General features: G+C 69.3%; 95 protein-coding genes, 1 tRNA gene and 1 riboswitch (1 of these 97 cut by a window edge). Of the genes, 50 read left to right on the plus strand and 46 right to left on the minus strand.

The annotated features are described in order from the left end of the window. Window positions 1-285: 285 nt before the first annotated feature. The 4 genes from ACK4SG_RS09920 to ACK4SG_RS09935 form a co-directional block, all read right to left on the minus strand. Window positions 286-735, minus strand: a complete 450-nt coding sequence (locus ACK4SG_RS09920; RefSeq protein WP_409601589.1) for a CZB domain-containing protein — start codon at window positions 733-735, stop codon at window positions 286-288. 321 nt (window positions 736-1,056) lie between these two features. Continuing rightward, window positions 1,057-1,449, minus strand: a complete 393-nt coding sequence (locus ACK4SG_RS09925; protein WP_409601590.1) for an MAPEG family protein — start codon at window positions 1,447-1,449, stop codon at window positions 1,057-1,059. Window positions 1,450-1,482: 33 nt separating this feature from the next. After that, a complete protein-coding gene (locus tag ACK4SG_RS09930) occupies window positions 1,483-3,231 on the minus strand; it encodes a M28 family metallopeptidase (RefSeq protein WP_409601591.1) in 1,749 nt (582 codons plus the stop codon). 49 nt (window positions 3,232-3,280) lie between these two features. Then, a complete protein-coding gene (locus tag ACK4SG_RS09935; RefSeq protein ID WP_409601592.1) occupies window positions 3,281-3,994 on the minus strand; it encodes a hypothetical protein in 714 nt (237 codons plus the stop codon). A 78-nt stretch (window positions 3,995-4,072) separates the two neighbouring features. Between ACK4SG_RS09935 and gpmI the strand changes: the two genes are divergently transcribed. The 3 genes from gpmI (at window position 4,073) to ACK4SG_RS09950 (ending at window position 8,269) form a co-directional block, all read left to right on the plus strand. Continuing rightward, a complete protein-coding gene (gene gpmI, locus ACK4SG_RS09940) occupies window positions 4,073-5,623 on the plus strand; it encodes a 2,3-bisphosphoglycerate-independent phosphoglycerate mutase (protein ID WP_409601593.1) in 1,551 nt (516 codons plus the stop codon). Further along, window positions 5,623-6,831 (plus strand): murein hydrolase activator EnvC family protein, encoded by a 1,209-nt coding sequence (locus ACK4SG_RS09945; protein WP_409601594.1) that lies wholly within the window; start codon window positions 5,623-5,625, stop codon window positions 6,829-6,831. The genes gpmI and ACK4SG_RS09945 overlap by 1 nt, the downstream gene beginning before the upstream one ends. Before the next feature lie 100 nt (window positions 6,832-6,931). After that, window positions 6,932-8,269, plus strand: coding sequence for a S41 family peptidase (locus ACK4SG_RS09950; RefSeq protein ID WP_409601595.1), 1,338 nt, complete (start codon window positions 6,932-6,934; stop codon window positions 8,267-8,269). Between the two features lie 13 nt (window positions 8,270-8,282). Here the strand turns inward: ACK4SG_RS09950 and ACK4SG_RS09955 are convergent, their stop codons facing one another. Then, entirely contained in the window at window positions 8,283-8,975 is a 693-nt protein-coding gene (locus tag ACK4SG_RS09955; RefSeq protein WP_409601596.1) for a rhomboid family intramembrane serine protease, read from the minus strand. A 192-nt stretch (window positions 8,976-9,167) separates the two neighbouring features. Between ACK4SG_RS09955 and ACK4SG_RS09960 the strand changes: the two genes are divergently transcribed. After that, complete coding sequence (locus ACK4SG_RS09960; RefSeq protein ID WP_409601597.1) at window positions 9,168-10,526, plus strand: OmpP1/FadL family transporter; 1,359 nt, start codon at window positions 9,168-9,170, stop codon at window positions 10,524-10,526. A gap of 115 nt (window positions 10,527-10,641) precedes the next feature. Here the strand turns inward: ACK4SG_RS09960 and putA are convergent, their stop codons facing one another. Continuing rightward, complete coding sequence (gene putA, locus ACK4SG_RS09965; protein WP_409601598.1) at window positions 10,642-13,857, minus strand: bifunctional proline dehydrogenase/L-glutamate gamma-semialdehyde dehydrogenase PutA; 3,216 nt, start codon at window positions 13,855-13,857, stop codon at window positions 10,642-10,644. Between the two features lie 280 nt (window positions 13,858-14,137). On the opposite strand from putA, the gene coxB reads away from it, so the two are divergent. The 5 genes from coxB to ACK4SG_RS09990 are packed head-to-tail and all read left to right on the plus strand — an operon-like array spanning window position 14,138 to window position 18,402. Continuing rightward, window positions 14,138-15,082, plus strand: coding sequence for a cytochrome c oxidase subunit II (gene coxB, locus ACK4SG_RS09970; protein ID WP_409601599.1), 945 nt, complete (start codon window positions 14,138-14,140; stop codon window positions 15,080-15,082). A 32-nt stretch (window positions 15,083-15,114) separates the two neighbouring features. After that, entirely contained in the window at window positions 15,115-16,737 is a 1,623-nt protein-coding gene (gene ctaD / locus ACK4SG_RS09975) for a cytochrome c oxidase subunit I (protein WP_409601600.1), read from the plus strand. A gap of 21 nt (window positions 16,738-16,758) precedes the next feature. After that, window positions 16,759-16,899 (plus strand): hypothetical protein, encoded by a 141-nt coding sequence (locus tag ACK4SG_RS09980; protein WP_409601601.1) that lies wholly within the window; start codon window positions 16,759-16,761, stop codon window positions 16,897-16,899. Next, window positions 16,896-17,480 carry a cytochrome c oxidase assembly protein gene (locus ACK4SG_RS09985; RefSeq protein WP_409601602.1) on the plus strand — a complete coding sequence of 195 codons (585 nt, stop codon included), beginning with the start codon at window positions 16,896-16,898 and terminating at the stop codon, window positions 17,478-17,480. Before ACK4SG_RS09980 ends, ACK4SG_RS09985 begins: the two co-directional genes overlap by 4 nt. Before the next feature lie 31 nt (window positions 17,481-17,511). After that, window positions 17,512-18,402 carry a cytochrome c oxidase subunit 3 gene (locus ACK4SG_RS09990; protein ID WP_409601603.1) on the plus strand — a complete coding sequence of 297 codons (891 nt, stop codon included), beginning with the start codon at window positions 17,512-17,514 and terminating at the stop codon, window positions 18,400-18,402. Between the two features lie 69 nt (window positions 18,403-18,471). On the opposite strand, the gene ACK4SG_RS09995 is transcribed toward ACK4SG_RS09990, so the two are convergent. Continuing rightward, a complete protein-coding gene (locus ACK4SG_RS09995; protein WP_409601604.1) occupies window positions 18,472-18,699 on the minus strand; it encodes a twin transmembrane helix small protein in 228 nt (75 codons plus the stop codon). 66 nt (window positions 18,700-18,765) lie between these two features. Between ACK4SG_RS09995 and ACK4SG_RS10000 the strand changes: the two genes are divergently transcribed. The 6 genes from ACK4SG_RS10000 to ada are packed head-to-tail and all read left to right on the plus strand — an operon-like array spanning window position 18,766 to window position 23,729. Beyond that, complete coding sequence (locus tag ACK4SG_RS10000; RefSeq protein ID WP_409601605.1) at window positions 18,766-19,518, plus strand: SURF1 family protein; 753 nt, start codon at window positions 18,766-18,768, stop codon at window positions 19,516-19,518. Then, on the plus strand, window positions 19,515-20,096 hold the full coding sequence (locus ACK4SG_RS10005) for a hypothetical protein (RefSeq protein WP_409601606.1): 582 nt from the start codon (window positions 19,515-19,517) through the stop codon (window positions 20,094-20,096). The genes ACK4SG_RS10000 and ACK4SG_RS10005 overlap by 4 nt, the downstream gene beginning before the upstream one ends. Before the next feature lie 4 nt (window positions 20,097-20,100). Continuing rightward, a complete protein-coding gene (locus ACK4SG_RS10010) occupies window positions 20,101-21,258 on the plus strand; it encodes a COX15/CtaA family protein (RefSeq protein WP_409601607.1) in 1,158 nt (385 codons plus the stop codon). Window positions 21,259-21,260: 2 nt separating this feature from the next. After that, complete coding sequence (gene cyoE, locus ACK4SG_RS10015; RefSeq protein WP_409601608.1) at window positions 21,261-22,190, plus strand: heme o synthase; 930 nt, start codon at window positions 21,261-21,263, stop codon at window positions 22,188-22,190. Next, complete coding sequence (gene alkB / locus ACK4SG_RS10020) at window positions 22,187-22,825, plus strand: DNA oxidative demethylase AlkB (protein ID WP_409601609.1); 639 nt, start codon at window positions 22,187-22,189, stop codon at window positions 22,823-22,825. Before cyoE ends, alkB begins: the two co-directional genes overlap by 4 nt. A 52-nt stretch (window positions 22,826-22,877) precedes the next feature. Continuing rightward, window positions 22,878-23,729, plus strand: a complete 852-nt coding sequence (ada, locus tag ACK4SG_RS10025) for a bifunctional DNA-binding transcriptional regulator/O6-methylguanine-DNA methyltransferase Ada (protein ID WP_409601610.1) — start codon at window positions 22,878-22,880, stop codon at window positions 23,727-23,729. A gap of 3 nt (window positions 23,730-23,732) precedes the next feature. Here the strand turns inward: ada and dnaG are convergent, their stop codons facing one another. From dnaG to rpsU, 4 genes are all read right to left on the minus strand, one after another. After that, complete coding sequence (gene dnaG / locus ACK4SG_RS10030) at window positions 23,733-25,466, minus strand: DNA primase (protein WP_409601611.1); 1,734 nt, start codon at window positions 25,464-25,466, stop codon at window positions 23,733-23,735. Between the two features lie 21 nt (window positions 25,467-25,487). Then, entirely contained in the window at window positions 25,488-25,991 is a 504-nt protein-coding gene (locus ACK4SG_RS10035) for an N-acetyltransferase family protein (protein ID WP_409601612.1), read from the minus strand. Between the two features lie 80 nt (window positions 25,992-26,071). Further along, window positions 26,072-26,515 (minus strand): GatB/YqeY domain-containing protein, encoded by a 444-nt coding sequence (locus ACK4SG_RS10040; RefSeq protein ID WP_409601613.1) that lies wholly within the window; start codon window positions 26,513-26,515, stop codon window positions 26,072-26,074. A 102-nt stretch (window positions 26,516-26,617) separates the two neighbouring features. Then, window positions 26,618-26,833: a 30S ribosomal protein S21 gene (gene rpsU, locus ACK4SG_RS10045; RefSeq protein WP_031371286.1), complete on the minus strand. Its 216-nt coding sequence runs from the start codon at window positions 26,831-26,833 to the stop codon at window positions 26,618-26,620. A gap of 91 nt (window positions 26,834-26,924) precedes the next feature. Between rpsU and tsaD the strand changes: the two genes are divergently transcribed. The 6 genes from tsaD (at window position 26,925) to ACK4SG_RS10075 (ending at window position 31,188) form a co-directional block, all read left to right on the plus strand. Further along, window positions 26,925-27,950, plus strand: a complete 1,026-nt coding sequence (gene tsaD / locus ACK4SG_RS10050; RefSeq protein ID WP_409601614.1) for a tRNA (adenosine(37)-N6)-threonylcarbamoyltransferase complex transferase subunit TsaD — start codon at window positions 26,925-26,927, stop codon at window positions 27,948-27,950. Between the two features lie 92 nt (window positions 27,951-28,042). Next, window positions 28,043-28,405 (plus strand): dihydroneopterin aldolase, encoded by a 363-nt coding sequence (gene folB, locus ACK4SG_RS10055; RefSeq protein WP_409601615.1) that lies wholly within the window; start codon window positions 28,043-28,045, stop codon window positions 28,403-28,405. After that, on the plus strand, window positions 28,402-29,106 hold the full coding sequence (locus ACK4SG_RS10060) for an SDR family oxidoreductase (RefSeq protein WP_409601616.1): 705 nt from the start codon (window positions 28,402-28,404) through the stop codon (window positions 29,104-29,106). The genes folB and ACK4SG_RS10060 overlap by 4 nt, the downstream gene beginning before the upstream one ends. Beyond that, complete coding sequence (locus ACK4SG_RS10065; RefSeq protein WP_409601617.1) at window positions 29,103-29,594, plus strand: 6-pyruvoyl trahydropterin synthase family protein; 492 nt, start codon at window positions 29,103-29,105, stop codon at window positions 29,592-29,594. Before ACK4SG_RS10060 ends, ACK4SG_RS10065 begins: the two co-directional genes overlap by 4 nt. Beyond that, window positions 29,594-30,784: a class I SAM-dependent methyltransferase gene (locus ACK4SG_RS10070; RefSeq protein WP_409601618.1), complete on the plus strand. Its 1,191-nt coding sequence runs from the start codon at window positions 29,594-29,596 to the stop codon at window positions 30,782-30,784. The genes ACK4SG_RS10065 and ACK4SG_RS10070 overlap by 1 nt, the downstream gene beginning before the upstream one ends. Before the next feature lie 68 nt (window positions 30,785-30,852). Continuing rightward, entirely contained in the window at window positions 30,853-31,188 is a 336-nt protein-coding gene (locus ACK4SG_RS10075) for a VanZ family protein (protein WP_409601764.1), read from the plus strand. A gap of 38 nt (window positions 31,189-31,226) precedes the next feature. On the opposite strand, the gene ACK4SG_RS10080 is transcribed toward ACK4SG_RS10075, so the two are convergent. Both ACK4SG_RS10080 and ACK4SG_RS10085 read right to left on the minus strand, forming a co-directional pair. Further along, window positions 31,227-32,468: a multifunctional CCA addition/repair protein gene (locus tag ACK4SG_RS10080; protein WP_409601619.1), complete on the minus strand. Its 1,242-nt coding sequence runs from the start codon at window positions 32,466-32,468 to the stop codon at window positions 31,227-31,229. 23 nt (window positions 32,469-32,491) lie between these two features. Next, window positions 32,492-34,552, minus strand: coding sequence for a transglycosylase SLT domain-containing protein (locus tag ACK4SG_RS10085; RefSeq protein ID WP_409601620.1), 2,061 nt, complete (start codon window positions 34,550-34,552; stop codon window positions 32,492-32,494). A 49-nt stretch (window positions 34,553-34,601) separates the two neighbouring features. Here ACK4SG_RS10085 and ACK4SG_RS10090 point away from each other — a divergent pair, with 49 nt between their 5' ends. After that, entirely contained in the window at window positions 34,602-35,405 is an 804-nt protein-coding gene (locus tag ACK4SG_RS10090; protein WP_409601621.1) for a sulfite exporter TauE/SafE family protein, read from the plus strand. Here the strand turns inward: ACK4SG_RS10090 and ACK4SG_RS10095 are convergent, their stop codons facing one another. The 4 genes from ACK4SG_RS10095 to ACK4SG_RS10110 all read right to left on the minus strand — a co-directional run bounded on the left by ACK4SG_RS10095 (window position 35,406) and on the right by ACK4SG_RS10110 (window position 38,607). Next, entirely contained in the window at window positions 35,406-36,164 is a 759-nt protein-coding gene (locus ACK4SG_RS10095; RefSeq protein WP_409601622.1) for an endonuclease/exonuclease/phosphatase family protein, read from the minus strand. It abuts the gene before it with no gap. Between the two features lie 21 nt (window positions 36,165-36,185). Continuing rightward, window positions 36,186-37,025, minus strand: a complete 840-nt coding sequence (locus ACK4SG_RS10100) for a thiol:disulfide interchange protein DsbA/DsbL (protein WP_409601623.1) — start codon at window positions 37,023-37,025, stop codon at window positions 36,186-36,188. Between the two features lie 29 nt (window positions 37,026-37,054). Then, on the minus strand, window positions 37,055-37,744 hold the full coding sequence (locus ACK4SG_RS10105) for a thiol:disulfide interchange protein DsbA/DsbL (protein ID WP_409601624.1): 690 nt from the start codon (window positions 37,742-37,744) through the stop codon (window positions 37,055-37,057). An 83-nt stretch (window positions 37,745-37,827) separates the two neighbouring features. Continuing rightward, window positions 37,828-38,607 carry a c-type cytochrome gene (locus ACK4SG_RS10110; RefSeq protein WP_409601625.1) on the minus strand — a complete coding sequence of 260 codons (780 nt, stop codon included), beginning with the start codon at window positions 38,605-38,607 and terminating at the stop codon, window positions 37,828-37,830. Window positions 38,608-38,709: 102 nt separating this feature from the next. Between ACK4SG_RS10110 and yihA the strand changes: the two genes are divergently transcribed. From yihA to fghA, 6 genes are all read left to right on the plus strand, one after another. Beyond that, window positions 38,710-39,321 (plus strand): ribosome biogenesis GTP-binding protein YihA/YsxC, encoded by a 612-nt coding sequence (gene yihA / locus ACK4SG_RS10115; RefSeq protein WP_409601626.1) that lies wholly within the window; start codon window positions 38,710-38,712, stop codon window positions 39,319-39,321. A 102-nt stretch (window positions 39,322-39,423) separates the two neighbouring features. After that, window positions 39,424-40,788: a glutamate--cysteine ligase gene (locus ACK4SG_RS10120; RefSeq protein WP_409601627.1), complete on the plus strand. Its 1,365-nt coding sequence runs from the start codon at window positions 39,424-39,426 to the stop codon at window positions 40,786-40,788. Between the two features lie 56 nt (window positions 40,789-40,844). Then, a complete protein-coding gene (gene ppc / locus ACK4SG_RS10125) occupies window positions 40,845-43,565 on the plus strand; it encodes a phosphoenolpyruvate carboxylase (protein WP_409601628.1) in 2,721 nt (906 codons plus the stop codon). Window positions 43,566-43,625: 60 nt separating this feature from the next. Further along, entirely contained in the window at window positions 43,626-43,910 is a 285-nt protein-coding gene (gene frmR / locus ACK4SG_RS10130; protein WP_409601629.1) for a formaldehyde-responsive transcriptional repressor FrmR, read from the plus strand. Window positions 43,911-43,936: 26 nt separating this feature from the next. Then, the gene (locus ACK4SG_RS10135; RefSeq protein ID WP_409601630.1) at window positions 43,937-45,046 is read left to right on the plus strand and encodes an S-(hydroxymethyl)glutathione dehydrogenase/class III alcohol dehydrogenase; all 1,110 of its coding nucleotides are present in this window, start codon (window positions 43,937-43,939) and stop codon (window positions 45,044-45,046) included. Window positions 45,047-45,059: 13 nt separating this feature from the next. Beyond that, window positions 45,060-45,890 carry an S-formylglutathione hydrolase gene (gene fghA, locus ACK4SG_RS10140; RefSeq protein WP_409601631.1) on the plus strand — a complete coding sequence of 277 codons (831 nt, stop codon included), beginning with the start codon at window positions 45,060-45,062 and terminating at the stop codon, window positions 45,888-45,890. Between the two features lie 9 nt (window positions 45,891-45,899). Here the strand turns inward: fghA and ACK4SG_RS10145 are convergent, their stop codons facing one another. From ACK4SG_RS10145 to ACK4SG_RS10165, 5 genes are all read right to left on the minus strand, one after another. Then, the gene (locus ACK4SG_RS10145) at window positions 45,900-46,571 is read right to left on the minus strand and encodes an ATP-binding protein (RefSeq protein WP_409601632.1); all 672 of its coding nucleotides are present in this window, start codon (window positions 46,569-46,571) and stop codon (window positions 45,900-45,902) included. A 16-nt stretch (window positions 46,572-46,587) separates the two neighbouring features. Beyond that, window positions 46,588-46,932, minus strand: coding sequence for a hypothetical protein (locus tag ACK4SG_RS10150; RefSeq protein ID WP_409601633.1), 345 nt, complete (start codon window positions 46,930-46,932; stop codon window positions 46,588-46,590). Window positions 46,933-46,995: 63 nt separating this feature from the next. Then, entirely contained in the window at window positions 46,996-47,937 is a 942-nt protein-coding gene (locus ACK4SG_RS10155) for a DegV family protein (RefSeq protein ID WP_409601634.1), read from the minus strand. A 108-nt stretch (window positions 47,938-48,045) separates the two neighbouring features. Beyond that, window positions 48,046-49,341 carry an amidohydrolase gene (locus ACK4SG_RS10160; RefSeq protein WP_409601635.1) on the minus strand — a complete coding sequence of 432 codons (1,296 nt, stop codon included), beginning with the start codon at window positions 49,339-49,341 and terminating at the stop codon, window positions 48,046-48,048. Beyond that, window positions 49,338-50,720, minus strand: coding sequence for an amidohydrolase (locus ACK4SG_RS10165; protein WP_409601636.1), 1,383 nt, complete (start codon window positions 50,718-50,720; stop codon window positions 49,338-49,340). The genes ACK4SG_RS10160 and ACK4SG_RS10165 overlap by 4 nt, the downstream gene beginning before the upstream one ends. Window positions 50,721-50,968: 248 nt before the next feature. Here ACK4SG_RS10165 and ACK4SG_RS10170 point away from each other — a divergent pair, with 248 nt between their 5' ends. Both ACK4SG_RS10170 and ACK4SG_RS10175 read left to right on the plus strand, forming a co-directional pair. Then, entirely contained in the window at window positions 50,969-51,745 is a 777-nt protein-coding gene (locus ACK4SG_RS10170) for an AMP nucleosidase (RefSeq protein ID WP_409601637.1), read from the plus strand. Further along, the gene (locus ACK4SG_RS10175) at window positions 51,742-52,284 is read left to right on the plus strand and encodes a DUF924 family protein (RefSeq protein WP_409601638.1); all 543 of its coding nucleotides are present in this window, start codon (window positions 51,742-51,744) and stop codon (window positions 52,282-52,284) included. Before ACK4SG_RS10170 ends, ACK4SG_RS10175 begins: the two co-directional genes overlap by 4 nt. A gap of 178 nt (window positions 52,285-52,462) precedes the next feature. Here ACK4SG_RS10175 and grxD read toward each other — a convergent pair whose 3' ends face one another. The 5 genes from grxD to ACK4SG_RS10200 all read right to left on the minus strand — a co-directional run bounded on the left by grxD (window position 52,463) and on the right by ACK4SG_RS10200 (window position 59,151). Then, complete coding sequence (gene grxD, locus ACK4SG_RS10180; protein WP_409601639.1) at window positions 52,463-53,386, minus strand: Grx4 family monothiol glutaredoxin; 924 nt, start codon at window positions 53,384-53,386, stop codon at window positions 52,463-52,465. 65 nt (window positions 53,387-53,451) lie between these two features. After that, window positions 53,452-54,087 carry an SGNH/GDSL hydrolase family protein gene (locus ACK4SG_RS10185; RefSeq protein WP_409601640.1) on the minus strand — a complete coding sequence of 212 codons (636 nt, stop codon included), beginning with the start codon at window positions 54,085-54,087 and terminating at the stop codon, window positions 53,452-53,454. Beyond that, window positions 54,087-56,807 carry an N-6 DNA methylase gene (locus ACK4SG_RS10190; protein ID WP_409601641.1) on the minus strand — a complete coding sequence of 907 codons (2,721 nt, stop codon included), beginning with the start codon at window positions 56,805-56,807 and terminating at the stop codon, window positions 54,087-54,089. Before ACK4SG_RS10190 ends, ACK4SG_RS10185 begins: the two co-directional genes overlap by 1 nt. Beyond that, complete coding sequence (locus ACK4SG_RS10195) at window positions 56,804-57,658, minus strand: DNA-methyltransferase (RefSeq protein ID WP_409601642.1); 855 nt, start codon at window positions 57,656-57,658, stop codon at window positions 56,804-56,806. Before ACK4SG_RS10195 ends, ACK4SG_RS10190 begins: the two co-directional genes overlap by 4 nt. A gap of 233 nt (window positions 57,659-57,891) precedes the next feature. Further along, window positions 57,892-59,151: an aminotransferase class I/II-fold pyridoxal phosphate-dependent enzyme gene (locus ACK4SG_RS10200; protein ID WP_409601643.1), complete on the minus strand. Its 1,260-nt coding sequence runs from the start codon at window positions 59,149-59,151 to the stop codon at window positions 57,892-57,894. Window positions 59,152-59,279: 128 nt separating this feature from the next. Here ACK4SG_RS10200 and rsgA point away from each other — a divergent pair, with 128 nt between their 5' ends. Both rsgA and ACK4SG_RS10210 read left to right on the plus strand, forming a co-directional pair. Next, the gene (gene rsgA, locus ACK4SG_RS10205) at window positions 59,280-60,392 is read left to right on the plus strand and encodes a ribosome small subunit-dependent GTPase A (RefSeq protein WP_409601765.1); all 1,113 of its coding nucleotides are present in this window, start codon (window positions 59,280-59,282) and stop codon (window positions 60,390-60,392) included. Then, window positions 60,370-61,635, plus strand: a complete 1,266-nt coding sequence (locus ACK4SG_RS10210) for a flavohemoglobin expression-modulating QEGLA motif protein (protein WP_409601644.1) — start codon at window positions 60,370-60,372, stop codon at window positions 61,633-61,635. Before rsgA ends, ACK4SG_RS10210 begins: the two co-directional genes overlap by 23 nt. Window positions 61,636-61,849: 214 nt before the next feature. Here ACK4SG_RS10210 and ACK4SG_RS10215 read toward each other — a convergent pair whose 3' ends face one another. Together ACK4SG_RS10215 and ACK4SG_RS10220 are read right to left on the minus strand one after the other, a co-directional pair. Continuing rightward, window positions 61,850-63,163: a hypothetical protein gene (locus tag ACK4SG_RS10215; protein WP_409601645.1), complete on the minus strand. Its 1,314-nt coding sequence runs from the start codon at window positions 63,161-63,163 to the stop codon at window positions 61,850-61,852. Then, a complete protein-coding gene (locus tag ACK4SG_RS10220) occupies window positions 63,160-64,386 on the minus strand; it encodes an FAD-dependent oxidoreductase (RefSeq protein ID WP_409601646.1) in 1,227 nt (408 codons plus the stop codon). Before ACK4SG_RS10220 ends, ACK4SG_RS10215 begins: the two co-directional genes overlap by 4 nt. An 86-nt stretch (window positions 64,387-64,472) precedes the next feature. On the opposite strand from ACK4SG_RS10220, the gene ACK4SG_RS10225 reads away from it, so the two are divergent. Beyond that, window positions 64,473-66,773: an NADP-dependent malic enzyme gene (locus ACK4SG_RS10225; RefSeq protein ID WP_409601647.1), complete on the plus strand. Its 2,301-nt coding sequence runs from the start codon at window positions 64,473-64,475 to the stop codon at window positions 66,771-66,773. Window positions 66,774-67,022: 249 nt separating this feature from the next. Further along, entirely contained in the window at window positions 67,023-69,713 is a 2,691-nt protein-coding gene (gene aceE, locus ACK4SG_RS10230; protein ID WP_409601648.1) for a pyruvate dehydrogenase (acetyl-transferring), homodimeric type, read from the plus strand. A gap of 93 nt (window positions 69,714-69,806) precedes the next feature. Here aceE and ACK4SG_RS10235 read toward each other — a convergent pair whose 3' ends face one another. The 4 genes from ACK4SG_RS10235 to ACK4SG_RS10250 all read right to left on the minus strand — a co-directional run bounded on the left by ACK4SG_RS10235 (window position 69,807) and on the right by ACK4SG_RS10250 (window position 72,738). Further along, a complete protein-coding gene (locus ACK4SG_RS10235) occupies window positions 69,807-71,204 on the minus strand; it encodes a M28 family peptidase (protein ID WP_409601649.1) in 1,398 nt (465 codons plus the stop codon). Between the two features lie 69 nt (window positions 71,205-71,273). Then, complete coding sequence (gene mscL, locus ACK4SG_RS10240; protein ID WP_409601650.1) at window positions 71,274-71,687, minus strand: large-conductance mechanosensitive channel protein MscL; 414 nt, start codon at window positions 71,685-71,687, stop codon at window positions 71,274-71,276. A 35-nt stretch (window positions 71,688-71,722) separates the two neighbouring features. Further along, window positions 71,723-72,448 (minus strand): fumarylacetoacetate hydrolase family protein, encoded by a 726-nt coding sequence (locus ACK4SG_RS10245; RefSeq protein ID WP_409601651.1) that lies wholly within the window; start codon window positions 72,446-72,448, stop codon window positions 71,723-71,725. After that, window positions 72,448-72,738, minus strand: a complete 291-nt coding sequence (locus ACK4SG_RS10250) for a hypothetical protein (protein ID WP_409601652.1) — start codon at window positions 72,736-72,738, stop codon at window positions 72,448-72,450. Before ACK4SG_RS10250 ends, ACK4SG_RS10245 begins: the two co-directional genes overlap by 1 nt. 38 nt (window positions 72,739-72,776) lie before the next feature. Here ACK4SG_RS10250 and ACK4SG_RS10255 point away from each other — a divergent pair, with 38 nt between their 5' ends. Beyond that, the gene (locus ACK4SG_RS10255) at window positions 72,777-73,178 is read left to right on the plus strand and encodes a Rieske (2Fe-2S) protein (protein ID WP_409601653.1); all 402 of its coding nucleotides are present in this window, start codon (window positions 72,777-72,779) and stop codon (window positions 73,176-73,178) included. On the opposite strand, the gene ACK4SG_RS10260 is transcribed toward ACK4SG_RS10255, so the two are convergent. Together ACK4SG_RS10260 and trmB are read right to left on the minus strand one after the other, a co-directional pair. Next, window positions 73,172-75,010 carry an SLC13 family permease gene (locus ACK4SG_RS10260; protein WP_409601654.1) on the minus strand — a complete coding sequence of 613 codons (1,839 nt, stop codon included), beginning with the start codon at window positions 75,008-75,010 and terminating at the stop codon, window positions 73,172-73,174. The genes ACK4SG_RS10255 and ACK4SG_RS10260 overlap by 7 nt on opposite strands. 31 nt (window positions 75,011-75,041) lie before the next feature. Beyond that, window positions 75,042-75,791 carry a tRNA (guanosine(46)-N7)-methyltransferase TrmB gene (trmB, locus tag ACK4SG_RS10265; protein ID WP_409601655.1) on the minus strand — a complete coding sequence of 250 codons (750 nt, stop codon included), beginning with the start codon at window positions 75,789-75,791 and terminating at the stop codon, window positions 75,042-75,044. A gap of 227 nt (window positions 75,792-76,018) precedes the next feature. Here trmB and ACK4SG_RS10270 point away from each other — a divergent pair, with 227 nt between their 5' ends. The 6 genes from ACK4SG_RS10270 (at window position 76,019) to ACK4SG_RS10295 (ending at window position 82,401) form a co-directional block, all read left to right on the plus strand. Then, window positions 76,019-77,860 carry an autotransporter domain-containing protein gene (locus ACK4SG_RS10270; protein WP_409601656.1) on the plus strand — a complete coding sequence of 614 codons (1,842 nt, stop codon included), beginning with the start codon at window positions 76,019-76,021 and terminating at the stop codon, window positions 77,858-77,860. A 74-nt stretch (window positions 77,861-77,934) separates the two neighbouring features. Next, a tRNA-Gly gene (locus tag ACK4SG_RS10275) sits at window positions 77,935-78,008 on the plus strand. Between the two features lie 108 nt (window positions 78,009-78,116). Then, a complete protein-coding gene (gene rimK / locus ACK4SG_RS10280; RefSeq protein ID WP_409601657.1) occupies window positions 78,117-79,031 on the plus strand; it encodes a 30S ribosomal protein S6--L-glutamate ligase in 915 nt (304 codons plus the stop codon). A 210-nt stretch (window positions 79,032-79,241) separates the two neighbouring features. Beyond that, a complete protein-coding gene (locus tag ACK4SG_RS10285; RefSeq protein ID WP_409601658.1) occupies window positions 79,242-79,925 on the plus strand; it encodes a response regulator transcription factor in 684 nt (227 codons plus the stop codon). Further along, window positions 79,912-81,264, plus strand: a complete 1,353-nt coding sequence (locus ACK4SG_RS10290) for a sensor histidine kinase (protein ID WP_409601659.1) — start codon at window positions 79,912-79,914, stop codon at window positions 81,262-81,264. Before ACK4SG_RS10285 ends, ACK4SG_RS10290 begins: the two co-directional genes overlap by 14 nt. A 30-nt stretch (window positions 81,265-81,294) precedes the next feature. Beyond that, the gene (locus ACK4SG_RS10295) at window positions 81,295-82,401 is read left to right on the plus strand and encodes a branched-chain amino acid aminotransferase (protein WP_409601660.1); all 1,107 of its coding nucleotides are present in this window, start codon (window positions 81,295-81,297) and stop codon (window positions 82,399-82,401) included. A 31-nt stretch (window positions 82,402-82,432) separates the two neighbouring features. Here the strand turns inward: ACK4SG_RS10295 and ACK4SG_RS10300 are convergent, their stop codons facing one another. Continuing rightward, window positions 82,433-82,951 (minus strand): hypothetical protein, encoded by a 519-nt coding sequence (locus tag ACK4SG_RS10300; protein WP_409601661.1) that lies wholly within the window; start codon window positions 82,949-82,951, stop codon window positions 82,433-82,435. 55 nt (window positions 82,952-83,006) lie between these two features. Continuing rightward, on the minus strand, window positions 83,007-83,831 hold the full coding sequence (metF, locus tag ACK4SG_RS10305; RefSeq protein WP_409601662.1) for a methylenetetrahydrofolate reductase [NAD(P)H]: 825 nt from the start codon (window positions 83,829-83,831) through the stop codon (window positions 83,007-83,009). A 75-nt stretch (window positions 83,832-83,906) separates the two neighbouring features. Between metF and ACK4SG_RS10310 the strand changes: the two genes are divergently transcribed. Continuing rightward, on the plus strand, window positions 83,907-85,094 hold the full coding sequence (locus ACK4SG_RS10310; RefSeq protein WP_409601663.1) for a GGDEF domain-containing protein: 1,188 nt from the start codon (window positions 83,907-83,909) through the stop codon (window positions 85,092-85,094). A 62-nt stretch (window positions 85,095-85,156) separates the two neighbouring features. On the opposite strand, the gene ahcY is transcribed toward ACK4SG_RS10310, so the two are convergent. The 3 genes from ahcY to metK all read right to left on the minus strand — a co-directional run bounded on the left by ahcY (window position 85,157) and on the right by metK (window position 89,917). Next, entirely contained in the window at window positions 85,157-86,602 is a 1,446-nt protein-coding gene (gene ahcY, locus ACK4SG_RS10315) for an adenosylhomocysteinase (protein WP_409601664.1), read from the minus strand. A 28-nt stretch (window positions 86,603-86,630) separates the two neighbouring features. Continuing rightward, window positions 86,631-86,700, minus strand: a riboswitch (S-adenosyl-L-homocysteine riboswitch). A gap of 41 nt (window positions 86,701-86,741) precedes the next feature. After that, window positions 86,742-88,625, minus strand: a complete 1,884-nt coding sequence (locus tag ACK4SG_RS10320; RefSeq protein ID WP_409601665.1) for an ATP-binding cassette domain-containing protein — start codon at window positions 88,623-88,625, stop codon at window positions 86,742-86,744. 80 nt (window positions 88,626-88,705) lie between these two features. Further along, window positions 88,706-89,917 carry a methionine adenosyltransferase gene (gene metK / locus ACK4SG_RS10325; RefSeq protein ID WP_409601666.1) on the minus strand — a complete coding sequence of 404 codons (1,212 nt, stop codon included), beginning with the start codon at window positions 89,915-89,917 and terminating at the stop codon, window positions 88,706-88,708. A 223-nt stretch (window positions 89,918-90,140) separates the two neighbouring features. On the opposite strand from metK, the gene ACK4SG_RS10330 reads away from it, so the two are divergent. Both ACK4SG_RS10330 and ACK4SG_RS10335 read left to right on the plus strand, forming a co-directional pair. After that, window positions 90,141-91,889 (plus strand): GNAT family N-acyltransferase, encoded by a 1,749-nt coding sequence (locus ACK4SG_RS10330; protein WP_409601667.1) that lies wholly within the window; start codon window positions 90,141-90,143, stop codon window positions 91,887-91,889. 57 nt (window positions 91,890-91,946) lie between these two features. Continuing rightward, on the plus strand, window positions 91,947-92,765 hold the full coding sequence (locus ACK4SG_RS10335; RefSeq protein WP_409601766.1) for a UDP-2,3-diacylglucosamine diphosphatase: 819 nt from the start codon (window positions 91,947-91,949) through the stop codon (window positions 92,763-92,765). Window positions 92,766-92,774: 9 nt separating this feature from the next. On the opposite strand, the gene dusB is transcribed toward ACK4SG_RS10335, so the two are convergent. From dusB to ACK4SG_RS10350, 3 genes are all read right to left on the minus strand, one after another. Then, window positions 92,775-93,773, minus strand: coding sequence for a tRNA dihydrouridine synthase DusB (gene dusB / locus ACK4SG_RS10340; RefSeq protein ID WP_409601668.1), 999 nt, complete (start codon window positions 93,771-93,773; stop codon window positions 92,775-92,777). A gap of 67 nt (window positions 93,774-93,840) precedes the next feature. Further along, complete coding sequence (locus ACK4SG_RS10345) at window positions 93,841-94,167, minus strand: YciI family protein (protein WP_409601669.1); 327 nt, start codon at window positions 94,165-94,167, stop codon at window positions 93,841-93,843. A gap of 14 nt (window positions 94,168-94,181) precedes the next feature. Further along, window positions 94,182-95,165, minus strand: a complete 984-nt coding sequence (locus tag ACK4SG_RS10350) for a quinone oxidoreductase family protein (protein WP_409601670.1) — start codon at window positions 95,163-95,165, stop codon at window positions 94,182-94,184. A 130-nt stretch (window positions 95,166-95,295) separates the two neighbouring features. On the opposite strand from ACK4SG_RS10350, the gene ACK4SG_RS10355 reads away from it, so the two are divergent. Next, window positions 95,296-96,156, plus strand: coding sequence for a LysR family transcriptional regulator (locus tag ACK4SG_RS10355; protein ID WP_409601671.1), 861 nt, complete (start codon window positions 95,296-95,298; stop codon window positions 96,154-96,156). Window positions 96,157-96,166: 10 nt separating this feature from the next. Here ACK4SG_RS10355 and recQ read toward each other — a convergent pair whose 3' ends face one another. Both recQ and ACK4SG_RS10365 read right to left on the minus strand, forming a co-directional pair. After that, window positions 96,167-97,984: a DNA helicase RecQ gene (recQ, locus tag ACK4SG_RS10360; RefSeq protein WP_409601672.1), complete on the minus strand. Its 1,818-nt coding sequence runs from the start codon at window positions 97,982-97,984 to the stop codon at window positions 96,167-96,169. A gap of 113 nt (window positions 97,985-98,097) precedes the next feature. After that, window positions 98,098-98,646: a Dps family protein gene (locus ACK4SG_RS10365; protein ID WP_409601673.1), complete on the minus strand. Its 549-nt coding sequence runs from the start codon at window positions 98,644-98,646 to the stop codon at window positions 98,098-98,100. An 88-nt stretch (window positions 98,647-98,734) separates the two neighbouring features. Between ACK4SG_RS10365 and hrpA the strand changes: the two genes are divergently transcribed. The 3 genes from hrpA (at window position 98,735) to ACK4SG_RS10380 (ending at window position 106,563) form a co-directional block, all read left to right on the plus strand. Next, window positions 98,735-102,712, plus strand: a complete 3,978-nt coding sequence (gene hrpA, locus ACK4SG_RS10370; protein WP_409601674.1) for an ATP-dependent RNA helicase HrpA — start codon at window positions 98,735-98,737, stop codon at window positions 102,710-102,712. Window positions 102,713-102,844: 132 nt separating this feature from the next. Further along, the gene (locus tag ACK4SG_RS10375; protein WP_409601675.1) at window positions 102,845-105,058 is read left to right on the plus strand and encodes a RelA/SpoT family protein; all 2,214 of its coding nucleotides are present in this window, start codon (window positions 102,845-102,847) and stop codon (window positions 105,056-105,058) included. Between the two features lie 38 nt (window positions 105,059-105,096). Next, window positions 105,097-106,563: a hypothetical protein gene (locus ACK4SG_RS10380; RefSeq protein WP_409601676.1), complete on the plus strand. Its 1,467-nt coding sequence runs from the start codon at window positions 105,097-105,099 to the stop codon at window positions 106,561-106,563. Window positions 106,564-106,580: 17 nt separating this feature from the next. On the opposite strand, the gene ACK4SG_RS10385 is transcribed toward ACK4SG_RS10380, so the two are convergent. Then, window positions 106,581-108,671 carry a glycosyltransferase gene (locus ACK4SG_RS10385; RefSeq protein WP_409601677.1) on the minus strand — a complete coding sequence of 697 codons (2,091 nt, stop codon included), beginning with the start codon at window positions 108,669-108,671 and terminating at the stop codon, window positions 106,581-106,583. A 112-nt stretch (window positions 108,672-108,783) separates the two neighbouring features. Between ACK4SG_RS10385 and mrcB the strand changes: the two genes are divergently transcribed. Continuing rightward, window positions 108,784-111,237: a penicillin-binding protein 1B gene (gene mrcB, locus ACK4SG_RS10390; protein ID WP_409601678.1), complete on the plus strand. Its 2,454-nt coding sequence runs from the start codon at window positions 108,784-108,786 to the stop codon at window positions 111,235-111,237. An 11-nt stretch (window positions 111,238-111,248) separates the two neighbouring features. Then, a protein-coding gene (locus ACK4SG_RS10395) for an ATP-dependent DNA helicase (protein WP_409601767.1) crosses the window boundary here: on the plus strand, window positions 111,249-112,993 show its 5' portion. The gene runs 253 nt beyond the window's last position; only the first 1,745 of its 1,998 coding nucleotides appear in the window; it begins with the start codon at window positions 111,249-111,251; the stop codon falls past the right edge of the window.

The raw sequence follows: 112,993 nt of genomic DNA on the forward strand, positions 1-112,993 counted from the left end.
CGAACTCGGAAGTGAAACACAGCTGCGCCGATGGTAGTGTGGCCCAGCCATGCAAGAGTAGGTCATCGCCAGGGTCTTTATCCAAAACCCCTCCCAGTCCCCTGGGAGGGGTTTTTCTTTGGTTCTTCTCCCAAGTCCGGGCAAGGCAGCGCGGATCTTGAGGAAGGAAATCCGGTCCTTGACCTGCCCCCATTCGCCATACCAGCAGTTACTGGGGGGTAGAACCCGGGAGAGCCCCGGCGGGCGTTTTGCCGCCGGGTCGGCAGGAGAACGCGCTCTCCGGCGTCAGCTGCCTCTGCTTTGGGCCAGCAGCTTGAGATCCTTCAGCCGGCGCACGATCCGGTCCGACGTCTTCGTGTATTCACCATCGAGCAGCGCCTTGGAGTCCGCGTGCTTGCCCGACTGCTGCAGCGCGACCACACTGGACGCCTGCTGGTGGAACATCTTGTGTACCGCCCGTAGCTCGGAAAACATCGCGTACTGGCTGAGCTGTTTCTGGCCGTCGGAGTAGATCCACTTGCCGAGGTCGCAGCGGTCATCGTGGCAGATCACCTCGGGCCGCAGGTCTTCGGTCGAGTTGCCGTCGAGGTAGAGCGCCAGACGATCCTTCCAGTTCTGGTGCGCGCCGATCGCCACATCGATGTCCAGCGAGGTCAGTGCATTGCCTAAGTCCTGCTGGGCCTTGTCGCGCTCCGCCTTAGAGCCGAACGACTTGAAGAAATCCAGTAATCCCATGTGTGCCTCTTGTCCGATGGAGGGTTGGGCCAGAAAAAGCAAGAAGCGTGCCCGTTATCACAAATCAGCAAGAAGCGTAATCGCTATCACACACGACAGGGGGGCGCGCGGGTTTCGGAAAATCAATTCGTTGCGCGGTTTCTGGTCGACGTATCGGGACGGAAACTGCCCCGCTGCGTCTTGATGTGACGTCGGTCCGGCAGGGTGACGTGGGGCCGACGTTCCCCCGCTTTTAGCGGACAGCAGAAGTAGATTCAGGCTGCCAGTGCCAGCCACCCAGTCCTCGTCACCATCACGCCGGCAATGCCCCTGCCGTCAGATTCAGCCGCCTACGCGCGTGATGGCGGACACCATCAGGGCGACTACGCAGATGAATCCGCCCAGCCAGCTCAGGCTTCGCAGCATCTGCTGCGCGGTGACATAGAAAATCCCATGAAGCACGCGGAAGGCGATGAAGGCCATCGACAGCCAGGCGATGTGTTGTGCGTCCACCTGCGCGAACTGTGCCATCAGTACCGCGGCGGCGAAGGCAGGGAATGCCTCAAACGCATTGAGGTGCGCGTGATAGGCGTTGCGAACGCGGTGGTTGTCCTGCTTTGCGATCCAGCCGCGGGGATCCTTGTTGTTATAGCCGGGTACCGCGGTCTTGGCGACCACGGTCCAGACGTAGGGTAGGCAGGCGGCGATCAGGATGCAGCAATAGGCGATGAGCATGGGCAACTCCGCGGGTTGGCAGTGCCCGGGAGTCTAGCGCGGTCCATTCCGGGGAGAGGGCAGGGCGGGGCCAGCCAATGGCGGGCGCATGGCGTCGCGGGCGGCCTTGAACGGGTTGCCGGGGCGCCAGTTCGGCCACTGCCCGTTGTTGGCGAGTTGATCGCCCACGGTGTAGAGGGCCTGCAGATCCTCGACGATGCCGTCCAACTTCCAGGTGGCGGGATCGAACTGATCGGCCGGGGTGTGGTAGCGGTGCGTGGTGTAGTCGCGGGTGGCCGCTTCGCCGGCGGCGCGGCCGCCTTCCCGCAGGTCTTCGCCGCTGTCGATGTAGAGCGCCGGCACGCCGGCCTTGGCGAAGTTGAAGTGATCGGACCGGAAGTAATAGCCAGCGGCGGGGTTGGATTCCTCGCTCAGGCGGCGACCCTGGGCGCGCACGGCCTGCGCCAGCAGATCCTCCAGTTCGGAATTGCCCTTGCCGACCACGGTGATGTCGCGCGCCCTGCCGATCGGCGCCAGGGCATCGATGTTCATCACTGCCACGGTCTTGGCCAGTGGGATCACCGGATGGGTGACGTAGTACTTCGAGCCGAGCAGGCCGGACTCCTCGAGGGTGACCGCCAGAAACAGGATCGAGCGCTTGGGTGGCGTCTTGGCATGGCGGAATGCTTCAGCCAGTTCGAGGATGCCGGCCACGCCGGTGGCGTTATCCACGGCGCCGTTGTAGATGTTGTCGCCAGGCTCGCCCTCGTGGGTGCCCAGGTGATCCCAGTGCGCCATGTAGAGGATGGCTTCGTCCGGGGTTTGGCTGCCGGGCAGCAGGCCGAGCACGTTGTGCGATTCGGCGGTGCTGACGGTGCTGTCCAGACGCACAGAGGCCGTGGCGGGCAGCGCGACCGGGCGGAAACCGGGCCGGCTGGCGGCGGCGCGTAACTGGGCCAGATTCAGCCCGGCTGCCTTGAACAACGCCTCGGCGGCTTCGCCGGTGATCCAGCCCTGGATCGGCAGGCGGGGGGCCGGATCGTCTTCCACGCGCAGGTCGTATTGCGGGCCAGACCAGGAATTGCGAACCACTTCCCAGCCATAGGAGGCGCCCGGAGTGTCGTGGATGATCAGCGCGGCAGCGGCTCCTTTGCGCGCGGCTTCCTCGAACTTGTAGGTCCAGCGGCCGTAGTAGGTCATCCGTTCGCCGTCGAACAGGCGCGGGTCATGGGTGTGGAAGCCAGGGTCATTGACCAGCATCACCACGGTCTTGCCCTTGACGTCCACCCCGGCGTAGTCGTTCCAGCTACGCTCCGGCGCGTCCACGCCATAGCCGACGAACACCAGCGGGCTGTCCACGATATCCACGCGGGTCTGGCCGGTGCGGGTGCCCACCACCATGTCGGTGCCGAAGGCCAGGTCCTGGCGGGTCTCACCCATCTTCAGGTGCAGCGCTGCATCCGGATGGGCAGTGGTGCGCAGCATCGGCACGGTCTGCACCCAGGATTCCCCATTGCCGGGCTGCAGGCCGATGCGGGCGAACTGCTGCTTGATGTACTCGATGGTCTTCTGCTCGCCGGCGCTGCCCGGGCCACGCCCGCCGAATGCATCGGAAGCCAGTTGTTCGACATGGGCGGCGAAATCGGCTGCGGTGATGTCGGGCTGGAAGGCATGGTCGCTTGCCTGGACCTGGGGTGTGCCCGCTTTCTGCGCCGTATTCGGGGTGGCCGCTGGCCGCTGGCCCCCGGCACCGCAGCCGGAGACTGCAAGCAGGGACAGGGTAAAGAGCGTTGCGCGCAGCATCGCGGGACTCCGTACGGGTGTCCCGCGATTCTAAGCGGAGCGCGGTTACTCAGTCCTGTGGCGGCGTGGCGCCGTCGTAGCGCACTGCTGTCGCGCCGCTGATGCTGCCGATGCGGGCGCTGGCGTGCACGTACAGCTTCACCTCGCGCTCGAACACCATGGCGCCTTCCACCACTGCGTTCGGGCCCACCACTACGCGGGGGATCTTCTGCTTGCCGAAATGGAGCCCGAAGTTGCCGTGCGGCTTCTCGATCTTGATGCCGCCGGCCACGCGCGAATCGGCGCCAACAGTGATGTCACCGTTCACGGTCTCAATGCGGCCGTCCACCGTCGTGCCGACCAGGCCGATGGCGCCGTTGACGGTGCTGACGTCGCCGCTGATACGCGAGCCGCGATCCGTGAAGATGCCGCCGTTCACGGTTTCCAGGTTGCCGGTGATGCGGGCCTGGCGCCCGAAGCGGATGGCGCCATTCACCGTGGAAACGTCGTGTGCGGCGACGTCGTCGTCGGCACGGATGCCGCCGTTGACGGTCTCCACGTCTTTGGCGCTGGCGCCGCGGTCAAGCTGGATGCCGCCGTTGACGGTGTCCAGGTCGCCGTACGCCTGGCCGGCTTCGGCGGTGATGCTGCCGTTGACCTTGTCGATGTCGCGGCGGCTGTCCGTGGCCTGCGGGGCGGCCAAGGCGGCGCTGGACGCCAGCAGAAGAGTGCAGAGCAGGAAGCGGTTCATCCGGGCCTCCAGGGCCTGTTGGGCATGCAGCATCGGATGCGCCGGGCAGGCGCAGGGTTTACACGCCGCTACAATCGTCGCATCCGCCTTCGCGTGCAAACAGGTATCGCCGTGACCACCCGTCCAACCCGGCCCGCACCCCCCAAGCCCGTCGTCCTGCTGATCCTGGACGGCTGGGGCCATCGCGAGGAGACGGCGGACAATGCGCTGGCGCTGGCGGACTTGCCGCACTGGCGCAAGCTGCTGGCCACCTGCCCGCATACGCTGATTCACACCGAGGGCCGCTTCGTCGGGTTGCCGGACGGGCAGATGGGCAATTCCGAGGTCGGCCACATGAACCTGGGCGCCGGCCGGATCGTTTACCAGGACCTGACACGCATCGATGCGGCGATCGAGGACGGCAGCTTTTTCGGTAATCCCGAACTGCAGGCCGCCTGCGCCGCGGCGAAGGCCAATGGCAGCACCCTGCACGTGATGGGGCTGCTGTCGCCCGGCGGCGTGCATAGCCACGAGCAGCATCTGTTCGCGATGCTGGAGCTTGCCCACCGTGCCGGCGTGCCGCGCGTCGCCGTGCACGCCTTTCTCGACGGCCGTGACACGCCGCCGCGCTCGGCGGAGCCCAGCCTGCAGGCCCTCCAGACGCTGTGCGCACGCCTGGGCAATGCCCACGTGGCCAGTATCCATGGCCGCTACTACGCGATGGACCGCGACAAGCGCTGGGACCGCCTGCGGCGGGCCTGGGACGCGATTGTTGAAGCCAGTGCCGAACAGCGCGCCACGGATGCGCTGTCGGCGCTGCAGGCCGCCTATACGCGCGGTGAGAACGATGAGTTCGTCGCTCCCACGGTGCTGGATGGCGCCGCGCCAATGCGCGACGGCGACGCGGTGGTGTTCATGAATTTCCGCGCCGACCGCGCGCGCCAGCTCACGGCGGCGTTCGTCGATCCCGCGTTCGACGGCTTCGCCGCGCGGCGTCCGGCGCTTGCGCGGTTCGTCTGCCTCACCGAGTACGACGCCAGCCTGCCGGCGCCGGTGGCCTTTCCGCCTGAGGACCTGCGGCATACCTTCGGGGAAGTGGTGGCCGAGGCCGGCCTGACCCAGCTGCGCATCGCCGAAACCGAGAAGTACGCGCACGTCACCTTCTTCTTCAGCGGTGGACGGGAAGCCCCGTTCCCCGGTGAAGAGCGCATCCTGATCCCCAGCCCGCAGGTGGCCACCTACGATTTGCAGCCGGAGATGAGCTGCCCCGAACTGACCGACCGGCTGGTGGAGGCCATCGGCGGGGGGGGCTTCGACACCATCGTTTGCAACATCGCCAATCCCGACATGGTGGGCCATAGCGGCATCCTGCAAGCCGCCATCCTTGCCGCGCAGGCGGTGGATGTGGCGATCGGCCGGATCGTGGCGGCGGTGCGCGCGGCCGGCGGCGCGCTGGTCATCACCGCCGACCACGGCAATCTGGAGATGATGCGGGACCCCATCACCGGCCAGCCGCATACCGCGCACACCGTCGGTCCGGTGCCGCTGGTCTATGTCGGGGATCGCGCGGCGTCGCTGCGCGCCGGCGGTGCCCTGCGCGATGTCGCGCCGACCTTGCTCGATCTGCTGGGCCTGCCCAAGCCCGTCGAGATGACCGGCACCAGCCTGCTGCAACCAATTTGATGCGCTGGCGCCGTGCCCTGCTCTGCTGCCTGTTGCCGGTGATTGCCGGAGGGGCTTTTGCGCAGAACCAGAAGGACGCCGAGAAGCGCCTGCAGCAGGTGCGCGGTGAGCTGCGGTCGGTGGCCGCGGAGCGGCGCCGGCTGGAAGACCAGCGTGGCGATGTCAGTCGGAAATTGCGCGAGGCCGACCTGCAGGTGGGCGGCATCCAGCGCGCCCTGCACCAGACCCGTGCGCAGATGCAGCAGGACGAAGCAGAGCTGGCGCGCCTGCAGGCCGAACGCGCCCGCCAGAGCGGCGACCTGGCCGGCAAGCGTGAAGCGCTGGCGCGCCTGCTGCGCGCGGCGCAGCAGGGGGGCGAGGCGCCGCCGCTCAAGACCCTGCTGGCGCAGGACCGCGTGGCCGATGCCGAGCGCGCGCTCACCTACCAGGGCTACCTGCAGCGCGCGCAGGCCGCACGCATCCGCCAGCTGGGCGAGGAGATCGCCCGCCTCCAGGCGCTGGAGGACGCCATCACCCGGCGGCGCAGCGCGCTGGATGCGGCCGGTCGCGCGCAGGCGGCGCAATTGGCGGAATTGCAGCGTGCGCGCGAGGCGCGCGCGCGCCTGTTGGCTGAGGTTGACCAGCAATACCGCGACCGTGCGGCGCGCGAGAAGGCGCTGGGCCAGGATGCGAAGGCGCTGCAGGATCTGTTGGCCCAGCTGCGCGCCGCCGCTGCCAGGGCGGCGCGCGAGGCGGCGAAGGCCCGGCAGGAGGCCGAGCGGCAGGCCAAGGCCAGCGGCCGGCCGGTGCCCAAGCCGGCGGTCGTGGCCAGCGCGCCTGCAGTGCGGGTAGGCGGACTGAGTTGGCCGGTCACCGGCAACCTGCTGGCGGCCTTCGGCGGCCGGCTTCCCGACGGGCGCCGCAGCGATGGCGTGCTGATCGCCGCGCCCGCCGGCTCCGCGGTGAAAGCCGTGGCGGAGGGGACCGTGGTGTTCGCCGACTGGATGACAGGCTACGGCAATATCCTCATCATTGATCACGGCAACGGCTACATGAGCCTGTATGCCCACAACGACGGGCTGTTGCGCGGTGTTGGCGATCCGGTGCGCCGGGGCGATCCCGTGGCCACGGTGGGCAGCTCGGGTGGCCAGGAGTCGCCGGCGCTGTATTTCGAGCTGCGCCGAAACGGTGCCCCGGTGAACCCGTCGGATTGGCTGACCCGGCAGTGACGCCGCTGTCCCGGCGGTATGGTTCGCAGGCATGATGGGGAACCGGCGCCAACCGGCGCGGGTCGAACCCCAGTTCGCCACAGATCCAGCGGAGCATTGCATGCGGCCCCAATTCCTGTCCTTCCTCATCGCGATCGCGCTGCTGCCCCGGCCCTTGCCTGCGCAGGAGGCCCCGGCGACCGGAACGGTGCAGGACGACGAGGCCCAGCAGACCAGCGACGATCCCGACGCGGTCAAGGCCGGTGCGGCCAAGGTGCCGCTGGAGGAGATCCGCCGTTACGTGACCGTGTTCAACGCGATCCGCCAGGCCTACGTGGACCCGGTGGACGACCACCAGCTGATGTCGTCCGCCGTGCGCGGGTTGCTGTTCGATCTCGACCCGCACAGCGCCTATCTCGAGAAGGCGGATGCCGAACAGTTCGAGGAGCAGACGCGCGGCAGCTACGACGGCGTTGGCATCGAGCTGCAGCAGCTGCCTGACGGCACCCTGCGGGTGATCGCGCCGATCGACGACAGCCCGGCCGCGCGCGCCGGGCTGCGCAGCGGCGACCGCATCGTGGCCATCGACGGGCGGGGCTTGATGCGCGGGCAAAGCGATGCCTCCGCCCCGCTGCGCGGCAAGGCCGGCAGCAAGGTGGTGGTGCGGGTGGTGCGCGAGGGCGTACGTGAGCCGTTCGAGGTGACCCTGGTGCGCGACACCATCCGCGCCACCAGCGTGCGCGGCCGGATGCTGGAACCCGGCTTCGGCTACATCCGCATCGCGAGTTTCCAGGCAGGAACCGCCGCCGATTTCGTGAAACAGCTCGACGCGTTGCAGCAGGGCGCGCCCCTGCGCGGCCTGGTGCTGGACCTGCGCAGCAATCCGGGCGGTCTGCTGGTGGGCGCGGTGCAGATCGCCGACGAACTGTTGGACAAGGGCGGCATCGTCAGCACCCGCGGGCGTGCCAGCATCGGCGACAGCCGTTTCGATGCCACCCCCGGCGACCGCCTGCAGGGGGCGCCGATGGTGGTGCTGGTCGATGCCGGTTCCGCCAGCGCCGCCGAGGTGCTGGCCGGGGCGCTGCACGACAACCATCGCGCCCGCGTGGTGGGCAGCCGCACCTTCGGCAAAGGCTCGGTGCAGAGCCTGCTGCCACTGGACAACGGTGATTCGATCAAGCTGACCACGGCACGCTATTACACCCCCAGTGGGCATTCGATCCAGGCACGGGGCATCGAGCCCGACGTGGTGCTGCATCCCGAGGGCGCGCAGCGCCGGCCTGCGCCGGTCAGTGAGGCCGTGCTGCCGGGCCATCTGGCCGCGGAGGACGGCGCCGCGATGGAAGGTGACAATGCCGGGGAGGTGCTGCCCGGGACGAAGCCGATCGATGCGGCACTGGCCGAATTGAAGCGGCTGGCCGGCGTGGTGGTTGCGCCGCCGGCCAAGGCCAGTAAGTGATCCTGCAAGCCGTTCAGTAACCGCGGCTGCGCCGCAGGCGGCGGGCGATGGACGCACGGCTGAGCAGGGCGAACAGCACGCCGAATACGAAGCCTGCGATATGCGCAGGCCAGGCCACCGCACCGAAGGTCGGGCCGCCGTAGGCGAAGCCCAGCTGCAGCAGCGCCCACATGCCGATCAGCAGGAACGCCGGCACCCGCACGAACTGCAGGAAGAGTCCCAGCGGCAGCACTACCCCCAGCCGCGCGCCGGGGAACAGGGCGAGGTAGGCCCCGATCAGTGACGACACCGCACCGCTGGCGCCGATCACCACCCGGTTCGGGGCGCCAATCGCAAGCACGGCGGCCAGGTTCGAGAACGCGCCGCCCAGCAGGAACAGCAGCAGCAGCCGCCCGCCGCCCATGATGCGCTCCGCCGGCAAGCCGAAAATCAGCAGGAACACCAGATTGCCGAGCAGGTGCAGCCAGTCGGCATGCAGGAACAGGCCGGAGAACAACCGCAGCACGCTGCCATCGGCAAAGGCCTGCTGCCATGCCGCCGCGCTGTCCAGCCCGCCGGTCAACACGCCCCAGTCCAGCGTGCTGGTGAGGCGCCCGGCTGGTGCGCGCAGGGCGGCCAGGACATAGCTCAGCCAGAGCGCTGCGAACAGCAGCGGAGTGGCCCATAACAATTGCCGCTGCCGGCGTGGGCGGATGCCGATGAACATGGAGGAGTGTCGCGTCCGGCCGGGGGCAAGGTGCCCGTAAATGTTATTGGAAGGTTAACCTTTTCAGGTATAGTCACATACGGCGTAGTACGTCGGAGGGGGACTCCGGTACACGCAAGCAGTGACCCACGGGCCGGCGTTCCGCCGCCTGCGGACGATCCTATCAACGCTTAGTATCCGGAGAGACATGCAATGAGCAACAACCGCAAGATCCAGGCCTCGGCGCTCGCGCTGGCCGTGATGGGCACCCTGTTCGTCGGCCAGGCCGCCGCTTCCGGCTTCCAGCTGCGCGAGCAGAGCGTGAAGAATCTCGGCAAGTCGAACGCCGGCAGCATGGTCGGCAAGGACGCCGCCGTGGTGTCGCTGAACCCGGCCGCGATGGTGAACCTCGACAAGAACACGGTACAGGCCGATCTGACCGTGATCGATCTCAATGCCAAGTTCACCGGCGGTGGCGCCATCCTTGGCAGCCCCCTCAAGCCCCTCTCCGGCGGCAACGGCGGCGACCCGGGCGACCCGACCCTGGTGCCCAATATGTCGGCGGTGTTCCCGATGCACGGTGCGCTGGAAGGCCTGACCCTGGGCGCCAGCCTGGGCGCGCCGTTCGGTCTGGCGACCGAATACGACAAGGGCTGGGTGGGGCGCTATCGCGCACTGAAGTCCGACGTGAAGACCATGGACCTGACCCTGTCGGCGGCGCTCAAGCTGAGTGATGGCATCTCGATTGGTGCCGGGTTCATCTGGGAGCGCGCCCAGGCCACCCTGACCAAGGCCATCGACTTCGGCACCGCCATCTGCGCATCCAGCAACCCGGCCAACTGCTTCAACCCTGCCTATCCGTTCCAGCCGCAATCGCTGGACGGTGCATTCCAGGTCAAGGGCGCCGACAACGCCGTTGGTTTTGTCGTGGGTGCGCAGATCGCGCCGAATGACAAGCTGGCCATCGGCCTGAGCTACCGCTCCGAGATCAAGCACGAGCTCAAGGGTGATCTGGACTTCTCCGGCGTTCCGGCGCTGCTGGGCAGCGATCCGCGCTTCGTCGATGGCCCCGGCGGTGCACGCCTGGTCACCCCGAGCGTCGCCACGGTGAGCGTGAAGTACGCGCTGGCCGACAATATCCGCGTGCTCGCCGATTACCAGCGCACCGGCTGGAGCTCGCTGCAGGATGTGACCATCCGCCGCAGCAACGGCACGCTGGTGGGCAGCGAGCCGTTCGAGTGGAGCAACACCAATTTCTACTCGCTGGGCGCCGAGTACGACCTGTCGCCGGCGCTGACCCTGCGTGGCGGCATCGGCAAGGACAAGACCCCGACCAACGACAAGCGCCGCACTCCGCGCCTGCCCGACAACGACCGCACGCTGTATTCGGTCGGCGCCAGCTGGAACGTGAGCGATGCGCTTTCGTTCGATGCGGCCTACCAGCGCATCGAAATCAAGTCGCCCACCATCAACCTGCCGGTGGATGCCGCGGCTGGCAATACCTCCACCCTGTCCGGCAAGTACACTGGCCACGCCGATCTCGTGGGCGTGTCGATGCAGTACCGTTTCTGATCCACACGGTCATGTGACAAGAAAAAGCCCCGCTTCGGCGGGGCTTTTTCGTTTCCAGAGCCACCTTGTGTGACGCGCCGCATGTGATGCGGCGCGTCTTGGCGACGGGCGCGGGTCAGTCGCCCAGGGTCAGCAGGCTGGCGTTGCCACCGGCGGCGGTGGTGTTGATGGTCACCGTCTTTTCGGTGGCAAACCGCGGCAGGTAGTGCGGGCCGCCGGCCTTGGGGCCGGTGCCGGACAGGCCCTGGCCACCGAACGGCTGCACGCCGACCACCGCGCCGATCTGGTTGCGGTTGACGTAGATGTTGCCGACCTTGGCGCGCGCCACGATGCGCTCGATGGTGGCGTCGATGCGCGAGTGGATCCCCAGGGTCAGCCCGTAGCCAGTGGCGTTGATGGCGTCGATCACCGCGTCCAGTTCGTGTGCCTTCCAGCGCACCACGTGCAGGGCCGGGCCGAATTTCTCGCGGTCGAGCAGCGCAATCGACGGCAGCTCCCAGGCGGTGGGTGGGAAGAAGGTGCCGTGCTCGGTGCCCGGCGGCAGCGGGGTGCGGGCGATCAGGCGAACCTGGCTGTCCATGCGGCGGGCATGGTCGTCCAGGACCTGGCAGGCGTCGGCATCGATCACCGGGCCGACGTCGGTGGACAGCAGGGCCGGGTCGCCGACCTTCAACTCGGCCATCGCGCCGGCCAGCATGGCGATGACCTTGTCGGCGATGTCCTCCTGCACCAGCAGCAGGCGCGCCGCCGAGCAGCGCTGGCCGGCGGAGGTGAAGGCCGAGCCCATCGCATCCTTGACCACCTGTTCCGGCAGCGAGGAGCTGTCGGCGATCATCGCGTTCTGGCCGCCGGTTTCGGCGATCAGCGTGGCGATCGGGCCGGACTCGCGGCCGGCCAGGGCGCGATTGATCAGGCGTGCGGTTTCGGTGGAGCCGGTGAAGCAGACGCCGGCCACGCGCGGATCGCGCGTCAACGCTGCACCGACGCTGGCGCCATCGCCTGGCACGAACTGCAGCACGTCCTGCGGAATGCCGGCCTCGTGCAGCAGCTGCACGGCGGCGAAGCCGATCAGGTTGGTCTGCTCGGCCGGCTTGGCGATCACGGTGTTGCCGGCCGCCAGCGCAGCGGCAATCTGGCCGAGGAAGATGGCCAGCGGGAAATTCCACGGGCTGATGCAGACGAACACGCCGCGGCCGGCCAATTGCAGTTGATTGGCTTCGCCGGTGGGGCCGGGCAGCGCCATCGGGGCGAAATGCTCGCGCGCCTGCAGGGCGTAATAGCGCAGGAAATCCACGGCTTCGCGTACTTCGGCGACGCCGTCGGCCAGGGTCTTGCCGGCTTCTTTGGTGCACATCGCCATGTAGGCGGGCATGCGCGCTTCCAGCAGATCGGCGGCGTGCTCCAGGATGGCGGCGCGTGAGCCGGCCGGGGTGGCGTCCCAGCCCGGCTGGGCGGCCACGGCGTTGGCCAGGGCGCGCTCGACCGTGGCGGCATCGGCCGGCAGCCAGTGGCCCACCACCTCGCGCCGGTCGGCCGGGTTGGTCACCGCGATCGTCTCGCCCGCGGCCTGCGCGCCCGGTACCAGCGGTGCGGCGGTCCAGTGGCCGGCACCGGCGTCATTCATGGCGGCGGCCAGATCCCGCAGCGCGTCGTCGTTGGCAAGGTTGATGCCCATGGAATTGTCTCGTGGCTGGTGCTGGCTGCGGTACAGATCCACCGGCAGCGGGATACGCGGATGCGGGATGTGTTCAAGGGCGGCGACGAACTCGACCGGATCGCGGACCAGTTCTTCCACCGGGATGGATTCATCGGTGATGCGGTTGACGAAGCTCGAGTTGGCGCCGTTTTCCAGCAACCGGCGCACCAGGTACGGCAGCAGATCCTCGTGGCTGCCGACCGGCGCATACACGCGGCAGGGCACGTCCAGCCGGTCGGCCGGGATCACCTCGGCGTAGAGGTCGTCGCCCATGCCGTGCAGCTTCTGGAACTCGAAATCACGGCGGCCGCGCATCACCCGCGCCATCTGGTGCACGGTGGCGATGGTGTGGGCATTGTGGGTGGCGAACATGGGATAGACCGCAGCGCCGGCATCCAGCAACCGACGGGCGTTGGCCAGGTAGCTGACGTCGGTGTTCTGCTTGCGGGTGAACAGCGGGTAGCCGGGCTGGCCCTCCACCTGGGCGCGTTTGATTTCGGCGTCCCAGTAGGCGCCTTTGACCAGCCGTACCGGGATACGGCGGCCCAGTTGGCCGGCCATGTGCACGATGTGGTCGATCACGAACGGCGCGCGTTTCTGGTAGGCCTGCACGACGATGCCGAAGCCGTTCCAGTCGCGCAGTGAGGGGTCCGCCATGACCTGGAAGATCAGGTCCAGCGACAGTTCCAGGCGGTCGGTTTCCTCGGCGTCGATGGTCAAGCCGATGCCGTACTGCTTGGCCAGCTGTGCCAGCTCCAGCAGGCGCTCACCCAGTTCTTTCAGCACCCGCGCACGCTTGGCGTGCTCATAGCGTGGATGCAGGGCCGACAGCTTGACCGAGATCGAAGGCGCGGCAAACACCGCCTCCGGGTCGGCCGGGCGGTGCGGCGCGTAATCCTTGCCGATGGCGTGGATCGCGCGGCGATAGGCATCCAGATAGCGCAGGGCATCGGGGGCGGTCAGCGCACCTTCGCCCAGCATGTCGAAGGAGTAGCGGTAGTGCGCACCTTCGCCTTTGCGGCTGCGTGCCAGGGCTTCCTCGATGGTCCGGCCCAGCACGAACTGGTGTCCCATGATTTTCATCGCCTGGCGCACGGCCAGGCGGATGACAGGCTCGCCGGCGCGGCCCACCAGGCGCTGGAAGGCGCCGTAGGCATCGCGCTTGGTGTCGTCGGCCAGGTCGACCAGCTTGCCGGTCAACATCAGGCCCCAGGTGGAGGCGTTGACCAGCAGCGACTCCGACTGGCCGAGGTGGCGACGCCAATCGGCCTCGCCCAGCTTGTCGCGGATCAGCGCGTCGGCAGTGGCCTGGTCGGGGATGCGTAGCAGCGCCTCGGCCACGCACATCAGCAGCACGCCCTCCTCGCTGCCGAGGTCGTACTGGCGCATGAAGGCTTCCACCACGCCCTGGTTGCGGGTACGGGCGCGCACCCGGCGCACCAGGTCGGCGGCCACTGCTTGTGCGGCATCGCGCTCGGCGGCGGGCAGGCGGGCCTGGTCCAGCAGCTCGCGGACGTGGGTGGCCTCATCGCGGATCCAGCCGGCGGTGATGGCCGCGCGGGTCGCCGCCGGCGGGGGCGGCAGTTCCGGGGACAGGATGGGGGCGGTGGGGACGGGGGGGGGTTGGGTGCTCATGCGCCCGCAGGCTTTGGTATCAGGGGGCGCATAGTGTAGATCGACGGCACGGAACGGGCATGTGCAGGTTGCCGTGGCCCCGCTGCGCCAGTAATCTTTGACACAGGTCAAGACGGGGGCGCCACGCCTGTGCGTGCTTGATCCGAATCAATACGGGCTGCGGCGTGCTGGCAGCCTGTCGGGGGCGGATGGTTCCATCCGGGCAAGTAACGGCCCGGGGAGAGGCGTGCCGCCAAGATCCGTTTTTGGAACCAAACCAGAACATGTGGGGCACGGTGTGATGACTTCCCGTCGTTTCAAACAACTGGCGCTGGCGGCCGCAATGGCCCTGACGCTGCCGCTGGTGCAGGCGCAGGATCCCGCGGCCGGCCCTGCCGACCCGCAGCGCTGGCAACTCAACATGGGGCCGGGCGTGACGCCGACCTCGCAGGCGGCCTATGACGCCCACATGGTGGTGCTGTGGGTCTGCGTGGTGATCGGCGTGCTGGTGTTCGGCGCGATGGCCGTCGCGATTTTCAAGTTCCGCAAATCCAAGGGTGCGGTGGCGGACACCAGCTTCACCCACAGCACCAAGCTGGAGGTGGTGTGGACCGCCATCCCGGTGCTGATCCTGATCGGTCTGGCCTTCCCGGCCACCAGCGGCCTGTTGCGCATGTACGACGTGCGTGATTCGGCGATGACCGTGAAGGTCACCGGCTACCAGTGGATGTGGAAGTACGAGTACCTGGGCGAGGACGTGTCCTTCACCAGCCGCCTGGACCGCCAGCACGACGCGCTGCGCCAGAGCGGCAAGGTGGTGACCGAGAGTGATGCCCCGCACTATCTGCTCAACGTCGACAACATGCTGGTGCTGCCGGTTGGCACCAAGGTCCGCTTCGTGCTGACCGCCGATGACGTCATCCATTCCTGGTGGGTGCCGGCGCTGGGCTGGAAGCAGGATGCGGTGCCCGGCATCGTCAACGAGGCCTGGGCCAAGATCGACAAGCCCGGCATCTACCGCGGCCAGTGCGCGGAGCTGTGCGGCAAGGACCACGGGTTCATGCCGATCGTGGTGAAGGCGGTCAGCCAGCAGGAGTTCGCGCAGTGGCTGGCGGCCGAGAAGGCCAAGCAGGCGCCGGCCAGCCCCGCGGCCCCGGCCGCCGCGCCGCCTGCGCCCGCGGCCCCTGCGGCGACCGCCGCCGCCACGCCGTCCGCCCCGCCTGCCGCCGTCGCGCAGGCCGGTTGATCCACGCACCGCATCCGCCAGAAGGTCACGCCATGTCCGCCACCCATCCCGACGCCGTCGGCCACCACGACGCCCATGGCCATCACGAGCAGGGCTTCATCGAGCGCTGGTTCTTCTCGACCAACCACAAGGACATCGGCACGCTGTACCTGGTGTTCGCCTTCATCATGGCGATCGTGGGCGCCGCGCTGTCGGTCGGCATCCGCGCCGAACTGGCCACCCCGGGCCTGCAGTTCGTCAAGCCCGAGGTCTTCAACCAGCTCACCACCATGCACGCGCTGGTGATGATCTTCGGCGCGATCATGCCGGCTTTTGTCGGCCTGGCGAACTGGATGATCCCCTTGCAGATCGGGGCGCCCGACATGGCGCTGCCGCGCATGAACAACTGGTCCTTCTGGATCATGCCGTTCGCGTTCACCCTGCTGCTGCTGACCTTCTTCCTGCCGGGCGGTGCGCTGGCCGGTGGCTGGACGCTGTATCCGCCCCTGTCGCTGCAGGGCGGGGCCAACCTGGCGTTCGGCATTTTTGCCATCCACATGATGGGCATCAGCTCGATCATGGGCGCGATCAACATCATCGCCACCATCCTCAACATGCGCGCGCCGGGGATGGATCTGTTGAAGATGCCGATCTTCTGCTGGACCTGGCTGATCACCGCGTTCCTGCTGATCGCGGTGATGCCGGTGCTGGCCGGCGCGGTGACCATGCTGCTGACCGACCGCTTCTTCGCCACCAGCTTCTTCAACGCGGCCGGCGGCGGTGATCCGGTGATGTACCAGCACATCTTCTGGTTCTTCGGCCACCCGGAGGTCTACATCATGATCCTGCCCGCCTTCGGCGTGGTCAGCGAGATCATCCCGACCTTCAGCCGCAAGCCGCTGTTCGGCTACCAGGCCATGGTGTACGCCACCGCCGCGATCGCGTTCCTGTCGTTCATCGTGTGGGCGCACCACATGTTCGCGGTCGGCATGCCGCTGGGCGGTGAGATGTACTTCATGTTCGCCACCATGCTGATCTCGATCCCGACCGGCGTGAAGGTGTTCAACTGGGTCAGTACCATGTGGCGCGGCTCGCTGACGTTCGAGGCGCCCATGCTGTGGGCGATCGCCTTCGTGGTGCTGTTCACCATCGGTGGCTTCTCCGGCCTGATGCTGGCCATCGTGCCGGCCGACTTCCAGTACCACGACACCTACTTCGTGGTCGCCCACTTCCACTACGTGCTGGTGACCGGCGCGCTGTTTGCCATCATCGCCGCCATCTACTACTGGTGGCCCAAGTGGACCGGCCGCATGTACAACGAGACGCTGGCCAAGATCCATTTCTGGTGGACCATCGTGTTCGTCAACCTGCTGTTCTTCCCGCAGCACTTCCTGGGCCTGGCCGGCATGCCGCGCCGCATCCCGGATTACAACGTGGTCTTCGCCGACTGGAACCTGGTCAGCTCGATCGGTGCGTTCGGCATGTTCCTGACCCCGTTCATGATGGCCTTCGTGCTGTGGCACTCGAAGAAGCACGGTGCCAAGGCCGGGGCCCGCGCCTGGGAAGGCGCGCGTGGCCTGGAGTGGACGGTGCCGTCGCCGGCCCCGCATCACACCTTCGAGCGTCCCCCGGTCATCAAGGACGGCGATCTGGCCCACGGCGACGTCACCCACTGAGACATCACCCGGAGCCGCCTGATGCAGCCCTTGCCGCCCGCAGGTAACACCCCATCCGTCCAGGCGCGCCGCCAGCGTGCCCAACGCACCGCGCTGCTGTTTGCTGGCATCGCGCTGGCGGTGTACCTGGGCTTCATCCTGTCGCAGGTGGTGGGCCGGTGAGTACGGCGGGCGTCCGTTCGCTGGGAGTCTGGAAGCTGGCCGGCGTCGCGCTGGGTGCTTTCGCTTTCGCCTTCTCGCTGGTGCCGCTGTATCGCATCGCCTGCGAGAAGGTTTTCGGCGTGCGCCTGGAGCAGGGGCCCGCATCGGCAGGTGCCATCCAGGCGGCCAACCCGGATGCGCGCTGGGTCACGGTGCAGTTCGATGGCGGCGTGAACTCGAAGTTGCCATGGAAGTTCGCCCCCGAGCAGCGTTCGATGCAAGTGCAGGTGGGGCGTCAGTACCAAGCGCTGTATTTCGCACGCAACACCGCCGACCGCCCGATCGTCGGCAATGCGGTGCCTTCGGTGGCACCGGCGCGGGCGTCTGGCTATTTCAACAAGACCGAATGCTTCTGCTTCACCGCGCAGACGCTGGGGCCCGGCGAGTCGCGCGACATGCCGGTGCGCTTCATCGTCGATCCGGCGCTGCCTGCCGAGGTGAAGACCATCACCCTGTCGTACACCTTCTTCAAGAATGACACCCTGACCACTGCGCTGGCTACCGCGCAGGGCCACGCGGGCGCACTTCGTGCCGCGCCCTGAACCTCCGCCACGACCCAACCGGAAAACCGCCATGGCCAATGCACACGCCGCCGCCGGCAGCCACGACCAGGACATCTACTTCGTTCCGCACAGCAGCAAATGGCCGCTGTTCGCCTCGGTCGCCCTGTTCACGACCATGGTCGGCTTCGCCAGCTGGCTGAACGAAGCCGCCTGGGGCCGTACGGTCTTCTTCATCGGCATCGCCGGGCTGCTGGCGATCCTGTTCAAGTGGTTCGGCGACGTGATCCGCGAATCGCTGGCGGGCTACTACAACAAGCACGTCGATGTGTCGTTCCGGATGGGCATGGTGTGGTTCATCCTCTCGGAAGTGTTCTTCTTCGCCGCCTTCTTCGGCGCACTCTTCTACGCCCGCCAGTTCGCATTGCCGTGGTTGAACGGCGAAGGCCATGGCGCGATGACCCACGGCCTGCTGTGGCCGGATTTCGCCGGTGGCTGGCCCAGCAACGGCCCGGGCAACATCGGCGGCAGCTACCAGACCGTGCCGGCCTGGGGCCTGCCGCTGCTCAACACCCTGATCCTGCTGTCGTCGGGGGTGACCGTCACCATCGCCCACCACGCCCTGAAGGCCGGCAAGCGGGGCGCACTGCTGCTGTTCCTGGGCTTGACCGTGCTGCTGGGCTGCGTGTTCCTGTACTTCCAGGCGACCGAGTACGCGCATGCCTACACCGAGCTGAATCTGACCCTGGGTTCGGGCATCTACGGCTCGACCTTCTTCATGCTCACAGGCTTCCACGGCGCGCACGTGACCCTGGGCACCATCATGCTGCTGGTCATCTGGCTGCGCTGCGCGAAGGGCCACTTCACCAAGGACAACCACTTCGCCTTCGAGGCGGTGGCCTGGTACTGGCACTTCGTGGACGTGGTCTGGCTGGGTCTGTTCCTGTTCGTCTACGTGCTGTAAACCGGCATCGCAGCAGAAATGACAAAGGCCGGCATTGCCGGCCTTTGTTTCTGGGGCGATCCGAGGGCCTCAGCCCGGATTGCGGCCGATCCCGTGCGGCGTGATCCAACCCATGTAGATGGCCAGTATGACGAACAGGATCAGGCCAACGCTGAGAGCGATGCGCCAGGTCAGGGAATTCACCGTGCGCTTGGTGGTGCCCCTGTCGGCGAGCATGTAGTACAGGCCAGCGCCCAGGTTCCACAGGATCAGGATCAAGATACCGACGATGAGCAGGGTTTTGAGCGAGTCGCCCATGGGGGTCTCCGATCTGCGGAAGGCTTGTCTGTGGCGGCCATTATTGCAGCACTCCGGGGCCGGGCGATGAGCGCCCGCGCGCTCCGCCTGGGCGGTTGGTGGGTGCTGGCGCTGCTGGTGGCGTCCGGTTTCGCCTTGGCGGGGCGCTGGCAGCTGTCCCGCATGCACGAGAAGGAGGTCATGCTGGCGGCCGCCGGGCGTGCGCTGGACCGGGCGCATCCCCAGCCTCTGCTGCTGGCCTCGGATCCCCGCCGCGCGCAGGCCTACGACTGGTCGGAAGGCACTGGCACGGTGCTCGATGCCACGCTCTGGCTGGACGCCCAGCAGCGCGCCGGCCGGGTCGGCGTGCGCATGTACTGCGTGCTGCTGCCCGACGACGGCGTGCAGGCCCTTCTGGTGGATGCCGGTTGGTGGCCACTGGACGGGCGCCGCGCGCTGCCGGCGGCGGCCTGCGCGGCCGGGGTCGGGCAGGCCGTGCGCGGGCTGCTGGCGCCGCCGCCGGCCACCGGGCTTGCCCACGGCGATGCGCTGACACGCCAGGCCGACGGTCGCTGGCTGGCCCCACGCTTGGACCTGCCAGCAGTGGCCGCTGCCTTCGGCCTGAAGACGGGCATTGCGCCGCGGGTGCTGCGCCTGGATCCGGAACGCCGCACCGGCGATGCCGGCCTGCTGGCGGCCCCCGGTACCCGCGACCTCGATATCCTTCCCAACACCATGACGCCTGAACGGCATCTGGGCTACGCCGTGCAGTGGTTCGGTCTGGCCGTGACCGTACTGGTCGTGGCGGCGGTGCTGACCTTCAGGAAAAAATCCCCATGACCGATCCGGTTCCCGCAGTGACCGTGCGCCGCAACCGCAACGCCCTCATCATCGTCATCGTGCTGTTCTTCGGTGGCATGCTGGTCGCCGGCATTCTCCGTTTCTCCGGCTGGCGCCCGCACGGCATGCAGAATAAGGGCGAGATGCTGCAGCCGTACGGCGACTTGCGCGGCTATACGCCGACGCTGTTGGATGGCACGCCCTACGCTTGGAAAGACAGCCCGCGCACCTGGCGTATCGTGGCGATGCCCGAGGGGTGTGACGGCACCCGTCGCGCCGCGTGCGCCCGCCTCCTGCAGGACCTGGACAAGGTCTGGCGCCTGATGGGGCGTAATGCGGACCGCGTGCACGTGCTGTGGGCCGGTGCCCCGCCGGTGGACGTGGCGCCGCTGCGCGAAGTGCGCCTGGTGCGCGTGGACGATGGCCTGCGCGCGGGCCTGCCGCGCGCTCAGGCCACCCCTGCGGGCGACCCGGTCTGGCTGGTGGACCCGAACGGGTTCGTGGTGCTGCGCTACGCACCCGGCGCGGACCCCGGCGATCTGCGCACCGATCTTGCCCGTCTTCTGAGGATCAACTGACACAATGAACGCGCTACCTCCGACGCAGCCCGCCGTCCTGTACCGCCATTTCCATCGCATCGCCTGGCTGGCGGTGGCGCTGGCTGCCTGCGTGATCGTGTTCGGCGCGTTCGTGCGCCTCTCCAACGCGGGCCTGAGCTGCCCGGACTGGCCGACCTGCTACGGCAAGGCGACCTGGCCGACCGCGGCCGAGCAAGTGGCCGACCACGCCGCCGTCGCCATCCGCCCGGTGGTGCCGGAGCGCGCCTGGCGCGAGCAGTTCCACCGCATCATCGCCGGCCTGCTGGGTGTGCTGGTGTTCTCGCTGGCGCTGCTGGCGACCCGCCGCCGGCCGCAAGGCTGGCTGCATGTTCTTGCTGCGGCCGCAGCGGTGGCCGTGGCGATCCCGCTGTACATGCGCGGCCAGCATGGCGTCGCCTCCGGGCTTGCGGTGCTGGGCGAGCTGCTGCTGCTGGCAGGCGTGCTGCGCTGGTCGAACGTGGACCTGGCGCGCGCCAGCACGCTGACGCTGGCGGTGATCATCTTCCAGGCCCTGCTGGGGATGTGGACGGTCACCTGGCTGCTGAAGCCGATCGTGGTGATGGGCCACCTGCTGGGCGGTCTGACCACGTTTTCGCTGCTGACGTGGATTGCCTGGCGTGCCACCGGCAGGCCGCTGGTCAGCGGCGACGCCCGCCCGCTGCGACGCTGGCTGCTGGTGGGGCTGGTTCTGCTGGCGGTACAGATCGCGTTGGGTGGCTGGACCTCGGCCAACTACGCGGCACTGGCCTGCGGCACCGATTTTCCGAAGTGCGCGGGCGCGTGGTGGCCCGCCCACGACTTCGCCGAAGGCTTCGTGCTGTGGCGCGGGATCGGCGTCGATTACGAAGGGGGCGTGCTGGACAACGCGGCGCGCGTCGCCATCCAGCTGGCGCACCGGCTGATGGCGGTGGTCGTGGTGGCCTACCTGCTGGTGCTGGCGGCGCGCCTGCTGCGCATGCCGGGCCTGCGCGGCTGGGGCACCACGCTGGGCCTGCTGGTCTGCACGCAGTTCGCCCTCGGCGTCGCCAACGTGGTGCTGTCGCTGCCGCTGAAGGTCGCCGTGCTGCACAACGCCGGCGCCACCGCGCTGCTGTTCGTGCTGGTCACCCTGCTGGCGCGCCTGCGCCAGCCGGAAGCCTGAGCATGGCCGGCGTGCCCTGGAGGCAGTACTGGGCGGTAACCAAGCCACGCATCGTGGCGCTGATCGTGTTCACCGCGATCATCGGCATGCTGCTGGCGATCCGGCCGGGCGAGGCGTGGCCGTGGGCGCGCCTGCTGGCCGGCAGCATCGGCATCTGGATGGCCGCGGCCAGCGCCGCGGCGATCAACCATCTGCTGGATTCGCGCATCGACAAGCTGATGGCGCGCACGGCCGAGCGTCCGCTGGCGACCGGCGCGCTGCGGCCGGGGCAGGTGCTTGGCTTCGCCCTGTTGCTGGGCGTGCTGTCGATGGCGATTCTGGTGCTGTGGGTGAACTGGATCTGCGCGGTGCTGACCTTCGCCGGGCTGATCGGCTACGCGATCATCTACACCGGCTTCCTCAAGCGCGCCACGCCCCAGAACATCGTGATTGGCGGGTTGGCCGGCGCGGTGCCGCCGCTGCTGGGCTGGGCCGCGGTCACCGGCATGCAGCGCGAGTGGGACTGGGCGCATGCGCTGCTGCTGGTCCTGATCATCTTCGTGTGGACGCCGCCGCACTTCTGGGCGCTGGCGATTTTCCGCCGCGAGGACTACTCGCGCGCGCTGGTGCCGATGCTGCCGGTGACCCACGGCGTGACCTACACGCGCTGGCAGATCCTGCTGTACACCATCCTGCTGGTGGTGGTGACGGTGCTGCCGTGGGCGACGCACATGAGCGGGGTGTTCTATCTTGCCGGCGCGCTGGTGCTGGGTGGCGTGTTCCTCTGGTATGCCTGGAAGCTGCTGGACCCGCCCGATGAGTTCTTCGCGATGCGCACGTTCAAATACTCCATCGTGTACCTGATGGCGCTGTTCGCCTTCCTGCTGGTGGACCACTGGTTGATGCCGCTGCTGGACGCGGCGCCGGCGCTGGAGTTTGCGCCCGCCGCGTGAGCGACCTGTTCGCCAACCAGGCGCAGCGCACGCCGCTGGGCGCACAGGCCTGCGTGCTGCACGGTTTCGCGCTGCCGGTGGCGCAGGTGCTGCTGGATGCGATCGCTGCGATTGCCGCCGCCGCGCCGTTCCGGCACCTGGTCACGCCGGGCGGGCACGTGATGCAGGTGGCGATGACCAATTGCGGCACCTTCGGCTGGTACAGCGACCGCCGTGGCTACCGCTACGAGCGGTGCGACCCCGCCACCGGCCAGCCATGGCCGCCGCTGCCGGAAGCATTCCTGCAGCTGGCGCGCGAGGCCGCGGCGGAGGCGGGGTTCGCCGGCTACGTGCCGGACGCCTGCCTGGTCAACCGCTATGCGTCGGGCACGCGGATGTCGCTGCACCAGGACCGCGACGAGGATGATCGCGTCGCGCCTATCGTGTCGGTCTCGCTGGGCCTGCCGGCCACTTTCCTGTTTGGTGGCCACGCCCGCAGCGACCGCGCGGTGCGCGTGCCGCTGGCACACGGCGACGTGGTCGTGTGGGGCGGCGTTGATCGCCTGCGCTTCCACGGCGTGATGCCGGTACCGCCGGGGCGCGATCCGCGCACCGGGGAGGCAAGGCTCAACCTGACCTTCCGCAAGGTCCGCTAGCTGCCGCAAGAACCGGGAGGCCACCGCTGGCCGGGGCGATTACAGTGGTGCCATGGACGCCGACACGACCGTTACCTCTGCCCGCGATGCCGCCCGCGTGGCCGCCGCCTGCCGCCGCATCGAGCAGGCCGAAACCCCGCCCTCGCTGGCGGCGCTGGCGCGCGAGGCCGGGCTCAGTCCCCATCATTTCCACCGCGTCTTCAAGGCGGTCACCGGGCTCACCCCCAAGGCCTACGCCCAGGCGCAGCGCGGAAAAGCTTTGCGCGAGGCGCTGGCCCGGCCGGGCGCAAAGGTGGTGGATGCAGCGTTTGATGCGGGGTTCAATGCCGCCAGCCGCTTCTACGACAGCGCCGAAACGCTGTTGGGCATGACGCCGGCCCAGTACCGCGATGGGGGCGCACGGGCGCGGATCGCCTTCGCCATCGCGGCGTGTTCGCTGGGTGCGCTGCTGGTCGCGCGCAGCCAGCGCGGCCTGTGCGCGATCGCGCTGGGTGACGATCCCGACGTGCTGCTGCGCGAACTGCAGGACCGCTTCCCGCGGGCGGAGCTGGTAGGCGGGGATGCTGCGTTCGAGCAGTTGGTGGCACAGGTGGTGGGGCTCATCGAGGCGCCGCGTCTCGGGCTGGACCTGCCGCTGGACATCCGCGGTACGGCCTTCCAGCAGCGGGTATGGGACGCACTGCGCAAGGTGCCGGCGGGCCAGACGGTCAGCTACGCCGAGATCGCCGCCCGCATCGGCAGCCCGCGGGCCGTGCGCGCGGTGGCGCAGGCCTGCGCGGCCAACGTGCTGGCGGTGGCGATTCCCTGCCACCGCGTCGTGCGCAGCGACGGCGGCGTGTCCGGCTACCGCTGGGGTGTTGCGCGCAAGCAGGCGCTGCTGGAACGCGAGCGCGGGGGCGGCTGAGCGTCAGCGGCGCAGCATCGCCTGCAGCAATTCGCGCAGTTCCTGCTTGTCGGTTTCGTCCAGTCTGCCTTCTCGCTGCAACTGCTGCAGCTCCTCGATGCGCTGCTGCTGAACCTGTTTTTCCAGTTGGCCGATGGCGTCGACAAACTCGGCGCGCAGATATTTTTCTTCCCCGGGCAGATCCAGCACCGCCAGTTTCTGCAGCGCCGGCAGTTCGTCGCGGCCCTCGAAGTGCTCGAGCAGGGCACCGGTCGTCAGGTCGGGGCGTTCACGCACCAGCAGCACGAGTTCCGACAGGAGGTCGATCCCAGGCTGGCGCAGCGCGGCGAAGCGGTAGGGCGGCTGCAGCTCCAGCGCGAAGCCGGGACGGTGCAGCAGGTGGGTGATCGCCGTCCGGATCAGGCTGGGCTTCTGCCCTGGCTGGCCGCGCAGCGATGCGCCGGCACGCTGCGCGGGCACGTGGGCCTGCGGCGGGCTGGTGCGGGCGCCGACGCCGGTCAGTTCGGTCAGGCGCTGGCGCATCAGGTCGCCGAACGCGCCGTCGGGGATCTGCGCCAGCAGCGGCTTGCAGCGCTCGGCCAGGCGGGCCTTGCCGTCCAGGCTGGCCAGGTTCACGTCGGCCGACAGCGAGGCATAGAAGAATTCGGACAGCGGCGTGGCGTCGCGCAGGCGCGCGTCGAACCCGGCCAAGCCTTCCTTGCGGATCAGTGAATCCGGGTCTTCGCTGTCGGGCAGGAACAGGAAGAACGCCTGCCGGCCATCCTTCATCCGCGGCAGCACCGATTCCAGCGCCTTCCATGCGGCGCTGCGGCCGGCGCGGTCGCCGTCGAAGCAGAAATACACGTCCGGCGCGTTGCGGAACAGCAGCTCGGCGTGGTCCGGCGTCGTGGCGGTGCCCAGCGTGGCGACCGCCTGCGACACGCCGTACTGCGCCAGCGCCACCACGTCCATATAGCCCTCGACCACGATCAGCCGCTCGAGCCTCTGGTTGGCCTGCTTTGCCTGCCACAGGCCGTACAGCTCCCGGCCTTTGTGGAACAGCGCGGTCTCCGGCGAGTTGAGATACTTCGGTGAATCCTCGGGGTCGATGACGCGGCCACCGAAGGCAATGGTGCGCCCGCGGCGGTCGTGGATGGGGAACATCAGGCGGTCGCGGAACTTGTCGTAGACGTGGCCCTTGTCGTTCTTCGAGAACAGCCCGCCGCGCTCCAGCAGCTGCAGCCGTTGCGGATCGGTGCCCAGCGCGTCGCGCAGCCCCGAGAAACCGTCCGGCGCGTAGCCAATGGCGAAGCGTTCGACGATGTCCGGCGTGATGCCGCGCTTCTCCACATAGGCGCGCGCCTTGTCGCTGCGGGCCAGCTGGGTACGGAAGAAAGTGCTGGCCGCTTCCATCGCGCCGTACAGGTCGCGGGTCTCGGGATTGGCGTTGCGCTGGGCGGTATCGCGCGGCACCTCCAGGCCGACGCGCCGGGCCAGTTCCTCGACGGCATCGAGGAATTCCAGACGGTCGTACTGCATCAGGAAGCTGATCGCGGTGCCGTGCGCGCCGCAGCCGAAGCAGTGGTAGAACTGCTTGGTGGGCGACACCGTGAAGCTGGCGCTGCGCTCGTCGTGGAAGGGGCAGCGCGCCGCGTATTCCTTGCCCTGGCGTTTCAGCGGCACCCGCGCGCCGACCACTTCGACGATGTCGGAGCGGGCGAGCAATTCGTCGATGAAGGCGTCGGGGATGCGGGCCATTGCGCTAGCCGTCGGCCTGGCTCAGAGCTCGTCGCGGGCGGCCAGCGCGTGCAGCGCCGCGCCCTCCAGCCGCTGCACGGTCCAGTCGTCCATGGCCACCGCGCCGAGGCGGCGGTAGAAGCCGATGGCGGGGGCGTTCCAGTCCAGCACACTCCATTCGAAGCGGCCGCAGTCACGCTGCACGGCGATGCGCGCCAGCGCGGCCATCAGGTGCCTGCCGAGGCCGACGCCGCGCGCGGCCGGGCGCACGAACAGGTCCTCGAGATACAGCCCGCGCTTGCCGAGGAATGTGCTGAAGGTGTGGAAGAACAGGGCGAAGCCAGCCGGTTCGCCGTCCACTTCGCCGATCAGCACCTCGGCGGCCGGGCGCTGGCCGAACAGCTGCGTGCGCAGATCATCGTCGGTGGCGACTGCGGCATGCGCCAGTTTTTCGTAGTCGGCCAGTTCGGCGATGAGCTGGCGGATCAGCGGGACGTCGGCGGCCGTGGCGGGCCGGATCGACAGCACGGGGGCGGTGGATGCCATGGGTATCCTCGCAGGGCGCCGGGACGGACATCATCCCCGATCCGCCGACGGGCCGCCGGCGGGTGTGGGGATGGGACGGCTCAGCCGAGCTTCTGCTTCACCAGCTTCGACACCAGGCCCATGTCGGCCTGGCCGGCCAGCGCGGGCTTCAGCACGCCCATCAGCTTGCCCATGTCGGCGGCGGAGGCTGCGCCGGTGGCGGCAATGGCCTTGTCGATCTCCGCCAGGATGGCGGCTTCGTCCAGCTTGGCGGGCAGGTAGGTCTCGATCACGCCCATCTCGTAGCGCTCCACCGCGGCGAGGTCTTCGCGGGCGGCGGCTTCGTACTGGGCGATCGAGTCCTTGCGCTGCTTGACCATCTTTTCCAGCACGGCCAGCACCAGCGCGTCGGTCATCTCCACGCGCTCATCGACTTCCTTCTGCTTGATGGCGGCGTTGATCAGGCGGATGACGGCCAGGCGATCCTTCTCGCCGGCCTTCATCGCGGCCTTCATGTCGTCGGTCAGCTGTTGCTTCAGGCTCATGGCGTGCTCCGGGCAGGGGGGCGGTCATCGGGAATCAGGGCGCAGAAATGCGAAAAGCCGGCCACGCTTGCGCGTGCCGGCTTCCGCAGCCAACCACCGCGCTCAGTACAGGCGCTGGCGCTTGGTGACGTCGCGCGAGGCGCGGCGCGCCTGGCGCTTCACCGCCGCGGCGGCCTTGCGCTTGCGCTCCTGGGTCGGCTTCTCGTAGAACTCGCGCTTGCGGGTTTCGGCCAGCACGCCGGCCTTCTCGCAGGTGCGCTTGAAGCGGCGCAGGGCAAACTCGAACGGTTCGTTTTCGCGGACTTTGACGCTGGGCATCGGGGAATCTCGTGACTGGAGAGTTCGCCCGGTCAAGGTGGGCGAGCCGCGCATGATAGCAGCGGGCCAGGTTTGGGCGCAAGATACCCGGATGAACGTCCTTGGTATCGAATCCTCCTGCGATGAAACCGGGGTGGCGGTCTACGACACCGCCATCGGCGGCTTTGCCGGCCTGCGCGCCCATGCGGTCTACAGCCAGATCGCCCTGCACGCCGAGTATGGCGGGGTGGTGCCGGAGCTGGCCAGCCGCGACCACGTCCGCAAGCTGCTGCCGCTGATTCGCCAGACCCTGGCCGAGGCCGGCTTGTCCACTGCCGATATCGATGGCGTGGCCTACACCGCCGGTCCCGGGCTGGTCGGCGCGCTGCTGGTGGGGGCAGGCGTGGCGCGGTCGCTGGCCTGGGCGCTGGATGTCCCCGCCATCGGCGTGCACCACATGGAAGGGCACCTGCTGGCGCCGCTGATCGAAGACGATCCCCCCCGACCGCCGTTTGTGGCGCTGCTGGTGTCCGGCGGCCACACCCAACTGGTGGCGGTGGATGCCATCGGCCGCTACCGGCTGCTGGGCGAAACCCTGGACGACGCCGCCGGTGAGGCCTTCGACAAGACCGCCAAGCTGATGGGCCTGCCATATCCGGGCGGCCCGCAGTTGGCCGCGCTGGCGGAGCAAGGTGTGTCTGGCCGGTTCAGGTTCTCGCGGCCGATGACCGACCGCCCCGGGCTGGACTTCTCCTTCAGCGGGCTGAAGACGCAGGTGCTGCTGGCGTGGCAGGGCAGCGACCAGTCGGAGCAGACCCGGGCCGACATCGCCCGCGGCTTCGAAGACGCGGTGGTGGACACGTTGGCGATCAAGTGCGGCCGCGCCCTGGAGGCGACCGGCTGCGACACGCTGGTCGTCGCCGGCGGCGTGGGTGCCAACCGGCGCCTGCGCGCCAAGCTGATGGAACTGTGCGCCGCGCGTGGTGGCCGCGCCTGCTTCCCGCGTCCGGCGCTGTGCACCGACAACGGCGCGATGATCGCCTTCGCCGGCGCGCTGCGTCTGGCCGCCGGCCAGCACGACGATGCCGCGATCCGCGCGGTGCCACGTTGGGACATGGCGACGCTGGCCCCCGTCTGAACCGCCGGGCGGGCGGCGCGGGATTGCTAAGCTGTGCATCCAATCCGCTCCGCGCCACGGTATCCCGTGGCCCGGGAGACGCAAAGCCGCCCATGACTGACATCGTTTTCATCGAAGGTCTGCGCCTGGATGCCCTGATCGGCGTCCACGACCGCGAGCGCCACGCCCCGCAGCCGCTGCTGCTGGACATCCGCATGCATTTCGACAATCGCATCGCCGCCAGCAGCGACAGCCTGGCCGATGCGCTGGACTATGAGGCGGTCAGCCGGCGCCTGGCCGACTACGTGGCGCAGACCGATTTCCAGCTGGTGGAAACCCTGGCCGAGTGCTGTGCAGACCTGATCCTGACCGAGTTCGGCGCCCGCGGCGTGCGGCTCAGGCTGTCGAAGCCGCAGGCGCTGGCCCACGCGGCGGCGGTGGGCGTGGAGATCGAGCGCGGGAGGTTCCCGGCATGAGCGTGGTGCTGGTCACTGGTGCATCGCGCGGTATCGGCCGCGCCATCGTGGAACGCTTTGCCCGCGAGGGCGCCACCGTGGTCGCCTGCGCGCGTGGCCAGGCCGGGCTGGACGACCTGCATGCAGCGCTGCCGCAGGTCGAATGCCGCGCCTGCGACATGCGCGATGCCGCCGCCGTGGATGCACTGTCACGGGACGTCCTGGCGCGGCACGGCGCGGTGGACCTGCTGGTCAACAACGCGGGTGCCTTCCGCCCGGGGGGCATCGCCAGCGAGGATGACGATGCCCTGCTGGAGATGCTGCAGGCCAATCTGTTCGGCGCCTACCGGCTGACCCGGCGGCTGCTGCCGCGGATGATCGAGCGCCGCAGCGGCATGGTCCTCAACGTGTGCAGCACGGCGTCGATCGCTGCATATCCGAACGGCGGCTCCTACAGCATTGCCAAGCATGCGCTGTACGGCTTTTCGCGCAACCTGCGCGAGGAGATGAAGCCGCACGGCGTGCGCGTGGTGGCGTTGCTGCCGGGCGCCACCCTGACGGCCTCGTGGGACGGCGTGCCGCTGCCGCCCGAGCGCATGATGCCGGCCGAGGATGTGGCGGCGATGGCCTGGGCGGCGTGGGCGATGTCGGCGCGTACCGTGGTGGAGGACATCGTGATGCGGCCACAGCGGGGCGACATCGGCGAGGATGATTTCGCATGAATGAGCGCGTGACCATCCGCCTGGCCAAGCAGAACATGAAGTTCTCGGCCGGGCATTTCACCATCTTCTCGGCGACCGAGCGCGAGCGCCTGCACGGCCACAATTTCACCGTCGAAGTGGACATCGAGGCGCGCATGCTGGGCAACGGCATGTGCTTCGACTACGGCCACTACAAGGATCGCGTGGTCGCGCTGTGCCGCGAGCTCAACGAATGGGTGATCCTGCCCACCCGCTCGCCGCACCTGCGCATCAAGGAAGACGGCGACCACGTCTATGCGCATTTCAACGGCCAGCGCATCCCGTTCCTGCGCAGCGACGTGCTGCTGCTGCCCATCGCCAACGCGACGCTGGAGGAATTCGCCTGGTGGTTCCTGCAGCGCCTGGCGGAAGATCGCGACGCCCTGCGCGCCCATGCCATCGACGCGATCGAGGTGCGGGTGCTGTCCGGCCCGGGCCAGAGCGCCGGCCGCCGTATGAGGCTGGACTGATGGCTGCCACCGCCCTGCCGCCGCCGTCGGCCGATGCGCAGGCCCACAGCGCGCACCTGCGCGAGGTGATCCAGGAGCAGATCATCGGCGCTGGCGGGCGCATCCCGTTCTGGAAATTCATGGAACTGGCGCTGTACGCGCCCGGGTTGGGCTACTACAGCGCCGGCGCGCACAAATTCGGCCCGGGCGGGGACTTCACCACCGCGCCGGAGCAGTCGCCGCTGTTCGCTGCCTGCGTGGCCGACGCGCTGTCGCCGGCGATCCGCCAGGCCGGCAAGGGCGCGCTGTTCGTGGAACTGGGCGGTGGCAGCGGCGCGTTCGCGGAGGCCTGCCTGGAGCACCTGCAGGCCAACGGTGCGCTGCCCGCGCGCTACGCCATCCTCGAGCCCAGTGCCGACCTGCGCCAGCGCCAGCGCGAGCGCCTGCAGGCGCGGTTGGCACCGGCCCTGTTCGCCCGCGTGGAGTGGCTGGACGAGCCGGTGCAGCAGCCGTGGGACGGCGTGCTGTTCGCCAACGAGGTGATCGACGCGCTACCCACGCCGCGTTTCGTGGTGCGCGGCGGCGAGGTGCTGGAGGAATGCGTGGCGCTGGATGGCGAAGGCCGGTTCGTGCGCGCGGAGCAGCCGGCCGATCCGCTGCTGGTTGCCGCGGTGCGCCGGATCGAAGCGCAGCTGCCGGAGCCATTCGCCGACGGCTACCGCAGCGAGGCGTTGGCACAGCTGCCGTACTGGGTGCAGGCGGTCGCCGGCGGCTTGCGCAACGGCGCGATGCTGTTCATCGATTACGGTTACGCCCGCGGCGAGTACTACCTGCCCGAGCGCAGCGACGGCACCCTGCGCGCCTTCCGCCAGCATCACCTGATCGACGACGTGTTCGCCTGGCCGGGCCTGCAGGACATCACCGCCTCGGTGGATTTCACTGCGCTGGCGGAGGCCGGCGTGGGTGCGGGCTTCGAGTTTTCCGGCTACTGCTCGCAGGCCAGCTTCCTGCTGGGCAACCGCCTGCAAGCGCATCTGGAGGCAGCCGAAGCGCAGGCCGTGGATGACATCGCGCGGCACAACCTGCGCCAGCAGGCCAAGCGGTTGACGCTGCCCAGCGAAATGGGCGAGCGCTTCCAGGCGATCGGCTTCCAGCGCGGCGTAGAACTGGATGCGGCCTTCCTGGTCGGTGACCTGAGCCACCGCCTGTGAATCGTCCGCGCCGCGTCGGCCGCTCGTTGAAGCCGTTCCGGCGGCCGGCATTGTGGGCCGGGTTGTGGATGCTGGCGGTGGCCTGTGTGGTGGTGGCCTCGCTGCTGCCTGCGCGGGACCTGCCGGACCTGCAGGTGAGCGACAAGACCGAGCACATCGTCGCCTACGCGCTGCTTGCCGCGGGCGCGGTGCAGCTGTTCGCGCGGCGGCTGTCGTGGGCGGTGGTCTGCGTGCTGCTGGTGCTGCTGGGCATCGGGTTGGAATATCTGCAAGCGGCCATGAAACTGGGCCGCATGCTGGACCGTGCCGATGCGCTCGCCAACACGCTGGGCGTGCTGATTGGCCTGGCCACCGCCTTCACGCCGCTGCGCGACCTGCTGCTGCGGCTGGACGGTGGCCGCTGACGCGCAGCGGTGCGACTTCCGGGCGGGGCGTGCCCCGCTCAGTCGCGGGCGGCGGCGATCGCGGCGATGCGGGCGCGACGCAGGGCTTCCCCGAAGGCCGGGCCGCTGACGCCCTGTGCGGTGATGGCGTCACCGCGCACCGCCAGCGCCGCGGCGTGCAGGTGCCGCAGCGTTGCGGCCTGCGGATAGGCCGTGTCCTGCAGGCCGGCACGGCCGCGCGCATCGGCCTCGCAGACGGTGGCCAGCCGGTCGATGCGGGCGGGCTTGCGGAAGCCGTCGCAGCGCGCCAGCAGGTCGTGCAGCGTGGCGTCCTTGAGTTCGTTGATGCGGTGCACGTTGAGGTGCTCGCGGCAGCACAGCACGGCGAGGTCGCGGTGTTCGGCCGGTACTTTCAGCCGTTCGCACAGTGCCATCACCGGAACGACGCCGCGCTGCTCGTGCATCAGGTGGCGCGGCAGCGCGTCAGCCGGGGTCAACGCCTTGCCCAGGTCGTGGCAAAGCGCGGCGAAGCCGACCAGATCATCGCCGGGTGCCAGCCGCGCAGCCATGTCGCAGACCAGTTCCTGGTGCAGGCCGGTGTCGATCTCCGGGTGGTACTCCACGCGCTGCGGCACGCCGTACAGCGCGTCCACCTCGGGCAGCACCGCACGCAGCGCGCCGGCCTGCCGCAGGGTGTACAGGAAGGCCGCCGGCGAGGGGCTGCGCAGGGCTTTCGCCAACTCCTGCCAGACCCGCTCCGGCACCAGCGTGGCCAGTTCGCCGCCATCGGCCATCTGCCGCATCAGCGCCAGCGTGTCCGGAGCAACGGTGAAGCCCAGCGGCGCGAAGCGGGCCATGAAGCGCGCCGCGCGTAGTACCCGCAGCGGGTCCTCGACGAAGGCGTCGCCGACGTGCCGCAGCACACGCGCTTCGAGATCGCGCATGCCGCCAAAGGGATCGACCAGCGTGCCGTCCTCGGCGCGGGCGATCGCGTTGATGGTGAAGTCGCGGCGACGCAAGTCGTCCTCCAGCGTCACCGACGGGTCGGCATGCACCACGAAACCGGTATAGCCGCGGCCGGATTTGCGCTCGGTGCGGGCCAGCGCGTGTTCCTCGCCGGTATCGGGATGCAGGAAAACCGGGAAGTCGCGGCCCACCTGGCGGAAGCCGGCCGCCAGCATGTCCGGCACGCTGGCGCCCACCACCACGAAGTCGCGGTCGCCCGGGGGCAGGCCCAGCAGGGCGTCGCGCACGGCGCCCCCGACGAGGTAAACACGGACGGAGTCGGGAAGCGTGGCCATGGGCGGATGATGCCTGAGGACGCTCAGCGCAGCCGGCGTTGCGCCTGCGCCGGTGCCTGTCCGGCGGCAGCCGCCTCCGCGACTGGACATGCAAATGCCTTGCGCGGCCCGTCGGTGATCCCGCGCAGGCGATCGGACAGCCGCAGCGCGGTGCCCTGGAGCCGCCAGTCGTACAGCGTGCTGAAGCTGAGCACGCGCGCGACGTATTCGCGGGTTTCCTTGTAGCTGATGGTTTCGATCCAGAAATCCGGTTCCATGTCCGGGCGCTGCGCCATCCAGCGCGCCAGCGGCGTCGGCCCGGCGTTGTAGCCGGCGATCACCAGGTAGGGCTTGCCACCGTAGCGGTCCATCAGCTGACGCAGATAGGCGGTGCCGATGGCGATGTTGGTATCCGCGTCGTAGAGATCATCGCCTCCACGCCACGGCAGGCCCAGCTGGGCAGCGATCGCGGCGCCGGTGGCCGGCACCACCTGCATGAGGCCGCGGGCGTCGGCGGCCGAGCGCGCGTTGGGGTCGAACACGCTTTCGGCGCGGATTTCCGCAGCCACCCAGGCCGGATCCAGCCGATTGCGTGCGGCCTCGCGGCGGATGGTGGCGTCGTGATGGAGCGGGAAACGCAGCGCATAAAGCCGCTGTTCGTCCGGGTAGCGCTTGCCCCCGACGTTGACCAGCCCGAACACGCCGCGGTCGAACCAGCCGTTGTCCTGCGCCACTTCCACCGCCAGCCTGCGCTGCTCGTCGGTGAAGCGTGCCAGCGCGGCGTCCCATTCACGCGCGGCCCAGCCGCGGCGATCCAACTGAAAGAGCTGCACGGCCCGGACCAGTGCTGGATCGCGCGCGACCGTAAGCTTCGCGGCAGGGGCGGGTGCGGGCAGCCATGGGCACAGCGTGTAGGGCAGGTCCAGGCGGTCGGCAGCCAGAAAGCCGTGGAAGTCCGGCTTGCGCGCGGCCTGCGCGTACAGGGCTTTCGCACCGGCGCCGTCACCGGTGAGCTCGCGGGTGCGCGCGGCGAAATACAGCCAGCGCGAATCGCCGCGCTGCGCCTCGGGCATGCGCTGGATCGCGGCGAGGGCGGCGGCCCAATCGCGGCGCGCCAGCGCTTCGCGCACCTGCCACTCATGCAGGCTGTCATCCCACGCCGAAGCGGGCACGGCGGCCAGCCGACGCGCCGCATCGGGCAGGTAGGAGGACACCGTCCACAGTGCGATCTGGTAGCGCACACGGCCCAGATCGGCTTCCCCGAAGCCCAGCGCCTGCGCCACCCCCGGCAGCAGCGCCTCGGCGCGGTCCGGGGCGGCCTTGGCCAGCCTCGCCAGACCGACGGTGGCGACCAGGCGGCTGCGCGGCGTCACCGGCCAGTCCGCCACGTTGGCATCGGGGGCATCGAGATAGGCGGCGTAGCGCAGCGCCAGGGCCGCGTCATCGCCGCCGAATCCCGCGGCAATCGCGCGCATCACGCCCGCTTCCCCCGCGTCGGCGGCCTTGTCGAAGCGTTCCCAGCGCAGCGCATCGGTCAGCCCGCCCTGCGCGGCCAGCAGCGCGAAGGGCGCGTCGCACTGCACCGGCAGCGAGCGGCCGCTGCTGCGCCAGAGCGCCTGTGCCGCGGCCGTCCATGCGGCGTCGGCCCGGTTCATCGCCATCAATGCCTGTAGGCGCAGGCAGCGCAACGTGGCCGCATCGATCGTGTCGTCCCACTGGTCGAGGAAGGCCTGCCATTCGTTGCGGCGGGCGAGGGCGGCCAGCCAGTCGGCGCGGAACAACGCGGCCACCGGTTCACCCCGCCAGCGCGCCAGGAAGGCGTTGCCCCGGGCTACCGGTAGCGTGTCCAGTCGACTGCGCAGGGCCGCGTATTCCAGCCAGCCCGCCAGCGGATGGGTGGAAAAACCGGCCAGCGCCAGGTCATCCAGGCCACCGCGCTGGGCGGCCTCCAGCGCGGCGCGGAAGGCGGCATCCGGGGGCGTGATCGGGGCCGGGGCCGGTTGCGCCAGGGGTGCCGGACGTGGCACCGGTACTTGCGCCGAGGCAGTGACCGCGCTGCCGGCCAGGGCGAGCAGGAGCAGCGATAGCGTCGCGATCTTGTGCATCGCCCGACTATAGCCGAGCATCGATGAACGACTTTTCCGATGGTGCGCGATGACGTTCCTGTTGCTGTATCTGGCGCTGGGCGCGTGTGCCGGCGTGCTGGCCGGGCTGCTGGGTATCGGCGGCGGTCTGGTGCTGGTGGGGGCGCTGGCGTGGCTGCTGCCGCTGCAGGGCGTCGCGCCGGAGGCGGCGATGCATGCGGCGTTGGCCAGCTCGCTGGCCAGCATCGTGCTGACCGCGGCGGCATCCGCACGGGCCCACCATCGGCGCGGCAGCGTGCTGTGGCCGACGGTGGCGTGGATGGTGCCGGGCGTGCTGGCGGGCGGCTGGCTGGGCAGCCGGTTCGCCATCGCCCTGGACGGCAATGTGCTGCGCTGGTGCGTGGCCGGCTACTGCGGACTGGTCGCCGCGCAGATGCTGCTGTCCGGTCCGCCACCCCAGGGCACCGCGGCTGCCGCACCGCGCGGACCCGGCTACACGCTGGCAGGTGGCGTCATCGGCGTGGTGTCGGCCATCGTGGGCATCGGCGGCGGCAGCCTGACGGTGCCGCTGCTGGTCTGGCGCGGCGTGGCCCCGGTGCGCGCAGTGGGAACGTCGTCCGCGTGCGGCATCTTCATCGGCCTGGGCAGCGCGCTGGGCTACGCGCTGCAGGCGCCCGCGGGCGCGCTGCCGCTGCCCGGCGCGGTGGGCTACGTCTACCTGCCGGCGGCACTGGGCGTGGCGGTGGCGTCGGTGCTGGCTGCACCGCACGGTACCCGGCTGGCGCACGCGCTCAGCGGGCTGGCCTTGAAGCGGGTGTTCGCGGTGTTCCTGCTGCTGGTCGGCAGCGCGTTTGCCTACAGCGCGCTGGGCTGATCAACGCAGCGCCGCTTCCGGCACGTCCAGTGCCACCGATAGAGCGAGGTGGTCGGACTGCGCGGCGGGCAGCGCCTGCATCTCGGCGACCGGCAGACCCGGGGTCACCAGCATGTGGTCGATCGCCCGCTGCGGCCGCCACGACGGGAAGGTGGGAACGCAGCGATCCGGCGGCTGCAGGCGGGTCTTGCGGTAGAGCACCTGCATCTCCGGCGTCTCGGGATCGCAGTTGAAGTCCCCCATCAGCACCGCATGCGGATGGTCGGCCAGCAGGTCGGCGATGAACTCCAGCTGCGATCGACGCGACTGGCTGCCCAGCGAGAGATGGGCGACGGCGACGGTGAGGGCGTCGCGACTGTCGCCGAACGAAGCGGTCAGCACGCCGCGGCCCTTGATCCGTCCCGGCAGCGGATGATCCTCCACCCGGTACGGCTCCAACCGGCTCAGCAGGCCGTTGGCGCTGGACGCCAGATTGCCCACGCGGCGGTTGGGCTGGTGGCTCCAATAAGGAAAGCCTGCGCGCTCGGCCAGATAGTGGGTCTGGTTGGTGAAGCCTGAGCGCAGGCTGCCGGGGTCGGCCTCCTGCAGGCCCACGATATCGTGACGGCTGGCCAGCTGGGCGATGCTGTCCAGCGCGTCGCGCTTGTTGCCGGCCGGCAACACGTGCGACCAGCTGCGGGCCACGTAGTCGCGGTAGCCGCGGGTGCTGGAGCCCGCCTGGATATTGGCGCTCAGCAGGCGCAGCCGGCGTCGATCCATGGGCGCCGCCGCGGGCGGGGCTCAGGCGCCCGGCGCGGCGGCGGCCGGTGCCGCCGGTGCGGTCGAGGGCGAAGCCAGCTTGGCGCGTTCCTGCGCGATCAGCTGGTTCATGATGCGGAACATGTCATCCACCGACTTGCCCTTCACGCGATACTTGCCCGCCACCACGAAGGCCGGCGTGCCCATCTGGTCGCCGTTGGCGAAAGCTTCTTTCATGTACTGGCGGGCCCGGTTCACCTTGGTGGCGACCGCGAAACTCTGCATGCTGCTGAGGAACTGGTTCGGATCGGCGCCGTAGCCGGCGTAGAACGCGGCGATCTCCTCGGGGGTATCCATGCCGCGCTCGCCCTTGAGGGTGTTGTCGATGTGGATGGCGCGGAACAGGGCGTCGTGGGTCTTCTCCACCAGGCCCATCGCGTCGGCGGCGTAGTAGGCCTTGGCGTAGTTGTCCCACATCGAACCGAAAGCGGCCGGCACGTACACGAAATGCACGTCCTTCGGCAGCTTGGCCTTCATCGCCGACACCTGCGGCTGCACCGCAGCACAGAACGGGCACACATAGCCGAAGAACTCGACGACTTCCACCCGGTCCGGCGCGGTATCGAACGGCTGGCCGTTCGGGATCACCACGTAGTCGGTACCTTCCACCGGCGGCGGCGCCTTGGCGGCGGCCTCCAAGGCGGCCTTGGCAGCCGCTTCGGCCTGCGCCGCGCGCTGCGGATCTTCCGCGCTGGCGGTCTTGGCGGGCGCAGCCTGCGCGGCGGCGGCATCGGTCGCGCTCACCGGGGCAGGGGCATCGTTCTTGCAAGCGGCAAGCGGCAGCAGGGCGAGCAGGAGCAGGGTGTGGCGGAGAGCGGTCATGGCGATCTTCCGTGGCATGGCGGTCGGGATCATCGGGAGGGTGCGCGCGCGGGTCGGGCCGTGGGCGCCGGCACGGCCTTCCTTGGCGCCAGCGCATCAACCACGCGACGGGCGTTGTCGAGCAGGTTCTGGTAGCTATTGCCCAACACCAGATAGCGGCCGGCCACTACCAGCGACGGCGTGCCTTCGATCTGACTGCGGGCGGCGAATTCGTAGGCGTGCTTCAGCTTGGGCAACAGCGTCGCATCGTCGCTCATCGCCGCCTTGAGCGACGGCGCATTGGCCCCCTGCACCCGGCTGGCCCAGGCTAACACCTGCGCGGCATCGGCGTTGCGCGGCAGTTCGCCGGTTTCGTGGATGGCGGCGAACAGGCGCGGATGCAGTACCGCCAGGGATTTCGCGGTCTGGGCGGCGAAAAAGACGCGCGCCCAAGGGTCGTCCCGACCGAAGACCCCGGGCACCAGTACCAGCCTGGCATGCGCCGGCAGCTGTTTTGCCCAGGCTTCCAGCATCGGCGAGAAATGCGCGCAGTGCGGGCAGGTGTAGGCGAAGACTTCGGCCACCTCGACCATGCCCGGCGGCAGCGGCTGGTAAGGCTGGCCGCCCTCGATCGTCCGGTACTCCACGCCCTCGGTCAGACCCGGCAGGACTGCTTGCCCACGTGCAGGCAGCAGGGCGGTGGCCAGCAGCAGGACAAAGGACAGCAGGGGCACGCGCATGGGAGTCAGGTTCCGCTGATCATGGGGCCGAACCAGCATGCACCGGATGTGGCCAACGCACGGTGAAGCGCGGCTGGTCGGCGTCAGGGGGCGGCCTGGGCGGGAGCCTGCTCGCGGGCATGCAGGCCCTGCACGTAGCTGGCCAGCGAGCGGATCTCCTCGTCGGTGAGCGATTTGCTGACCGCCGCCATCAGGTTGAAGTGGGCCGGGTTGGCGTAGGTGGTGGTGCCGGCGCGGTATTCCTCGAGGCGACGGGTCACGTACGCGGCGTCCTGGCCGTGCAGGGCCGGATAGGCCGGGCCCGGATTGCCGGCGCCGGAGGGGCCGTGGCATGCCATGCAGGCGGGCACGCCGCGGGCGGCGTCACCACTGCGGAACAGGCGTTCGCCGACCTGGTAGAACTTCATGCCCTTGTTGGGGCCATCGGCGATCACGGTGTCGTCCGCCACGCCGCTGCCTGCCTTCTGCTGGGCAAACCAGGCGCCGACATCGCGCATGTCCTGCGCGCTCAACATGCTGGCGAACGGCAGCATCATGCCGGCCAGACCGCTGGTGCGCTGGCCGCTCTTGAACAGGTGCAGCTGCTCGGCGATGTAGCGCTCGGGCATGCCGGCGATGCGCGGGGCGTTCTGCTGCATGGCGTTGCCGTCCAGGCCATGGCAGGCCGCGCAGACGCCTGCCTTGCTCTGGCCGGCGGTGGCATCGCCCCAGGTTGCAGGCGGCTCGACCAACGGCGCGGTCTGCACCGGGGCAGTGTCGGGTACGGCCATGGCCGTGCTCTGGGCCCATGCGGCTGCGGCAAGAGCAAGACAGGCGACACCGGCGAGGGCGTGGACAGGACGCATGCGGAACTCCACTGGCATAGGGGCGCGGGCAGGTGCCGCGCAACCGGCAAATTATGGTCGGCGCGCCGGGAGTGGTCAAACCGTCGCCCGGGGGCCGCGCGGACGTGCCATGCTATGCCCATGGCTGCACCCAATCCGTTCGCGCGCGCCCAGTACCTGCTGGCCGCCCACAATTTCCGGCAATTGCCGCCCGATGGCGGGTTCGAGGTGGCCTTCGCCGGCCGCTCCAATGCCGGCAAGTCCTCCGCCCTGAATGCCCTGTGCCAGCAGAATGCGCTGGCGCGGGTGTCCAAGACGCCCGGCCGTACCCAGCAGCTGGTGTTCTTCGGCCTGCCGCCGCACGAGAACAAGTACCTGGTGGATCTGCCGGGCTATGGCTACGCCAAGGTGCCGCAGGAACTGCAGGCGCACTGGCAGGCTTTCCTGGACGGCTATTTCGGCAGCCGCGACGCCCTGCGCGGGCTGGTGGTGGTGATGGATGTGCGCCATCCGCTGAAGGAGTACGACCGCCAGATGCTGGGCTACGCCATGCGCCGCGGGCTGCCGGCCCACGTCATCCTGACCAAGGCCGACAAGCTGGGCCGGGGCGCCGCCGGCAACACCCTGCAGGCGGTGCGGATGGAGCTGCAGCGCGCGTTCGCCGACAGCGTGACCGTGCAGCTGTTCTCGGGTGAGTCCAAGCAGGGCGTCGAGGAGCTGCGCGCCGTCGTGGCCCAGTGGCTGGCCCTCTAACCGGATTACGCACGCCCGCGGAACGCTGAACGCGCGGCCGCGATGGTGCGCCCTCTCCATTCGCCCGGCTATCCTGCCGCACCGTTCCGATAGGCCGCGCCGATGTCCGGACCCAGCACTGCCAGCGATACGCCGATCACCGACCGCCGCCAGCTGGCCGAGGTGCTGGCCTCGGGCGAGAAGCCCCGCGATGCCTGGCGCATCGGTACCGAGCACGAGAAGTTCGGTTTCCGCCTGGACGACCTGCGGCCACCGACCTTCGACGGCGAGCGCGGCATCGAGGCCCTGCTGAAGGGCCTGGTCCGCTTCGGCTGGGCGCCCTACGAGGAGAACGGCCGGGTGATCGCGCTGGCGCGCGACGGCGCCTCGGTGACGCTGGAGCCGGCCGGGCAGCTGGAGCTGTCGGGCGCGCCGCTGCGCACCATCCACGACACCTGCAAGGAAGTGGGCAGCCACCTGCGGGAGGTCCGCGAGGTCGCCGACGAACTGCAGCTGGGCTTCCTGGGCATGGGGTTCCAGCCCAAGTGGCGGCGCGACGAGATGCCGTGGATGCCCAAGGGGCGCTACCAGATCATGAAGGCCTACATGCCCAAGGTCGGCAACCTGGGTCTGGACATGATGACCCGCACCTGCACGGTCCAGGTCAACCTGGACTATGCCACTGAGGCGGACATGGTGAAGAAGTTCCGCGTGTCGCTGGCGCTGCAGCCGATCGCGACCGCGCTGTTCGCCGACTCGCCGTTCACGGAAGGGCGACCGAACGGCTTCCTCAGCTACCGCTCGCACATCTGGACCGACACCGACCCGGACCGCACCGGCATGCTGGATTTCGTGTTCGAGGACGGCTTCGGCTACGAGCGCTACGTCGACTATCTGCTCGACGTGCCGATGTACTTCAGCTACCGCGACGGCATCTACCACGATGCCAGCGGCAAGTCCTTCCGCGATTTCCTGCAGGGCCGGCTGGACGTGCTGCCCGGCGCGCTGCCGACGCTGCGCGACTGGAACGACCACATGACCACCGCCTTCCCGGAAGTGCGGCTGAAGAAATTCCTGGAGATGCGCGGCGCCGATGGCGGCCCGTGGAACCGCCTGTGCGCGCTGCCGGCGTTCTGGGTGGGCCTGCTGTACGACGACGCGGCGCTGGATGCGGCCTGGGATCTGGTCAAGGACTTCACGATGGCAGAACGCCATGCGTTGCGCGACGGCGTGCCGAAGCATGCGTTGGGCCTCCCGTTCCGCGGTGGCACCGTGCGCGACCTGGCACGTCGCGCACTGGAGATCGCCGTGGCCGGCCTGCGCCGGCGCGCCGCCCGGGACCGCTGCGGCACCGACGAAACCGGGTTTCTCGATCCGCTGGTGGAGATCGTCGAGTCCGGCCAGACGCCGGCCGAGCGCAAGCTGGAACTGTTTCATGGCCGCTGGCAGGGCAGCGTGGACCCGGTGTTCCGCGAGTTCGCCTACTGAGTCCGGATGCCCCGCTTTGACGGCGCGGCGACGCGGAACCCGCTAGCCTGCGCGGCATGAGCAACGATCTGCCGGAACCCCTGCGCGACACCCTCGATTTCTCCGCCACGGACGGCCTGCTTCGCGACGACGTGCGCACGCTTGGCGCGCTGGTCGGCGAGATCCTGGCCGAGCAGTGCGGCCAGCCTTTCCTTGACGAGGTCGAGACGCTGCGGCGGCTGGCGATCCGCCGGCGCGAGCAGGGCGAGCCTGCGGATGCGTTGGCGGACCGGCTGGCCGGCGTGCCGCTGGGCACTGCCACCCAGCTGGTGCGGGCGTTTTCCGCATATTTCGGTGCGGTCAACGTGGCCGAGCGCGTGCACCGCATCCGCCGGCGCCGCGACTACCAGCGTGCCGGCGAGCACCCGCAGCCGGGCAGCCTGGACGCGGTGCTCGCGTCCCTGCACGATGCGGGCGTGGCAGGCGACGACCTGCGCGCGCTGCTGGCCCGCCTGCGCATCGAGCCGGTGTTCACCGCGCATCCCACCGAGGCGGTGCGGCGCCTGCTGCTGGAGAAGGAGCGCGAGGTGGTGCGCCGGCTGGTGGCCGACATCGACCGCCAGCTCACGCCGGCGGAGCGCGCCGCGGGGCTGGCACGCATCCGCTTCGCGCTGACCTCCGCCTGGCAGACCTCCGACGCGCCGCCGGCCCGCCCCAGCGTGGACGACGAGCGCGAGCACGTCGGCTTCTACCTGGGCGAAGTGCTCTACCGGGTGCTGCCGGTATTCTTCGAAGCCTTCGACGCGGCGATCGTCCGCGCCTACGGACAGGCCATGCCGCTGCCGCCCGTGCTGCGGTTCGGTACCTGGGTGGGCGGGGACATGGACGGCAACCCCAACATTGGGGCCGCCACGGTACTGGCTGCGCTGGAGGCGCAGCGCGCGCAGGTGCTGGGCAAATACCGCGAAGACCTGGGCCGGCTGGCGACGCTGCTCACCCAGAGCCGCGACCGCGTCGGGGTGGACGCCGGGATCGACAGCCGCATCGCCCGCGCGCGCGCGCTGCTGGGCGATGCGGCGGGTGTCGATCCGCGCCACATCGACATGCCCTATCGGCAACTGCTGGAGGCGATGCGCCTGCGGCTGGAGGCCACGGCCGCCAACGATGCCGCCCGCGGCTATGCCGCGCCCGGCGACCTGCTGGATGACCTCGAGGCGATCGACGCCAGCCTGGCCCACCACCGCGGCGAGCACGCAGGCTGCTTCGCAGTGCGGCGTCTAATCCGGCGCGTGCAGTGTTTCGGCTTCCACCTGGCAGCCCTGGACCTGCGCCAGGATTCTGCGGTGCACGACGCCGCGCTGGCGGCGTTGCTGGGCGATCCCGACTGGAGCGGGCGCGCGGTCGAGGCCCGCGTCGCACGCCTGCATGCGTTGCTCGATGGCGAGGCGGTCACCGCGCCGGATGCGCCGGACGCCGCCCCGACGCTGGCGGCCTTCGCGGCCGTGGTGGAGGCACGGCGGCGCTTCGGGCCGGAGGCGATCGGCCTGTACATCATCAGCATGAGCCGCAGCGCCGCCGATGCGCTGGCGGTGCTGGCACTGGCGCGGCAGGCGGGCTGCGCGGATGCCGACGGCGCCGTGCCGCTGGACGTGGCGCCGCTGTTCGAGACCGTGGACGACCTGCAGGCGGCACCCGGGGTGATGCGCGCGTTGTTCGACGATCCCGTCTATCGCCGCCACCTTGCCCGGCGCGGTGGGCGCCAGGTGGTGATGCTGGGGTATTCGGACAGCGCCAAGGATGGCGGCCTGCTGGCTTCGCGCTGGGCCCTGCAGCGGGCCCAGGTGGAGCTGCTGGAGGTGGCGCGCGATGCCGGTGTGCAGCTGGCGTTCTTCCATGGCCGCGGCGGCTCGGTGAGCCGCGGGGGCGGCAAGACGGAGCGGGCGATCATCGCCGCGCCGCGCGGCTCGGTGGATGGCGTCCTGCGCGTCACCGAGCAGGGCGAAGTGATCCATCGCAAGTACGGCATCCGCGCACTGGCCCTGCGCAACCTGGAGCAGACCACCGGCGCGGTGCTGCGCGCCTCGCTGCGGCCGCGCCGGCCGGAGCCGCGCGAGGACGCATGGCGCGCGCTGGCCACCGGGCTGGCGCAGGCCTCGCGGACGCACTACCGCGCGCTGGTGCACGAGGACCCGCGCTTTCCCGATTATTTCCGTGCCGCCACGCCGATCGACGTGATCGAGCGGTTGCATCTCGGCTCGCGCCCGTCGCGCCGGCGCGACGGGGGCATCGCCAACCTGCGCGCGATCCCCTGGGTGTTCGCCTGGTCGCAGAACCGCTCCGGCCTGACCGGCTGGTACGGTGTCGGTACCGCCTTGGTGCAAGGGATCGACCGGCACGGGCGCGAGGCGATGGCGGCGATGGCCCGCGACTGGCCATTCTTCGCCACCGTGGTCGATGACGTGGAAATGCTGCTGGCCAAATCCGACATCGCGATCTTCGAGCGTTACTCGCGGTTGGCGGGCGACGCGCATGCGGCGTTCTTCCCGCGCATTGCGGACGAATTCGCCCGCACCCGCGACGCGATCCTGGCCATCAAGGGGCGCGACACCCTGTTGGCGGGCGACTACCGGCTGCGGTTGTCGATCCGCCTGCGCAATCCCTACGTCGATCCGATCAGCCTGCTGCAGGTGGACCTGCTGCGGCGCTGGCGCGAAGGCGGGCGCACCGACGAGGCGCTGCTGCGCGCGCTGGTCTCCACGGTCAACGGCATCGCCGCGGGCATCCAGAACACGGGCTAGGTGTGCATGCCCGCCGGGCCGGGTTTGCCATATACTCCCCTCCAGTATCGGAGATGCCGCGTGCCGCACTCGCCAGAAGACAAGAAGCGCGCCATCACGCGCCTGCGCCGCATCCGCGGCCAGGTGGATGCGCTGGAGCGCGCGGTGGAAGCGGGCAGCGAGTGCGCGCCGATCCTGCAGCAGCTGGCCGCGTTGCGCGGCGCGGTGAACGGGCTGATGGCCGAGATCCTCGACAGCCACCTGCGCGAGGAATTCACCCAGCTTGCCACCGACCCCAGGATCCGCCGGCAGCACCAGCAGAGCATCGATGACGTGATCGCGCTGGTGCGGTCCTACCTCAAGTAACTCCCCCTGTTCCCAGGAGCACGCCCATGAAATCCCGCGCCGCCGTCGCCTTCGCCGCTGGCCAGCCGCTGCAGATCGTCGAGATCGACGTTGCCCCGCCCAAGGCCGGGGAAGTGCTGGTGAAGATCACCCACACCGGCGTCTGCCACACCGATGCGTTCACGCTGTCGGGCGACGACCCGGAGGGCCTGTTCCCCTGCGTGCTGGGCCACGAGGGCGCGGGCGTGGTGGTGGAAGTGGGCGAAGGCGTGACCAGCGTGCAGCCGGGCGACCACGTGATCCCGCTGTACACCGCCGAATGCGGCGAGTGCCTGTTCTGCAAGAGCGGCAAGACCAACCTGTGCACGGCGGTGCGCGCCACCCAGGGCAAGGGCGTGATGCCGGACGGCACCACCCGCTTCAGCTACAACGGCCAGCCGCTGTACCACTACATGGGCTGCAGCACCTTCAGCGAGTACACGGTGGTGGCCGAGGTCTCGCTGGCGAAGATCAACCCCGGGGCGAACCACGAGCAGGTCTGCCTGCTCGGCTGCGGCGTCACCACCGGCCTGGGCGCGGTGCAGAACACCGCCAAGGTGCAGGAAGGCGACTCGGTCGCGGTATTCGGCCTGGGCGGCATCGGCCTGGCCGTCATCCAGGGTGCGAAGCGGGCGAAGGCGGGGCGGATCATCGCCATCGACACCAATCCTGACAAGTTCCCGATGGCCCGCGACATGGGCGCCACCGATTGCGTGAATCCCAACGATTTCGACAAGCCGATCCAGCAGGTGGTCGTGGAGATGACCGGCTGGGGCGTGGACCACAGCTTCGAGTGCATCGGCAACGTCAACGTGATGCGCGCGGCACTGGAATGCGCGCACCGCGGCTGGGGCCAGAGCGTGATCATCGGCGTGGCCGGCGCGGGGCAGGAGATTTCCACCCGTCCGTTCCAGTTGGTCACCGGGCGCAAGTGGCTGGGCACCGCCTTCGGCGGCGTGAAGGGCCGCAGCCAGCTGCCGGGCATGGTGGAGGAGGCGATGGCGGGTGACATCCAGCTGGCGCCGTTCGTCACCCACACCATGGGCCTGGACCGGATCAACGAGGCCTTCGAGCTGATGCACGCGGGCAAGTCGATCCGCTCGGTGGTGCATTTCTGAGGGAGGTGGCGTGATGGAACGCATCGAACACCGCGCCAGCTTCGGCGGCTGGCAGGACGTGTACCGGCACCGCTCGGCGGTGCTGGGCTGCGACATGACCTTCGCGATCTACCTGCCGCCGCAGGCGCAGGAGAGCCGGGTGCCAGTGCTGTACTGGCTGTCGGGACTATCCTGCACCGAGCAGAACTTCATCACCAAGGCGGGCGCGCAGCGTTACGCGGCGGAGCACGGCATCGCCATCGTCTGCCCGGACACCAGCCCACGCGGCGACGACGTGGCGGACGCCGACGGCTACGACCTCGGCCAGGGCGCGGGCTTCTACGTCAATGCCACGCAGGCTCCGTGGGCGACGCACTACCGGATGTTCGACTATGTTGCGGACGAATTGCCCGCGCTTATCGAGGCCCACTTTCCGGTGACCGCCGCGCGCGCGATCAGCGGGCATTCGATGGGAGGCCACGGCGCGCTGGTGGTGGCCTTGTCGAAGCCCGGCCGTTACCGCAGCGTATCGGCATTTTCGCCAATCGCCGCGCCGGCGCGGGTGCCGTGGGGCGAGAAGGCGTTTTCCGCCTACCTGGGCGATGACCGCGAAGCCTGGAAGCGCTTCGACGCCAGCGAGCTGGTGCAATCGGCTTCGGAGAAGCTGCCGATCCTGGTCGACCAGGGCCAGGCGGACGAATTCCTGGACGTCCAGCTGAAACCGTGGCTGCTGAAGGAGGCTGCCGATGCGGCCGGTTATCCGTTGTACCTGCGCTTGCAGCCTGGCTACGACCACAGCTACTACTTCGTTGCCAGTTTCATCGGCGAGCACATCGCCCACCATGCGGCGGCGCTGCGTACCTGAGCGGCGCGCTCAGGCCAGCTTGAAGTCGGTGTAGGCGAAGCGCCGGTCGCGCAGCACGGTGGCGCCGCGTTGCAGCGCCAGTGGCGTATCGAACATCGGTCCGGCAAAAACGCAGGTGTGGAATTCCCCATACTCGCCGCAAGGGTCGATGCCGGCGGGCAGGGCGTCGAGCAGCGCGCTGTCAAAGGCATGGCCGGCGAAGGCCGCATCGAGCCGGGTCGTATCCACGCAACACAGGTGGGCGCGCAGGCCGCCTTCGAGCATCGTGCGTGCCAGCGACCGGGTGTCGTTGCCGAATAGCGGGAACAGCGGCGTCCAGCCTAGGTCGGCGCACAGCGCCTCGCGCCATGCACGGATGTCCGCCAGGAACAGATCCCCGAATGCAAGGTGGGACAGGCCCGGCCAGCGCGCCCGTGCGTCTGCCAACGCGTTCGTGAAGCTGGCGATATAGGCCGCGTTGTCGGCAGCCTGCGGGATCCACGACTCGATCAATGGCAGGCCGGCCGCCCGGGCCTGCGCGTGCAGGACCTCACGACGGATGCCCTGCATCGACACGCGGTCGAAGCCTTCGGTCAGCGTGGTCAGCAGACCGACCACCTCGACCTCCCTCCGATGGCGCAGCGCCTGCAGCGCCCAAGCGGCATCCTTGCCGCCGCTCCATGACAGCAGCACCGGCGTCATGGCGGGCGTTACGGGGTCAGGCCGCGGTGACGTCGCGCAGCTGCCAGTGGCTGCCGGCCAGCAGCGCCATGCGCTGGCGCAGCACTGCGGACGGCAGGCGTGTGTCCACTACCAGGTCGACGTGCAGGTCGGCCTGCTGGCCGCTGACCCGGGCCTCCGGATCGGTGGCGCCCAGCGCGGGATCGACGTCGTCGGGCTCCTCCTGCTTGGCCTGCCAGCGCAGGAACAGCGCGTCCTCGCGCAGCGCTTGCTGCAGTTCCTCGGCGAAGCCCTCGGCCCCCTGCGAATGGAAGCTGAGGTCGGGATCGTCGCCGCGGGCGAGGCTGGGGTCGGGCAGGCGGATGTAGTAGCGCATCGTCATGGGCGGGTCGTGTGGGAAAGGGGAGCGCAGTGTGCCGGTGGCGGTGTGGAGGCCACGTATCGGTCAGCCGAAGCGGTGCGGTTGTGCCGCAAAGCCGACCACCAGCGCGCCCCGGCCCACGTTTACCAGGCCGGACAGCCCCATGAAGCTCTCGTACACCTCCACGCCGCGGTCGGCGCAGACGTTGCGCAGCTGCTCGTAGCCGGGCAGGGCGCGCATCTCGTCCAGCGCGCCGCCGTAGCTCAGGTTGATGGTGGGCACCAGCAGACCGGAGGCCACGCGCTCGCTGGTGAATTCGAACAGCTTCTTGCTGGCCGCGGAAAAGCCCTTCACCTTGCCCACCGGGCCGGTTTCACCCTGGTTGCAGTGCAGGATCGGCTTGATGTCCAGTGCGGTGCCCAGTGCGGCGCTTAGGAAGCTGACGCTCTTGTCGCCGCGCTTTTTGATGCGGTTGCGCAGGTAGTTCAGGTCCGGCGCCACCATGTAGGTGTGGGTCTTGGCCGCCACGCTCTCCAGGTGCGCCCGGATGCGCGGCGGCGTTTCGCCGGCTGCGCGCATGCGTGCGGCTTCGATCACCGGGATGCCCACGCCGGCGAAGACGCTCTGGCTGTCGATCACGCGCAGCGCGAAGGGCGTGTTGTTGCCTGACGCCGAGCGCACCTGCTTGTAGTCGTTGAGGATGGTGAAGCTGGCCTGCTGCGCGTTGTCGTGGATGCCGCTGCGGGTGCGCGTGGTGGTGATGCAGAACACGTAGTCGTAGTCGTGCACCAGCTTGTTCAGGAACAGGTCGTGGACCTGCTGCACGGTGAACGGTGTGGTTTCCGCTTCGAAAGCGCGCGCCGCGGTCTCGCCGCTGAGGAAGCTCATGGTGGCCTCTTCGTTGCGCACGTCCGCCAGAACCGCCTGGCCGATCTGCACCGTCACCGGCAGGATGGTGATGTTTTCACGTTCGATGAAATCGTTCGGCAGGTCGCAGGCCGAATCCGCGATGATCCCGATGCGCATGGCGCTTCCCTTTCCCGTTTCTTCGTTATGGACGGTGAACCTACCGCAACTCGCGCCGGCATGCATTGTGCGGCGCGGCCACAGGGATGGCCGCGCCGCGTTGCGGGGTCAGCGCGCGCCGTCCGGATAGCTGCGGGGCAGGCCGTTGTCGGGGTGCATGTAGCGGTCGCGCAGTTCGGTCTGGCGGCTGCGCATGGGGATGGCGCGGCCGTCCAGCCAGACCTGGCTTGCCACGCTGGCCACGTCCAGCGGATCGCCGGTCCACAGCACCAGGTCGGCGCGCTGGCCCACCGCGATGGTGGCGCCAACCGCGCCGCCGGTGCCCAGCGCCGCCGCCGGCACCGCGGTCAGCCCGGCCAGGCCGGCCTCCCACGGCAGCCCGTTGGCCACCGCGTTGCCCGCCAGCTGGCGGATCTTGCGCGCGTTGTGCGAGGCATCGCCACCCTGGAAGAACGACACCGCTACGCCGGCCGCGTGCAGGCGCGCGGCGTTCTCCAGGGTTGCGCCGATCTCGTCGAAGTCGGCCGGCAGGTTGGCCAGCGCGTCCACGAACACCGGCACGCCCGCGGCGGCCAGTTGTGGCGCCACCTTCCACGCCTCGGCGCCGCCCACCACGGCGATGCGCACGTCGCGCTGCCTGGCCCAGCGCAGCAGCCGGGCGATGTCGGCCGCGCGCTGCACCCGCACCATCACGCGGCCACCGCCGCCGATGTACCGGGCCAGCGTCGTGCGGCCGGCCGGCGTGAGCAGGGCGAACTGCGAGTCCTGCGGGATGCGGCCGCGCACCTCGTCCACCAGCTGGTCCAGCAGCATCCACTGGGCGGCCCGCGAACTGCCGCTCAGGCTGGCGCCGTCGCCGCCCAGGGTGACGAACAGCGCGCGCGGGCCCACCGCGTCCAGGCTGCCGTCCAGCCGCACCACGCCGCCCTGGCCGCCGATGAGCGAGCCCCCCGGGCGGCTGCCTGCCGACAGCAGGGTCCAGCCGATGCCTTCCATCCGCGCCACCGGCACCAGCACCGAGTCGGGGTTGTAGGCCAGGGTGACGTCGAACTCCGGGCGCACCCGCATGTCGGCGGCATTCGCGCCCAGCGTCAGGGTGGCGTCCACGGTGGACGACTCGCCGGACACCTCCTCCACGCCGATGTCGGTGATGCCGCCGAACAGCGACGGCGTCAGCGGCGCGCCCTGCGCGTCAACCACCGGCACGCCGCTCGCGGCCAGGCCTTGGCCGATGGCGGCGATGCGGCCGGCTTTCACCAGCACGTCGGTATTGCGCAGGGTGCCGCGTGCGGTGGCGGTGTGCACGGTGGCGTTGCGGACCAGCAGGTCCTGCGCCGTGGCGGTGCCGGTGGCGACCAGCAGGGCCGCGGCCAGCGCCAGGCGCCGAAGGGGACGCAGGTTCATCGCACACCTCCGGTCGTGGTGGATTGGCCAAGCATGAAGTCCGAGCGCGGCTGGCGCGCGGGGTCGCGGCGGTCGTAGAGGCGGGCGCCGTCGATGTACACCTGTTCCGCCTGCGCGTAGCTGCTGAACGGGTTGCCGTTCCACAGCACCACATCGGCCATCTTGCCGGCTTCCAGCGTGCCGGTCTGGTGGTCGATCCCCATCGCCTTGGCGGGGTTGGCGGTCAGCCAGCGGATGGCGCGCTCCGGCGCGATGGCCATGCCGGCGCGGCGGGCGTTGGCGATCACTTTGGCCGCTTCCTGGTTGAGCCGCTGGATCCCTTCCTCGGAGTCGGAGTGCACGATGGCGCAGCCGCCGGGCACGCGGTCCACCAGCGCGATGTTTTCCTGGATGCCGTCGAAGCTCTCCATCTTGAAGCCCCACCAGTCGGCCCACAGCGCGCCGCAAACGCCTTCGGCGGCCAGCCGGTCGGCGATCTTGTAGGCCTCCACGCCGTGGTGGAAGGCGGCGATCTTGAAGCCGAACTCCTTGGCCAGGTCCAGCATGGTGGCCATCTCGTCCGCGCGGTAGCAGTGGATGTTCACCCGGATGTCGCCGTTGATGGCACCGGCCAGGGTGTCGTTCTTGTAGTCGCGCTTGCCTTCGGCGTCCTTGCCGCCGGCCTTGCGCTTCTTCATGTACTCGGCGGCTTCGGCGAAGGCGGCGCGGTAGCCCGCCACGTTGCCCATGCGGGTGCCGGGGCCGCCGCGCTGGCCATAGACGCGCTTCGGGTTCTCGCCGCAGGCCATCTTCAGGCCCCAGGGCGCGCCGGGGAACTTCATCCCCTGGTAGGTGGTGGCCGGCACGTTTTTCAGGGTCACGCCGCGGCCGCCGATGAGATTGGCGCTGCCCGGCAGCACCTGCAGGCTGGTGACGCCGCCTGCCAGTGCGGTGAGGAAGCCGGGGTCCTGCGGCCAGATCGAGTGTTCCGCCCAGACATTGGGGGTCACCGGCGAGGTCGCTTCGTTGCCGTCGCTGTGCGCGCTCACCCCCGGGCTGGGGTAGACGCCGAGGTGGGAGTGGATGTCGATGATGCCGGGCGTGATCCACTTTCCGGTAGCGTCCACGCGCACGGCGTCGGCCGGTGCCTCCAGGGCCTGGCCGACGGCGGCGATCCGGCCGTCGCGCATCAGCACGTCGGCATCGTCCAGCCGCGTGCCGGTGCCGGTGAGCACGGTGGCGTGCTGCAGCAGGATGGGCGGCGAGGCCACGCGCTGGTAAGTGCTGGGATACGGATCGGCGGCGAAGTCGTAGGGCTTCGCGGGCGTGGCCGGCTTCTGCGGCGTGCTGGCGCAGCCGGCCAGCAGCGCCGCCAGGACGGCGGCGGTCAACGGTTTCATGCAGGGTTCCCCATGTGCGTTGGTGCGTGCTCGCACCCTAGCGTCAACCCGCGGCGGCCGCCACATGACCGAGGTCATGGGTCGCGGGGCGGCCGGTCAGGGAAGGTCTGAACAACGCCCCCCTAGCAATTGTCAGCCCACGCCGGGCCCGGCAGATGTCCGGGCCCGGCTCACACGCATCCATCGCCTTAGGGAATTTCCGGAGTTTTTGGAGATTCCTTAGAATCGGCGCAAAACAAGGATCGCCCATGAAGAGTAAACAGGACATCGTCAACAACTGGCTGCCGCGCTACACCGGGGTGCCGCTGGACGGCTTCGGCCAACACATCCTGCTGACCAATTTCGGTGGCTACCTCACGCTTTTCTCCGAGCTCACCGGCGCGCCGATCGTCGGCACCGACAGGCCCATGCCCAGCGCCACCGCCGACGGCATCACCATGATCAACTTCGGCATGGGCAGCCCCAATGCCGCCACGGTGATGGACCTGCTGTCCGCCATCGAGCCCAAGGCCGTGCTGTTCCTTGGCAAGTGCGGCGGCCTGAAGCGCAAGAACCAGCTGGGCGACCTGGTGCTGCCGATCGCCGCCATCCGCGGCGAGGGCACCAGTGACGACTACCTGCCACCGCAGGTGCCGGCACTGCCCGCGTTCGCGATGCAGCGCGTGATCTCCACCACCATCCGCGACATGGAGCTGGACTACTGGACCGGCACTGTGTTCACCACCAACCGCCGGGTCTGGGAACACGACGACGAATTCAAGGAACGGCTGCGGGCGATGCGCTGCATGGCCATCGACATGGAGACCGCCACCGTGTTCGCCGCCGGTTTCGCCAACCGCATTCCCTGCGGCGCGCTGCTGCTGGTGTCCGATCAGCCGATGATCCCGGAAGGGGTGAAGACCGAGGCCAGCGACGCCAAGGTGTCGGCCGAGTTCGTGCGCAGCCACATCCAGGTCGGCATCGAGGCGCTGAAGCTGATCCGCCGCAACGGCAAGTCGGTCCGGCACCTGCGGTTCGACGAGTGAACCACGATGTCGCCGCGGCCCTGCTCGCCTTCTGGCGCGAGGCGGGCATGGGCAAGTGGTTCCGCGGCGGGGCGGCGTTCGACGCCGACTGCCGGACGCGCTGGCAGGACGCGCATTTCGCCGCGGCCCGCCGCGAGTGCGACGACTGGCTGTCCGATGCCGACGGTGCGCTGGCACTGGTGCTGTTGCTGGACCAGATCCCGCGCAACATCTTCCGCGGCAGCGCACACGCCTTCGCCACCGATCCGCTGGCCCTGCACATGGCCAGTCGCGCCCTCGACGCGGGGTTCGATGCCCGGGTCGAGCCGGCGTTGCGGTTTTTCTTCTACCTGCCGTTCGAGCATTCCGAAGCGCTGGCCGACCAGCAGCGCGCGGTTGACCTGTTCACCGCGCTGGGCGACGCCAATCTGCTGGGCTATGCCGTGGCCCATCGCGACGTGATCGCGCGTTTCGGCCGCTTCCCGCACCGCAACGCCGCGCTGGGGCGGATCAATACGCCGGACGAGCAGGCGTGGCTGGATGCGGGCGGCGGATTCTGATGCCCTGGGGATCTCCGAACAATCCGGAGGTTCCCGTCGGGCACAGATGGCCAGGCACGCATCGATTGTGCAAGCGATGGATGCGTGTGCGCAGAGGCCCGGACATGGGCCGGGCTCGGCGTGGGCTTTCATCGCCAGGGTGGCGTTGCTCGGACCTTTCCGGCCCGGGCCAAGGCCGTCAATAGCGCGGCACGCTCGGGTCGTACATCGACCAGGCGGCGATGCCGCCTTGGACGTTGTAGAGATCGCGGAAACCCAGTGCGCGGAAATGCTCGGCCGCCTGCGCGCTGCGCCCGCCCGACAGGCACAGGAAGGCCAGCGGCGTGTCTTTCGGCAACGCTTCCAGCTCGGCGGCTCCGTTGTCCAGGTGGCGATACGGCACCGGCACTTCCGCCATCAGGCGCTCGTCCAGCGGGCGCACGTCGACCAGGGTGAGGGTGCCGGCCTTGACCCGCTCCTCGGCCTGGGCCGGCGTGATCGGACGCACCTTGGGCGGCGCGTTGGGGTTGTCGATCACCAGCCCCTTGCCGCGGGCGTCTTCCACCCAGTCGATGGTCATGCCGCGTGCGCGCTGGGCGCTGGCAAGATCGAACTGCGCGCGGATACCGGCGGATTCGCTGGCGATGGCCGCAGGATCCACCGGCGCTAGTTGCAGGCGCGCGTTGAAGGCTTTGTCCACATCAACCTGCAGTGCGTAGCCCTCGCCGGCGTTGGCCAGTGCCTGCTGCAACATCTCGGCGGCGGCCGGGGTGATGGTGATCTGCGGCGGGGTGCGGTCGGGTGCGGGCAGGCCCAGCGCGGCGTGCAGTTCGCCGCTGCCGGCCATCTGCACGATGATGTCGCTGCCGCCCACCAGCTCGCCGCTGATATAGAGCTGCGGGATGGTCGGCCAGTCGCCGTAGGCCTTGATGCCTTCGCGGATCTCGGGGTCCGCCAGCACGTCCACGTGCGCATAGGTTGCGCCGGCGGCGTCCAGCGCGCCCACGGCCTTGGCGGAGAAGCCGCACTGCGGCGCGTCCGGCGTGCCTTTCAGGAACAGGACGACGGGGTTGGCGGCCAGCAGCGATTCGATGCGGGCGCGCAGGGCAGGGTCGAGTGACATGGCGGAGGTCCGGCAGGGGAGGTCGCCATTTTACCCGGTTGGCCGCGGCGCACGGATGGCGATAGTCACGCCGGGCAGGCTGCCAGCAAGCGTCGCGCCACCGGCAGCGCCGCGTCGGTCCAGCGCGCGTACTGCGCCGCGGAGGGGTGCAGGCCGTCCTCCGCCAGCAGGCCTGCCGTGTCAGGGGCGCGGGAGATGCCAGTGATGTCGACGAATGCCACCCCGGCCGCCACGCACAGCTCACGCGCGGCGGCGTTGTAGGCGTCCAGGTCGTCTGCGATGGCTGCGCGGTCGCCCCCGCTGGCTTGGGCGAATGGGGTCACGCCCCAATCGGGAATGGACAGCACCAGCACCCGGTCGGCGCGGCCGCCGGCCAGTGCAATCGACCGTCGCAGCAGGCGCTGGAATTGGCCGACATACTCGTCCACCGGGCGGCCGCGGTACTGGTTGTTGACGCCGATCAGCAGCGACACGAGGTCCCACTCGCCCAGCGGTTCGGCCGCGTCCATCGCCGCGGCCAGCTCGTCGGTGGTCCAGCCGGTGGTGGCGATGATGCGTGGGTCGGCGATGGCGATGCCAGCCTCGCGCAGGCGTGCGGCAAGCTGCATCGGCCAGCGGTCGGCGGGTTCGACGCCTTCGCCGATGGTGTAGGAGTCGCCCAGTGCGAGAAAACTTACAGGTGTGGCGTCTGTAGCGGCCATCAATTCGTCGCTGCCTCGCGGATAGAGATCAGGGCGAGCAAGGCGTCGTAGATGCGCTGTCGGGGCACCTGAATCCCAAATGCCCGCAATACAGCATCATCGAAGGCTTTCCGGTCGGCTTGTTCCAGCTCATCCGCTACGGCAAGGATCTCGCGCTGAAGGAGTGGTATAAACGCCGCCTTGATGCTGTTAACTCCCGCTTGGTCGAGTTGGTGGAAATCGAGCATGTGCATGTAGTCCTCGATCCTGTCCTTGTTTAGGTCGAGCGCACCCAGCCCACGGCCGAATCCCATACCTTCTATGATGAACATTGCGATAGTCGAGTTCAACAGGGCGTGGCACAGATCAATGTCTGCATCTCCGCGTGGATACAAACATATCAGCCGTTGATCCGCAAACGCTGGGGGATTGACGCGGCCGACAAATAGGCGAGATCCATAGTTGATGAACATAACCAAATCGGTCAACGCATCGGCCTTCATCTCGTACCAATATCGTCCGTAACGAGCTAATTTCTTCACATTTTTCGGACTATCGAATCGCCTGATCCATTCGAGTGCGCCGTAATGGCCAAGTGCCTTCAATTCGTCCAAGCTGCGGGAGCATGAGAACGCTTCTCTAGTCGCAGCGCAGGTCGGTCTTTTGAATTCGCTAGGGCCCTTCGCTAGCGGTTTGATGTAATTGGCTTCGATCCCGTGACCTGGGCGTGGGTAGAACAGGGCATTCATGCCGCGGCGTTCGCCACGTCGAATGTTGAATATATTTTTCAAGGGCACGAGCGGTAGCTCCAGAATCCACTCGCAATCCACGAATTGCGCATTACCGCCTAGGCCGAGTTTCCTGAATCGGGTAAGGGTTGGTTGGTCGACCGAACGGATGGTTAGTGTGTCGTGCTGGACTCGGCCAAGTTCGATCTGCGCGGCCGTAAGGTTTATTGACTCCGCATCGGTCATTTCTTCCAGAGGGCGATTAAGTACAATGTATCGAACGGATCCACTCGGTTGCTGCGGGTCGGATTTTTTCTCCAAAATTAGGATATTGGCAACGACGTCACTGTTTTGGAACCAGCGGCCTGCCCCGGAGGTGATAACACTGATGAGTTTGTAGTAGCGGCCGAGCAAATCGTGGAAAGCATCACCCCAGTCGGTGCCGAGCCATGCATTAGTGATAATTATGCCGAGGCGCCCTCTGTCGGTCAGTAAGGAGTGCAGGGAAAAAGGCAGATATGCAGCGATATCGGAACGGGCGGGAAGTCTGGCTGATGCCTGGCCAAGGAACTCCCGAACCCGTGTGATCGCTTTTTCGAATGGCGCTCGCCCATTCTGATCGATAAAGGGAAGATTGCTGGCGATTGCTTCGAACTGCCCGAGGGTCTCGGAAAATTCACTGCCGTCAGTTGGATTGCGGAGCACAATAGCGGTGTTCGGCTCAAGCGTGAAGGCATCGCGCTGGAAGATTCGTATCGGCAAGTGCATTAAACCGGGTTTGGCAAGCGCGAATGTCGCAATCTGAACGGCTTGCGGGTCTTGATCTCCTGCGAATACCGTGGCTGCAGCCTGTTCGAACGGTACGCCGGCCGCTAATTTCTGCTCCAGTGCCGCGCGCGCAATCGTGCCGCTGCCGCAGCATGGATCTAGCATGCGATCGTCGACCGTGTCCCGAATGCATAGCTGGACAAGCAGTCGAGCTAGTGGCATTGGCGTTGGGTACTGGCCGCGCAGTTTGCGCAAGGCCACTTCCACCGTCGCTTCAAGAATGTGCGAAAGCTGGGTCTGGTCGATGGCGCCAACGCGCAGGTCTGACAATAGGCGGTTGAACTGTTTGAGCTGGTTCCAGGCTGCGCTGGGAATCGTATCTAGGGCGAGGCTGTTGGAAAAGATCGTCCAGAAATTGCATTCTGCAGAAATTCTTTCGAACAGTACTAGTGCCTGCACAGGCGTTGTGTCTTCGTCTATCTCGGCAACGCGTGCTGCGCGCTTATCTCGTTCGCGCAGAATGTGGGCGAATAGGATCTTGCCGATCCAGTTCGAAATTACTGCCCGGGCAAGTACTTGCTCTCTGTTGCCGCCGGCATATTCGGATTTATAGTGTTCCCACCATAAAGTTATTTCGGCGTGCAAGCGCACGTTGCGACGCGCGGCTTCGGCCAATGCCTCGGCCGTCTGCCCGCTGTTCTGCATGATTAGCTCGGTGATGCCGCCGCTTTGATAGGCATCGATGAACTGCCGTCCTTCGAGCGTTCCACCGTCGAACAAATCATTGAGATGACCAATAATCAACGTTGCCAGCGCTTCCCAACGCCGCCGGTTTGCCACGACTGCCGTGCGTGCAGTGATATCCGCAAGATCGATCCATTCATGGGTGATCGCATAGTCACTTGAATCCGGGGTGCGCACATACAGGCGCGCATGGGTTACATTCCATAGTACGAAACTGTCGAGGCCAAGCGCGCGCGCTTTCGCTTCTGCGTTCGAACGGAATTCGATGTCATTAATATCCGTGTCAGGCATTTTGAGTTCCCAGCCTTGCAGGATGCGTGCTGTTGCGCTGTCGCCGAACAGCAGGACATCAGGGAATAAGCTTCCACCTTCCGCACGGATGGTCTGTTCACCTCCCGCATCTTTAATCGAGCGGTTGTTATTTTTAACGAGATGCTTGATATGTCCGATCAGATCGATTGCCCACGAGCGTTCGTTGTAGGAAGCGACGCCAATGTTCATGCGGTTTCCCGTTGCGAATTGCAGATCACGTGGTCGATGTCGACCATTCCGCGGCGATTGGACTGCCCTGCGCGCGCGGCAGGCTGCAGTGCAGAAAACAATGGCGGTATGGATTGATTTTTCTTCATTGCGGCTTCCACTTCCGCAAGTCGCTGCCTAGCGACTTCCATGTAGTCGATGCGCTGTTCTTTAAAAAGATGTACTTCTTTGTTTTTTTCGATTCCAATGAAACGGCGACCTTCCAGTGCTGCAGCTACTAGGAAGCTACCGCTGCCGAACGCGTTATCTAGCACCACATCACCCTCGCCAGTGAACATTCGGATCAGGTAGCGACCCAGCGCAACAGGCTTTTGCGTAGGATGCCAAACGCGGCCGCCAGCTTCGCTTTCCGCAGTTTTGCAGTAGAGCGTATCAGTAGGATAACGGTCACCGTCGCTCTTGACTTGGACGGGTCGAAAGTCGCCGTAGCTGCCCGTGTATTGCGCCTTGCGCGTGCCTTTGTCGTAGGGCTCGCCCTTTGACATGACTGGAGTGTAGTTCGGTTGGCGGCCGTAGAAAATGCAGATGTCCTCGTGCTGCCGTAGTGGCATCCTGCGGACATTGAGGAAGTTCGTGGGCTTGCTCTTTATCCAAACAAACTTGTAGCGAAACCAGCGCTCGTTGCTCATGATCAGCCGCGCGGTAAAAATTCCCTGCGCGGTGAGGGCAATGACACCGTTGGGCTTGATGATGCGTTGATACTGCGCCCACAGCTGGTCAAGCGGAATGACACTGTCCCATCCATTTTGTGTGGTGCCATAGGGGAGATCACATAGGATCATATCGACCGAAGCATCGTCGAGTCGCTTCATGATCTCTAGGCAGTCACCTTCGTGTAGCCGTCCGCCAAGGTATTTCACTTATCAAGCGCCTTGTAGGTCACTGCTTTATTCGTGGATTGCAGCGAGGGTGCCATAGGGATTGGGCAGGGATGCTTGAGTTGAAGATAGATTACAGTCGTCATTCGGATCGGCCATCTCACGGCCACTAAAACGATGCTAAGCAGACCCCGTCTCAAGAGATAAGACTTGGCGGTGGTTATTGGTCAGGCCACCGCGCTCTGCCGCTGCGTCCGCTCCGCGCACCGGGTCAGCACGCGGTCCACACGGTTGAACACTTCGCGCAACACCGGCGCCTCCGGCAGCAGGGTGACGCGGAAGTGGTCGCGGTAGGGCACGTTGAAGCTGGTGCCCGGGACGATCAGCACGTCTTCCTTCTCCAGCATTTCCAGCGCGAATTCGTGGTCGTCGAAACCCTGTGCGGCGTCGCCCACCACGCGCGGGAAGCCGTACAGCGCGCCGGCCGGTGTGACCAGCGAGAGATGCTCGCTGGCAGCGCAGCTGTCGATCAATGCACGGCGGGTTTCGTAGAGGCGGCCGCCGGGGCGGACCAGTTCGCCGATGGTGTCGGCGCCATGCAGGGCCTGCTCGATGGCGAACTGCCCCGGCACGTTGGCACACAGGCGCAGTGCGCTCAGCAGGTCCAGCGCATGGTGGTAGTCGCTGCAGGCCAGCGGGTCCCCGCTCAGTACCGCCCAGCCCACGCGCCAGCCGCAGGCGCGGTGCACCTTGGACAGGCCGCCGAAGCTGAGGCACGGCAGGTCGCCGGCCAGCGGCGCGACCGGCTGGAAGGTGGCGTCGTCATACAGGATGCCGTCGTAGATCTCGTCCACCAGCAGCAGCAGCCGGTAGCGGCGGGCGATCTCGACGATGCGCTCCAGCAGGTCGCGCGGATAGGTGGCGCCGGTGGGGTTGTTGGGGTTGATCAGCACGATGGCGCGGGTGCGCGAGGACACCAGCGCCTCGATCTGCTCGGGGTCTGGCAGGAAGCCGTTCTCGCGGTCCAGCTTGTAGAAGACCGGGCGGCCGTCGTTGAGGATGGTCGCGGCGCTCCACAGCGGGTAGTCGGGCGAGGGCACCAGCACTTCCTCGCCGGGGTTCAGCAATGCGCGCAGCGAGATGTCGATCAGCTCGGACACGCCGTTGCCCACGAACACCCGCTCCGGCACCGCGTTCGGCGTGCCGCGCTGCCTGTGGAACGCGGCGATGGCTTCGCGCGCTTCCGGCAGCCCCTGCTGGTGGGTGTACGGGTCGGTGCGGGCGATGCGGCCGGCGATGGCGTCCTGCAGGTGCTCGGGCGCGCGGAACCCGAACGCGCCGGGGTTGCCGATGTTGAGCTTGATGAGCTTGCGGCCCTGGCTCTCCAGCTCCCGCGCCCGCCGCGCCAGTTCTCCCCGGATTTCGTAGCGGACTTCGGTCAGGCGGGTGCGGGTGGCGATCCTGTTGCGGGGGGTGAACGCGGACATCGGCGTAGGCGGGCGGATAAGGATGGCAAAGCCTAGCGGAAATGCGGTGCCGGCGCGGCGTTCGCCGGCCCGGCGCGCCCGGCCGGGGCTAGAATCCGCCGCATGACCCCTGGCCATTCCGCATGATCCTGCCTGCCGCGTCGCCCACGCTGTCCGCCATCGGCTGGCACTGGATGCCGGAGACCCTCCCTCCCGCCTGGGCGGACCGGCTGGCGGCGCATCCTGCGGCGCGGCCGGCCCGCATCGTCGAGCAGCACCGCAGCGGTTACCGGGTTTGCGAAACCCTGGATGCCGTGTTCCCGGCCGAGTCGTTGCCGGAATGGCAGCGCGCCGGCAGTTACCGCAAGGGCGACATCAGCCCCGAAGCCCGCCCCGCGGTGGGCGACTGGGTGCTGGTGGAAGGTGAGGCGCCGCATGCCCTGCGCATCGTCGCGCTGCTGCCGCGCTTTTCCGCGATCAAGCGTGGCGCGGCCGGGGAGCACTACCGCCAGCAGGTGATCGCCGCCAACATCGACACCGTGTTCGTGGTCTGCGGCCTGGACGCCGACTTCAACCTTCGCCGGATCGAGCGCTATCTGCTGCTGGTCGCCGGCAGCGGCGTGCAGCCGGTGGTGGTGTTGACCAAGGCGGACAAGGATGGCGTCGATGTCGATGCCGCGTTGGCTGACCTGCGCGCGCTGGAGGTGCCGGTGCGCGCGGTGAATGCCAAGCATCCGGCCGCTGCCGAAGTGCTGGCGCCGTGGTTGCTGCCGGGTCACAGCATTGTGCTGGTGGGCAGCTCCGGCGCGGGCAAGTCCACCCTGACCAACACGCTGCTGGGCACCGAGAAGATGAAGACGGGCGCCGTCCGCGCCAGCGACGCGCGTGGCCGCCATACCACCACCCATCGCGCCCTGATCGCGCTGCCGTCCGGCGCCTGCCTGATCGATACGCCGGGGATGCGCGAACTCAAACCGACCGGCGAGGAAGCCGTGGCGGAGAGCTTTGCCGACATCGAGGCGCTGGCCGCGCAGTGCCGCTTCCGCGATTGCCGGCATGTCAAGGAGCCCGGCTGCGCCGTGCGCGCGGCGGTGGAGCGCGGTGAGCTGGCGGCCGAGCGCGTCGCCAACTTCCTCAAATTGTCCGAAGAGGTAGCGGGCGCCGCGCGGCAGCTGGCGGCGCGGCTGGCGCAGAAGACCGGGGCACGCACGATGGGCAAGCCGCCCCACAAGCGGCCGGATGGGACGCATGGCCGGCGCTGACGCCATCGCCCATCACGCTGCGCTGGATGCGCGCCTGGCGCGCGCGGCCAAGCCGATCCGCCTGCTCAGCCTGGCCAGCTGGCCGGCCAGCGAGCAGCAGAAATTCCTGTCTGGCTGGGCGCGCGGCAACCCGCGGCTGCCCACCTACCAGTACCCGAAGCACGACTTCTCGGAGGCCCGCCGTGAGCTGGCTGCCATCGCCGCCGCGGCCGACCCCACCCATCCGCTGGGCCAGTACCTGGTGGAGTCGGCGCAGGGCTGGGTGCTGGCCGCGGAACTGCTGGAGCACCTCGGCACGCGGCAGGTGACGGATCTGTCCATCGCGCTGTTCGGCACGCCCGACCAGGCGCTGCCGGGCGGTGCGACCACCCGCGAGGCGGCCAACCATTTCCTGCTGGTCGCGGACGAACTGGACCGCGAGCTGATCACCCTGCCTGAGCAGGTGGAAATCTCCGCCACCGCGCTGGCACTGCGCCTGCAGGCGGAGCTGGACGACTTCTTCGACGGCCGCGTGGTCGAGGTGACGCTGGACCCCGACCTGATCGCCAAGGCGGCCGCCGGCGCCACCCGCATCCGCCTGCGTGCTGGCGCCGCATTCTCCGACTACGACCTGCAGCAACTGCTGCAGCACGAGGCCTACGTGCATTCGTTGACCGCGCTCAACGGCCAGCAGCAGCGCAACATGCCCAGCCTGGCGCTGTCGTCGCCGCGCGTGACCGCCACCCAGGAAGGGCTGGCGGTATTCGCCGAGCAGATCACCGGCAACATCGACATCGAGCGCATGAAGCGGATCAGCCTGCGCATCGAGGCGGTGGCGATGGCCCTGGAAGGTGCCGACTTCCTGCAGGTGTTCCGCTACTTCCTCGAGTCCGGGCAGAGCGAGGTGGAAAGCTTCACCTCCACCCAGCGCGTGTTCCGCGGCGTGCCGACCACCGGTGGCGCTGCGTTCACCAAGGACACCGTGTACCTGCGCGGCCTGATCGGCGTGCATACCTTCTTCCGCTGGGCCCTCAAGCACCGCCAGCTGCGGCTGTGCCGGCTGCTGTTCGCCGGCAAGATGACGCTGGCCGATGTGCAGCGCTTCGCGCCGCTGTTCGATGACGGCACGCTGGCCGAGCCGCGCTGGTTGCCGCAGTGGGTGGCGCGCGCGAACGGCCTGGCGGGCACGCTCGCGTTCTCGCTGTTCGCCAACCGCATCCGCCTGGAGCAGGTGGTGTCGGCGGAAAGCGTCGCCGACCTGTAGGGAAGACCTGAACAACGCCATCCTGGCGTTGTCAGCCGGCCATCCATGGCCGAAGGAAATAGTCGGATTGTGCGGGGGTTACCTCGCGTAGCCAGAACCCACGCCAACGCCTCCTAATCCCCGCTTGCGCGGGGATGACCAGCAAACACCCGCTACCCGGCAACGCCGCCCTTGCCGCCCTTGCCGCGAACGCGGGCATCCAGTGGCATTGACGCTAGCGCAGGCGCACCAGGCGCCCGTCCGCCAGGATGCGGTAGTCGGCGGGCGCATCGCCATCCGCCAGTTGCACGCGGTTGCCGATCGCGATGCCGTCGTAGCGCGGAATGTCGTGGGTCAACCGCTGGAAGATCCAGATCTTCGCGTCCGGGTCCGGGCGCAGGCGCAGCGGCATGGGGCCGGAGTGGGAGTGCACGGCGGCGGCCAGCGCCGGCGAGAAGCGGGCCTGCACCTGGCCCACCCGGTGGATGCCCAGCGTCACCACCAGCCCGTGCAGCAGGGTCAGCCCGGCGAACACGGCGATCGCCGCGCGACCGCTCCGCCGGGCAGGCCGCCAGGCGGCCGCCAGCGTCATCGCCGTGATCGCGGCGAACGCGTAGCCGTAGTGGTTCCAGCTGCTAGACAGCGGGAGTACCGGCAGCAGCGCCGCCATTCCGCCCAGCAGGCACAGCAGGGCCAACCGGCGGTCCGCCCGCCACAGCGCGACCTGCAGCCACAGCCACAGTGCGCCGGCGATCGCGGCCGGCAGCGGTCGCTGCAGGGTGGTGAAGCCCTCCAGCACCGGCACCAGCGGCGGGAACAGCTGGTATTCCAGCCAGCGCAGCGGCACGTTGGCCGCGCTCAGAATGTATTGGCTGCCTTCGCGCGGAGCATGCAGCAGCACGTCCAGCCGCAGCGCCAGCCAGCCGGCAGCCGCCATCCCGGCCCCCAGCGTCGCCGCCAGCCAGCGCCGCTGGCGGCCATCGAACAGCCAGACCAGCGCCAGCAGGGGTGGGATGGCGAAGGCCGCTTCTTTCGCCAACAGGGCGATGGCCGTGCAGGTGAAGGCGGCCATGCCGGCCAGCAGCGGGCGCGAGGTCTGTTGCACCAGCCACACTGCGCCCAGCGCGCCGCCCAGCCACAGCAGGTCGGCGATGCAGCCTACCCAACCGTGGACCAGCGCTGCGAAGGGGCTGGTGGCGAAGGCCAGGGCGCCCGCCGCAGCGGGCCAGGGCGCCATCCCGAAGCGGCGGCCGACCGCGAACAGCAGGCCGGCGTTGAGGGAGCCCCAGGCCACCAGCACCGCGTGGAACGCGATGGGGGTGTCGAACAGCAGGCGCGACAGCAGCATCCACAGCGAGAACGTCAGCGGGCGGTACTGGAACGCGGCCACGTCGCGCCACGGCGCCAGCAGGTCGCCATTGGCGAATGCCGCCCACTGCAGCTCGTCGTGGCTGAAGTAGCCGGGGTTGAAGACCAGCGGCCACTGCAGCAGCAGCGCCGCCAGCACCACCCATGGCAGCGTGGGCAGGCGCGGCCCCATCGTCCTCATGCACCCTCCATCAGCAGCGCCGCGGCGCGTTCACCGCTGCCCATCGCCAGCGTCCAGCCCAACATGCCGTGGCCGATGTTCAACACCAGGCCGTCGCCGGCGCGGCGGATCACCGGGCGCGAATCCGGTGTGGCCGGACGCAGGCCGGCCCAGCGGTGCGCGATGCGGTCGTAATCGGCGGCCTCCGGGAGCGAGGCGCGGGCCAGTGCGATCAGCTGCTGCAGGCGTGCAGGGTCCGGGCTGGGGTCCCAGTCGTTGAGATCGACCAGCCCGGCGACGCGGATGCGGTCGCCCAGCCGGCAGAAGACCAGCTTGCGCGCGGTGTCGGTGATGCTGGCCTGCGGCGGCAGCGCGCCGCAGGGCGCGGTGAAGGAATAGCCCTTGACCGCCATCAGCGGTGAGCGCAGGCCCAACCTGCGCAGCAGCGCATGGCTGTCAATGCCGGTACACAGCACGACCTGGCGCACGCGCAGGTCGTCTCCGTGCGGCCCGTCCGCTGAGAGCCGCCAGTGCATGCCCTCGCGCCGGAGCCCGTGCAGCATGGCATTGAATCGCGCCTGCACGCCGTAGTCCGCCTGCAGCACCGCCAGCAGGGCGGTGCAGAACCGCCACGGATCACCGGCCGCTTCCTCAGGCGAATACACCGCGCCGGCCATTCCGCGGGCGCCTGCCAATGCGGGTTCGACCGCGATCGCCTCGGCCGGCGACAGCCACTGCTGGTGCACGCCGAACGGCCGCTTGGCCGCCATCACCGCCTCCGCCTTGGGGCGCGCCGTGGCGTCCGCGTAGACGTGCAGCTTGCCGGCGACCCGGTGCTGGAAGTCGATGGGATGGCGCGTCAGCAGCGCGGCCATCGCGGCCTTCGATTCCAGCGCCAGTGCCAGCGTGTCCAGCGTGTTGCGGTGCTGGCGGGCGGCGGTGGCGTTGCGCAGCAGGCGCAGGCCCCAGACCAAGAAGTGGGTATCGGCCGAAAGTCGTGTGCGGAACGCGGGGTCGCGGCCGGACAGCATGGCCGGCAGCTGGCGCCACAGCGCGGGGCCGGCCATTGCATCGGTGTAGGCATAGCTGAGCTGCGCGCCATTGGCGTGCGAGGTGCCCAGGCCGGGGCCGTCGGCGCGGTCCAGCAGCAGCACCCGCGCGCCGCGCCGGGCCAGCGCCCAGGCCGTGGCCAGGCCCACCACGCCGGCGCCGACCACGGCCACGTCGGCATCGCCTTCCTGCATGCGAACTCCTCGAATGGCCCCGGGCAACGAAACAGCCCGGCGGGTAGCCGCTATCATCCAGCATCCGCTTTCTGGAATGCGCCTCGATGTCCGATACCTCCGCCAGCGATGACCTGAAACAGGCTGCCCTCGACTACCACCGGATGGAGCCGCGCGGAAAGCTGCGGGTCACGGCGACCAAGCCCATGTTGACCCAGCGCGACCTGGCCCTGGCCTATTCGCCGGGCGTGGCGTATGCCTGCGAGGAGATCGCCGCCGATCCCACCAAGGCCAGCGAGTACACCGCGCGCGGCAACCTGGTGGCGGTCATTTCCAACGGCACCGCCGTGCTGGGGCTGGGCGACATCGGCCCGCTGGCCGGGAAACCCGTCATGGAAGGCAAGGGTGTGCTGTTCCAGAAGTTCGCCGGCATCGACGTGTTCGACCTCGAGATCGACGAGCGCGACCCGGACAAGCTGGTCGAGATCATCGCCAGCCTGGAACCCACCTTCGGCGGCATCAACCTGGAGGACATCAAGGCGCCGGAGTGCTTCATCGTCGAGCGCAAGCTGCGCGAGCGGATGAAAATCCCGGTGTTCCACGATGACCAGCATGGCACCGCCATCATCGTCGGTGCGGCGGTGCTGAACGCGCTGGAAGTGGCCGGCAAGAAGATCGATGAGATCAAGCTGGCCACCACCGGCGCCGGCGCGGCGGGCATCGCCTGTCTGGACATGCTGGTGGCGCTGGGCGTGAAGCCGGAGAACATCCTGGCGTTCGACCGCGACGGCGTGATCCACACCGGGCGACCCCATCTCGACCCGGACAAGGCCCGCTACGCGCGCGACACCGACAAGCGCACGCTGGCGGAGATCGTGGACGGCGCGGACGTGTTCCTGGGCCTGTCCGCCGGCGGCATCCTGAAGCCGGAGATGGTGGCGATGATGGCCCCCAACCCGGTCATCCTGGCGCTGGCCAATCCGTATCCCGAGATCCTGCCGGACGCTGCCAAGGCGGTGCGCCCGGACGCCATCATCGCCACCGGCCGCTCCGACTTCCCGAACCAGGTCAACAACGCGGTCTGCTTCCCCTACATCTTCCGCGGCGCGCTGGACGTGGGCGCCACCCAGATCAACGAGGCGATGAAGCTGGCCTGCGTGCGGGCGATCGCCGAGCTGGCGCGCAAGGAAGCCTCCGATCTCGGCGCCGCCTACGGTGGCGAAGTGCCGACCTTCGGCCGCGAGTATCTGATCCCGCGCCCGTTCGATCCGCGCCTGCTGACCATGCTGGCTCCGGCGGTGGCGCAGGCGGCAATGGAATCCGGCGTGGCGCAGCGCCCCTTGGCCGATCTTGCGGCCTACCGCGAGAAGCTGGGCCAGTTCATCCATCGCACCAGCCTGATGATGAAGCCGGTGTACGAGCGTGCGCGCGCCGACCGCAAGCGCGTGGTCTACGCCGAAGGCGAGGAATTCAAGGTGCTGCAGGCGGTGCAGACGGTGATCGACGAGGGGCTGGCGTTCCCGATCCTGATCGGCCGGCCGGAGGTCATCGAGAACCGCATCCGCAAGCTGGGCCTGCGCATGCGTGCCGGCGTGGACTTCGAGCTGACCAACATCAACGACGACCCGCGCTTCGACGATTACTGGCGCCAGTACCACGCGCTCACCGAGCGTCGCGGCGTGACCCCGGATGCCGCCAAGAACCTGCTGCGCTCGCGGCCCACCCTGATCGCGGCGCTGATGGTGGAGCGCGGCGAGGCGGATGCCATGATCACCGGCCTGGTCGGCCGCTACCACAAGAAGCTGGGCTATCTGCGCAGCGTGTTCGACTTCGAGCCGGGCGTCACCGGCACCGCCGCAATGACCGGCGTGATCAACGACAAGGGCGCGTGGTTCTTCGTCGATACCCACGTGCAGCTGGATCCCAGCGCGGAGCAGATCGCCGAGGCGACGCTGCAGGCCAGCTACCGCCTGAAGCTGTTCGGCATCGAGCCCAAGGTGGCGCTGCTGTCGCATTCCAACTACGGCAGCCACACCGACGCCAGCGCGCAGAAGATGGCGCAGGCCTATCAGATCCTGCGCAAGCGTGCGCCGAAGCTGGAGGTGGACGGCGAAATGATGGCGGACACCGCCTGGGACGAAGCGCTGCGCCAGCGCATGTTCCCGAGCACCACGCTGAAGGGGTGCGCCAACCTGCTGGTGATGCCGAACCTGGATGCCGCCAACATCGGCTACAACCTGGTCCGGGTTGCCACCGGCGGCGTGGCCATCGGGCCGATCCTGATGGGTTTGGACCAGCCGGCCCACATCCTGACGCCGGCCTCGTCCTCGCGCCGGGTGGTCAACATGACCGCCATTGCCGCGGTGGACGCCCAGATCCGCGCGGAGCTGCGCGCGCGCAACGGTTGACCGGTCCGCGGCCCGGCCGCCCGGCCGGGCCCGGCATTCCCGTTCCGTTCGAGTGCCCCGGTGCTGCGCGCCGGGGCGCCGCCGCGCCTGTTCGCAGCGCGCCCAGGGTGCTGTCGTCAGGTGAAGATTGCTGGAATCTTTGAATTGCCCGGGTAAAACATGATTCGAGCTACATTGCAGCATCACCCGGCGCCCGTGGCTTGCTAGACTCGGCCTTTCGACGACTGTCTGGCCGATGGAGCGCCCGCGATGAACTGGCTCAACGAGATGTTGCAGAACGATCCCGATCCGCAGGAGTCGCGGGAGTGGGTCGAGTCGCTGAAGGCGGTCATCGACCATGACGGCCCGGGCCGCGCGCACCAGTTGCTGGAGCGCATGGTCGAGCTGACCCGTCGCGCTGGCGCCCACATGCCGTTCGCGCCCACCACCGCCTACGTCAACACCATTCCGGCCCATCTGGAGCCGCAGATGCCGGGCGATGCGCACCTGGAATGGCGCATCCGCTCGATGATCCGCTGGAACGCCATGGCCATGGTGGTGCGGGCCAACCGCAAGCCGGGCTCGCTGGGCGGCCACATCGCCAGCTTTGCCAGTTCCGCCACCCTGTACGACGTGGGCTTCAATCATTTCTGGCGCGCGCCGTCCGAGGCCCATCCGGGCGACCTGCTCTATATCCAGGGCCACAGCGCCCCGGGCATCTACGCCCGCGCCTTCCTGGAAGGCCGGATCAACGAGTCCCAGCTTGATCATTTCCGCATGGAAGTGGACGGCCGCGGCATCTCCAGCTACCCGCATCCGTGGCTGATGCCGGACTTCTGGCAGACCCCCACCGTCAGCATGGGCCTGGGCCCGCTGGCCGCGATCTACCAGGCGCGCAGCTGGAAGTACCTCGAGGCGCGCGGCCTGATGCCCAAGACCGACCGCAAAGTGTGGTGCTTCCTGGGCGACGGCGAGACCGACGAGCCCGAGTCGCTGGGTGCTATTGGTGTTGCCGGCCGCGAGGGCCTGGACAACCTGGTGTTCGTCATCAACTGCAACCTGCAGCGCCTGGACGGCCCGGTGCGCGGCAACGGCAAGATCATCCAGGAGCTGGAAGGCCAGTTCCGCGGCGCCGGCTGGAACGTCATCAAATGCATCTGGGGCAGCTACTGGGATCCGCTGCTGGCCAAGGACACCAACGGCGAACTGCGCCGGATCATGATGGAGACCGTGGACGGCGAGTACCAGAACTGCAAGGCGTTCGGCGGTGCCTACACCCGCGAGCATTTCTTCGGCAAATCGCCGGAGACGCTGGCGATGGTCGCCAACATGAGCGACGAGGACATCTGGCGGCTCAACCGCGGCGGCCACGACCCGCACAAGGTCTATGCCGCCTATCACGCGGCGGTGAACACCCAGGGCATGCCGACCGTGATCCTGGCCAAGACGGTCAAGGGTTACGGCATGGGCGCGGCAGGCGAGGCGCTCAACCCCACCCACCAGACCAAGAAGCTGGACGACGACGCGGTGCGCGCGTTCCGCGACCGCTTCCAGCTGCCGATCAGCGACGATCAGCTGAAGGACGGCGCCATCCCGTTCTTCCGCCCGGACGAGAAATCGCCCGAGATGGACTACATGCGCGAGCGCCGCGCCGCGCTGGGCGGCCACCTGCCGCAGCGCCGCCGCAAGGCCAGCAAGCCGCTGGAGGTACCGCCGCTGGCCACCTTCGAGCGCCTGCTCAAGTCCACCGGCGAGCGCGAGATCAGCACCACCATGGCGTTCGTGCAGATGTTCAACATCATCCTGCGCGACAAGCAGGTGGGCCCGCGCTGCGTCCCGATCGTGGCCGACGAGGCGCGCACCTTCGGCATGGAGGGCCTGTTCCGCCAGCTGGGCATCTATGCGCCGCAGGGCCAGAAGTACAAGCCGGTGGATGCCGATCAGCTGATGTTCTACCGCGAGGACGCGGCCGGGCAGGTGCTGGAGGAAGGCATCACCGAAGCCGGGGCGTTCGCCAGCTGGATGGCGCTGGCCACGGCCTACAGCACCAGCGACCTGCAGATGCTGCCGTTCTACATCTACTACTCGATGTTCGGCTTCCAGCGCATCGGCGACTTCGCCTGGCAGGCCGGCGACATGCGCGCCCGTGGCTTCCTGCTGGGCGGTACCGCCGGCCGCACCACCCTCAACGGCGAGGGCCTGCAGCACGAGGACGGCCACTCGCACGTGCAGAGCGCGTTGATCCCGAACGTGCGCAGCTATGACCCGACCTTCGCCTACGAGGTGGTCACCATCGTCCAGTACGGCATGCAGCGCATGCTGGCCGAGCAGCAGGACGAGTACTTCTACATCACCCTGATGAACGAGAACTACACCCATCCCGAGATGCCGGCCGGCAGCGAGGAGGGGATCATCAAGGGCATGTACCTGCTGCGCGACGCCGGCAAGGCCAAGAAGGGCGAGCTGCGCGTGCAGCTGCTGGGCAGCGGCACCATCCTCAATGAAGTGATCGCCGCGGCCGCCCTGCTGGATGCAGACTTCGGCATCAAGGCCGACATCTGGTCCTGCCCCAGCTTCACCGAGCTGGCCCGCGACGGCATGGACGCGGAGCGCTGGAACCGCTTCCACCCGGAAGCCAAGGCGCCGCGCAAGCCGTGGGTGACCCAGTTGCTGGAAGGCCGCCAGGGCCCGGCGATTGCCGCCACCGACTACGTGCGCACCTTCGCCAACCAGATCCGCGAGTACGTGCCGATGCGCTACACCGTGCTGGGCACCGACGGCTATGGCCGCAGCGACACCCGCGAGAACCTGCGTCGCCACTTCGAGGTGGACCGTTATTACGTGGCCCACGCCGCGGTCGCCGCGCTGGCCGCAGAGGGCAAGCTGACCGCCAAGGACGTGGCCCGCGCGATCAAGCTCTACAAGCTGGACGCGGACAAGCCCAATCCGCTGCTGGCCTGATAGATGGCGGCAACCCCCCGCCGCGATGCGGCGGGCGCTGGGGATACGAAAAAGGCGGCCATTGGTCGCCTTTTTCGTGCGCATCGCCCCGGGTCAGTCCTTGGCCGGGGCGGCAGGCGCACTGCCGAAACCGCCCTCGGCCTGCGCCGCCAGCCAGGTGAACACCGCGTAGGCCGCGGTGTTCTGCGCCAGGTCCTGCGGGTCGATCTTGTCCAGGGTGTCTTCGGCGTCGTGGTGCAGGTCGAAGTAGCGGGTGCCGTCGTGGCCCAGCCAGGCCCAGGCCATGCCGCGCTGGGCCATCGGCCCGATGTCGGATTCCGGGTCGCCCTTGCCCGGCATCCACTCGATCCCGAGTGGCGCCAGCACCTGCTGGATCTGTGCCAGCGCCGCCGGCTGCAGGTCGCGCGCGCTGGCATCGAAGCCGTAGATGCGCCCCGCGCCGAAGTCGCTTTCCGCCGCGATCACGTGCTTCGCCACGGCGCCGGCATGCGTGTCGGCGTAGGCACGGCCGCCCCACAGGCCCTGCTCCTCGTTGGCGAAGGCGACCACGCGGATCGTTCGCGCCGGCTTCAGCGGTTTCAGCAGGGCACCGACGGCCATGGTGATGCCGATGCCGGCGCCGTCGTCGATCGCGCCGGTGCCGTAGTCCCAGGAATCCAGGTGGCCGCCGATCAGCACGATCTCGTCCGGACGCTGGCTGCCGGTGATCTCGCCGATGACGTTCTGCGAGGTGTATTCGCCGTCCCAGCCGCAGTCCAGCGCCAGGCGCACACGGGTGGGGCCCAGCGCTACCAGCCGCGCCAGCTGCGCGGCATCGATGGTGGACAGCGCGGCGGCCGGTATCGGGGTCAGGCCCGGCTCGTAGCGGGTGTTGCCGGTATGGGGTGCGCGCGAGGTGTCGGTGCCGGCCGAGCGCATCAGGAAGGCCACCGCGCCCTTGCGGATCGCCACCGACGGGCCGCGCCCGCGGATGCCGCCGCCGTTGCGGTAATCGCTGCCGTCCCGGCGCGCCTGCATCTGGTAGTCCACGAAGGCGATCTTGCCGGCCAGCGCGCCGTCGGGCAGCGCCTCCAGTGCCGCCAAGTCCGGCAAGCGCACCACCTCGCCCTCCACCGTGCCGTCCACGCTGCCGCCCAGCGCGGCCACGCGCATCGGCTGCGCGTGGGGGCCCAGCACCTGCGCCGACTCGCTGCGGCGCACCCACTTCGGGAAGGTCACCGGTTCGGTCCACACCTTGTCGTAGCCCAACGCCTTCAACTTGGCCTGGGCCCAGGCGACCGCGCGCGCATCGGCCTCGCTGCCCGCCAGCCGCGGCCCCACTTCGGTGGTCAGCGATTCGGTCACCTGCCAAGCCGTGCGGTCCTGCAGCACGGCGTCGCGCAGGGTGGCGGCGCGGGCCAGCGCGGCGGCGGGAATGCGGGTGGGCTGCGCCGCCTGCAGCGGGGCGGCGACCAGCAGGGCGAGGGTGGCGGCAAGGACGGTGGTGCGCATCGGCGGGCTCCGCAAACGGAAAGCCCCGAGTCTAGGCCCGGGGCTGCCGATGGAACCGTGCCGGAAGTGTCACTTCCTCAGCGCATCGCGGATTTCGCGCAGCAGCAGGATGTCTTCCGGGGTGGGCGCCGGCGCGGCCGGGGCGGGCTCCGGCTTGTGGTGCATGCGGTTGATGACTTTGACCAGCAGGAAGATGGCAAATGCCACGATCACGAACTGGACCACCGCGTTGAGGAACTCGCCATAGGCCAGCACTACCGCCGGGGCTTCCTTGCCAGCCGCGTCCACGCTGGCCTCTTTGAGGGTGATGGCCAGCTTGGAGAAATCCACGCCGCCAACCAGCAGGCCGATGGGCGGCATGATCACCTTGTCCACCAGCGCCGATACGATCTTGCCGAACGCGCCGCCGATCACCACGCCCACGGCGAGGTCGATCACGTTGCCACGCATCGCGAATTCCTTGAACTCGGTCATCATGCCCATTGCCAATCCTCCATTGCGGATGTGAAGGCGGAAGCTTACCCGTTGCGCGGGGTGATCCGCCCTTGCAGGCGCAGGACATCGCCGATCCGGGCGTCGAAGGTATCGCCGGGCAGCAGCGCAGCCACGCCAGCCGGTGTGCCCATGAACACCAGGTCGCCCGCGCGCAGCGCGTAGAGCTTCGACAGCGCGTGCAGGATCTCCGGCACGTCCCAGATCAGCTGATCCAGCGTCGAAGCCTGACGGCGCTGGCCATTGACGTCCAACGTGATCGGCAGTGCTGCCAGTGCGCCGATGTCCGTCGCCGGCAGCAGCGCCGAGACCGGCGCGGAGTGGTCGAATCCCTTGCCGGTGTCCCACGGAAGGCCCTTGGCCTTGGCAGCGGCTTGCAGGTCGCGGCGGGTCAGGTCCAGCCCGACGCCGTAGCCGAAGACCAGGGCGCTGGCCTGCTCGACCGGCAGCACGCCGGCAGGGGCATCCTGGCCCAGTGCCACCACCAGTTCCACTTCGTGGTGCAGGTCCTGCGTGCCGGGTGGGTAGGGCACCACGCCATCGGTGACGATGGCATCGACGGGCTTAAGGAAGAACACAGGATCACCGCGCTCGGCCTTGGAGGCCGGCGCAGTGGCGCCCATTTCGCGCGCATGGTCGGCGAAGTTGCGGCCCACGCAGTAGATGCGCCGCACCGGGAACTCGCCCAATGGGCGGGCATCGCGGGCACACACCGGGATGCGCGGCGTCGGTGCGGCGACGACCAGATCCATCAGCGCGCCAGCGGCAGCTGCGCCTTGCCGACCACCTGGTAGTCGCCGTCGAGCGTGCGGCCGCGCCGACGCACGCTGTCGCGCGCGCCGCGCTGCGTCCACAGTCGCCTCAGCATGCCGCCGGTCAGCATGGCCGCGCCCACGAACACGCCCAGTACCACCAGCGCCACCAGCAGGGTGATGCCCAGCAACCCCAGCGCAAGGCGCAGCAGCGGGTGGCGGGGACGGCGCGGCGCGCCGGTGGCGAGCGTGCGCAGGCGCAGGAACAAGGCGTGCTGGAAGAACGACATGGTCGGCAAATCCTGTGACGCGAAGGCGTCATGACACAATGCTAGGGATTGTGGACAGAACCGGCAGGGCAGTTGTGAGCAGTTCGTTAAACCATGCGGGGGTGCTGGCGGCACTCGATGCGCTGGCACCCGACAGCCTGCAGGCCGTGGAAGCCGAGGTCGATGGCGCCGATGAGTCGCTGATCCTGCACCGCGCGGCCGACGGCAGCGTGCGCGCGTGGCTGAACGTCTGCCCGCACGCTGGCCGCCGCCTCGACTTCGCACCGGGCAAGTTCCTGCGCAGCAAGGCCGGCGAGCTGGTCTGTGCCGTCCACGGGGCTGCCTTCACGCTGGCGGACGGCCAGTGCGTGGCCGGTCCCTGCCGCGGTGATCGCCTGCGCGCCGTCCCCGTGCGCTGCGTTGACGGCCAGGTGGTGCTGGAGGCGGCGCCGGCTCAATAGAGCAGGTTGATCATCGCCACGATGATGACGGTATAGAGCAGGGTCAGCGGGCCGCCCGCGCGCCACATGTCGCGCGTGCTGTAGCCGGCCGGGCCGGTGATCATCGACACCGACGGATTGGAGGCGGTGATGAAGTTGTTGGAGGCCGACAGCGCCACCACCAGCGCGAACGCGGTGGGGTTGCCGCCCACCGCCAGCGCCAGGTTGATCGCCAGCGGCACCAGCACGATGGTGGCGCCGACGTGGCTGATCACCATCGAGAAGGCGGTAGTGAACAGGGCCAGCGCCAGTTCGATCAGCCACGGCGGCATGCCTTCCGGCAGCCGGTCGATGCTGTGCCCGGCCACCCAGGCGGCGGCGCCACTGGAATCCATCGCCCAGCCCAGCGGGATCAGGCAGGCCATCAGGAACACCGTCTTCCAGCTGATCGCGGCGTAGGCCTCGTCCATCTTCAGCACGCCGGTCACCAGCATGCCGGCCACGCCGGTCATCAGCGCGATCGAGGTGGGGATGCGGCTGGACAACGCCAGCAACATGGTGACCGCGAAGATGGTCATCGCGATCTTGAACTTGTGCGGACGCTGCTCGCCTTTCGGGTAGTCGGTCACCACCACGAAGTCACGGCTCTTGGCCGCCTCGGCGAGGTCTGTCCAGATGCTGTGCAGTACCAGCATGTCGCCGGCGCGGATCGGGATGTTGCGCACGTCCTCGCGCAGCACCTGCTTGTCGCGGTTGATCGCCAGCAGGCTCAGGCCATACTGCTTGCGCAAGCGCAGTTGGGCCTGGGTCTTGCCGATGAAGGTGGACGTGGGCGGCACCACCGCCTCGGAAATACCGGCGCGGCTGGGGTTGAACAGATCGGCGAAGGCGCGCAGGCGGACCGAATCGCGCAGGAAGTTCTTCTGCGCGAAGTCGGCAATGCGCTGGCGATCGCCCATCACGCCCAGCACGCTGCCCACCCAGATGCGGGTGTCGGCGGGCGGTGCCAGGCGCGATTCGTTGCCGGTTTGCAGGGCGAGCAGCAGCGGCATGTCCACCAGCGCCTCCGCATCGCCCACGGTCATGCCCACCAGCGGGCTGTCGGCAGTCACGGTGAGCTCGTGGATGTCGCCGTCGATGCCGTAGGCCCGGGCGAAATAGCTCTGGGTGCGCGCCGGGGTGACGGCGTCGTCACCGTCCTCGCGCAGCACGCGGTGGCCGAAGAAGTGGAAGTAGGCCAGCGATGCCGCCAGCAGCGCCAGGCCGATCGGCAGCGGCGCGAACATCTTCAGCGGCTGCAGCGAGGCCGCGCCGGACGGCATGTTGGCGTTGGCCGACACCAGCAGGTCGTTCAACAGGATCAGCGGTGAATTGCCGACCATGGTCAGGCTGCCGCCCATGATGATCGCCGCCGATATGGGCAGCAGCAGGCGCGACAGGCTGATGCCGGTACGCGCGGTCAACCGCGAGGCCACCGGCAGGTACAGCGCGGTGGCGGAGGTGTTCTGGATCACTGCGGAGTTCAGGCCCGCGATGGCGGATGCCAGCAGCACCAGGCGCCGCTCGACGCCGTGGGCGCGGCGCAACAGCCAGCTGGCCAGGCGGTTCAGCGCGCCGGTGCGGTCCAGGCCCGCGCCCAGGATCATGGTGGCCATGACGTTGATCACTGCATCCGAGGAGAAGCCGCCGAAGATGTCCTCGGGTGCGACCAGGCCGGTCAATCCCAGCACCACCAGGACCACCAGCGACACCACGTCGGCGCGGATGCGCTCGAACAGGAACATCGCCATCGCGAAGGCCACCAGGCCCAGCACCCAGAGCATGTCGCTGGTGAGGGTGAGGGTGGTTTCCATCAGGCGTCGTGGCAGTCCTTTGGGGGGCGGGTCAGTCGCGGCGGTACAGGAGGTCCCAGACGCCGTGGCCCAGCCGCTGGCCGCGTGACTCGAAATGGGTCTGCGGCCGCCAGTCCGGGCGCGGCACGTGGCCGCGCGGACCGGCGGTGTTGGTCAGTCCGGGGGTGGCATCAAGCACGTCCCACATCTGCTCGGCATAGTCCTGCCAATCGGTGGCAAGGTGCAAGCGTCCCCCCGGTACCAGCTTGCGGACCAGCAAGCCAGCGAAGTCGGGATTCACCAGGCGGCGCTTGTGGTGGCGCTTCTTGTGCCAGGGGTCGGGGAAATAGATCCGCACCTCGTCCAGCGAGGCGTCGGCGATCTCGCACTCCAGCACTTCCACCGCGTCGTGGTGGTAGATGCGGACGTTGGTCGCTCCGTCTTCCGCCAAGGCGTTGAGCAGCCGGCCGACGCCGGGTGCGTGTACCTCGATGCCGATGTGGTCGCGGGCCGGGTCGCGCGCCGCCGAGAAGCGCAGCGCCTCGCCGTTGCCGAAGCCGATCTCGAGGATGCGCGGTGCGTGGCGGCCGAAGACGGCATCGAAATCGCGCGGTGCGCCGGCACGGGCATCCGGTGCGTAGTCCAAGCCGAAGCGCGGCCACAGCAGGTCGAATGCGCGCTGCTGTGCCTCGGTGAAACGGCCCTGGCGCAGAACGAAGCTGCGTATCTTGCGCACACCTTCGGTGGCGGTGAAGGGCTTGGGGGGCGCTTTTGCGCCGGCGCTGGTGAAGGGATCGGTCAAGGCGGCATTCTCGTGGGGGAAACGCATCCGCCACGCGGGCGGGTGGCCGGTGTGGCGGCCGGGGCGCCCATTGTCGCCCGTCGCGGGCGTCGTGACGCAGCGCAGCGTGAGGCCGTTATGATTTCATGAAACGATGCGTCGCCATGCGCTGGCGTATGTCGTGCCTTCCCGGGCGAACGTCGCCGGGACCACCTCCACTCGTCACCACACTATTTCCGAGGTTGCCGATGAAAACCCTGTTCCGCCGTACCCTGCTGTCCGCTGCCCTGGCTGTCGCGGCGCTGCCCGCGGTCGCGCAGAGCACGCCGGATTCGCCGTTCACCCAGACCGTGTTCTTCGGTGACAGCCTCACTGACGCGGGCTTCTTCCGCCCCCTGCTGCCGGTCAGTGTGCGGCCTGTGACCGGGCAGTTCACCACCAATCCGGGCTACGTCTGGTCGCAGTACATGGCGGATTACTACGGTACCGCCGCCAATCCCAACGGCAACGGCCAGACGGGCACCAATTACGCCGCCGGTGGCGCCCGTGTGGGCGTGAACTCCACCGGTGCGCTGGGTCCGATCCCGTCGATGGCCACCCAGACCGCCAATTACCTGGCCGCCAATGGTGGTCGAGCTGACGCGCATGCGCTGTACACCGTGTGGGGCGGCGCCAACGACCTGTTTGCCATCACCAGCGGCGGTGCGGATCCGACCACGACGATCGGCGGCGCAGTTTCCGCGCAGATCGGCATCGTCGGGACCCTGACCCAGGCCGGCGCCCAATACATCCTCGTCCCGACGGTCCCTGACCTGGGCGTGACGCCGGCCTTCCGCGCGCAGGGCGCGCTTGCACAAGCGCAGGGCACCGCACTCACGGTGAGTTACAACAACGCGCTGTTCAGCGGCTTGGCAGCTTCGAACCTGCGGGTGATTCCGCTCGATACCTTCCACTTCCTGCAGGAAGTCGTGGCGAACCCCTCCGCGTACGGTTTGACCAACATCACGGGCACTGCTTGCCAGCCGCAGATCACCGCCAATTCGCTGACCTGCAACCCGACCAGCTACGTGTCTCCGGATGCTCCTTACACCTATCTGTTCGCGGACGGCGTCCACCCGACGTCCGCCGGCCACAGAGCGCTGGCGGACTTCGCCATCTCCGTGATCGACGGCCCCCGCCTCATCGCCCTGCTGCCGCGTTCGGCCACCACCACCGGTCGCGCCCGCGCGCAGATGGTGGACGGCGTCGCGGCCGGCATGGCCATGGCGGAAGGCGACGGTATGCAGTGGTGGGCCGACGTGCGCGGCCAGCAGCAGCGCTTCGTCAACAGCAACGGCTTCGACGGCGTGGGTGGCACCGGTTCGTTCGGCGTGGGCTGGCGCCGCGGCCAGCTGTCCTACGGCGCGTTCGCGGGCTATGGCCGCCAGGACCTCGACTTCGGCTTCCGCCGCGGTGATTTCCGCCAGACCGACACCAGCGTGGGCGGCTTCGTCGGCTGGACCGGCGAGGGCCTCTGGGCTAACGGCCAGGTGAGTTGGACCAAGCTGGGCTTCAAGGTGAACCGCCAGGTCAATCTGGGCCAGGCCACCCGCATCCACAGCGGCTCGCCCGATGGCGACAACCTGTCGGCCGGCGCCAGCGTGGGCTGGACCTTCACCCACGGCCGCCTGCAGCACGGCCCCGTGCTGAGCGTGCTGTCCCAGCGCATCAGCGTGGACGGCTACGCCGAGAACAGCACCGAGTCCACCGCGCTGGCTTATCCGAAGCAGGACATCGACTCGCTGATCGGCAGCCTTGGCTGGCAGGCCAACTACGCGATCAACGACCACGTGAAGCCCTACGTGCGCCTGACCATGGACCGCGAGTTCAAGGACGCCCCGGCGCAGGCCTACGCGCAGTCGCTGTCGATGCCGGGCACGCTGCCCTACGCGGTGCCGGGGCTGGCCTTCGACGACGGCTACGGCACCCTTGGCCTGGGCGTGCGCAGCAAGCTGCTGGGCCTGGACGTGAACGTCGGCGCCAACGTCACGGTGGAGCAGAAGGGCGGCAGTGACGCCAGCTTCTTCCTGACGGTGGGCGGCGCGTTCTGAATGCGTGACCGGATGGGGTGGGGTGTGGCCTGCATTGCATCCAGCCCCGCCTCCGGCATAGACTTGCCGGCCTTGCGGGTGTAGTTCAATGGTAGAACTGCAGCTTCCCAAGCTGCTAACGTGGGTTCGATTCCCATCACCCGCTCCAGCACAGGTTCGATGGAACACCGGGGCGGCATCCAGGCGGATGCCGCCCTTTCCTTTGGGCGACCGCCGGCGGGATGATGGCGCCAGCGGCAGACACGGGCCACGCGTGATGAAACTCGCCATCCTTTCCCGCAACGGCAAGCTCTATTCCACCCGTCGCCTGGTCGAGGCCGCGCGCGAGCGCGGCCACAGCGTGCGCGTCCTGGACCCGCTGCGCTGCTACCTGCGCATCAGCAGCGACGGCTTCGACATGCACTACAAGGGCAGGCCGATCGCCGGCTATGGCGCGGTGGTCCCGCGCATCGGCGCGTCGATCACCCGCTACGGTTGCGCGGTGCTGCGCCAGTTCGCGCTGATGGGCAGCTACACGCCCAACAGCGCGGAGGCGATCGCGCGCGCCCGCGACAAACTGCGCTGCCACCAGGTGCTGGCGGCGGAGGGCATCGGCCTGCCGGCGACGGTGTTCGGCGACAACCCTGACGATACCGGCGACCTGCTGGCGATGCTGGGCCCGCCGCCGCATGTCATCAAGCTCAACGAAGGTACCCAGGGCGCCGGGGTGATGCTGACCGAAAAACCGTCCGCATCGCGGGCGGCGATCGAGACCCTGCGGGGCCTGTACGCCAATTTCCTGGTGCAGGAGTTCATCGCCGAGGCCAAGGGTGCCGACCTGCGCTGCTTCGTGGTGGGCGATCGCGTGGTTGCGGCGATGCGGCGCGAGGCGCCGGCCGGTGACTTCCGCTCCAACCTGCACCGCGGTGGCAGCGCGAAGAAAGTCCGGCCCAGCCGGGCGGAAGTGGAGACCGCGGTGCGGTCGGCGCGGATCCTGGGGTTGGGCGTGGCGGGGGTGGACCTGATCCGCAGCGATCGCGGCCCGCTGGTGCTGGAAGTGAACTCCTCGCCGGGGCTGGAAGGGATCGAGGCGGTGACCGGGATCGACGTCGCCGGGGCGGTGGTCGAACACGTGGCGGCGCGCGCCGCCGCCAACGAACGCGGACGCAACGCGGATTTGACGGATTCTTAATCGCCGGCGGCGCAAGATGGCGCCATGTCCGGTCGCTCATCCCCCCGGCCGGGCATGCAGGGCAGCATGTGACCTTCGGCCCGGGCGGCTCCGCCCGGGCCTTTGTTTGTCCGCAGCCTGCAGTCCGCACACGCAACGGCTGTGCAAGAATCGGGGAACCGCCCCCCGGCGGGCCGGTCTTAGCCGGTAGACGCCCACCTGGAACCCCGCATGCGCATCCTGGTCATCGAGGACAACCCCGACATCGCCGCCAACCTGGGCGATTACCTTGAGGACTGCGGCCACACCGTGGACTTCGCCGCTGACGGCGTGACCGGGCTCCATCTGGCCATCGTGAATGAATACGACGCCATCGTGCTGGATCTGAACCTGCCGGGCATGGACGGGCTGGAGGTCTGCCGCAAGCTGCGCACCGAGGCCCGCAAACAGACGCCGGTGCTGATGCTGACCGCGCGCGACTCGCTGGACAACAAGCTGGCCGGGTTCGATTCCGGCGCGGACGACTACCTCATTAAGCCGTTCGCGCTGCAGGAAGTGAACGTGCGTCTCAACGCGCTGGCGCGGCGCGGCCGCGGCCTGCCGGCGCGCGTGCTCAATGTCGGTGATCTGGAATACAACCTCGACACCCTGGAAGTGCACCGCGAGGGCAAGTCGATCCAGCTCAACCCGACCGCGCTGAAGATCCTGCAGGCGCTGATGGAGGCATCGCCGGCGGTGGTGACCCGGCAGGACCTGGAGAGCCGCGTCTGGGGCGAGGAACTGCCGGACTCGGACTCCCTGCGCGTGCACATCCACGGCCTGCGTGCGGCGGTGGACAAGCCTTTTGCCAAGCCGATGATCCAGACCCGCCACGGCATCGGCTACCGGATCGCCGCCCCCGATGCCGACGGCTGAATCTGTCGCGACGGCCCGCCGCCCGCGCGCGCGGCGCCGGCTGCGCACCCGCATCATCCTGTCGTTCGCGCTGTTCGGCTTCACCCTGACCGCGCTGATCGCGGCCACCACCGTCTACCTGCGCAACCGGGTGGAAAACACGGTGCTGGGCGCGGCGCTGGAAAAGAACAACAACATGTTCGCGGAGGGGTTCTACCGCAACCCCAATGCGGTGGGCATCCCGTTCGAGAAGATCCAGGGGCGCCAGTTCAGCACCCGCAAGCTGGACAAGGTGCCGCCGGAATGGCGCGGTCTTGCCAATGGCGTCCACGACATCGTCATCCGCATGCCCGGCACGGACGAACAGCGCGCCTACAAGCTGGCGGTACGCAAGGACCCAGATTACTGGTTCTTCCTCGCCTACGACATCGCCGAGGAGCGCGAGAGCCAACTCAAACTCAACCATGCGCTGGTCGTCAGCGTCGGCATCTTCACCTTGCTCTCGCTGCTGATCGGATGGTGGTCGGCGTCGCGGGTGATGAGCCCGGTGACCGAACTGGCGCAGCGGCTGCGGCGTTCGGGTGCCAGTTCGACGCCTGAGGCCCTGGCCCCGCATTTCCCCGAAGACGAAGTGGGCGAGTTGGCGAAGGCGCTGGACGACTATGCCGCGCGGCTCACCGATGTCGTGCAGCGCGACCGCGAGTTCAACGCCGATGTCAGCCACGAACTGCGCACCCCGCTCGCGGTGATCCGCGGTGCGGTGGAGCTGCTGCTGGCGCGGCCGGATCTGGACGAGCGCACCCGCACCCGGCTGGCGCGTATCCAGCGCGCCGAGCAGCAGTGCACCGACCTGATCAGCGCACTGCTGCTGCTGTCTCGCAACGAGCGTGCGGTGGGCCAGTGCGACGTCGCCAGGGTGGCCCAGCAGTTGCTGGAAAGCCATCGCGCGCAGCTGGGCGGCAAGCCGGTGGTGCTGCGGCTGGAGGGCGAGACCAAGAGGACACTCGATGTTCCCGAGTCGGTGCTGGCCGTCGCCTTGGGCAACCTGATCGGCAACGCGGTGAAGTACACCCCAAGCGGCGAGGTGGTGGTGCGGGTGCTGCCCGGGGCGGTGGAGGTCATCGATTCCGGCCCCGGCCTCAGCGCCGAAGACGCGGCGAAGCTGTTCACCCGCGGCTACCGCGGTACCCACGCCGGGCACTCGCAGGGCGGTGGCATCGGGCTGTCGATCGTGCGCCGGTTGTGCGCGCTGTATGGCTGGGACGTGCAGGTGCGGCCCGGCGAAGAGCGCGGCGTGGTGGCGACCCTGGCCTTCGGCGGAGGACACGGCGGGGGCGGGGATCCGGCTTCGGCGTCATAATGTGGCGTTCCGTTCCTGCAAGGTCCTCGCATGTCCCCTTCCGCGTCCGCCCCGCTGGCCTACCGGGTCATCCCGTCCGAGCACGCCCGCAGCCCCGAACAGCGCACGGCCATCCTGGCAGGTGATCTCGGCTTCGGCCGCACCTTCACCGACCACATGGTGTCCATCCAGTGGGACAAGGCGCAGGGTTGGCACGACGCGCGGGTGCACGCGTATGGTCCGCTGTCCCTGGATCCGGCCGCCGCGGTGCTGCATTACGGGCAGGAGATCTTCGAGGGTATCAAGGCCTACCGCCACGCCGACGGCTCGATCTGGACGTTCCGCCCCGAGGCCAATGGCGTGCGCCTGCAGCGTTCCGCGGCACGGCTCACGCTGCCGCAGCTGCCGGTGGAAGAGTTCGTGGAATCGCTGCGCCAGTTGATCGCCGTCGACCACGCCTGGGTGCCGTCGGCGCCCGAGAGCAGTCTGTACTTCCGTCCGTTCATGATCGCCACCGAGGCATTCCTGGGCGTGCGCCCCGCGCAGGCGGCGGCTTACCACGTGATCGCCAGCCCGGCCGGCGCCTATTTCGCGAAGGGTGTGGCGCCAGTGTCGATCTGGCTGTCCGAGGATTACGCGCGAGCGGCCAAGGGCGGCACCGGCGCGGCCAAGTGCGGCGGCAACTACGCCGCGTCGCTGCTGCCGCAGCAGGAGGCCTATGCGAACGGTTGCTCGCAGGTGCTGTTCCTCGATCCGGTCGAGGGCAAGTACCTCGAGGAATTGGGCGGCATGAACGTGTTCCTGGTCTACCGCGACGGCCGCCTGGTGACGCCGGCGCTGTCGGGCAGCATCCTGGAGGGCATCACCCGGTCGAGCATCCTGCAGCTGGCCCGCGACCGGGGGATGACGGTGGAGGAGCGCCAGGTGGCCATCGATGAGTGGAAGACCGGCGTGGCCTCCGGCGAGATCACCGAAGTATTCGCCTGCGGCACCGCCGCGGTGGTGACGCCGATCGGCCAGCTCAAGGGCAAGGGGTTTTCGCTGGGCGACATCGACGCGCCTGCGGGCGAAGTGACGATGGCGATCCGCAAGGAGTTGACCGACATCCAGTACGGCCGCGCGCCCGACCGCCACGGCTGGCTGGTCCGTCTGTACTGATCGAAGCGCCGGGGCGGCGTGCGTGCCCCGCCTACAGATGCACCCACCAGCAGCCCAGGCGACGGCGCAGCCCGAACACGCTGCGTGATGGTGTGTAGCCGTCGCTGAGCACCTGCTCCACGCGCAGGCCGAGGATCGGCCCGGCACCGGAACCACCGCCTTCGTCGTCGGCATGCGCCTCGCGCACGTCCACCAGCGGCCGTGCCGCGATCCGCTGCAGCTGGTCCATGACACGATTGGCGTTGCTGCTGCCCATCCCGGCCCAGTCATACAGGCCGGCGATCCGGTTGGCGTCGCCGGAGCGGATTGCATCGTCCAAGGCATAAGTCAGATCCGGCACGCTGCGCGCACAGGCTTGCAAGCGGTTGCCGGTGGTTTGCCCCGGCGGTGGGTCGCGCGCCTCCCGCGCGCCCAGGTCGGCGCATTGGCGGTCGGTGTACAGGCGGGTGCCGTCGGCGGTCTGGCAGTGCCGGACCTGCGCGTCGGCCTGCCGTGACGGCGCTAGCCAGGCCACCAGCAGGAACAGGGACAACAGGACGACGCGATGCATCCGCGCAGGGTACGCGCCGGCTGCGGTGCGAGGAAGGCCGGTGCGCGGCAACCGTTCAGGCCAGCTGCTGCAGCACTGCCTGGGTGGGTCTGGCCAGATTCAGCGTGTAGAAGTGCAGCCCCGGTGCACCCCCGGCCACCAGGCGCCGGCACATCGCCGCCACCACGTCGGTGGCGAACGCGCGGATGGCGTCGGCATCGTCGCCGAAGGACCGCATACGCCGCTCGATCCAGCGCGGGATCTCCGCGCCGCAGGCGTCCGAGAAGCGGCGCAGCTGGCTGAAGTTGCTGATCGGCATGATGCCCGGGACGATCGGGATGTCGATGCCCAGCGCCAGCGCGTCGTCGCGGAACCGGAAGTAGGCGTCGGCGTTGTAGAAATACTGGGTGATGGCGCTGTTCGCGCCGGCTTTGACCTTGGCCTGGAAGTGGCGCAGGTCGATGTGTGCATCCGGGGCCTGCGGATGCGTTTCCGGATAGGCGCCCACCTCGATATGGAAGTGATCGCCGTGTTCGTCGCGGATCAGCTCCACCAGCTCGCTGGCGTAGCGCAGGTCGCCGCTGCGGGCCATGCCCGAGGGCAGGTCGCCGCGCAGGGCGACGATGCGGTTGCAGGCCAGGGCGCGGTAGCGGTGGAGCAGGTCGCGGATTTCATCGCGGCTTCCGCCCACGCAGGTGAGGTGCGGAACGCCGTCGATGCCGTGGTCCTCGCGCAGCCGCTGCACCGTCTCGGGCGTCTGGCTGAGGGTGGAGCCGCCGGCGCCGAAGGTGACGGACATGAACTGCGGCGCATGGGCCTGCAGCCGGCGCACCGTGCGATCGAACTGCGCGCGCTGCTCGTCGGTCTTGGGCGGATAGAACTCGAAGCTGATCGGCAGCATGGTCTGGGCTCGCGGGCGAGGTGGCCCATTGTACATATCGCTTTATTCGGATGAAAGAATATAAGGGGCGCCCGCTTGACCGTCCGCACACACGGCGGCAAGGTGGCCGCGGGGGAGGAACAGGGGATGTCCGGGATCACCAGCGCGCCGGGTGCGCAGGCCGCGCCGCCGCGATTGCAGCAGGAACTTGCCGAGACCCTGCAGCGGTTGCGCCTCGGCGGGCCCTTCTATGTTCTGCTGTGGCTGCTGGCCGGGACCGCCAGCGGGCTGTGGGAGCGTGCGCGTTGGCCCTTCCTGCTGGTGGCGCTGGTCTTCCTGCTGCTCAATCTCCTGCGCTTCCAGGTGCGAGGCCTGCCGGACGGCGCGTCAGAGAGCGCCGTGCGTCGACGTCTGGACTGGATCTGGACGCTGCTGCTGGCCAACTCCGCGTTGTGGTCGGTGGCGGTGGCGTGGCTGCTGCTGACGACGCCCAGCGAAAGCGCGCGCACGGTCGCTGCGATCAGCTCCTATGCTTTCGCCACCGCGTTCGCGCACAACTTCCCGATGCGCCTGCGCGAGGCATTCATCGCCCTGGGCCTGCTCTATCTGCCCACGCTGGGCGCGTTGGTCGCCAACGGCTCGCGCTTGGAACTCATCGCAGTGAGCTGCCTCTACCTGCTGTACGTCAGCCTGGCCCTGCGCCGCAGCCATGGCGAATACCGACAGCGGTTGGACCTGGAGGACGAACTGCGCCGCCAGCGCGACCTGTTCGAGCAGCAGAGTCGGCGCGACGGCCTGACCGGGCTGGCGAATCGCCGGCGGTTTTCCGCCACGCTGGGCGACTGGTGCGCGCGGGCCCGGACCGACGGCGATGCGCTCGTCCTGCTGCTGCTGGACCTGGACCATTTCAAGTCGATCAACGACCGCCACGGCCATGCCGCCGGCGACGCCTGCCTGTGTGTGTTCTCCGCGCGCCTGCAGGCGGCGTTCCCGGATACCGGGCGCGAGCTGGTGGCGCGGTTGGGGGGCGAGGAGTTCGGGGTGCTCGTGCGCGGCGGCCTGGACGAAACGGCGCGCCGGGCCGACGAGTTCCGCGCCGCGCTCGCCGCCCAGCCGCTGGCATTGCCCGACAACGCGTTGCACTGCAGCGTCAGCATTGGCGTGGCCGCCTTCGATCCACGCCGCGACGGCGAAGGCGAGGCGCTCTACCACGCGGCCGACACCGCGCTGTACCGCGCCAAGGCCGCCGGGCGCGATGCCGTGGCGGTGGCCGACCCGGGCTGAGTACGCCGCAACGAAAACGGGCGCCTTGCGGCGCCCGTCGTCGTCTTCGCCGGTGGCGGCGATCAGTACCGGTAGTGCTCCGGCTTGAACGGGCCATCCACCGCCACGCCGAGATACTCGGCCTGGGCCGGGGTCAGGGTGGTCAGCTTCACGCCGATCTTCTCCAGGTGCAGGCGCGCCACTTCCTCGTCCAGCTTCTTCGGCAGGATGTAGACCTGCGGCGCGTACGTGTCCTTGTTCGCCCACAGGTCGATCTGCGCCAGCGTCTGGTTGGAGAAGCTGTTGCTCATCACGAAACTGGGGTGGCCGGTGGCGCAGCCCAGGTTGACCAGACGGCCTTCGGCCAGCAGGAAGATGCTGTGGCCGTTGGCAAAGGTGTACTTGTCCACCTGCGGCTTGATGTTGGTCTTCACCGCGCCACTGGCGTTCAGTGCGTCCACCTGGATCTCGTTGTCGAAGTGGCCGATATTGCAGACGATGGCCTGGTCCTTCATCGCCTGCATGTGCTCCAGGCGGATGATGTCCTTGTTGCCGGTGGTGGTGACATAGATGTTGGCGGTGCCGAGGGTGTCCTCGACCGTCTTCACCTCGAAGCCCTCCATCGCCGCCTGCAGGGCGCAGATCGGGTCGATCTCGGTGACGACCACGCGGCAGCCGTAGGCGCGCAGGCTGTGCGCGCTGCCCTTGCCGACGTCGCCGTAGCCGCACACCACCGCCACCTTGCCGGCCAGCATCACGTCCATTGCGCGCTTCAGGCCGTCGGCCAGTGACTCGCGGCAGCCGTACAGGTTGTCGAACTTGGACTTGGTGACCGAATCGTTGACGTTGATCGCCGGCACCAGCAGCTTGCCGGCCTCTGCCAGCTGGTAGAGACGATGCACGCCGGTGGTGGTCTCCTCGGAGACGCCCTTCCAGTCGGCGACCACGCGGGTCCAGTAGCCCGGGCGCTCCACCGCGACGCGCTTGAGCAGGTTCTTGATCACCTGCTCCTCGTGGCTGCCCGAGGCGGAGTTCACCCAGCTATCGTCGCCCTGCTCCAGCTCGTAGCCCTTGTGGATCAGCAGGGTCACGTCGCCGCCGTCGTCCACCACCAGCTGCGGGCCGCCCAGGGTGCCGTCGGGCAGGGTGAAGGTCAGCGCGGCCAGGGTGCAGTCCCAGTAGTCCTCCAAGGTCTCGCCCTTCCACGCGAACACCGGGGTGCCGGAGGCGGCGATCGCGGCGGCGGCGTGGTCCTGGGTGCTGAAGATGTTGCAGGAGGCCCAGCGCACGTCGGCGCCGAGATCCTTCAGGGTCTCGATCAGTACCGCGGTCTGGATGGTCATGTGCAGCGAGCCGGTCACGCGCACGCCCTTGAGCGGCTGCTGCGGCGCGTACTTGGCGCGGATCGCCATCAGGCCGGGCATCTCGTGCTCGGCGATCTCGATTTCCTTGCGGCCCCAGTCAGCCAGGGAGATGTCGGCCACCTTGTAGTCGGCGGCGGCGTGGAGGGGCTGGACCTGTGCGTTCATGGCAATGCTCCGTGAGTGCGGTGGAATGCGGTCACGGGCGCCGTTGTTCGATGCCGAGCCTGGTCGTGATGGACACGATCGCAGCGCCCCTCGGCCCCACTATTGTAAACCGGCGGCGGGGCGGATGGCGCGCCGCCGGTCAGCCGTCCAGTGCTTCCCAGCGGGCGTAGGCGGCGTCCAGCTCGGCCTGCAGCCGGGCCAGCGCGGCATTGGCCTGCTGCTGGGCCGCGCCGTCCTGGCGGTAGAACGCCGGGTCCTGCATCGCGGCGGTGCGCGCGGCGATCTCGGTTTCCAGCTGCTCGATCCGGCCCGGCAACTGCTCCAGCTCGCGCTGGTCCTTGTAGCTCAGCTTCTTGCGTGCGGGGGCCTCCGCCGGCGCGGGCGGTGGAGCCGAGGGTGTGGCGGACGGCTTGGGCGCAGCCGCGGCGGGTGGCGCCGCCGGGGCTGGCGCGGGGCGTTGGCGCAGCCAGTCGCTGTAGCCGCCGACGTAGTCGCCCAGCCGGCCGTCGCCTTCCAGTACCAGGGTGCTGGTCACCACGTTGTCGAGGAAGTCGCGGTCGTGGCTGACCAGCAGCAGCGTGCCGGGATAGTCCAGCAGCAGTTCCTCCAGCAGTTCGAGGGTTTCCACGTCGAGGTCGTTGGTGGGTTCGTCCATCACCAGCAGGTTGGACGGCTGCGCGAACAGCCGCGCCAGCAGCAGGCGGTTGCGCTCGCCGCCGGACAGGCGGGTGATCGGCGCGCGCGCGCGCTCCGGCGAGAACAGGAACTCCTGCAGGTAGCCCACCACGTGCTTGCGGCTGCCGTTGATTTCGACGAAGTCGCGCCCGCCGGCCACGTTCTCCAGCGCGTTGCGGGTATCGTCCAGCTGGCTGCGGTGCTGGTCGAAGTAGGCGATCTGCAGGTGGGTGCCCAGCTCCACCTTGCCGGCATCGGGCTGAAGCTCGCCCAGCAGGATCTTCAGCAGGGTCGACTTGCCTGAGCCATTCGGGCCGATGATGCCGACCTTGTCGCCGCGCAGGAGCGTGGCCGAGGCGTCGCGCAGGAGGACCTGCCCGCCGAACGCCTGCGACACGTCGGTCATCTCGATCACCTTCTTGCCGGAAGCCTGCGCGCTGGCCGCCTCCATCTTCACCTTGCCGGTCAGTTCACGGCGCGCAGCGCGCTCGCGGCGCATCGCCTTCAGCGCGGTCACCCGCCCTTCGTTGCGGGTGCGGCGGGCCTTGATGCCCTGCCGGATCCACACTTCCTCCTGCGCCAGCAATTTGTCGAAGCGGGCGTTTTCCTGCGCTTCGGCGTGCAGGCGCTCCTCGCGGCGACGCAGGTAGTTGTCGTAATCGCCGGGCCAGCTGGTGACGCGGCCGCGGTCGATCTCGATGATGCGGGTGGCCAGCGCGCGCAGGAAGCCGCGGTCGTGGGTCACGAAGACCAGGCTGCCGGGGAAGGTCTTCAGGAAACCCTCCAGCCAGTCGATCGCGGCGATGTCCAGGTGGTTGGTGGGTTCGTCCAGCAGCAGGATGTCGGGTGCGCGCACGAGCGCCTGCGCCAGCAGCACGCGCCGCTTCATGCCGCCGGACAGGGCCGCGAATTCGGCGTCCTCGGGCAGCTCCAGTCGCTCCAGCACCTGCTGCACGCGGCGGTCCAGGTCCCAGCCGTCGCCGGCCTCGATCAGCGCCTGCGCCTCCGCCATCGCGGCCATGTCGCCGGCATGCACGGCGTGGTGGTAGCGCGCCAGCAGCGCGCCGAGGTCGCCCAGGCCTGCGGCCACCACGTCGAACACGCTGCCCTGCGTGTCCTGCGGGACTTCCTGCGCCATCCGCGCGACCACGATGCCGTTCTGCACGCGCACCTCGCCGTCATCGGGCTTGAGCTCGCCGGCCATCAGCCGCATCAGGGTGGACTTGCCGGCGCCGTTGCGGCCGACGATGCAGACGCGTTCGCCGGGTTCGATGGTGAGGTCGACGTGTTCGAGCAGCAGCGGGCCGCCGACGCCGAAGTCGACGCGCTGGAACTGGAGGAGGGGCATGCGCGCATTTTACGCGGCCCCCCACGCGAACGGGCCGCATCGCTGCGGCCCGTCCGGGTGTCGCCTGCCGCGGTGGCGGCTTACTTCAGCTTGGCGGCCTTGCGCAGGGCCTCGGCCTTGTCGGTCTTCTCCCACGAGAACGCGGTCGCCTTCTGCTTCTTGCCCTCGCCGTCGGTGTAGCTGATCTCCTTCGGCTTGCGGCCGAAGTGGCCGTAGGCGGCGGTCGGCAGGTAGATCGGGTGCTCCAGGTCCAGCATGCGGGTGATCGCGTACGGGCGCAGGTCGAAATGGGCGTGGATCAGCTTCTCGATCACGGCGTCATCGACCTTGCCGGTGCCGAACGTGGTGACCGAGATCGAGGTCGGCTCGGCCACGCCGATGGCGTAGCTCACCTGCACCTCGCACTTGTCGGCCAGGCCGGCGGCGACGATGTTCTTGGCCACGTAGCGCGCGGCGTAGGCGGCCGAGCGGTCCACCTTCGACGGGTCCTTGCCGGAGAACGCACCGCCGCCGTGGCGGGCCATGCCGCCGTAGGTGTCGACGATGATCTTGCGCCCGGTCAGGCCGCAGTCGCCCACCGGGCCGCCGATCACGAATTTGCCGGTCGGGTTAATGAACACCTTGTTCTTCGGCAGCGCGTCCAGCCACTTCTTCGGCAGCACCGGGGCGAGGATGTGCGTGCGCACGGCCTCGATCAGGTCCTTCTGCTTGATGTCGGGATCGTGCTGGGTGGACAGCACCACCGCGTCCAGGCCGACGATGTCGTGGCCGTCGTAGCGCAGGGTCACCTGGCTCTTGGCGTCCGGGCGCAGCCACTTCAGCTTGCCGTTCTTGCGCACCTTGGCCTGCTGCTCGACCAGGCGGTGGGCGTAGTAGATCGGGGCCGGCATGAACTCGGGCGCTTCGTTGCAGGCGTAGCCGAACATCAGGCCCTGGTCGCCCGCGCCCTGGTCCTCGGGCTTCTTGCGGTCCACGCCCTGGTTGATGTCGGGCGACTGCTTGCCGAGCATGTTGATGATGGCGCAGGTGTGGCCGTCGAAGCCGACGCCCGAATTGTCGTAGCCGATGCCGTTGATCACGCGGCGCGCCAGCTCCTCGATGTCCACCCACGCGCTGGTGGTGACCTCGCCCGCCACGATCGCCGCGCCGGTCTTCACCAGCGTCTCGCAGGCCACGCGGGCGTGCTTGTCCTGGGCCAGGATCGCGTCCAGCACCGCATCGGAGAGCTGGTCGGCGAGCTTGTCCGGGTGGCCCTCGGAGACCGATTCGGAGGTGAAGAGGTAGTTGGACATCGGCGGGCTCCTGGTGAATTGATTCATCCTTGCATTCGGATGAAAAGATGGGCGCGCATGATACAGCGATGCGGCCGGGGATGCATCCTGCGCCCGTTCCGGCCACCGGCGTGTTGGGAGAACGTTAAGCGGCCGTGCGTCATCGCGCCGTCATGGCGCTGCCATCGGGCTGTCCCGGCAGGTGCGCAGGCTGCAGGCCAACGCCGCGGCCCGACCTTTCACCATGCTCCAGCTTGAACAGCGCCTGCAGCAGCGTTTCCCGCACTGGTTCCGCGGCCGCCGCGCCGCCCTTGCCCGGCCGCTGCTGCGCGGCATCGCGCGCTGGTCGCGGCTGGACGAGGTCGATGCGTTCCTCGGTGCCAACCGTCATCTGCGCGGCTTCGACTTCGTGGCCGCGGCGATGCGCCATCTCGGCGCCGGCTATGTCGCGGCGGACGCCGACCGTGCGCGCATCCCCGTCCGCGGCCGCCTGCTGGTGGTGGCCAACCACCCCTCCGGCGCGCTGGATGCGCTGGCCCTGCTGGACCTGGTGGGGCAGGTGCGGCGTGACGTGCGCATCGTCGCCAACGATGTGCTGAGCGCGCTGGACGGGCTGGACGAGCTGCTGCTGCCGGTGCGCATCCTGGGCGGACGCCCGACCGTGGACAGTCTGCGCGCGATAGAGGCCGCGCTGGCGCGCGAGGAGTGCGTGATCGTGTTCCCGGCCGGTGAAGTGTCGCGGTTGGGGCCACGCGGCATCCGCGATGGGCGCTGGCGGCGCGGCTTCCTGCGGTTTGCCCGGGCCTGCGCGGCGCCGGTGTTGCCGGTGCACGTGCAAGCGCGCAATTCGGCCCTGTTCTATGGGGCGTCGGCGCTGTTCAAGCCGGCGGGCACCGCGCTGCTGGCGCGCGAGATGTTCGCCCGCCGCGCACGGCGGGTGGTGCTGCGGGTCGGCACGGCGCGCCCGCTGCCGGCCGGCGTCGACGATGCCACGCTGCTGTGCACGCTGCGCCGCGACCTGTATGCGCTGGGCGCCCGGCGTCCATCCGCCGGGCAGCATGCGGAGGTCGGCCCGGGGTCGGCGGTGGAGGCCGTGGCCGAGCCGGTGGCGCCGGCGCTGGTGCGGGCGGCGGTGGCCACGCTGCGGCTGCTGGGGCGCACCGGCGACGGCAAGGAAATCCGGGTGGGCACGCTGGCGGCGGGGTCGCCGCTGCTGCACGAGATCGGCCGCCTGCGCGAAACGACCTTCCGCGCGGTCGGGGAAGGCACCGGCCGGCCGCTGGACCTGGATGCCTGGGACAGCTGGTACGAGCACATCGTGCTGTGGGACGCGGCCGCCGACCGCATCGCCGGCGCCTATCGCGTCGCGCGCGGCGCGCCGGTGTTGGCCGCGCACGGCTTGCGCGGCCTCTACACCGCCAGCCTGTTCGACTACGGCGAAGACGCGCTGGTGCGCATCGCGCAGGGCATGGAGCTGGGGCGCAGCTTCGTCGTGCCGGACTACTGGGGCAGCCGCAGCATCGACTACCTCTGGCAGGGCATCGGCGCCTACCTGCGCGCCTACCCGAAGGTGCGCTACCTGTTCGGCGCGGTTTCGATCAGTGCGGCGCTGCCGGCGGCGGCGCGCGCGCAGATCGTGGCCCACTACGCCCATTGGCACGGTGGCCCGGACGGCGAGGCGCGCCCGCACCGCCCGTTCCACTACGAAGCCGCGCTGCCGGACGATGCCGCGCTGGATGCCGACACCGCCTTCCGCGTGCTGAAGGGCAACCTCGATGCGCTCGGCGCGCAGGTGCCGATGCTCTACAAGCAGTACGTGGAGCTGTGCGAGCCGGGCGGCGCGCGGTTCCTCGCCTTCGGGGTGGATCCCGATTTCAGCGACGCGGTGGACGGATTGATCGAAGTCGACATCCAGCGCATGCGGCCGAAGAAGCGGCAGCGCTACCTGGGTGGCGACGCCGCGTCGTCGCCGGCCGCGCAGGCGGTGGGCTAGGTGGACGCCGCCGGCCCCGGCGACGGCGTGCCGGCGGCGCGTCCCGCCGCGGCCGTCCTGCGGCAGGCGCCGGCCGTGCGCCGTCGTGCGGTCTTCCTCTCCGACGTGCACCTGGGCGCGCGCCATTGCCACGCCGATGCGCTGGCCGACTTCCTCGCCGGCCTGCGCTGCGACCGGCTCTACCTGGTCGGCGACATCGTGGATCTGTGGTGGATGGCGCAGCGGCGGCCGCACTGGGGCGCGGCCCACCAGCGCGTGGTCGAGGCGCTGCACGCGCAGCGCCGCGCCGGTGCGGAACTGGTCTACATCCCGGGCAACCATGACCGCCCCCTTCGCCAGCTCTGCGGCCTGGCGTTGCCGGCGATGCGGGTGCGCCGCCGCGCCATCCACGTCACCGCCGACGGCCGGCGCCTGCTGGTGGTGCACGGCGACGAGTTCGACGCGGTCACGCACTGCGGGCGCCTCCAGGAGAAGATCGGCGACTGGCTGTACTACCGCCTGCTCACCGGCAACCAGTGGCTCAATGCCGCGCGCGGCCGGCTGGGGCTGCGCTACTGGTCGCTGGCCGATTTCCTGAAGTCGAAGAGCGGGGCGGCGGAGCGCTACATCGCCCGCTACGTGCAGGCGGGACTGGACGCAGCGCGCCGGCGCGGCCTCGATGGCATCGTCTGTGGTCACATCCATCGCGCGGCGCTGGTTCAGCAGGATGGACGCATCTACGCCAACGACGGCGATTGGGTGGAAAGCCTGACGGCGCTGGTGGAGGAGCGGGACGGTACGCTGCGGTTGCTGGGGCACGATGGCCGCACGCTGGCCGAGCTGCCGCCGCGCCAGCCGGGCCACGTGCCGGTGCCGGCGTTGCCGCGCGCTGCGTGAGCATTCGCTTCAGGCGGCGGCCGGCAAGCCAGGCGCCACGCCCGCGGCCAGCGCATCGAAGTAGTCGCGGGTCAGCCGCAGCTGCTCGTCCGCGGTCTGCGCGCGGTTGACCACGGCGCGGAAGGCCGCGTTCTCCGGCCGGTCCTTCGCGTACCACCCCAGGTGCTTGCGGGCGATGCGCACGCCCGCCTCTTCGCCATAGAAGGCGTGCAGCGCGTGCAGGTGGCCCAGCAGGATGTCGCGCACCGCGGCCGGCGACGGTTCCGGCAACTCCTCGCCGGTGGCGAGGTAGTGCGCCACATGGCCGGGCAGCCACGGCCGGCCCTGCGCGGCGCGGCCGATCATCACCGCGTCGCAGCCCGTGCGCTCCAGCACGAAGGCGGCCTTGCGCGGCGAGTCGATGTCGCCGTTGGCGACGACCGGGATGGCCAGCATCGCCTTGACCGCGGCGATGGTGTCGTACTCGGCGGTGCCGGTGTACTGCTGGTCGCGGGTGCGGCCATGGATGGCCAGCGCGGCAATGCCGGCCGCTTCGGCGATGCGGGCGATCTCCGGCGCGTTTTTATGGTCGGCATCCCAGCCGGTGCGGATCTTCAGCGTCACCGGCACGTCCACCGCCTGCACCACCGCCTCGACGATGCGCGCCACCAGCGCCGGTTCGCGCATCAGCGCGCTGCCCGCCCAGGCGTTGCACACCTTCTTGGCCGGGCAGCCCATGTTGATGTCGATGATCTGCGCGCCGTGATCGACATTGAAGCGCGCGGCCTCGGCCATTACCTCGGGTACGGTGCCGGCGATCTGCACGCTGACCGGGTCGGGCTCGCCGACATGGTCCATGCGGTGCAGCGACTTGGCGGTGTGCCAGAAGCGCGGGTCGGAGGTGGTCATTTCCGACACCGCCAGCCCGGCGCCCAGCCGCTTGCACAGCAGCCGGAATGGCTTGTCCGTCACGCCCGCCATGGGCGCGAGGATCACCTTCGGTTCGATGGCGTAGGGGCCGATGCGCATGCGCGCATTGTAAGGCGCAGGCTCCGGTGGGCAGGCCAGCCCTGCGACGGCCGCCGCACGCTGCGTGCTAGCGCGTGGCGGTGCCATTGGCCAACGCGGCGCCCGGCGCAATGGCCGCCGCGATGCCGGGGGCCCGCAGCGTCGGTTGCCAGGCCACCACCGTCGCGTCCGCGACGCCGTGTGCGTGGAAGGGGTCCTCCCGCAGCCAGCCTTCGAGGGTCGCGCGATCCGGCGCTTGTGCCAGGATCGCGCCGCCCAGCCGCGGCTCCTGCGGGCCCGACAGCAGGAAGTGGCCGGCACGGTAGTGCTGGGCCAGGAAGGTGCGGTGGTCCTCGAGATGGCGTTCGACCACGTCCAGGGGCTGCCGGTAGGTGAGCAGGATGATGTAGAGCATGGGGCCGTTCTCGGTCAGGGAGTGAGCAGGAGCGAGCCGGCGCTGCGGCCGGCCTCGAGGTGGCGGTGGGCCTCGGCGGCGTCGGCCAGCGGCAGCCGACCGGCGATGGTCGCCCGTAGGCCACCCGCCAGATGGTGCAGCACCGCGCTGCATCCGTCGCGGTAGCGTGCCGGATCGGCCATGAAGCGGAACACTCCGGGACGCGAGACGGCGATCGAGCGGGAGGCGTGCAAGCGGTCGAGGTCGATCATCGCGACTTCGCCCGCGACTTGCCCGATCGAGGCGACCATGCCGAACGGCGCCGCGGCATCGAGCGAACGCGGGAAGGTGTCTCCCCCGATGCCGTCCACCACGAAGTCCGCGCCGCGCCCGTCGGTGAACGCGCGGGTGGCGGCGACGAAGTCCTCGCGGGTATGCACGACGGTGCATTCGGTTCCGTGCGCCCGGGCCAGGGCGGCTTTTTCGTCGGAGCCCACCGTGCCGATCACCCGCGCGCCCAGCGCTCGCGCCCATTGCGACAACAGCAGGCCGAGGCCACCGGCGGCGGCGTGGACCAGCACGGTGTCGCCCGGCCGCAGGGGGCGCACGTAGGCGAAGAGCATGTGCGCAGTGAGGCCGCGCAGCAGGACGGCGGCGGCGGTGTCGTGGTCGATCGCGTCGGGAAGCGGCAGCAGGCGATCCACGGCGATGTTGCGGACATCGGCGTAGGCACCCACCGGCAGGCCGGCATAGGCGGCGCGGCGCCCCAGCCAGGCCGGATCGACGCCTTCGCCCACGGCCTCCACCGTGCCCGAGGCTTCGACGCCCAGGGGGCCGGGAAGCGACGGTAAGGCGTAGATTCCGGTCCGGAAATAGACATCCACGTAGTTCACGCCGATCGCGTGCTGGCGCAGGCGCGCCTCGCCCGGGCCGGGGGGCGGCAGGTCGGTCCGGTCGAGGGCGAGTTGCCCCGTGTCTCCGTAACCGTTCACGAGGATGCGTTGCTGGGACGTGGACATGGGCGGTCATCCGGGGGAAGGAGCCGGCAGCTTATTCGTGCGAATATCGATTGGGATCCCATAAAAAAGCCGGTCAGCCGTGCAAAAACGAACGAGTCAGCCGCCGGAAGCGCCTTCCGCCGCCGTTCCCGTGCCCCAGCCGGATTGGAACGACGTGCGCTATTTCCTCGAGGTGGCCCGCTTGGGCAGCCTGAGCGCGGCCGCCCGCGCGCTGGAGGTGGAGCACAGCACGGTCTCGCGCCGGATCGCCGCCCTCGAGCGGCAGTTGGGCCTGCGCCTGTTCGAGCGCCTGCCGCAGGCGTGGCGGCCGACGGTCGAGGCCGAAGCGCTGCTTCCGCATGCGCGGCGGCTGGAGGAGGAAGCCTTGGCGCTGACCCACGCCGCTCGGGAGCGCGATGCGCTGGCTGGCGTGGTCCGCGTGTCCGCGCCACCGGCGTTCGCGGCCGCGTTCCTGGTGCCGCGGTTGGCCGCCCCGCTGGCGCAGTGGCCCGCGCTGGAGCTGCAATTGCTGGGGGAGTCCCGGGAATCCGATCTGGCGCGGCGCGAGGCTGACGTCGCCCTGCGCCTGCGGCGGCCCGACGATCCCCGCTTGGCCGGCCGTCCGCTGGCGGAGCTGGGCTATGGCCTGTACGCCCATCCCCGCTGGCGCGACGTGGCCGAGGGTGCCTGGCGGTTTCTGCGGCATGGCGACCCCTGGGCCAGCGGGGAAACGGCGCGCTGGCTGGATGCCTATGCGGGCGAGCGTCCCTGTGCGTTCAGCAGCAACGACCTCCTGGCCCTGCGCGAAGCCGCCGCGAACGGTCTCGGCATCGCGCTGTTGCCGCACGTCCTGGGGCGGCTGGAGACGCGGTTGGTTGCAATCGATGCCTGCAGCATCCGCCGGCCGCTCTGGCTGGTGGTCCATCCCGAGGTCCGTCGCAGTCCGCGGGTGGCGCGGGTCGGGGCGCTGATCGCGGACATCGTGTCCGGCGCCGGGGAGCTGCTGGGCTGAGCAGGCGCTCTCAGGCCGCCGCTTCCAGCGCCGCGATCACCTCGCGCCCGTAGCGTTCCAGCTTGGCGGTGCCGACGCCGCCGATGCCGGCCAGTGCGTCGAGGTCGCGTGGCTGGGCCAGGGCGATCGCGCGCAGGGTGGCGTCGTGGAAGATCACGTAGGCGGGCAGGTTCTGCGCGCGCGCGGCGTCGGCGCGCCAGGCGCGCAGGGCGGTGAAGCGGGTGGCGGCGTCTTCGGGCAGGTCGATGACGGGGGCCGCGCCACGCGTCTCGCCGTCACCGCGGGTGCGGCGGCGTTCGGGTTTCGGTGCGTCCATGCGCAGGAGCAACTGGCGCTCGCCGCGCAGCAGCGGCGTGGCGGCCGCGGTCAGCCGCAGCGCGCCGTGGCTGTCGAGGTCGGTCTCCAGCAGGCCGGCGGCGACCAGCTGGCGGAATACGCCGCGCCACTGGCGGGCGTCGAGGTCGCGGCCGATGCCGTAGGTGCTCAGGGCATCGTGGCCGAACTGGCGGATCCTGGCGGTGTCCGCGCCGCGCAGCACGTCCACCACGTGGGCGGCACCGAAGCGCTGGCCGGTGCGGTACACGCAGGACAACGCCTTGCGCGCGGCTTCGGTGGCGTCCCAGGTGCGTGGCGGCGACAGGCAGTTGTCGCAGTTGCCGCAGGCGCCGGCATGGGCTTCGCCAAAGTAGGCCAGCAGGGTCTGCCGGCGGCAGCCGGTGGACTCGACGTAGCCGATCAGTGCGTCCAGCTTGCCGTGCTCCAGCCGCTTGCGTTCGTCGCTGGCCTCGCCTTCCTCGATCATCCGCCGCAGCAGCATCGCGTCGCCCATGCCGTAGGCCAGCCACGCCTCGGCCGGGTCACCGTCGCGGCCGGCGCGTCCGGTTTCCTGGTAGTAGCCCTCGAGCGACTTGGGCAGGTCGAGGTGGGCGACGAAGCGCACGTCCGGCTTGTCGATGCCCATGCCGAACGCGATCGTGGCCACCATCACCACGCCGTCCTCGCGCAGGAAGCGGCGCTGGCGCTCGGCGCGCGTGGCCGCATCCAGGCCGGCGTGGTAGGCCAGCGCGGGATGGCCGTGGGCGGCCAGCCATTCGGCGGTGGCATCCACCTTGCGCCGCGACAGGCAATAGACGATCCCGCTCTCGCCGCGGTGGCCATCGAGGAAGTCGAGCAGCTGGCGGCGGCCGTCGTCCCGGGCCACCGCGCTGTAGCGGATGTTGGGGCGGTCGAACGAGCTGACGAACTGCTCTGCGTCCTGTAGCGCCAGCCGCTCCACGATCTCGCGCCGGGTGGGGGCGTCCGCGGTCGCGGTCAGTGCGATCCGCGGCACGTCCGGCCAGCGTTCGTGCAGCAGGGTGAGCTGGCGGTATTCGGGGCGGAAGTCGTGGCCCCACTGCGAGACGCAGTGCGCCTCGTCGATGGCGAACAGGGCGATGGCCGCGCGGTCCAGCAGGGCGAGGAAGCGCGGCGTCAGCAGGCGTTCCGGCGCGACGTAGAGCAGATCCAGCTCGCCCGCGGCGAACTGGCGTTCGACCCGGGCGGCTTCGGCGCCGTCGAGGCTGGAATTGAGGAAGGCGGCGCGCACGCCCAGCTGGCGCAGGGCGTCCACCTGGTCCTGCATCAGCGCGATCAGCGGCGATACGACGACGCCGCAGCCGGGGCGCAGCAGCGCCGGCAGCTGGTAGCACAGCGATTTGCCGCCGCCAGTGGGCATCAGCACCAGCGCGTCGCCGCCGGCGACCACGCGCGACACGATCTCCTGCTGGCGGCCGCGGAAGGCGTCGTGGCCGAAGACGCGGCGGAGGGTATCGAGGGCGGCGTGGGACATCCGCCATAGGGTAGCAAGTGCGACGGTGCCGGCGTCCGGCATCGCCGGGAAAGCGTGTCAGGCCTGCGGCCTTCCGGCGGGCGCTCTGCCGCGCCGGAGGCCGCCGGCGCGGCTTACTGCAGCAGCGAGCGCAGCATCCAGGCGTACTTCTCGTGGGTCTGCAGGCGCTGGGTCAGCAGGTCGGCGGTGGGGTTGTCGCCGCCGGCGTCGGCCACCTTCAGGACCTTGCGCGCGGTGCGGCACACCGCCTCGTTGCCATCCACCAGCTGCTGCACCATCTCGTGCCAGGCAGGCGTGCCCGTCATGCCAGGCTCCTCGCGGATCGAGGAAAGGCGAACGAATTCTGCGTAGCTGCCCGGTGCGTTGAAGCCCAGCGCGCGGATGCGCTCGGCGATGTCGTCCAGCGCGGTCCACTGTTCGGTGTACTGCGCCTCGAACATCGTGTGCAGGGTGTTGAACATCGGCCCCGTCACGTTCCAGTGGAAGTTGTGGGTCTTCAGGTACAGCGTGTAGGCGTCGGCGAGGAAATGTGACAGCCCGTCGGCAATCTTGCCGCGGTCGCCGGCCGAGATGCCGATGTCGATGCCGGGCGCACTGGCGATCACGGTCTTGTGCTTGCTCTTCGCCTTCACCGGCTTGGCGACGGCCTTGCTCTTGGACATTGCGGACTCCTTGGTGCGCGAGGGAAGGGACTTGCGGCGACAATACGCCGATTCTGTTTCCATCATCTGGACATTACGTATTACCTGCATGGGGTCTTCTGCATCCAAGTTCAATCCGACGGTTGCCGCCGAACTGCGGCAGGCCGCGCGTGCCGTGGATGGCGCGTTGACCCGGGACCGCGGCCGCCTGCTCGGGCTGCTGGCCAAATGGAAGGGCCGCCCCGATGACGCCGCGGCGCGCGAGGCGTTCCTGGCGCGCCTGCAAGCATCGGTGGCCGAGCGTGAACGCCGCGTCGCGGCGCTTCCGGCTGCGCATGTGGACGACACGCTGCCAATCGCCGCGCATGCCGACGAGATCGTCGCCCTGATCCGCGCCCACCAGGTGGTGGTGGTTGCCGGCGAGACCGGCAGCGGCAAGACCACCCAGCTGCCCAAGCTGTGCCTGCTGGCCGGGCGCGGGGCGGCAGGCGTGGTGGGCTGCACGCAGCCGCGCCGCATCGCCGCGCGGTCGGTGGCGCGGCGCGTGGCCGAGGAACTGCAGGTGCCGCTGGGCGGCACGGTGGGCTTCCAGGTCCGCTTCAACGACGCGGTCAGCGAACAGACCGCGGTGAAGTTCATGACCGACGGCATCCTGCTGGCGGAAATCCAGACCGACCGCTGGCTGTCGAAGTACGACACCCTGATCATCGACGAGGCGCACGAGCGCAGCCTCAACATCGACTTCCTGCTGGGTTACCTCAAGCAGCTGCTGCCGCGCCGGCCCGACCTGAAGCTGGTGGTGACTTCGGCCACCATCGACACCGCGCGCTTCGCCGCGCATTTCGGCGGCGCACCGGTGGTGAGCGTGGAGGGGCGCGGGTATCCGGTGGAGATGCGTTACCGCCCGCTGGAGGGCGAGAGCGAAGAGGATGGCGGACAGCGCACGATCGTCGATGGTATCGTCGCCGCCTGCGACGAGATCATGCGCGACAAGGGCATCGGCGACACCCTCGTCTTCCTGCCCGGCGAGCGCGAGATCCGCGACGTCCACCAGGCGTTGGAGCGGCGCAAGTATCGCCACACCGAGGTACTGCCGCTGTACGCGCGGCTGTCCGCGAAGGACCAGGATCGCGTGTTCCATCCGGGCCCGCAGCGCCGCATCGTGCTGGCCACCAACGTGGCGGAAACCTCGTTGACGGTGCCGCGCATCCACTACGTGATCGACCCCGGCCTGGCCCGGGTCAAGCGCTACAGTCCACGCCTGAAGCTGGACCGGCTGCACATCGAGGCGGTGTCGCAGGCCAGCGCCAACCAGCGCGCCGGCCGCTGTGGCCGCATCGCGCCGGGCACCTGCTTCCGCCTGTATTCGGAAGCCGACTTCGCCTCGCGCCCCGAGTTCACCGACCCGGAGATCCGCCGCGCCGCGCTGGCCGGGGTGATCCTGCGGATGCTGGCGCTGGGGCTGGGCAATATCGAGGATTTCCCGTTCCTGGAGCCGCCCGATCCGCGCGCCATTGCCGATGGCTGGCAGCAGCTCAATGAGCTGGGCGCGGTGGATGCCCACCGCAAACTCACCGCCATCGGCAGGACGATGGCGAAGCTGCCGGTGGACGTGAAGCTGGCGCGCATGCTGGTGGCCGCCCAGGCCCACGGCGTGCTGCGCGAGATGCTGGTGATTGCCAGCTTCCTTGGTATCCAGGATCCGCGTGAACGCCCGGCCGACGCGCGTGCCGCCGCCGATGCTGCCCACGCGCAGTTCAACGATGCGAAATCCGAGTTCGTCGGCATCCTGAAACTGTGGGCAGGCTACCGCAGCGCGCACGAGGAGATGACCCAGTCGCAGCTGCGCAAGTGGGCCGACAAGCACTTCCTCGGGTTCCTGCGTCTGCGCGAATGGTGGGAGCTGCACCGGCAGTTGAAGCTGCAGTGCGAGGCGCTGTGGCCGGAACAGGCGGCAAAGGAGTCAGGTTCACTTTGCGCAAAAGATGAACCTGACCCCCTTTCCTACGCCGCGCTCCATCGTGCGCTGATCGCCGGCCTGCCCACCCAGCTGGGGCATCGTGGCAGCGATGGCGATCGCAAGGCCGCTGGTCTTTACGACGGTCCGCGGGGCCGCAAGTTCCAGCTGTTCCCCGGCTCGAAGCTGGCCAGCAAGCCGCCCCCGTGGGTGCTGTCGGCCACGCTGCTGGACACCGAGAAAGTCTGGGCGATCACCAACGCCGCGATCGAGCCGGATTGGGCGATTGCCGAGCTGCCGCACCTGCTGGCGCGCCGGCAGCATGATCCGCGCTGGTCGCGGGCGCAGGGTCGCGTGCTGGGCAGCGAGCAGATCAGCCTGTTCGGGCTGGTGCTGGCGCCCAAGCGGCCGATCCACTATGGCGCGCTGTTCCCCGAAGAAAGCCGTGGCATCTTCGTGCGCGAGGCGCTGCTGACCGGCGAGATCAACACCCGCAGCGCCTTCCTCGCCCGCAACCTGCGCACCCTGGAGCTGGCAAAGCAGGAAGAAGCCAAGCAGCGCCGGGCTGGCCTGGTGGTGGACGAGGAGTGGCAGGCGCGCTGGTACCTGGACCGGCTGCCGCCGCACGTGCACAACGCGCAGGCGTTGGACGCCTGGTACGGCAAATTGTCGAAGGACGGGAAGGCCGCGCTGGAGTGGTCGCGCGATGACCTGCTGGTGGCCGACCAGACCGATGCTGCGCGCTTCCCGGCCTACATCGCGCTGGGCGAGACACGGCTGGCGGTGCAGTACCGCTTCGAGCCGGGCGCACTGGACGACGGCATGACCGTGGCGGTGCCGCTGCACCTGCTCAATGCGCTGGATGCCGCCCGCCTGTCATGGCTGGCGCCCGGCTTCGTGGAGGACAAGGCGGCGGCGCTGATCAGGTCGCTGCCGAAGGCGCTGCGGCGCAACTTCGTGCCGGCGCCGGATTTTGCCCGCGCGTTCGCGGAAGCCTTCGCGCAGCCGGACGCCGACAGCATCGAAGGCGCGCTGGCGAAATTCCTGAAGAGACTCTCGGGCGTGGAGGTGTCCGTGCTGGATTTCGACACCGCCGCCATCGAGCCCCACCTGCGCGCCAACCTGCGCCTGCTGGACGGCAAGGCGGTGCTGGCCGAGTCGCGCGATCTGGACGATCTCCGTGCCCGCTTTGGCCAGCGCGCCGCGCAGGCGTTCGCGCAGCACGCCGCGCAGGGCATGGCGCAGGCCGGCCTGACTACTTTTCCCGAGACGCCGGTTCCCGTGTCGGTACCGGGGGCTGGCGGCGTGCCGGCCTGGCCCGCGTTGCAGGACGATGGCGACAGCGTGTCGCTGGCCCTGCACGCGCAGCGCGAAGAGGCCGAACGTCGGCATCCACAGGGCGTGCGCCGGCTCTTGGCCATCGCGCTGGCCGACAAGCTGAAGCAGGCGCGCAAGCAGCTGCCGGTGCAGCCGAAGATTTCGCTGCTGTATGCGGCCATCGAGTCGGCATCGCCGCGCAAGGACGGGCTGAAGGACGCCGATCGCCTGCGTGCCGATCTGGTGGACGGTGCCTTCGATGCGCTGACCGCAGCCGGCCTGCTGGGCGTGCGCGATGCGGACGCCTTCGCGCAACTGCGCGATGCCCTGGCCAAGGCGCTGTTCGGCGAGGCCATGCAGCGGCTGCGTCAGGCGGAGACCATCCTGGGCCTGGTCGCGGAGGTGCGCGCCAAGCTTGAATCGAAGCTGATCGGCTGGGCGCGCGCCAATCTCGACGACATGCGGGCGCAACTGGAGGCGCTGGCGTCGCCCGGGTTCCTGCGCGATACCCCGGCCACCGTGCTGGCGGAATACCCGCGCTGGCTGAAGGCGCTGTTGTTGCGCGCCGAACGCGCCCAGCGCGATCCGGTGCGTGACCAGCAGCGGATGCTGGAACTGGCCCCATTCGCCGACGCCCTGGCCACCGCCGACCCGGCCGACCCGGAGGCACAGGCACTGCGTTGGGACCTGGAGGAGCTGCGTGTCCAGCTGTTCGCGCAGGAGCTGGGGGCGAAGGGCGGGGTGTCGCCGAAGCGGCTGGCGCAGCGGCTGGCACGGCTGCGTCACGGCCAGGCCCCGCAAGGGAAGGTCTGAACAGCGCCATCCTGGCGTTGCCAGCCCACGTCAAGCCCGGCACATGCCCGGACTTGGCCCGCACGTATCCATCACTTGCGCGATCGATGCGTGGTCGGCCATCGTGGCCGACGGAACTCTCCGAGTTGTTCGATGATTCCCAAGGCGGTGGCCGCGTCATCCGCGGGCCGCTACTGTAGTCGTATGTCCGTTCCTGCCACCGCCACCATCACCTGGGCCGACGCGCTGGCGCGCCTGCCGCAGGACGCACTGCCCGCGCCGCTGGCGGCGTTCTGGCACGCGCGTGCCGAGGCTGGCGCGCCGATGCGCGACCGCGCCGAGGTGCTGGCCGACACGCTGGCCATCCTGGTCTCGCTCAATGCCGATGCGGAAGTGCTGGCGGCCACCCTGCTGGATGCGCTGGTGGACGTGGAGGCGCTAGCCGGCGCGGCCGGTGTCGGCGTGCCCGAGCGGCTGCACGTGCTGCTGGAGGGCCAGCGTGCCGCCAGCCGCGTGTGGGCGCTGCACCGGGACCACGGTGGCGGCCGCAATCCCGAGGGCATGCGCCGGCTGCTGCTGGCGCTGGTGCGCGATCTGCGGGTGATCCCCATCGTGCTGGCGCGCCAGCTCTCGCGCATGCGTGCGGCCTGGCGCCTGCCGGCCGACGAACAGCGCGCGCTGGCGCGGATGACCCGCGACATCCATGCCCCGCTGGCCAACCGGTTGGGCATCTGGCAGCTCAAGTGGGAGTTGGAAGACCTGGCCTTCCGCATCCTGCAGCCTGCGGACTACCTGCGCATCGCGCAATCGCTGGACGACAACCGCGCGGGCCGCGAGCGCTACATCGAAGCCGTGCGCACGCAGCTCTCCGACGCGGTGGCGGGGCAGGGCATCCCCGCCGACGTGGCCGGGCGGCCGAAGCACATCTACAGCATCTGGCGGAAGATGCAGCGCAAGGCGCTGCCGATCGAGGAACTGTACGACCTGCGCGCGCTGCGCGTGCTGGTGGAGGACATTCCGGCCTGCTATGCGGTGCTGGGGCTGGTGCATGCGCTGTGGGTGCCGATCCCCAGCGAGTTCGACGACTACATCGCCCGGCCCAAGCCCAACGGCTACCGCTCGCTGCACACCGCGGTGATCGGCCCCGAGGGCAAGACGCTGGAGGTGCAGATCCGCACCCGCGAGATGCATGCGCAGTCCGAGCTGGGCGTGGCCGCGCACTGGCGCTACAAGGAGGGCGGCAGCGCCGGTGGCGCGGCGATGGACAAGCGCATCGCGTGGATGCGCAAGCTGCTGGAGCAGGCGGCGGAGGCGGCGGGCGAGGGTGAGGCCAGCCCGCTGCAGGGCATCGACAGCGACCTCGTCGAGGACCGCGTCTATGCGCTCACGCCCAAGGGCGAGGTGGTGGACCTGCCGCAGGGGGCCACCGTGCTCGATTTCGCCTATGCCATCCACAGCATGGTGGGCCATCGCTGCCGCGGGGCGAAGGTGGACGGCCGCATCGTGCCGTTGACCCATGTGCTGCGCACCGGCCAGCGCGTGGAGATCCTGACCGGCAAGACCGCGCAGCCGCGTCGCGACTGGCTGCAGCCCAGCGCTGGTTTCCTGGCCAGCAGCCGTTCGCGCGACAAGGTGCGGGCCTGGTTCAACAAGCTGGACCGCGCGCAGAACCTGCGCGAGGGCCGCGAGCTGCTGGACCGCGACCTGCGCCGGATGGGGCTGCTGCATGCGGACCTGTCGCCGGTGCTGGGCAAGTTCAACGCGCAGACGGTGGATGACCTGCTGGTACTGGTGGCATTGGGCGACGTCGGTCCCGCCCAGGTGGGGCGGGCGCTGCTGGAACTGGAGAAGGTGGCGCAGGAGCCCGAACCCTCACCGCCGGCGCTTCCCGCCAAGCCGGCCGCGCCGGCGGCGCCGGGTAGCGGCACGGTCACTGTGCAAGGCGTGGACAACCTGCTGGCGCAGGTGGCGCGCTGCTGCCAGCCGTTGCCGGGTGAAGCCATCGTCGGCTACCTCACCCGCGCGCGGGGGGTCAGCGTGCATCGTCCCGACTGCGCCGCGTTCCTGCGGCTGGCCGGCAAGGAGCCGGCACGCGTGCTGGCGGTGGAATGGGGGGCGCATCGCAGCGGCCAGGAGGTGGCGATCCGTATCGAAGCGGTGGACCGCAAATGGCTGCTGAAGGACATCACCACGCTGGTTGCCCAATTGGGCGTGCACCTGCTGGGGCTGCATACCGAACCGCTGCGTGGTGGCAACGCGCGCGTGCGGCTGCGGTTGCAGGTGCGGATCGCCGATTTCGAGCAGTTGGGGCTGCTGCTGGCGCGGCTGGAGTCGCTGTCCGGCGTCGAGTCCGCACGCCGCGCATGAAGCGCTGCACGTCCGTACCGGCATGGCGTGCGCGATGGATGGCCCGTTGGCATGCCTTGCCGCGGGGGTGGCGGCAGGGCATCGTGGCGCTGGGCGTGGCCAGCGTGCTGTGCGTGCCGCTGGCCATCGTGCTGCGCGACCCGCTGGGCCGTTGGCTGTGGCCCGATCCGCGCTACGACGCCCTGCGCCAGCGTGCCGATGCGGCCTTGCAGGCAGGGCGATTGACCGGCCACGAAGGCGCACGCGCACTCTACGAAGCGGCGCTGGCACTGCAGCCCGACCGGCTGGAGGCGAGCGAGGGCCTGGCGCGTGTGGGCCGGGCCGCGCTGGCACGGGCCGAGGCGCACCTGCGCGCAGGGGATCCCGCGCAGGCGCTGGCGGCCCTGCAGCTTGCCCGCGACCTGCAGGCACCGGCGGCCCGCATCGATGCGCTGCAACGGCAGGCGCAGGCGCTGCAGGCACGGGCCACAGGCCTGGAGGCGCTGCTGGCCCGCGCGCAGGCCGCGCAGGCCTTCGGTCGGCTGGATGACGGTCCTGATGCGGCCCTGCCGCTGTACCAGCAGGTGCTGCAGGCCAGGCCGCGCGACCAGCGCGCGCTGGAGGGACGCGAAGATGCGTTGTCCGACCTGCTGCGGCCGGCCACGGCCGCGCTGGCGCGCGGCGATCTGGCCCTGGCGGCCGACCGCGTGCGCCGCGCGGAGCGTTTCGATCCGGGGCATGCCGCCCTGCCCGCGCTGCACGCCGGTCTGGCGCGCGCCATTGAACAGCGGGACGTCCGCGTGCGGCGGCTGCTTGCAGGCGGGCATCCAGCCGCCGCCGCACAGGTGTGCGACGCATGGCGCGCCGAGGAAGCGGTCCTGCAGCCGCCCGCCTGCGCTTCGCCGCTGGGCGAGGCCCTGCTTGCGGCGGCTACGGCAGCCGCCCCGCGTCACCCTCGCGATGCCGCGCGCCTGCTGGCGATGGCCGCCGATGCCGGTATCGCGCCGACGCGGCTGCAGGCCGTGCAGCGTCGCCTGCGGACGGATGCCGGCGATGCCGCGCCCGCCCGCGACGAAGCATCGCCACGCCGCCAGGCGCAGGTTGCGCAGGCACTGGCGCAGGCGGAACAGGCACGCCTGCGCGGCGACTGGCTGACGCCGCCGGGCGACAGCGTCTGGGACCACCTGCGTGCGGCGGTTGCACTGGCGCCTCGGGATCCGCGCGTGCTGCGTGCAATGGCGGCGCTGCAGGCCGCGGCGCAGCGGTGCCACGCCGATGCGCTGCGCGACAACAACCTCGGGCGCGCCGGGGAATGCCTGCAGGCGTGGCGCCAATTGGCGCCGGCCGAGGATGGCCTGGCGACGGCCCAGCGGCGGCTGGCGCAGCGCTGGCTTGCGGTGGGCAGCGAATGGCTCGAGGCCGGTCGCACCGACGATGCCCGGCGCGCCCTTGCGCAGGCGCGCGCCATGGATCCCGGCGTGCCGGGACTGGATGCCTTCGCAGACCGCCTGCGCCGGGCGCGCTGAGTCGCCGACGCCTCGGCTCAGGCAAGGAAGTGGGCCCGCACCACGCTCCGCGCGGCATCGGCCGAGAAATGCCGGGCCACGTTGGCGCGACCGCGTTCCGCCAGCGTCGTCCACAGCCCATCGTCGTCGAGCAGGCGCAGCACGGCCTGCGCGAATGCGTCCGGCGTGTCGGCTACCAGCACGTCCTCGCCGTCGTGCAGGTGCATGCCCTCCACCGCGCAGGTCGTTGCCACCACCGGCAGGCCGTGCGCCATCGCCTGGTTGACCTTGCCCTTCACGCCCGCACCGTAGCGCAGCGGCGCCACCGAGACCCGGCAACCGTCCAGCCACGGCTGCAGGTCGGGCACGTGGCCGTGGATGGTCACGCCCGGCTGCGCCGCCAGGCGTGCCACGGCCTCGGGCACGTCACCGCCGATGCAGTGCAGGCGCACGTCGGGCCGCACCGTGCGCAGCCGCGGGAACACCTCAGCGACGAACCAGTGCACCGCATCGACGTTGGGCGGGTGGCGGAAGCCGCCCACGAACAGCAGGTCACGGCGCGCCTCGGGGCCCGGCCCGGGCGGTGCCGGCCGATGCAGGTTGGACAGGACCTGCACGCGCGCGCCGGGCGCATCCTGCGCCAGCAGGCTGCGTTCCACCTCGCTGACCACGAAGGTGGCATCGGCTTGGTGGATCAGCGCCAGCTCCAGCGCCTGCGTGCGGCGTGCGGCGCGCAGCGCGGCGGCATCGCCGGCCAGCTCCGCCGCGCGGCGCTCGCGCAGGTAGTGCAGGTCCACCGTGTCGAACAGCAGCCGTGCCTGCGGCGCGTGGCGGCGCAGCAGCGGGAAGCACTCGCTGGCGACGTAGTGGCGGCTGACCATGGCCGCGTGGAAGCGGGGGCCGTGCTCGCGCAGCCAGGCGGGCAGTCCCTGTGCATACGGAGCGTGCCAGCACTCCACGCCGATCGCCTGCAGGGCGCGGGTGTAATCGCCGTCGGCTTCGCGGTTGGCCGGCAGGAACACCACGTGTGCGTCTTCCTCGATCAACAGGCGCATGAGTTCGACCAGCCGCAGCGAGCCGGAGTCGCGGTCCGGCTGCGGGGTCAACGCGTCGATGATGAGTATCTGGCGCTGGCCGCGGTGCAGCGTGGCCGGCGTCGGTTCGATGCCGGGCGGTAGCTGCCGCGACAGCGCGTCCCGCCATTTATCGGCGAAGACCGCGCGGTTGCGCACCTGCGCCGCCTTCGGCCCGGTATTGACGTCGGTGCCGGACGTGGCGCCTTCGTCGTGCACCACGATCGCCGCCGGCTGGTACAGCGTGCGCAGGCCGGCAGCGCGCACCGCGAAGGCGAGATCGGTGTCCTCGTAATAGGCGGGGGCATAACGCGTGTCGAATCCACCCAGTTGCTGGAACAGGGCCCGCGGGAGGGCGATCGCCGCGCCGCTGAGGTAATCGGCATCGCGCAGATAGCCGAACCGGCAGTCCGCGGGGTCGCCGAAGCGCCCGTAGTTCCAGCCGCTGCCGTCGGCGAATACCACGCCGCCGGCTTCCTGCAGGCGGCCGTCCGGATAGACCAGGCGCGCGCCCACCAGCCCCGCGCCGGCCACGGCGTCGAAGGTGGCCAGCAGGGCATCCAGCCAGCCCGGCTGCGGGACGGTGTCGTTGTTCAGGAAGACGAGATGGTCACCGCGTGCCAGCGCCGCGCCGTCGTTGCAGGCGGCGATGAAGCCGCCGTTGGCCGGCCGCGCGAGGACGCGGATTCCTTCGATCGCACGCAAGTGCTGCAGCGAGTCGTCGGGCGAGGCGTCGTCCACCACCACCACCTCGAACGGTGTGCGCGGCGGGTGCGCGGCGATCGCACGCAGACAGGCCAGCGTGTGCGGGAACGCGCCATGGACGGGGATCACGATGCTTGCACGCGGCGCGTCCGAAGCCGGCACCGCGAACGGCGCGAAGGGGGCCTGTGGCGGCAGGTACAGGGCCGGGGCGCCGACTGGCGCGCGCCGGAACTGCAGCACCATCCGGCGCCAGGTGGCCGCCACGCCGCGGTTGCGCAGGCTGGCCCAGCCGCGCCGCCACAGGCCAAGCGCGCGCAGGCACCAGAAGCGCGCTTCGACGGGAACCGGCATCGGGCTGAACTCCTCCACAAGGATCGGGGAACCCCGACGTGGCCGTGCAGGCGGCTGCGCTAGACTCGGGGGCTAACGCCATTGTCGCATCCACTCGGCTGATCGCCTGCCAATGCCCCGCATCCAAGACGAAGAAGACGCGCTGTACGAGGACGAGGATAGAGGCGCAGGCGGCAGCGGGTGGCAACGCCGGCTGCTCACCTGGGGCCTGGCTGCGGCGGCCCTGCTGCTGGGTTTCCTGATCCCGTACCTGCTGTACCTGAACCACCAGGTCGGCGAGCGCTTCGGCAAGCTGCGCTGGCAGGTGCCCACCCGCGTCTATGCGCGCCCGCTGGTGCTGCGCCAGGGCCTGGTGCTGGACGCGCAGACCCTGAAGACCGAGCTGGACGCCGCCTCCTACCGCGATGGCGACGGCCAACGCCCCGGTACCTATGCCCGCAACGGCGCACGCTGGCGGATTTCCAGCCGCGGCTACAGCGACGTGGATGGGCGGGTGGCGCCGGCGATCCTGGACGTCACCGTGTCTGGCGGCCAGGTGGATGCCATCCGCGACGTTAAGGCCAAGCGCGCCCTGCGCAGCGCCCGGCTGGATCCCGCCCGCATTGCCACGTTGTACGGGCAGAACCAGGAAGAGCGCCGCCTGGTCCGCATCGAGGAAGTCCCGGAGCTGCTGGTCACCGGGCTGCAGGCGGTCGAGGATCGCGATTTCAACCACCACATTGGCATCGATTTCAGCGGCATGCTGCGCGCCGCGTTCGTCAACGTGAAGTCCGGTGGCGACACCCGCCAGGGCGCCAGCACCCTGACCCAGCAGCTGGCGCGCAGCGGCCTGTTGGGCATCGGCAAGGAGCAGACCTACAGCCGGAAATTCAAGGAAATCCTGTTCGCTTTGCTGCTGGAGGCGCGCTATGACAAGCGCACCATCCTCGAGGCCTATCTGAACCAGGTCGACCTGGGCCAGCGCGGCGCGCAGACGATCCGTGGCGTCGCGGCGGCGTCCGAGTTCTGGTTCGGTCGCGACCTGAAGGATCTGTCCACCGAACAGATCGCCCTGCTGATCGGGATGGTCAAGGGGCCGTCCTGGTACAACCCGCGGCGCAACCCCGAGCGTGCTCTGGCCAGGCGCAACTTCGTGCTGGGCCAGATGCGCGAGACCGGGCTGATTGACGAGAAGGAATACCGGCGCGCCGTGCAGGCGCCGCTGGGCGTCACCGGCAACGCCGGCAATCTGGCTGCCAACCGGTTCCCGGCCTACGTGGATCTGGTGCGCAAGCAGCTTGCGCGCGATTACCCGGCGGACAAGCTGTCCGGCGCGGGCCTGACGGTCATGACGGGCATGGCGCCCTCCGCACAGGGCTATGCCGAAGGCGCGGTGGCACGCACGCTGGCAGCATTGTCCACGCGCGGCCGGCCGCCGCTGCAGGCGGGGCTGGTGATGACCGATGTGCACAACGGCGATGTGCTGGCGGTGGTGGGCAGCCGCGAGTTCACCGAGCCGGGGTTCAACCGGGCAGTGGACGCCAGGCGCCCGGTCGGCTCGCTGCTCAAGCCGTTCGTCTACCTGCTGGCGCTGGCGCAGCCCGATCGGTGGTCGTTGGCCAGCACCATCAGTGATGCGCCGGTGACCATCGGGATGGGGGGCGGGAAGGTCTGGCAGCCAGGTAATTCCGATGGCCGCAGCCACGGCGATGTGCGCCTGATCGACGCCCTGGCGCAAAGCTACAACCTTGCGACGGTGCGGCTGGGCATGGCCGTGCAACCCCAGCGGCTGGCGGCGCTGATCCGCACGCTGGCGGGCATCGATGCCCAGGCGCAGCCTTCGCTGATCCTCGGCGCGGTGGACCAGAGCCCCTACGCGATGGCACAGCTCTACCAGTTCCTGGCGTCCGGCGGGGAGATCCAGCCGCTGCATGCGGTGCGCGGCGTGCTGGATGCGAAGGGGCGCACCATCAAGCGCTACGACAGCGATGCGCCGCCCGCGCAGCGCGGCGATGCGGTGGCGGCCCGTCTGGTTGGCAATGCGCTTCAGTATGCGGTGACCTCGGGCACCGGTCGCGCGCTGATCCGCGATGGCCTGGGCCGCCTGGCGCCGGCTGGCAAGACCGGCACCAGCAATGACAGCCGCGACAGCTGGTTTGCCGGTTACACCGGCGACCATCTCGCGGTGGTCTGGGTGGGCAACGACCAGAACCAGCCCACCGGCCTGTACGGTGCCACCGGCGGCATGCGCGTGTGGTCCGACATCTTCGCCCGGCTGCCCAGCGCACCGCTGCGCCTGTCCAGCGACGGCATCGACTGGCGCTGGGTGGTGGACGCCCAGAGCACCGACGCCGATTGCCCGGGTGCGCGCTACCTGCCTTTCGTAGCCGGCTACGCGCCGCCCTACCAGCCATGCCCTTACGCGCCGCCGCCCGAACTGGACGAGTTCGGCAACCCGCTGCCCGTCGGCGAGGATGGGATGAATCCGCTGGAGCGCGCCGGCCAGGCGATCCGCAACTTCTTCGGCGGCGGCGATCCCGCGATGCAGGCGCCGCCCCCCGCCGCGCCGCCGCGGCCCGCACAGTGAGTGCCGACGAAGTGCCGGCTTCGCGGCTGGCACGGGCAGCCCGCGAAGCGCTGGGCAGCGAGGCCGCACTGGCCCGCGCCCTGCCCGGATTCCGCACGCGGCCCGCACAGCAGCGGCTGGCGGTGGCCGTGGCCGAGGCGTTCGAGCGCCGCGACGTGCTGCTGGCGGAGGCCGGCACCGGCACCGGCAAGACCTATGCCTATCTGGTGCCGGCGCTGCTGTCGGGCCTGAAGACCATCGTGTCCACCGGCACCCGCGCGCTGCAGGACCAGCTGTACCTGCGCGACCTGCCGCGCGTCCGCGAGGCGCTGGGCGTGGGCCTGAAGACCGCGCTGCTGAAGGGGCGCGCCAATTACCTGTGCCGCTACCGGCTGGAGCAGGCCAAGGGCGAACCGCGGTTCACCACCCGCGAGCAGGTCAGCCAGTTCCAGCGCGTGGTGGCCTGGAGCGGGCGCACCCGCAGCGGCGACATGGCAGAGCTGGAATCGCTGGCCGAGGATTCGCCGCTGCTGCCGCTGGTGACGTCCACCGCCGACAACTGCCTGGGCACCGAGTGCCCGTTCTGGAGCGAATGCTTCGTGGTGCAGGCGCGTCAGCGGGCACAGGCGGCCGACCTGGTGGTGGTCAACCACCACCTGCTGCTGGCCGACCTGGCGCTCAAGCAGGAAGGCTTTGGCGAGATCCTGCCGGGCGCGCAGGCCTTCGTGGTCGACGAGGCCCACCAGCTGCCGGAACTGGCCGCGCAGTTCTTCGGCGAGGGCTTGGGCGCGCGGCCGCTGGTGGAGCTGGCTCGCGACGCGATCACCGGCTGCAAGGAAGTGGCCGGCGCGCTGGGTGCCGTGCAGGGGCCGGCGCGTGATCTCGAGCAGGCCACCCGCGCGCTGCGCGCCTTGATGGACAACCTGCCAGTGCGCGGCACCGTCTGGCGCGCGCTGGACACAATCGATATCGAGCCGGGCTTCCAGTCCCTGGCGCAGGCATTGCAGCGTCTGCGCGACACACTGGCGCCTCTATGCGAGGCGGCGCCAGCGCTGGAGGGGTGCCATGCGCGTGCTGAGGACCAGTTGGCGCGCCTGCGGCGCTGGCTCGGCGAGACGGCCATGGCGGACGGCGCGTCGCCCGATCCGGCCCCTCCTGACGTTCCCTCGCCCGGCATGGGCGCCAGGCCCGAGGCCGTGTCGGTGCACTGGTACGAACTCACCCCGCGCGGCTTCCGCCTGCAGCGCACGCCGCTGGACGTGTCCGCGCCGCTGCGTGCGCACCGCGAGGCCTCGCACGCGGCGTGGGTCTTCACCTCGGCCACGCTGGCGGTGGCGGGGCGTTTCGACCACGTGGCCCAGCGGCTGGGCATCGAGCAGGCCCGCGAGCTGATCGAACCCAGCCCGTTCGACTGGGACCGGCAGGCCCTGTGCTACCTGCCCAAGGGCCTGCCGGAACCGGCCTCGCGCGATTACGGCGCGGCCCTGCTGGAGGCGCTGCGTCCCGTGCTGCAAGCCTCCGCGGGGCGCGCCTTCCTGCTGTTCGCGTCGCACCGTGCGCTGCGCGAAGCCGCCGAGGCGCTGCAGGACGGGCCGTGGCCGCTGTTCGTGCAGGGCACTGAACCGCGGCACGTGCTGCTGCAGAAGTTCCGGGAGTCTGGCAATGGCGTGCTGCTGGGCACCGCGAGTTTCCGCGAGGGCGTTGACGTGGCGGGCGATGCGCTGTCGGTGGTGGTGATGGACAAGCTGCCGTTCGCCGCTCCGGACGACCCGGTGTT

The sequence above is a fragment of the Thermomonas sp. genome, from assembly GCF_046293095.1.
Lineage (GTDB): Bacteria > Pseudomonadota > Gammaproteobacteria > Xanthomonadales > Xanthomonadaceae > Thermomonas.

Coding starts and splice junctions, on each gene's coding strand:
- ACK4SG_RS09920 (WP_409601589.1), bottom strand. CDS start 735: ATGGGATTACTGGATTTCTTCAAGTCGTTCGGCTCTAAGGCGGAGCGC.
- ACK4SG_RS09925 (WP_409601590.1), bottom strand. CDS start 1,449: ATGCTCATCGCCTATTGCTGCATCCTGATCGCCGCCTGCCTACCCTAC.
- ACK4SG_RS09930 (WP_409601591.1), bottom strand. CDS start 3,231: ATGCTGCGCGCAACGCTCTTTACCCTGTCCCTGCTTGCAGTCTCCGGC.
- ACK4SG_RS09935 (WP_409601592.1), bottom strand. CDS start 3,994: ATGCTGCATGCCCAACAGGCCCTGGAGGCCCGGATGAACCGCTTCCTG.
- ACK4SG_RS09945 (WP_409601594.1), top strand. CDS start 5,623: ATGCGCTGGCGCCGTGCCCTGCTCTGCTGCCTGTTGCCGGTGATTGCC.
- ACK4SG_RS09950 (WP_409601595.1), top strand. CDS start 6,932: ATGCGGCCCCAATTCCTGTCCTTCCTCATCGCGATCGCGCTGCTGCCC.
- ACK4SG_RS09955 (WP_409601596.1), bottom strand. CDS start 8,975: ATGTTCATCGGCATCCGCCCACGCCGGCAGCGGCAATTGTTATGGGCC.
- ACK4SG_RS09960 (WP_409601597.1), top strand. CDS start 9,168: ATGAGCAACAACCGCAAGATCCAGGCCTCGGCGCTCGCGCTGGCCGTG.
- putA (WP_409601598.1), bottom strand. CDS start 13,857: ATGAGCACCCAACCCCCCCCCGTCCCCACCGCCCCCATCCTGTCCCCG.
- coxB (WP_409601599.1), top strand. CDS start 14,138: ATGACTTCCCGTCGTTTCAAACAACTGGCGCTGGCGGCCGCAATGGCC.
- ctaD (WP_409601600.1), top strand. CDS start 15,115: ATGTCCGCCACCCATCCCGACGCCGTCGGCCACCACGACGCCCATGGC.
- ACK4SG_RS09980 (WP_409601601.1), top strand. CDS start 16,759: ATGCAGCCCTTGCCGCCCGCAGGTAACACCCCATCCGTCCAGGCGCGC.
- ACK4SG_RS09990 (WP_409601603.1), top strand. CDS start 17,512: ATGGCCAATGCACACGCCGCCGCCGGCAGCCACGACCAGGACATCTAC.
- ACK4SG_RS09995 (WP_409601604.1), bottom strand. CDS start 18,699: ATGGGCGACTCGCTCAAAACCCTGCTCATCGTCGGTATCTTGATCCTG.
- ACK4SG_RS10000 (WP_409601605.1), top strand. CDS start 18,766: ATGAGCGCCCGCGCGCTCCGCCTGGGCGGTTGGTGGGTGCTGGCGCTG.
- ACK4SG_RS10005 (WP_409601606.1), top strand. CDS start 19,515: ATGACCGATCCGGTTCCCGCAGTGACCGTGCGCCGCAACCGCAACGCC.
- ACK4SG_RS10010 (WP_409601607.1), top strand. CDS start 20,101: ATGAACGCGCTACCTCCGACGCAGCCCGCCGTCCTGTACCGCCATTTC.
- cyoE (WP_409601608.1), top strand. CDS start 21,261: ATGGCCGGCGTGCCCTGGAGGCAGTACTGGGCGGTAACCAAGCCACGC.
- ada (WP_409601610.1), top strand. CDS start 22,878: ATGGACGCCGACACGACCGTTACCTCTGCCCGCGATGCCGCCCGCGTG.
- dnaG (WP_409601611.1), bottom strand. CDS start 25,466: ATGGCCCGCATCCCCGACGCCTTCATCGACGAATTGCTCGCCCGCTCC.
- ACK4SG_RS10035 (WP_409601612.1), bottom strand. CDS start 25,991: ATGGCATCCACCGCCCCCGTGCTGTCGATCCGGCCCGCCACGGCCGCC.
- ACK4SG_RS10040 (WP_409601613.1), bottom strand. CDS start 26,515: ATGAGCCTGAAGCAACAGCTGACCGACGACATGAAGGCCGCGATGAAG.
- rpsU (WP_031371286.1), bottom strand. CDS start 26,833: ATGCCCAGCGTCAAAGTCCGCGAAAACGAACCGTTCGAGTTTGCCCTG.
- tsaD (WP_409601614.1), top strand. CDS start 26,925: ATGAACGTCCTTGGTATCGAATCCTCCTGCGATGAAACCGGGGTGGCG.
- folB (WP_409601615.1), top strand. CDS start 28,043: ATGACTGACATCGTTTTCATCGAAGGTCTGCGCCTGGATGCCCTGATC.
- ACK4SG_RS10060 (WP_409601616.1), top strand. CDS start 28,402: ATGAGCGTGGTGCTGGTCACTGGTGCATCGCGCGGTATCGGCCGCGCC.
- ACK4SG_RS10065 (WP_409601617.1), top strand. CDS start 29,103: ATGAATGAGCGCGTGACCATCCGCCTGGCCAAGCAGAACATGAAGTTC.
- ACK4SG_RS10070 (WP_409601618.1), top strand. CDS start 29,594: ATGGCTGCCACCGCCCTGCCGCCGCCGTCGGCCGATGCGCAGGCCCAC.
- ACK4SG_RS10075 (WP_409601764.1), top strand. CDS start 30,853: ATGCTGGCGGTGGCCTGTGTGGTGGTGGCCTCGCTGCTGCCTGCGCGG.
- ACK4SG_RS10080 (WP_409601619.1), bottom strand. CDS start 32,468: ATGGCCACGCTTCCCGACTCCGTCCGTGTTTACCTCGTCGGGGGCGCC.
- ACK4SG_RS10085 (WP_409601620.1), bottom strand. CDS start 34,552: ATGCACAAGATCGCGACGCTATCGCTGCTCCTGCTCGCCCTGGCCGGC.
- ACK4SG_RS10090 (WP_409601621.1), top strand. CDS start 34,602: ATGACGTTCCTGTTGCTGTATCTGGCGCTGGGCGCGTGTGCCGGCGTG.
- ACK4SG_RS10095 (WP_409601622.1), bottom strand. CDS start 36,164: ATGGATCGACGCCGGCTGCGCCTGCTGAGCGCCAATATCCAGGCGGGC.
- ACK4SG_RS10100 (WP_409601623.1), bottom strand. CDS start 37,025: ATGACCGCTCTCCGCCACACCCTGCTCCTGCTCGCCCTGCTGCCGCTT.
- ACK4SG_RS10105 (WP_409601624.1), bottom strand. CDS start 37,744: ATGCGCGTGCCCCTGCTGTCCTTTGTCCTGCTGCTGGCCACCGCCCTG.
- ACK4SG_RS10110 (WP_409601625.1), bottom strand. CDS start 38,607: ATGCCAGTGGAGTTCCGCATGCGTCCTGTCCACGCCCTCGCCGGTGTC.
- yihA (WP_409601626.1), top strand. CDS start 38,710: ATGGCTGCACCCAATCCGTTCGCGCGCGCCCAGTACCTGCTGGCCGCC.
- ACK4SG_RS10120 (WP_409601627.1), top strand. CDS start 39,424: ATGTCCGGACCCAGCACTGCCAGCGATACGCCGATCACCGACCGCCGC.
- ppc (WP_409601628.1), top strand. CDS start 40,845: ATGAGCAACGATCTGCCGGAACCCCTGCGCGACACCCTCGATTTCTCC.
- ACK4SG_RS10135 (WP_409601630.1), top strand. CDS start 43,937: ATGAAATCCCGCGCCGCCGTCGCCTTCGCCGCTGGCCAGCCGCTGCAG.
- fghA (WP_409601631.1), top strand. CDS start 45,060: ATGGAACGCATCGAACACCGCGCCAGCTTCGGCGGCTGGCAGGACGTG.
- ACK4SG_RS10145 (WP_409601632.1), bottom strand. CDS start 46,571: ATGACGCCGGTGCTGCTGTCATGGAGCGGCGGCAAGGATGCCGCTTGG.
- ACK4SG_RS10150 (WP_409601633.1), bottom strand. CDS start 46,932: ATGACGATGCGCTACTACATCCGCCTGCCCGACCCCAGCCTCGCCCGC.
- ACK4SG_RS10155 (WP_409601634.1), bottom strand. CDS start 47,937: ATGCGCATCGGGATCATCGCGGATTCGGCCTGCGACCTGCCGAACGAT.
- ACK4SG_RS10160 (WP_409601635.1), bottom strand. CDS start 49,341: ATGAACCTGCGTCCCCTTCGGCGCCTGGCGCTGGCCGCGGCCCTGCTG.
- ACK4SG_RS10165 (WP_409601636.1), bottom strand. CDS start 50,720: ATGAAACCGTTGACCGCCGCCGTCCTGGCGGCGCTGCTGGCCGGCTGC.
- ACK4SG_RS10170 (WP_409601637.1), top strand. CDS start 50,969: ATGAAGAGTAAACAGGACATCGTCAACAACTGGCTGCCGCGCTACACC.
- grxD (WP_409601639.1), bottom strand. CDS start 53,386: ATGTCACTCGACCCTGCCCTGCGCGCCCGCATCGAATCGCTGCTGGCC.
- ACK4SG_RS10185 (WP_409601640.1), bottom strand. CDS start 54,087: ATGGCCGCTACAGACGCCACACCTGTAAGTTTTCTCGCACTGGGCGAC.
- ACK4SG_RS10190 (WP_409601641.1), bottom strand. CDS start 56,807: ATGAACATTGGCGTCGCTTCCTACAACGAACGCTCGTGGGCAATCGAT.
- ACK4SG_RS10195 (WP_409601642.1), bottom strand. CDS start 57,658: ATGAAGCGACTCGACGATGCTTCGGTCGATATGATCCTATGTGATCTC.
- ACK4SG_RS10200 (WP_409601643.1), bottom strand. CDS start 59,151: ATGTCCGCGTTCACCCCCCGCAACAGGATCGCCACCCGCACCCGCCTG.
- ACK4SG_RS10210 (WP_409601644.1), top strand. CDS start 60,370: ATGGGACGCATGGCCGGCGCTGACGCCATCGCCCATCACGCTGCGCTG.
- ACK4SG_RS10215 (WP_409601645.1), bottom strand. CDS start 63,163: ATGAGGACGATGGGGCCGCGCCTGCCCACGCTGCCATGGGTGGTGCTG.
- ACK4SG_RS10220 (WP_409601646.1), bottom strand. CDS start 64,386: ATGCAGGAAGGCGATGCCGACGTGGCCGTGGTCGGCGCCGGCGTGGTG.
- ACK4SG_RS10225 (WP_409601647.1), top strand. CDS start 64,473: ATGTCCGATACCTCCGCCAGCGATGACCTGAAACAGGCTGCCCTCGAC.
- aceE (WP_409601648.1), top strand. CDS start 67,023: ATGAACTGGCTCAACGAGATGTTGCAGAACGATCCCGATCCGCAGGAG.
- ACK4SG_RS10235 (WP_409601649.1), bottom strand. CDS start 71,204: ATGCGCACCACCGTCCTTGCCGCCACCCTCGCCCTGCTGGTCGCCGCC.
- mscL (WP_409601650.1), bottom strand. CDS start 71,687: ATGGGCATGATGACCGAGTTCAAGGAATTCGCGATGCGTGGCAACGTG.
- ACK4SG_RS10245 (WP_409601651.1), bottom strand. CDS start 72,448: ATGGATCTGGTCGTCGCCGCACCGACGCCGCGCATCCCGGTGTGTGCC.
- ACK4SG_RS10250 (WP_409601652.1), bottom strand. CDS start 72,738: ATGTCGTTCTTCCAGCACGCCTTGTTCCTGCGCCTGCGCACGCTCGCC.
- ACK4SG_RS10255 (WP_409601653.1), top strand. CDS start 72,777: ATGCTAGGGATTGTGGACAGAACCGGCAGGGCAGTTGTGAGCAGTTCG.
- ACK4SG_RS10260 (WP_409601654.1), bottom strand. CDS start 75,010: ATGGAAACCACCCTCACCCTCACCAGCGACATGCTCTGGGTGCTGGGC.
- ACK4SG_RS10270 (WP_409601656.1), top strand. CDS start 76,019: ATGAAAACCCTGTTCCGCCGTACCCTGCTGTCCGCTGCCCTGGCTGTC.
- rimK (WP_409601657.1), top strand. CDS start 78,117: ATGAAACTCGCCATCCTTTCCCGCAACGGCAAGCTCTATTCCACCCGT.
- ACK4SG_RS10285 (WP_409601658.1), top strand. CDS start 79,242: ATGCGCATCCTGGTCATCGAGGACAACCCCGACATCGCCGCCAACCTG.
- ACK4SG_RS10290 (WP_409601659.1), top strand. CDS start 79,912: ATGCCGACGGCTGAATCTGTCGCGACGGCCCGCCGCCCGCGCGCGCGG.
- ACK4SG_RS10295 (WP_409601660.1), top strand. CDS start 81,295: ATGTCCCCTTCCGCGTCCGCCCCGCTGGCCTACCGGGTCATCCCGTCC.
- ACK4SG_RS10300 (WP_409601661.1), bottom strand. CDS start 82,951: ATGCATCGCGTCGTCCTGTTGTCCCTGTTCCTGCTGGTGGCCTGGCTA.
- metF (WP_409601662.1), bottom strand. CDS start 83,831: ATGCTGCCGATCAGCTTCGAGTTCTATCCGCCCAAGACCGACGAGCAG.
- ahcY (WP_409601664.1), bottom strand. CDS start 86,602: ATGAACGCACAGGTCCAGCCCCTCCACGCCGCCGCCGACTACAAGGTG.
- ACK4SG_RS10320 (WP_409601665.1), bottom strand. CDS start 88,625: ATGCCCCTCCTCCAGTTCCAGCGCGTCGACTTCGGCGTCGGCGGCCCG.
- metK (WP_409601666.1), bottom strand. CDS start 89,917: ATGTCCAACTACCTCTTCACCTCCGAATCGGTCTCCGAGGGCCACCCG.
- ACK4SG_RS10330 (WP_409601667.1), top strand. CDS start 90,141: ATGCTCCAGCTTGAACAGCGCCTGCAGCAGCGTTTCCCGCACTGGTTC.
- dusB (WP_409601668.1), bottom strand. CDS start 93,773: ATGCGCATCGGCCCCTACGCCATCGAACCGAAGGTGATCCTCGCGCCC.
- ACK4SG_RS10345 (WP_409601669.1), bottom strand. CDS start 94,167: ATGCTCTACATCATCCTGCTCACCTACCGGCAGCCCCTGGACGTGGTC.
- ACK4SG_RS10350 (WP_409601670.1), bottom strand. CDS start 95,165: ATGTCCACGTCCCAGCAACGCATCCTCGTGAACGGTTACGGAGACACG.
- recQ (WP_409601672.1), bottom strand. CDS start 97,984: ATGTCCCACGCCGCCCTCGATACCCTCCGCCGCGTCTTCGGCCACGAC.
- ACK4SG_RS10365 (WP_409601673.1), bottom strand. CDS start 98,646: ATGTCCAAGAGCAAGGCCGTCGCCAAGCCGGTGAAGGCGAAGAGCAAG.
- hrpA (WP_409601674.1), top strand. CDS start 98,735: ATGGGGTCTTCTGCATCCAAGTTCAATCCGACGGTTGCCGCCGAACTG.
- ACK4SG_RS10375 (WP_409601675.1), top strand. CDS start 102,845: ATGATTCCCAAGGCGGTGGCCGCGTCATCCGCGGGCCGCTACTGTAGT.
- ACK4SG_RS10380 (WP_409601676.1), top strand. CDS start 105,097: ATGGCCCGTTGGCATGCCTTGCCGCGGGGGTGGCGGCAGGGCATCGTG.
- ACK4SG_RS10385 (WP_409601677.1), bottom strand. CDS start 108,671: ATGCCGGTTCCCGTCGAAGCGCGCTTCTGGTGCCTGCGCGCGCTTGGC.
- mrcB (WP_409601678.1), top strand. CDS start 108,784: ATGCCCCGCATCCAAGACGAAGAAGACGCGCTGTACGAGGACGAGGAT.